This is a genomic window from Spirosoma pulveris, assembly GCF_054781875.1.
Window position 1 is genome coordinate 115344 of record NZ_BAAGTO010000003.1, and the last position, 115343, is coordinate 230686.

Consider the following 115343-nt stretch of genomic DNA (forward strand, 5'->3'; position numbering starts at 1 on the left):
CTCCGGCTGGGGTTCATCCGATTGGGCGATATTGCCCTAACGGCTGTCAACGGCGAAGTGTTCAACCCCATTTCGACCCGGCTGAAAAAAGAATCGCCCTTTGCCAACACCCTGATGACTACGCTGACCAACGGCTATGCCCGCTCAGGATACATTCCTCACGATGCTGCGTTTGGCACCTATACCTTCGAAGTCGTTTCGTCGCGGCTCAAACCGGGTTTTGCCGAAAATGCGATCGTCAACGGCCTGCTCGACATGATGTATGCCAGCCTTCAGCTAAAGCCGTGATGGATTGGGAATGGATAGGCAAAGCGGACTTAATTTTGCCTCTCTCTATGTTTAAGTTACAGTTTTACAGTGAGATGTGGTTTGTCTTATAATGCTCACCTAAAATTTCATTAAGTTCCTGCATGATTACTTTTAAATGGTAATGCTGGAGAAAGTATATATCATAGTGAAACTCCATTGTCTCGCCTTTTATGTCCACTCTTGGTCTTTACGAACAACTCATTAACAAAGTCATTCATGCTAAGCTCTTGGCGCTCGATAAAGACAAATTTTACATTAAAGAAGATGTATTGGATCGGGCCGAGGCAGCTCAATACCTGAGTGCTTATCTTAGTGATATTATCCGGTCGGCGCTCTCGTCATTCAGTGCTGACGATGCCATTGACAAACAAATTGAGTTATCGAACAAGTTAATTCGTCTGCTGCGTGACGAGCTAGCTGATGAGACATTCGATGATGATTTGATATGGGTAGAGGGGCGTATTTTATCCGCAATCTTATCAAAAACTAATGCTTCTTTTACTGATTTCGACAGACATCTACGTGAAATAACTCCCCTTACCCGATTAACACATAGTGAACTGTTTACGGGAAATAACAGCGGCATTTCCTTTGACAGTGAGTTGCGTAAAGAGATTCTTTCTGCTGATGAAATCTGTTTCCTGGTCTCGTTTATTAAATGGACTGGCATTCGAATATTTGAGAAGGAATTACGAGCTTTTACAGATAGCGGTCGACGTTTACGTGTGATTACGACTTCGTATATGGGAGCGACTGACCTCAAAGCTGTCGAGTTTTTGGCTAGTCTAAAGCATACAGAAGTTCGAGTATCTTATAATACAGAAAGCGAGCGACTGCATGCTAAAGCCTACCTGTTTCTTCGTAACACGGGTTTTCATACTGGGTACATTGGTTCATCAAACATCTCGAGGTCAGCCCTAACAAGCGGGCTGGAGTGGAATCTGAAAATAACAACTCAGGAGGTTAAGCACATCATTGATAAATCTCAAAAGACATTTGAAACATACTGGCAAGACAAAAGTTTTGAGCCGTTTAATCTGGCCACAGACACGCTTAAGTTGCAGACGGCTCTGCGCCGTCAACGAGCATCAACGCAGGCAGACATTTCAGTATATTTTGATATTAAACCTCATGCTTTTCAGCAAGAAATTCTGGATCGATTGCAAGCTGAACGGAGCCTGCACGAACGTTTTCGAAATCTGATTGTAGCTGCTACCGGTACTGGCAAAACGGTTGTTTCTGCCTTCGATTATAAATATTATCGGCAGAATAATCAACGTGCTCGGTTATTATTCGTTGCCCACCGAAAGGAGATTTTGGAACAGGCTATGGCTACATTCCGTGGTGTTCTACGCGATGCTAATTTTGGTGAACTTTGGGTAGAGGGAATAATCCCAGATAGTTACGAACACGTGTTTGCGTCTGTTCAGACGCTGAACAATGCGATCGACAAGTTGCCGCTGACCGCCGATTATTATGACTATGTAGTTATTGATGAAGTGCATCATATAGCAGCCACCAGCTATCGGCCAGTATTGCAAAAATTTAGTCCGATCATCTTGTTAGGGCTTACTGCTACGCCTGAGCGGATGGATAATGAAAATATTCTAACTGATTTTTGTAATACAATCGCGGCCGAAATTCGTTTGCCGGAAGCGTTAAATAAAGGTTTGCTGTGTCCGTTTCAATACTTTGGCCTAACCGATGCAGTGGATTTGTCGGATGTTCAATGGCGAAATGGGCGATATGTGCCCGGCGAATTGTCAAAACTCTACACGCGCAACGACCTTCGGGTCGGTCAAATTATTAACCAGTTACAGAAATACGTTAATGATCTTCAGAATGTAAGAGCATTAGGGTTTTGTATCACACAGGAGCACGCACAGTACATGGCTGAAAAGTTTTTGCTGGCTGGGTTAAAGGCTGATTATCTGGTTAGTAGTCGAAGCGAAGGCCGTGCAGAACTTCGTAGTCGCCTTCGTAACAAGGACATCAACTACCTCTTTGTTGTAGATATCTTTAACGAAGGGGTTGATATACCGGAGGTTGATACGCTTTTATTTCTTAGACCCACCGAAAGTTTAACGGTGTTTCTTCAGCAAATCGGTCGTGGCCTCCGTTTATCAGAGGGTAAAGAATGTTTGACTGTACTGGATTTTGTAGGTAATGCGCGGCCTGAGTATAGTTTTGAAGATAAATTCCGGGCATTGGTTGGTCGTACAACTACATCGATTCAGAAAGAAGTTGAAAATGACTTCCCGCATTTACCGCTAGGCTGTTCGATTGTGCTGGAAAAGAAGGCGAAAGACTATGTTCTGCAAAATATACGGGCGGCTACTCAGCTAAACCGAAATCAATTAATCATTAAAATCAGAAATTACCGGCATCAAACAACGCTTCCGCTTACGCTCCGAAATTTTAGTGAACTTAACCACATTCAATTGCCGCTCATTTACCGTCGTGATAAAGATAGTTGGCACCGCCTTTGTGCTGATGCTGGTATACAAGAGAGTTTTAGCGAAGTAAACGAACTGGAAATTGTGCGGGCTATCCGTAAAAAGTGGCTTGCTGGTGGCTCGGTTTCTTATTTTAACTTTATTGAAAGATTGGCCAAACAAGGTTTCAAGGTTGATGTTAAGAGGCTGTCGACTATTGAGCAGCAGTTTTGCCTAATGCTTCACTATGACATCTGGCAACAAGCAGGCGGTTTTGCTGATTTGTCAGAGAGTATACAAGCTGTTGGAAGAAATCCGGTACTGGTTAATGAAATACGTGAGGTTATTTCCCTCTTAACTGATCACACAAATGTCGTGGAGAAGTTAATTGACTTGCCTTACGATCAACCCCTACGAGTATATGGTCGTTACACTCGTGACCAGATTCTGGCTGCTTTTAATATTCATACGTTTACCAGGCGATCATCCTCACGGGAAGGGGTTGTATATTCTCCTGAACTACAGACCGAATTATTATTTGTGACGCTTCATAAAAGCGCGAAAGATTACTCGCCCACAACTCTTTATAACGACTATGCTGTTAGTGAAGACCAATTTCACTGGCAGACGCAGAATCGTGTGTCTCCCAATACCCCAACTGGGCAGAGTTATATTAAGCACCGGGAGCAGGAAAAGCATATTTTGCTATTTGTCCGCGAAGCTAACGAGAATCAATATGGCGCTAATTTTGGCTATGTGTTTCTTGGTAAAGTCAATTACCTCAGTCATGAAGGTGCTAGGCCTATGAACATCAATTGGGGATTAGAGGAAGCATTGCCAGCTTACCTTTGGCACGACACTGTAAAAATGGCAGTCGGCTAAGCTATTTACCTTACGTTAAGAGTTTCTAATTCAGTAGGTTTAAAATGAAATAGTAAAGCAATCACCCCATAGCTTAGAACCTAACCCGTTTATGTTTGATGCTATTGGCTTCACAAAGGCTAAATGTTGCTTACCTATCACACATCACCAGGGCCAGTTGGGGAAATTATGATTAACCTCCGCAATGGCGATAAGTCAGCTGAGTTACTAGCTTATCCAAACGGTCGGAACAAGTTAGTGCGTATCAGCCTTAGCGAGACTCCCCAACAAGGACCGCTGACGCCGGAGTCGTTGCGGGAAACCTTATTATGGCTTAACCAATAGCGTTTAAGCCCGCTTTACTAGCACAGAAAGCTACCGTGATCTTGAAGTAAAGAAAATTTACAGTTTTATAGCCGTTACTGCCTAACCTTAAAAAGTGCATATTTTAAGGTTAGGTACTGTCATCGCCATCAAATTTGAGGCTTACTTATACTAGCTAACCTTAAAAATCACCTTTCTTAAGGTTAGCCCCACCCACAAAAAAAGCGGACGCCTTAACGTCCGCTAACTCCTTTTTTACATACTTCTCTTCACTCTACGCCACCGCTTTGGCAAACATGCCCAGCCGTTCCCGCAGCAAATACCCGCTGATGTCGGTGCGGAGGGTGCCTTGCGAGTTATAGGCTTTTAGCTCCGATGGCAGACTGGCGTATTTGGCCAGCGCGTTGTACCAGGCGGTGCGGTCCATATAGGGGGCCAGCAGGATACGCGCCTGGCTTAATGCCCGGTGCTGCCGGGGCGACCAGATGGGCCGGTTCCGATAAACCGCGCCGTGGCCCGTCAGCAGGTCGGGAAGGACCTGGGGTGGGGCCAGCGGCACCAGCTCGGCCAGTAAATAAAGTCCCAACTCCACATTGAGCAGTCGGTTGGCTACCATGCCGGGTAGCGCGTGCCGAAAGCGCAGCCGGGTTGCCAGCGGCTCCTGCCAGTGAAGAAGACTGGCAATGGCCGGGCGGGTAACACGGGGGGCGGAGAGAAGAGTGTTCATCGTTGTGGTTGTTTACTGTTCCTGTTGTTGAATCAAATTTATTACTACAAGAACGTAACCTTTTTACGTTGTTCTCTTTTTCTCAAAAATAATTGAAATTATTTCCGGGCTTTACTTTCGCCCCTACTTTCACAAAAAACAAAAACAGATGCAGGCAGGTCCGAATAGTTCGCCTGCCTGCATTTGCCAGAAAAAGAACGATAAAGAGTCTCATTACTGCATCGAAAATGCGGCTCTTGGAAAACGAAAAACGCGATACGTACCGTTGTCGTCAATGGTCCAGTTCTCCCACAGGCTGATGACGAACAGCCATTGCGATACGTCGGCCTGGCGGGCTTCGTAGCCACGTCGGCGGAGGGCATTCTTTACGGCCAGGGTAGTCGTACTGCCTTCGGCCAGAATAAGCGAGGTGGCGGTAAACCGCACGACCAGCGGGTCTAGTTTTTTGCGTTGTAATTCCATCTTACGCCTTGATTTTGACAATGTACCGAACCGTACACTGCGCCGGGTTGTACACAATGAATTCGTTCTTCTGCAGGCTGTCCCCCTGTTTGGCAAATACGGAATCGTACTGCGGGCCGAGTTGCTTGAGGGCGTTGCCGTCCAGCTGCATATGGCTGGGCTCGTGTTTCGTCAACTCCAGCTGCTCGCCGACATGGACTTCATAAATAGCCAGATACCCTTCCGAATGCCGACCGTTGGCCCAAACCGAGCCGTTCAGCGAGGTGTAGTTGATCGACTTGCTGAACTGGTCGGCGAAATAGATGCCGTAGCCAAACATCTTGCCCGTAATGACAGCATTGGCCGGACGCAGCAACAGTCCCGTTTTCAGGATAGACAGCCAGTTCTCGCTGCGGCTTCCGTGCCAGAGGGCCATGGTTTTTCGATTCGTCTGTTGACGTAAATAGGCATCGAAAGCGGCATCGGTAGCTGCGTGGCGGACGCTGAAGGCGGCTTCAAACTTGAAAACGTCGGTGCCCATCATGCGCTTGATCAGCGTAATGACATGCGCATCGGTCACTGGTTCGATGGCCAGGTTCAGGCTGTCCAGCAGCGTTGGTTGGGGCTGGGCATCGGAAGTTTCTTCGGGAGCCAGTTCAACCTGACTGCGCATCACATCGAGGGTCGACTGCTCTTCGGCAAGGTGGTCGCGGAGGGGTTGGAGCTCCTCGGCCGACTGGGGGGATGCACCCGCCAGATGCGCCCCCACGTTGCTCATCCGGCGGGGTATAACCTTGAACAGCTCAAGCAGTTTGGCGTTGTAGGCCGCTGTATCCATGTTGACCGCCAGCAGGTCGGCCAGTTCGTCGAGTAGTTGCTGGGCGTTTTCAACCTGTTTGCGGGTTACCTCCTGAGCCGTAACGACATAGTTCTGAAAAATAGACTGCCTGGCTAATTCCAGCAGTCGGGCCATCAGACTCCGAACGGCTGGATTGGCAATGGTGCTGGCATCCGTTTCGAGCCGGGTTTTAGCAAAGAGGTGCGTCTGGTCGGTGTAGCCCTTTGCTTTTTTCTCGCGGACTTTCCGTTCCCACTGCGCCATTGGATGAACCGATTTGCTGCGGAAACCACCTACGCGGCCATAGTGCGCTTCGAAGGTGCCATTTTCCTTCTCCCGCATTTCATAGTATTTGTTGTTGTTCTCGGCCGTTACCATCATGAGCTTCATGGTACGCAGGTGCCGGATTGGCTGGGCAGCCAAAACGGGTTCGGCCGTAGAGGATGTAGGGCGGGCGGTTTGCAGGAGGGCGGCTGGTGCAGACTGCCCCCATACCCGTTGTAACAACTGATTTAGCATGGTCATCGCGAAAAGTGGTCAGGGATGGGTAACAGACCCAGTTGGTACCGGATCAGACCCTGAATGAAGGGTTAGGGTTGAGTTTAAGCCAGCATTTTACGTAATACGCCGAGCCGGTTGCGCGAGAAACCCACGGTCTTCTCGGAGAAATGGCTGTAATCGCGGCTGAGGTCGAAGGCCAGGCGATGGGTTGGCGCAGCGGCATAGGCATCTAAAAGGGCTTCCCAGTGCAGACTATTGGCGAAATGAGCCAGTAAAAGCCGCCCCCGGTTGAGGTATTTCTTTTGTTTGGGCGACAGGCTGGGCCAGCGGGCATCATCGGGCCGGAGTAGGGCCGGTAGCTCCGTGGGCGAAGCAGAAGGCTGTACCTGCTGAAGCAGAAACAGACCCAGTTCGAGGTCAACTAATTGCCGGGTCGAGAGCGACGGGCGGGGCGTGTAAGCCGGGGTGTTTGAGTCGGGACGCTGTGTATGAGTCATGATATAGTCTATGTATTGTCCGGTTCAAAACTATATCCATCAAAACGTAATCTATTTACGGTCTTCTTTTTATTTGAAAAATATTTTTGCCATGTTTGTCCTGCGTCTTATTTATGGCAGCATAAAAATCCATCCGGCAAATGAGACGCAATTCTTTGTGTCGCTACCTATAAAAACATGCCCATAACCCGCTCCGCTTTTCAACGCTACCGGCTCATTGATGAGATCATCAGCCGATACCCCCGCCGGTATTCCAAACAACGGCTGTTTGAAGTCTGCCAGGATAAGTGCGGCATCCGGTCCATTTCGTCGCTCGAAAAAGACATTCAGCGGATGCGCGAAGACCACGACGCGCCCATCGAATATGACAAACGGGCTAACGGCTATTATTACAGCAATCCGCAGTTTCGATTGCTGAACCTAATGCTGGCCCCCGAAGACATGGAAGCACTCGACTACGCCCGAGAGGTGCTGGCCGCTACGCAGGGGGCTACCGTTGCCGATGAACTGACCAATGCGTTGCAAAAGGTGCGTCAGAGTCTGGATATCATTCATGAGGTACGAAGCGACGACCGGGGTGGCCCGGCGGCATCGCGCCGGATTGTGTATGTCGAAGAGAAGATTCTGGGCGGTAATCGTCAGTTTGTGCCGATCCTGATTCGGGCCGTGAACCAGAGCCGACAGGTGGCATTCCGGTATCTCAAATACGAGGATGTGGTGCAGGCCACGAATAAAAAAACACCCCGTAGAGGCAAAGCCCCCAGCGCATCGGTCATTCCGGCCGAACGCCCCAAACTGCGTATCCTTCACCCAATCCTGTTGCGCGAAGTGGCCGACAGTTGGTATGTGATTGGCTACGATGCCGTAAGTGGTGGCGAGAAGACCTTTGCCCTCGACCGCATGAGCGAACTCGAACTCCTGGACGATCCCTGCGATGTACCCCCAGCTATTCTGGCTAACGTGAGCGACCTCTTCGAACACATCTACGGCATCACCGACAGCCACGGGCCGGTCGAGAACATTGTGCTTTCGTTTTCCCCCTTGTTTGGCCAATACGTGAAAGCCAAGCCCATTCACCAGACGCAGGAAGTCCTGAGCGATACCGAAACCGAGTGTGTCGTGCGCCTTCGTCTGGCTCCCAACCGTGATCTGCTCATGCACCTGCGCAGTTATGGCGAACATTTAACGGTGCTGGAACCCGCTAGTCTGGTGCAGGAAATAAAGGCATCGCTGGAGGCAACGCTGGCTCGCTATTCTTTATAAAATAAATGGCACGCGGATCATACAGATTAAGGGGATTACTGAGGATTTAGATCGATGAAGTCCGTTTAATCCGTACAATCGGCGTGCTATATTTACCCATGCACACATTCACCACCATCCTTCAAAAGTTTGACGAGAAAGGCGAGAAAACCGGCTGGACCTACATCGATATTCCGCTCGATGTAACGGAATCACTCAAGCCCGGACAGAAAACGTCCTTCCGCGTGAAGGGTAGCCTGGACGAGTACGCCATTGCGCTGGTTGCTCTGCTGCCCATGGGGAAATCCGGCGACCGCGAGGGTGGCTTCATTATGCCCGTCAACGCCACCATGCGCCGGGGTATTCGCAAAGAAGCGGGTGCAATGGTTCGGGTAACGCTGGCCGTCGACGATTCGCCCATGCCCCTCTCCGCCGATCTGCTGGCCTGCCTGGACGACGATCCGACCGCAAAGGCTTTCTTCCAGACATTAGCCAGAGGCCATCAGGTGTATTTTAGTAACTGGATCGAAGACGCGAAAACAGTAAACACCAAAACCAAACGGCTAATCCAGGCCGTCATGGGGCTAAGCATGGGCCTGGGCTTCGGAGAAATGATCCGGTATTTTAAGAAGTGAAGTTCGGAAGGGAACTGCCTTAAAAGCTCTTTAGACATTTCATTTAATCTATATATACTTTTCTGCTGAAAGCAGAATCTTATCTGTTTTATTAACAAAATTTAAATAAATATAACTTGTAGTTTATAAAATCTAGTATATTTACATGTATTTGATTATACAATAGCCAATAGCCAACCACGAGAGACCTACTGAATCCCGAATTAATTTATACCTAACTCATTCTCACTTCCAGTAGCTGGAGGGCTGGTAACCCATGTCGGTGCAATTGACCGAATAAGTTGGCTGGCAGCTATGTACTCGACTATAGGGCACTTTATAACCAAATGCTTAGCCAATCCATCTAAATTTTTCTATGAAACACCTCTTGTACCTGTTAATACTGGCATTACCCCTTGTTGCCACAGCCCAGAACGATACCCCCGCAGGCGCTGCTCGGGCAACTCGCCCTTTACCACTTTATAAACCTGGTTTTGCGTTGATGCTCTCGGCAGGGTCTACGGGAGGAGGGGTTGCTGTAGGTTATTCGATTAATCGATCAGTTGCCGTGCGGGTCGGGGCAAATCTGTTCAATTACGATGGTACGTTGAAAAGCGGGAAAGACACGGACGACATACAAATTGGTTTCGACTATACGGTTAAGTTGAAGAATGCCGATTTGATGGTTGATCTGTATCCCTTTAAACGGTCGGGGTTCCGGCTAACAGGCGGGGCCTATTACAACATTAATACAGTCACTTTTTTCGGAAAACCAACGAAAGACGTAAAGTTCAACGATACCGTCTTCACGATCGATGAGGTTGGCACGCTGGATGGCAAAGCAGATTTCAATAAGGTGGCCCCTTATGTTGGCTTGGGTTTTGGCAATCCCTACACACGCAAACGACTGAAATTTATGGTCGATATCGGGTTCTTTTATCAGCAATCGCCCCTGGTAACGTTCAGAACAACCGGTATGCTCGAACCCTCGTCCGACCAGGGAGCGGTGATTCAAAAAAATCTTGAGCCGCTCAAATACTACCCTGTTGTGAATCTGGGCCTTTCCTATAAGCTGTAAACACATTTTACATCACCAGTCGTCAAAAGAATACCATGAAAAAAGTTATGCATCAGTCTGTACTTCCTTTCTCCAGGAGTTTACTGCTTGTGGCCGTTCTGGGTATGGTTATGGGCTGCCAGGCCATAAAGGATATCGCCAATGTCAAGCCGTTGGATGGGGTTGTCTATAAACTGAACTACCAGCCTGCCAAAACGCAGGTGCAGGGGTTAGTGCTGGATGCCAAAACAAACGAGCCGCTGCAAATTCCGATTAAAGTGTCTATTCTGGGTAAAGATGCCAGCCGTACGATCACCTTCGCCGGTAAAGCGCAGACCACTTATACAGCTCCGAAAGGGGATCTGTTTATTGGCTTGAAAGGAACAGAGCCGACTGTGTCCGTTCCGGCTGAACTACGGGTGGTTGTTGCCGCCGATGGCTATGTAGCCTCCAGTACCAACCTGACACTCACTAAATCATTGAACAATCCGTTCACCATTCGCTTGGTGAAGCTCGATGCAACGCCAGCGGGCGTAGCTGCTCAGGCTGCCACCGCCACTGCTTCGACATCAGGAGCTTTAACGGCCAGCAAGGTTATTGAGGTTACTGTGCCGGCAACTGCAACAGCATCGTCCCTACCCATAAGTGTCTCGCTGTCGGCAAACACGGTGATGAAAGATGATAAAGGCCAGCCCGTAAAAGGGAATGTTACGGCTTCCGTAGTGGCCTATTCCGGGCAAAGTCAGGATGCTTTGCAAACCTTTCCGGGCGGGTTGTCGGCACGCGTCGTTAAAAATGCCCAGGGAGCCAATAATGTTACCGGTCGTTTTGCTCCGGTGAGCTTCGTGTCGATCGAGATCAGGAATAGCAGTGGACAGATCGTATCGACCTTTAGTCAGCCCGTACTTGTGCAGATGGGAGTGCCTTCGGGTGTTTATAACCCGCAAACCAGACAGACGCTAAAAATCGGTGATAAACTGGAAGTGTACAGTTATAACGAGAATACAGGCGACTGGACGTACGAGCGCAATGTAAATGTGCGTCAGCAAGGAAGCTCGCTGGTTTCCGATGTGCCCATCACGCATTTATCCAGCTATGCCCTGACAACTGAACGACCTGCCGATGCCTGCAGCCCGGCGTTTAAGATTGCTAATCTGCCGGTCAATTATTCGTACGTAGCGGAATTGATTGGCTACAATGGCGACAATCAGGACCAGGCACTTGTTCTCGAGCGGACAGGCGCTCTGTCGGGCGATCAGTTTACGTTGGTACTCGATAATAGTCAGCGCTATGAGGTGGCTATTCTGGACCCGCTGAGTGGTGATGTAATTGGTCGTTCAGGAAAGTTTACGAATGCCTGTAGCGGAGGAGCCAGTGCAGCCGGCACGATTACGATTACACCGCCCAACAACAAAATCAACGCCCACTTTACGGTAAGGGCCGTTTGCGAAAATGGGAAAAATATTGAAGTTTATCCAACCACAACCGTGTACTATCAGGAAGCCGGGAGCAGTTCGTCCGTTAAGGCAGGGGTAACGTTTGTCGATGGCAAAGGAACGCTGACAGGTCTGAAACCCAATACGAATTATACGGCAAGCGTTTACTATGAAGGGGCTTTCTCCGAAAACTTTAACTCCGGACCCGCCGATTCTGACCGAACCCTGACGTACGTTTTGAAGGATAACGTTAGTGTCTGTAATCAGTAACTAACCCACCCGGAAAGCACAAAAAAACTCAACTTACTACCTTAACGGGCGGGAAGTTGAGTTTTTTTGTGCCGGTATGTTTACATACCTGAAAGCGTTCTAATTGAACGGCACTACCAGCTTTAGACAAACATTACGGCCCATGCCGTACATGCCCAGATACCCGTTAGGCGATTGGGTGAAATACTCGAAATACTTCAACCGGCTGAGGTTCGACTGGTAGGCCACATCGAATAGGTTATTGACCTGGAATATGACATGCAACGCGGGCTTGTCCCTGCCAACATGTACCTGGGCATCAGCACCGGCGTTGACGAGGGTAAAGCCTGCCGTGGCTGTTTCCGTGTCGTTCAGGCCCAGAAAGCGATCCTGTCGGGCGTTGTGTTCTATGTCGGCTTTCAGGGTAAGGTCTGATAACCAGGTTCGTTTCAGGGGGAGCGTTTGACTGATGCCGGTGGTCACGCGCAGGGGCGGGATAAACGGCAGGTACTCGCCATTGATGCCCGCGTCCGTAAAGCGGCTGCCCCGGTTGTAGCCGTACACCAACGCCAGACTGTTGTCGAAACTGAAACCCCGCCAGGTGGTGGGGTGCAAACTGAGCTGCGTTTCCAGTCCATACAACTGAGCCGAGGCCTGCTGATACTGGTAGGTTTTATTGCCCGGAACGATTACCACCGGCTCGCCATTGGCATCGACCAACTGCGTCAGGGAGATGTAATTCTGGATGAAGTTGTTAAATACGCTGACGCCGAAATTAATGTTGGGGAAGGTGGCGGTGAGGCCAATGTCCTGTTGCAGGCTGAATTCCGATTTGAAATCACGGTTACCGATGTACACGATACGCGCACCGGGGTCGAGGCCGTTGGAGGCAATTTCCGTAATGCTCGGCGCGCGGTAGCCACGGGCAATGTTTGCCTTCAGGGCCAGTCTGTCCGAGAACTCATAGGTGACGCCCAGACTCATCGAAATACCCGTAAAGGTTTGTTTGAGCTTCGGGAACTGGAGCGTAGCTCTGGTGGTATCCGGCAAAAAAGCGCGTTCATCGAAGCCGGTCTTCGGATCGGTACGTACGTAGAAATCATCGCCGGTGAGGTGTCGGTTGTCGTAACGAAGACCACCGCTCAGGGTGAGTTTGTCGGCCTGGTATTTCAGGAAAACGAACGTGCCCACATCGAAGAGTTTATAATCGGGGATAGGAAAAGCTGTCCCGTTTTTGTTTTTGTTGGATTGCGCCATGCCGTTTACACCCACGGTTGTGGCCAGCCGCCCCATGTTCGGTAAATTATACCGTACGCCATAATTCAGGGTGTTTAGGCGGACGTACAGACCCGGCTGGTCGGGTTGGGTAGGGTGATTGAACTCCCGCCGAACATTCTGCTGGAAAGCCAGTAACATATCGATCTCGCCATTGCCGATCTGGTAATGATTGTTGGTGTGCAGCCGGTAATGCTGAATGTGCTGAATTAACGGGCTAAGTCGATAGGACGACAACTCGCCGGCGGGTACGATGGGGCGGTTCTTGATGTCGTCCAGGTTCGATTCGAACACCTGACGGGTAAACTGACGGGTCAGTGAGTCGCGGCTTCCATCGGGAATACCCTGCAAATTGTCGTAGAGCGATGCCCCGAAACGCGAGTAGCCCCGGTGGCCCGAATAGCCCAGCATGGTAGTAAGCGTACGCTCCGAAAAGCCGGTGTTGTACACCCGCCCGTCCACTTTATTCTGGTAGTTGGTTGCCGCCCGGATGGACCCGCGCATATTCCACGCCCAGCGCGACCCGCCGGAGGCCAGACTGATCGATTCGCCCAGGAGCCGGTTGTTCGACTGGTACTCGGTCACTAAACCTACTTTCAGCTTGCCTTCGGTATCTTTTGGATAAATTGGCATCATGCTCACAACACCCGCCAGGGCATCAGAACCATACATCAGACTGGCGGGGCCTTTGATCACTTCGGCCCGGTCGATGTTATAATTATCGACTTCAACGCCGTGCTCATCGCCCCACTGCTGGCCTTCCTGCCGAACGCCGTCGTAAAGCGTTAACACCCGGTTATAGCCCAGTCCCCGGATAAACGGTTTGGAGATATTGGGGCCGGTTTTTACGGCTGTTAGCCCCGGTGCGTTTTTCACCAGCACGTCGATGATGTTGCTGCTGGTAGTGCTTTCAATAGCCCGGCGGGAGATGGCCAGAATAGCGACCGGGTTCTGTTTCATAAGCGTTCCCCGCGTTACGCCCGTTACCACCACCTCGTTTAAGGCGTTGACGATGGGCAGTAGCGTTACGTCATATACGTTAGTGCCGGGGCTGATCTGCACTGTATCGGATTTGAAGCCAACGCAGGAAACAATCAGGTCGCGCAGCACCGAATCGGCTTTGATCGACAGCGAATATTGCCCACGAGCGTCGGTAATCGCCCCTTTATTCTGACCGACGAGGTTGACGGTGCCGAAGGGAATGGGTTTGCGGCTGTCGGCATCGGTTACCGAACCACGAATAACTCGGCTGGGCGCAGGTTGTGTATAGGCCAATTCGCCGGTTAGCGTCAGGCTAATCAGTAATAAAAATGATTTCATTCAGGGTGTTATCGTTTGGTTGAGTACTCCACAGGAATACAACAGCAGTCACCAATAGAAAAGGTGATGTCTGAAAATCAGAAAATTACCAAACGACGGGAGGGCCCCGACGGGAGAAACAGAAGAAAGAATGGCTGGCGAAAAACGTCCGGAAGCGGGTCCAGAAAACAGACTGCTGCTGACTACGCAGTAGAAACAGAAACGCAAATAATGCACTGACAACAACGGGAAGGCTGGCCGCCAGATCGAGCAGTAAAATCTCCTGGGCCGTGTGCGTATTCGGCAGAATCGGCCCTTTGCCAAACGGCCAGTAGGGGTGAGCGTGGACAATCAGCCGACCATCAGACAACCGGTGCGCATGGCGAAACACCACGCCGTTGAGCCACATGGTCAGAAACAGACCAAATAGCAAACGGGCTACGCGAAACCGATACGAATGGAGCCACTCAATCATCGCTGCGCTGATGAGGTGTTAATTGGGGTGTCAAACTTTCGATCAAATATACATGCAACAGTCTCATCTGGATTTAGATTTTCCTAAAAAAAAGCGGGCAATTGAGTTTGTGGCCGCTGGGGAAAATGTAAGAAATGCGTTGTCTGCTTAGGTTGAGCCGGGTATCGAAAGCGTTTGCCCCCAGGATGTCCGTTCGGCATCGGTCCATAAGTCCGGGAAAAAGATGATCTGCTGCTGCTGGGGCGGCAGATACGACTGCCAGTTGGTGCCGCCCGTTGCCCGAATATCCTGCGGCTCCTTGTGCAGATACTGCACCGCCGACCGTAAATGTGCCAGCTTCCAGCGAACGTTGACCCGCCAGTCGTACTCGCGTAAGGCCGCTGCCAGTTCATCGGTGCTTTCGCCTGCACCGGCCAGGAACAGGTAGCGCTGATACAGGTTTTTGAACTCGTACGCTTCGGCTAATCGGACAAGCTGCGTCCGGTAGTGCTGATCGAACTGGCGAAGCGTGAGTGTCTTCTTTTGCGTGGCGAGTTCGGTAGCACCCCGTTTCCAGTAGATAAATTCGTATAGATCGGAGATATAGGCCGGTTCCTGAGGGACGCCCGTGAGTAGGTTTCGAAAATCGGTCGATACGATTTCAATTTGCCGGAACTGCACCGACTGGAAGCCACTCGACGGCAGCAGTGCCATCCGGAATTTAAGAAACTGCTCACGTTCCATACCCAGGATCATCACGCTGAACGACTCTTCCAGCAAGGTAAAATACCGGTTGATACGCTGCATACGAGCCAGAAAAAACGCGGCAGTCAACGGGTCTGCCTGGGAAATCTGGTCGATTTCGTGCAGGATCAGTTTAAAGTACAGTTCCGTAATCTGGTGGTAGGTCACGAAGATCAGCTCATCGGGATAGGCCGTTTTCGGGTTTTGGAGAGACAGCAGGGTTTCGAGGTGAATGTAATCCCAATAGGTGAGGTAGTCGGCCTGGAGTAAGCCTTCGAGGTAAGACGTCATATCCTGCCCCATGGCGGCAAATTTCTGCTCCAGTTGGTTGAGCTTGTCGGTGAGTGATTCGTGCATGAAGGTGTTGTCTGGAATTGAGCGTAAATGTCGTATCCGGAAAACTTCTTTGCGAACTTTGTACCAACCTTTGCGACCTTTGCAGAGATTCGCCAAAATGGCTCAACAGAATTACGATGACTATAGAAAGCAAAACCATTATTATTTCGGGGGCGTCGCGCGGTATTGGTCGGGCAACGGCCTTGCTGCTGGCTCAACATGGTGCTAATGTGGTGGTTACCGCTCGCAGTGCCGATGATCTGAAGCAACTCGAAACCGACGCCACCGAGGGCCATGTCCGGGGTAAAATTGTTGCCGTTGCCGGTGACGTAGCCAGCGAATCCGACATGGCGGCTGTGGTACAAACCGCGCTGGATCAGTTCGGCCGTATCGATGTCGTGATCAACAACGCGGGTTACGGCGTTTTCAAAAACGTCGATGAAATCACCGTTGAGGAGTGGGATGCGCTGATGGCCACCAACGTGAAAGGTACATTTGTATTAACCAAAGCGGCTCTGCCCACACTGAAAGCGCAGGGGGCGGGTCATATTATCGTCGTCGCTTCGGACGTGGCCAAGCGCACCTTTGCCGGTGGCTCGCTGTACACCGCCAGTAAGTACGCACAGGAAGCCTTTATGGGCGCACTTCGTAAAGAAGTTCGGTCATTCGGAATTAAAGTAACGGGCGTGTACTCGGGCCTTGTCGACTCGCATTTCCACGAAAAAGGCCACGGCCACGAAACATCGAAAGGCTGGCTGCAAAGCGAGGACATGGCCGAGTCGATGCTGTTCATTGTGAGCCGCCCCGCCCACGTGGTCATCGACGAGTTCATGGTGCACCCGCTGGTGCAGGAGTATTAGTTTTTTGGGAGAAAAGGGAAAAGGTGGAGAAGTGGGACGAAGGGGAACTTCATCGCACTCCTCCCTTTTTTGCATTATTGGGCTTGCCTTTTCAGAATTTCCCGCTCAAAAAATTCGCGCTGCTCTTTTGGTAATTCATAAAGGGCTTTGTTCTCCTTACCAAATACTACCCGCCGATACGTAGTGACGTAGGTCGAAATAATCTCAAATCCAGCGCGTCCTTGTAGACAGCTCTCTAACTCGATGAGTTCGGGTTCGGTAGCGGTTTGGGTTTGTAGGTATTTTGTGATCGTGTCTGATAGACGGATGAGTACAAAGTCGTTGACTAAATCTAGTTCAACAGCTCTTAGTAGGGATTTAATCGCTTGAATATATTCTCTTTGTTGAGCATAGGATGTACCTAAAAAATACCAAGCCCAATCAAAATCGGGTTTTAAGCGAATAGCTTCTTGTAGTGCCTTAATGGCTTTAAAATGATCGTCTTGATCGGCGTAAGCAATGCCCAGACTACTCCATGCCATTTCATAATCTGGTTTTAGTTCAATCGCTCGTTGGTAGGCATTGATTGCTCGAATAGGATCATGTTGTTGTGCATAAGCGTTACCTAAAAAATGCCAAGCCATCTCGGAGCTAGGTGTAAGTTGCACAGCTTTTTGATGAGCAGTAATGGATTTGATGAAATCGCCTTTTTGAGCGTAAGCAATTCCTAGGTGATACCAAGCCCAATCAAAATTGGGTTTTACATCGACGGTTTTTTGCCAAGCATTAATAGCTCGTTCATAATCACTTGTTCTGTAGAAACTGACACCTAAACCATACCAAGCCCATTCAGAGTCAGGTTTTACTTCAATTGCTTGTTCATAAGTGATAATAGCTTTTTCATAATTACCCTGCTCTATATAAGAATCACCTGTTTCTATTAATTCCTGAGCTTCTATTTCTATATCCTTATGAACAATTCCCAACTCCTCCTGCACCTTCAAGGCCCGATCACGAGCCTCTATCTCATAATATAGTTTCTGCTTTTTCAGTGGTTCTATTTCGCTTTGATACATACCTTCAAAGCGTTCTTTTTGAGTCTTAATCTCATCATAAGAATAATACAGTGCCAAAAAATCAATAAACAAAGCTGTAACACCTTCGCGCTGTTCGCCAATTTCGATGGCAATGCGTAAGAGTGGTTCCGATACGTCGTAGAGTTTGTTACGCTTGTCCGTCGGATCGGGGAGGGCGTCAATCAGGTGTTGGCGTTGGAGTTCACTGAGTTGTTTGGTGAGCGATGTGGTGGCGATGAAGCAGTTCTTACCAATGTCGGTGCCTTTTTGCGGGATTTTTGCGAGTGCCAGATAGTATAAAATCTTCTGCTGTTGGGCGGGCAAAAACCGAATGAACGTCTCGTAATAAGGCTTAAGGTCGTTCATGGTTTTCATGAAAATCACGGAGAGGTCGGCTAAGCTGTCGGCTTTCAAAAATTCATAAAACGTGACTAAAAGCCGGTGGTTTCCTTTCACCAACTCATGGATAGCCCGCACTTGCGCCTGCCCTTTTCCGGCCAAATGCTCGATCATGGTCGGATTATTCTCAATCTGAGCAAGGCTTCTTAATAACTCCAGCGACTCCTCATAGGTAAGTTTTTTAAGCGTGATTGTGGAGAAGAAACCGTAAAATGGGCGGTCTTCCCGGCCTAGGTCAGGGCTGGTAGCTTGAGAAGTCGCAATAATGCTGATTCGGTTATGCCTGTAAAGCCAGGCCCGAAGTTTCGACTGGCCATCCTTATTTAAGGCCTCCAGAATAGAATCAAAATTTTCGCTTAAAATTAGTAGAGGCTTGTCGCCAACATAGTCGCTGATAATAGTTTCGGCTACATACTCCTGGCGGCTTTCGGGGGTCTCGCGCAGGATGTTCAGTTGGGTTTCCAAGGTTGCCCGGTCGGCATCGTACCAGCGCATAAACGCGTTAATGACGCGAATCAGGAAGTCGAGATAGCCGGAAATACCATACTCTTCCTCGGCAAAGTAAGAGACAACAATGGCCCGTGATTGCACCAGCTCGTTTACCCGGTAATAAAGCACCCGAAGCATGTGCGTTTTGCCTGCACCGCGAGGTCCTACGATGAACACCTGATGGTTTACGCCGTTTTGTGCAATTTCCCGCACATACTGCTCCAGTAAACTTACCGTCTTCTGGCGGCCTATCAGCATTTTTTCCAGAATGTCGGGCTTAACGTTTTTAGCGCCGAAACTCAGAAATGTACTGATGCCTTTGTTTCCTATGCTTTGTTGAGTTTCCACCACTGTTTAATGAGGTTATATTTGAATTGGTAGTGTCTTGCCCCGTTCTCAATTTTTCGAATCAGATATTGTTCTTTCCATAATGTTTCCAAAGCATCCAGGAGCTGTGCTTTATTGTCTGTTACTATATGCTTTTGCAGGTCGTTTTCGGATGTAAAGTCAGCCTGATTCGCTAACTGGTTTAATATCGCAATCATCCGTTCAGCTTTTTGAGACTCGTAATAAATGCCAATTTGCTGGTATAATTGGTTAAACACCTTTGCTTCATCCGGGTCGTTCAGTAGGCTCTCCTGAGATTTACTAATCGTACTGTCGCTTATCTCACCGTTATGGTGCGACTGAATAAGCTGGAAAATTGTGTTGATATAAAAGGGTAAGTTTTCGGCGAATCGGTGAATGCGCTGATAGAGTTCAGTAGCATCACTTGGATATGTAAAACCAGATAGGGCCAGACATTGACATAAAAATAACGCGTCTGCGTCATTCATGGGGTCTAACCGAAACGATTTTGTATCGTTAAAAGGCTCGCCCGTGTAGTTATGCTTCCGACGTAGCCGATCCAAGACAACTTGCATACCAACTGAGCCACAAACCACAAATCGGATGTGTCCTTGCTCTTTCAAATCAATGCGCAAATTCCGGAATAAGTCCAGGAGTTCGATGGCATCCTGTGATTTGCCATTTTCCAGCCAATCCCAGAGCATTACGGGAAACTCATCAAGTACTAATGTCAGCATTTCACCATCTTTTCGGGTACGAGCTGCTAAATCTTTGATACAAGCAGTTAATGCATCCTTCCATTTGGTTTTAAATTCAGGAAGCTTAAACGTGACTTCCTGAATTTTTACCTCCGTGGGCTTAAACGTATTGTACAGATTTTTTATACCATGCCATCCAACCTTAAGTATGCCTAATCTTTCTTTTTTGCGTAGTGTATCCAGTAAAACATCCGTTAGTTCAGTAACGTCTTTCACCCCTTGAAGCATAAAATAAATCACCTTGTTAGGATCATCATTTGCTACACTGAGGTATTCCAATTTCTGAACCAGCAACGTTTTGCCCATACGCCGAAACTCTTCTATGGTTACGCTTTGGGCTATAAGTAGTGTGCCTAGTTGTTTTAGTTCTCTATCACGCCCAACTATTTTGTCAGGTGGAATTGTGCCAACGGTAGGGGAAAGTAAATATGGGTTCATAAAGCTTTATCTATTGCTGTTCAAATGTAAGACAAATGTATCGTAAGATAGTTTTATCTTGAGATAATTTCATCTTATAATAATTCTTCTTTTTAAATAGGAGAAAGAGTAATCTTCTCCGCCTGCCTTCTTCACTGTAAGAAAAAAGATCAATAGAAAATGAAGGTTGCCATAACCGTATTATTTTTTGCGCTTGTTAGTAGTCACATGTTTGCTCAATCGGGTAAACCCAACCTGGCTACCAAGCGGTATTTTGGGCTTCACTTCGATTTTCATGCTGGCCAGAATGACTCGTTGATTGGTCGAAATCTGTCGGCAAAAGGCCTTGATTCGTTGCTGGCGGCCGTCAAGCCCGATTTCATCCAGATCGACTGCAAAGGGCATCCAGGCGTGTCGAGTTATCCCTCAAAGGTGGCCAATGCGACCGTGGCCCCGCATATTGTTAAGGACCCCCTGGCCTTCTATCGGGCCGTTACCCGAAAGCATGGCATTGGGTTATACCTGCATTATTCGGGTGTGTACGACGATGCTGCACTGGCTAAACACCCCAGCTGGGCAGCCGTAAAAGACGACGGCACTCGTAACACCTCGAAAACATCTGTCCACGGTCCCTACGCCGATTCACTGTTAATTCCGCAACTTAATGAACTGGCCGACTATGGTGCCGATGGCGTGTGGGTCGATGGGGAGTGCTGGGCAACGGTGCTCGACTACTCGCCATCGGCTCTGGCGAAGTTCCGGGCTGAAACGGGTAGCCAAACGGTGCCCCGGTCGGCTAAAGACGCGAACTATGGAGCTTTCAACGAGTTTGCCCGGCGGTCGTTTGTTCAGTACATCGGGCATTATGTCGATGCAGTTCATCGCCACCAACCCACATTTCGGATAGCGTCGAACTGGGCCTATTCGTCCATGATGCCGGAACCCATCACAACAAACGTTGATTTTCTGTCGGGCGATCTAACGCCGAGTAACAGCGTAAATTCGGCCGCGCTGGAAGGACGGGTCATGGCCGCACAGGGTCAGCTTTATCGAAAACCCTGGGATTTGATGTCGTGGAGTTTCTGGTACGAGTTTAATCCCGTCCAACGCCAGGGCGATCAGAAGTCGGCGGTGCATCTGATGCAGGAAGCCGCCGAAATCATTGCCCTCGGCGGTGGTTTTCAGGCTTATTACCAGCAAAGTCGGGATGCCGCTCTGCCCCGACGCGAACTGCCTGCTATGACTGCGTTAAGTCGATTTGTCCGGGCAAGGCAACTCTACTGCGAGGGTAGTACGCCCATACCGCAGATTGCCGTTTTGTATGCCAACACGACTGTTCGGGCGTTCAATCAGTCGTTGTTCGGGAATGGGCAAACGCAGCGGATCAACGGCGTGCTGACCGCGCTTCTGGATGCACAACTGCCGGTCGAAGTGCTGTCGGAGCATCACCTGCGGGGGCGCCTGAATCAATATCCCGTCATTGTGGTGTCGCAGCAGGATTCGCTCGACCCGGCCTTCCGGCGTGAATTGCTCGACTACACCCGCCAGGGTGGTCATCTGTTGCTGATTGGTGCCAAAACAACCCGGTCATTTGCCGATGAACTGGGCGTTGTGCCAATGCAGGAAAATTCAGGTAGTCCGAAATGGGTTCAGCATAACGGCGCGTCCATTGTGCTGACCGGCCCGTTTCAGCCCGTGCGCATAACGGGTAAAGAGACAAAACCCATCGGTACGTTTCTACAATCGGAAGCGGGTGGCCCGGTGCCGGGAGTAATCGCTACAGAAACGCAGTTTGGCCGGGGGAAATTAATGGCTGTATATGCTGACTTAAGCCGGGATTATGAGAAACACCAATCCAGCCGACTGCGTGATTTTATTGCATCACTCACTCGCCCATTACTAACCAGTCCGGTGGCTGACGTAAGTGGTTCGCATCTGGTACACGTTGTCCTGAACCGGCAACGCGACCGGCTCGCCCTGAACCTGATCAACACGGGGGGGCATCACGCCAACCCGCAGGTATTTACCTACGATGAAGTGCCGCCCCTAACCAACCTCACCGTTCGGCTTCGCCTGGACAAGAAACCCCGGCGTATCGTTCAGCAACCCGAAAACAGAGTGCTGCCTGTTCGCTATGACAAAGGCGTTGCCACCCTGACCGTACCAGAGCTGGCGTTGCATTCGGTTTTGGTAGTGGAGTGAGGTTAATGTTGCTGGCGAGAGTATTTACCGCACGGGCTGCCCCGGCGTGCCTTTTTATTGGGCCAGCCGGTCCGGCGTTCCGGTTCGCTTGCGTCAGTGAATACTGACTACATAAAAACGCACAGGCAAATGCCCGCGCCAGCGTAAAAATTACAACGTATACTTCAAGGCCAGATTCACGATTCGCCCTTCGAGTGGTGCCCATACCGGGCGGAACGTGGGCTGGGTAACGGGGCCGCTGACGACGGTTTCGTAATTGGCCTGTTTGATATTGAAGAGGTTTTCGGCGTTCAGCACGAGTCGCCAGTGTTCGTTGTAATGGTATTCGGCGGCTCCCGCAAAGAACCAGTAATTCGATACTTTCTGGTTGTTATAGAGATACTGCGAACCTACGTAAGCCGCTTCTATGCCGAACCGAAAATGCTCCGGCTCCCAGGCAACCGTGGTCGAAAATTTGTCCTGAGGAGCCAGCGGCAGGTAGGTGTTGTCAGCTAGTCCATCCCGCCGGGAGAGGGTGTGGTTGTAGCCCAGATAGAGTTCATAATCTTTGTACTCCAGCCGTACATAGGTGTCGGTGCCCAGGCTAAGCAGGTTATAAGGTGCGTTGATCAGCTGCGTATAAGCTCCCAGATTACTCGATGTGCTGGCGAAGGCCGATACCACCGGCGAGTTGACATAGGTATAGTAAAACGCCTGGTCGACCTGCACCGATAGCCCGCTCTCGAAGGTTCTTAAATACGCAATATCCATATTTGCCCCCACCGACCGCTCGGCTTTCACATTGGCCACATCGATGGGCAGCAGGCGCGGAAAAATCAGGCTGACATTCAATGCGCCGGGCGTCTGGTTGACAAACAGATTGGGCGTTTTATACCCAGTGCCAACGCTCAGTCGGACTGTCCATGGCTCCGATGGTTTCAGCTTAACCGAAAGGCGGGGCAGCAGGAAGTTACCGAACGTGTTGTGATGATCCAGCCGAAGGCCCGCCTGTACCGCTACTGTTGAGCCCACCTGCCAGTCGTCCTGCACGAACCCGCCGATGGTCTGGTACGTATAATCGACCAGCCGGGTACTGTCCGGATTTTTGCGGAAAGCCTCAACGGTTAGGTTCGCGCCAACGATGAGCTGGTGTTTACCGAATCGCTTCAGGTTGTTGCCTTCCAGATAGAGTGACGACTGTTTTCCGTCGGAAAGCTTCTGGTAATCCGTGTTTTGCCGATGGAACGTACTCAGGGCACCTTTGAGTGTGATGGCGTTGGTTTCGGACGTGTTGTGGCTGGCGTCAAAATCGACCGTATGCCGTCGCAGGTCGGTGATGTTGCGGTAGGCATTTAGTTGAGTACCTTCCAGCGCGGCCAAATACCCCCCCTCACGGTGTTCGTCGGTGAACGAATACCCGATGTTCATCCGGGTATGATCGGTAGGGTTGTAGAAGAACTTTGGGTGAAAATTGACCTGCTTTATTTCCGGGCTGTCTGTGTAGCCATCGCCCGTTACGTCAACGGCTTGCTGGTTGGTGTAACCTGCAAACAGCGTCAGTCCGGTTTTGCCGTAGCGTTGCGAATAGTAGGCGTTGCTGTTACTTTCTTTCAAGCCCGACCGGTTGATCAGGGCCGTAAACGTGGGTTTGTCGGACGTAGGTGATTTGGAGACGATGTTGATCATGCCCCCAATGGCCCCGCCACCATACAGCGTCGACACGGAGCCTTTTACTACCTCCACCTGTTTCAAGTCCAGGGGTGGAATCTGCAAGACGCCGAGGTTGCCCGAAAAGCCTTCGTAGAGCGGTAGGCCGTCGCGCAGAATCTGCGTGTATTTCGGGTCGAGCCCCTGCATCCGAATGGCCTGGTTGCCGTTGACGGCCGATGTTCGCTGGATGTGGATAATGGAAATATCGCCCAGAATGCTGCTCACGTTGCCCGGCACGACCGCGCTTTCTTCGTCCATGTCCTCCTGCCCCAGCACTTCTACCTTGATGGGTAAATCGTCGATTCGGGAGTTGGTTCGAGTAGCGGTTACGGTCACTTCATCGAGGGATTCATCCTGGCTATGAAGTCGGAAAACCAGTGTATCGGAAGCTGTATTGATGGAGAACGATTCGGTTTCATAGCCGATGGCGCTCACGGTCAGTGTTTTTATCCCGGCTGGTAAATTGCTGAGCCGGGTTATGCCATTCGCATCGGTGACGTTGCCGATTACGGGCTTTCCGGGTGTACGAACCGTAGCCGCAATAACGGGGGCATGAGTCAGGCTATCTTCAACTCGAATCAAAAGACTGGTTTGTCCGAAGGAAGCAAGGGTACTAAAAAGTAGTAATCCAATGGAGAAGAGATAGTTCATTGCAGTGAATTTGACCGCAAGTTTCGGAGGGAATTATGAAGAGAATTTGAAGAAAGCTTACCGGATTGGCAATTCTATCCGAAAGGAATGTTCCCGTCTGTCTTTATCGTAAGTATAAGCTAATGGCAGGCCATAGCGGTCGCAAATTTGTTTGACCAGCGCCAGACCCAATCCCGTGGAATCGGGCCGGGTCGGATTTTTGACGAACCGGTCGAATAACTGATGCTCGGGAAAGGGTAACGTCTCGCCGGTGTTTGTGATGTTTAGCGAATGGGTCGTCAACTCTATCCGGACCACACTTTTCCGTTTCGCATCAGTGCCTCCGCTGTGCCGCACGGCGTTCTTCAGGAGATTTGTGAGTAGGACGCGTGCCAGTTGTCGGTTCATATGCAGCGTGATCGCGGGAGCGATGGCTCGTTCAACCACCAATTGCCGGTGTTCAAAAAATGGCTCGTACTCATCCGCACATTGGGTCAGCAACTTGCTCATGTCAACCGATTCGTCGTTGTTAAACTGGTTGTTTTCTACCTGCGCGAGTAAGAGTAATGAACGAGTGAGCTGGCTCAGCCGTCCCAGTGCGTCGGTGGCGCGTTGCAGGTGATGGTAGTCGGCTTCCGTCAGGTGATCGGACTGAAGGAGGAAGTCCAGCTCGGCCGATGCAACCGCCAATGGGGTTTGTAATTCGTGTGAGGCATTCTCGGTAAACTGTTTTTGAAGGGAAAACTGACGGCGCAGTTTCTGCGTCAGTTCCCTCAGCGAACGGTTGAGGAGCCCGAATTCCCGAATATTACTGTCGGGAAATACCGGTTCGCTGCCGGTATCGAGCCGAACGGCACCAAGTTGGTTGATGGTGGCGTAAAATGGATGCCACAAGCGGCTTGATAAGCCGACCCCGATCGTGACGGACAAGCCCATCAGCAGTAAAAAACCGACGATAACGCCTACCGAGATTTCGCGCGATAGCTCGTTGAATTCATAGTAGGGCTGCTGAATAGTGATCAGATACAATTGCTTCTGTATCAGAACTGTTTGCTGGAGCTGCCGAATCGGAATAGGTTCATTATGATTCAGCGAGTCAGGTACGGTTATGTCTGTAAAGGTGGGCTTTAAGGGGGTATTTACCCGGTAAATGCGCGGGTTATTATCATAGTCGGTTAGTGTTGACGTTGGCTGATGACGCAGCTTATGAATCGTCTGGTTGACCTGCGTCATTAGAATTTCATCGACTTCGTGACGGATCTTCCGATGGATAAGCGTATAAAAGCCTACAGACCCCACCAGGGCAATGGCAAAGGCCGTACTAATTAAATAGCGGGCTGTCTGGCTAAGCAGGCTCATGGCAGTCGGGTCGAAAAAATATAACCAGCTCCGTATCGGGTTTGAATGTAATCGGGGCATCCGGCCGTTATGAGCTTACGGCGCAGGTTTTTGACGTGCGTATACAGGAACTCGTGCGAGTCGGCGGCATCCATGGCATCGCCCCACACGTGCTCGGCAATGGCCGATTTAGATAGCAGCCGATTGGCATTGGTAACCAAAAACAAGAGCAACTCGTATTCTTTGCCCGTTAGTTTAATGTCGATTCCCTCAATCGTTACCCGTTGCTGATCGGGCCAAAGGGTGAGCACTCCGGCAATTACCTGTGACTGCCCGTTAAACAGGCGTCTGCGCAGCACCGAACGCAACCGGGCGTTGAGTTCGGGCAGGTGAAAGGGTTTGGTCAGGTAGTCGTCGGCGCCGGCATCCAGACCGGTGAGTTTGTCGGCGAGGGCGTCTTTTGCCGTTACGACGATGATACCCGCCGTCGATTCCCGCTTTTTAATCGCTCTGACCAGATCGAGCCCGTTGCCGTCGGGCAGCATCAGGTCGACCACTACGCAATCGTAATCGTAATCATTTATTTTTTCGGCGGCCTGCGCATGCGTACCGACCGTCGTGACGGCGTATCCTTCACTTTCCAGATAATGTTGCACCGCCGTTTGTAAAGCAGGCTCGTCTTCGATCAGGAGAATTTTCATTCCAAAATGGATAATGAATCCTGTAGAATGTAAAACAGGATGCTGTTCATTCTGCATTTTACATTCTACAGGATTCATTTACCTCTTTATTGACTCCACTCGGTTGGTGTTCGGTCCCAACGGTGGCCTTTTAATTCCTGCAACAACTCGGGCGATAGCGGGCCTTTGTCGCTCACGGCGGTGTTGGCTTCTACATTGCGGATCTGGCGCATTCCCGGAATGGTCGTATGCACATCCAGATTGCTCAGAATGAAGCGGAGGGCCATTTCGGGCATGGTCATACCGTCCGAAAGGAGCGGCTTCAGGGCATCGGCATGGTCGACACTGCTATTGAGGTTTTCGGGAACGAAGTACGTCGACCGCCAGTCGTTGGCCGGGAAGGTCGTTTCTTTGGTGAAGGTTCCCGTCAATGTACCTTCGTCGAAGGGTACACGGGCAATGATGCCCACGTTCATCTCGCGGCAGAGCGGAAACAGATTGTCTTCCGGATTCTGGTCGAAGATGTTGTAAATGACCTGCACGGCGTCGATCAGTCCTGTACGAATGGTGTTGAGGCTGTTGTCTGGCTCCCACCGGTTCACCGACAGGCCCCACGCCCGCACTTTACCCTGTTCACTGAGCTTCATAATGGCTTCTTTCCATTCGTCCTGATCGGCCCAGCTATCTTCCCAGACGTGAAACTGCTGGAGGTCGATGGTGTCTACGCCGAGGTTCTTCAGGCTTTTTTCGGTGTATTCAACGATGTAATCGGCCGGGAAAACGTCTTCCAGTTTGGAACCTGCTTTGGAGGGCCACTGCCGGTTTTTAGGTGGAATTTTGGTTGCTCCGTACAATCGCTTGTCGGGGTTGTTTTTTAGCAGTTGGTTGAGGATCTCTTCACTAACGCCATCGGCATAAGCCCAGGCGGTATCGAAGAAGTTGCAGCCCAGTTCTACGGAGCGCTGGAGTGCGCGTAGTACTTCTTCTTTATCGGACCCGGTCCAGCCAGCCAGGCCCCACATGCCATAGCCGATTTCAGAGATGTTCCAGCCTGTCCGGCCAAATGTGCGATACTTCATAATAAGGGTTTTGTTTAAACAAAGGGCGTTAGGCCGTAGCGATGGTCCGGGGTTTTGGCGCCAGGACCTCCGCATTATAAAAGGAGTTTCAGCGTCTGTATACCCCACTGGCGCGCCAATTTATGGCTAATCTGTTTTTACGGGTTTAAGTTGCCATTAATTTTTCGGCGTATCCCTTCTCGTAGTACCGGTACATTGAAATTAATAAGTAACCCTAATCTCTTGTCTGCCAAACGCAGATAGGTAACGGTTTGTACTTCATGAAGAGGTAATAGCTTTTCAACCGCTTTTAACTCAAGAACGATTACATCTTCAACAACTAAATCCATAAAGAATGTTTTATTCGTTTCCCTGCCCTCATAAACAACTGGAATTTCTACCTGTCGTTCAACAAATAGCCCCGTGCTACGTAATTCGTATATGGGACATTCTTCATGAACGCTTTCCGCAGGTTCTGGCCCACGTTCACTATGTACTTCGATACAAGCACCAATGATTCTGGTAATCAATGTAGTATAAGCAGGCTCATTCATCGGTACGGTAGTTTCCTGACTTCATAGACATTAAAATTGAACACAGAGCCGCGGAGAGCCCGGCGTTTTTCTTTTCTCTGTGTTCAATAAATTTATGGCGAGTAGTTAGACGTTACAGAGGTACAGAAATTACTAAAGACTGGTAAATAAGAACCTTTGTATTCAAACCATAGATTTATGCTCGTTCGCATTGTTCGCATGACGTTTCAGGAAGATAAGCTGCTTGACTTTCACACCATTTTTGACCGATCCAAGCACCACATTCGAGCTTTCCCCGGAAACCACCACCTCGAACTCCTGCGCGATGCCGATCAGCCAAACGTGCGGATAACCTACAGCCTGTGGGAGTCGGCCGAGGCTCTGGAAGCCTATCGGCAAAGTGAGTTGTTTCGCACAACATGGGCCGCAACCAAAGTGCTGTTTACCGAACGAGCGATGGCGTTTTCGGGCGAAAAGCTGGAAGAGATAACCGGTTGATTCAGTGAGTAAAATCGCTTAGATTGTGCCTTCTGCACACGAACCGATCAATCCTTTACCATACATGAATCGTCAGCTTTCTTTCGTTTGGTTGACTACCTGTCTGCTGACCTGGCTGGCGACGATCACGTATGCGCAAACCACTGTACTTACGGGCTATGTAACCGATGCCAGTACCGGTAAGCCCATGCCGTTCGCCAACGTTTACCTCAATGGCAGCACCCGTGGTACAACCACGAATGAACAAGGGTATTATTCACTAACGGGCGTGCCGCTGGGGACGGTCGAAGTCGTCGCGTCCTTTATCGGTTACCAGCCCAGCCGACGTACGTTTCGGATTGACAATAGCCCCGATAATAGAGTCAGTTTCCGGCTTAAACCCAGCGATCAAACCTTGGCCACCGTTACGGTTCGGGGGAATCCTAAAAAATGGCAGCAGCACCTGCGGCAGTTTAAACGGCAACTGTTGGGTGAGCCCTTTGGCGGTCAGTGCCAGATACTAAACGTCGATGCCCTGAGCTTTCACGAAGAAGACAGCCACCTGAAAGCCACCGCCAGCGAACCCCTCATTATTGAAAATCAGGCGCTGGGGTATAAAATCTGGTACGACCTGCTGTATTTTGACGGTACCTCGCAGAAAGTGTATTATGCCGGAGCTACCCGGTTTGAAGAACTCAAACCAGCCGACGAGCGACAGGCGAACCGGTTTCAGCGCAACCGGATGCGGGCTTACCAGGGCTCTACCCGGCATTTGATGGCTAGCCTGATCGACAGCACCTACGAGAAAGAAGGCTTTCTGGTGTATCAGGAAGATCAACTGGTACCCATCGCCAAAACCCGGGAGAACCGAACGACCTTGTACGGCTCCGTAAACGGTCGGTTGAAACCACTACGCATTAAAGAACTGATTCAGCCGGGGCGATTACCCAGTGAACGACGTCTGGTGTCAGTCAGGCCGCTGGTGGTATTTTACACCAATGCCCAGTCGAACTACTCCCCCTATTTCGATGCGCGTTATGCCTACACGCAAATCACGCTACCCGCCGGACAGCTCGAAATGACGGTGGACGGAACGGTTACGCTGCCCTTTGGTGTCGAAATTCAGGGATCGCTGGCCGACGATCGTGTATCGACCATGCTTCCTGCCGACTGGTCTCCTAATTCGGCCGATGCCGAGTCTGTGAAGACCAACGTTCCCGTTGCTATGCAGGGGAAGCTGATGCCGCCCGATGCCCGGATGAATCGGATTGCAACCGCCTTCAACGACCGGTTTCAGGCACTGGCCCCGGTTGTATTTGTACATACCGACAAGCCCCTCTACGCTACCGGCGACCGCGTCTGGCTGAGCGCGTACCTGCTCGATGCGGGCACTAACCGCCGTCCGCTGGGCGAGACGGCGGTTCATGCCGACTTGCTGACGGCCTCTGGTAAACTTATTCAGCACCAATGGCTGAAGGTGGAGGATGGTCGGGCTGTTGGTAATTTCCGGTTGTCGGACTCGCTGGCGTCGGGAACGTACCGGTTGAGGGCCTACACGGATGAAGATGACGGCCAGCACCGACCTGCTTTTGACCGGTCGATTGCCGTGTATAATATTCTTCAGGGAACGGGTACAATGCGTAAATCCAGCCCAGTCGATACATCGCTACAGTCAATTGATATTCAGGTGTTACCGGAAGGTGGGCGCTGGCTGGTGGGGTTGCCCACCCGACTGGGAATCAAAATTGTTCAGCCTAATGGACACGGGCTATCGCTGCCGGGCCGGATCGTAAACGAGGAAGGGACGGAAATTAGCCGGTTTGCGACCAGCGCGTTGGGTATGAGCAGCGTGGTTGTAACACCCCAAAAGGGCCGTAAATATTATGCCGAAGTGCAGCACAAGGGGCAGCAGCAACTGGTTCCACTTCCTGCCGCAGAGCTGGAGGGATTGATGCTGGCAGCTGATGTGGTTAGCGATACAAGTCGGCTGGCAATCACGGTCCTCGGGACCAGCCGCCCGGCAAAAGACTCGGTTTATGTGTTGATTCAGCAACAGGGCCGATTGGTGGAGCAGCGGAAAGTGCTGCTCGAAAACGGCGTAGCGCGGGTAAGTCTGCCGAGCGCGTCGCTGCCGTCGGGCCTCAATCAGATTACCCTTTACGATGCCACCGCGCGCCCACAGGCCGAACGGCTGGTGTTCTTGCCCGAGCGTGTGCCGCCTATCAAAGTAATTGTGGGGATCAACAAAACACGCTACCAACCGCGTGAGAAGGTGATCATGAGTGTTAACCTGAATGATGATGGCTTGCCCACTGTGGCCGGATTGTCGGCTTCTATCACCGACATTGGACAGGTGCCGGACGATTCCGCAGAGGCAACCATCCGTACCCACTTGCTCCTCACCGGCGAACTGCGCGGACGCGTTGAACAACCTAATCGGTACGTTACCGACAACGCTCCCGCAACCCGTCGGGCGCTCGATGATCTGCTGTTGACCCAGGGCTGGCGACGCGTAAGCGGTACACCATCTACCGAATTGCTTGGGGGCGTCTCTGTGATGGGGCGGGTGCTCAACGCCAGAAACCAGCCTATGCCGGGCGCACAGGTTATTCTGGCCTCTACTGCTGCGGGGCAGTCGTTTGTCCGGTCGGCGGGGGCCGACGGGCGGGGTCGGTTTCGGCTGGCCGGTTTCTCCATTGCCGATACGCTTAAGCTAATAGCTCAGATCGCCGATCGTCAGTTGAAAACTATTCCCGGTAGAGACGCCCACCTGGTTCTGGAAGGCCCTGGAATGGGTTGGCTGCCGGATACAGCACGAGCGTTACCGGATTGGGTGAGCCTGCGGGCGCAACTGGATGCGGCTCGTACCCGTCAGGAAGGAGATGCAGAACTTTACCGGGATAAACGAGTAAAACTACTGAAAGAGGTGACTGTTCGGGGCCGACGAACCGATGATCGTCCGGAGGATATTCAACGGTCCAGCCTGCACAAAGAAGCCGATGCGGTACTTCTTTTCGATGATAAGTCACCCCGGTTTTTCAACCTTTACGAAATGATACGAGGCCGGGTGGCGGGGGTTACGGTAGCCCAGTCAACGACGTCGCTTACAGGTTCCTATCAGGTCATCATACGAGGAATCGGCAGCCTCAAGAGCAGTACGCAGCCGTTATTTCTGATGGATGGCATGCCCATTGATGATGCTGACGGCACCGCACTCCTCTCCTTCAATCCCGCCGATATTGAGCGGATCGAAGTACTGAAAAATGGGGGTACAGCGGGTATTTATGGCGTTCGGGGCGGCAATGGAGTCATTGCTTTCTATTCCAGACGTTTCCGGCCGGGGCAGTCGGCCGCCGATGATGAAAAAGCGGGTACGAAGCCGTTAGAAGTCATTGGCTTCCCATCCGTTCAGCGGGAGTTTTACGTACCTCGTTACGAAACGGCTGCTACCGACCGACCCGGCGAAGGACAACCGGAAGTGTCGGAGCGTATCGACCGGCGAGATGTGTTGTACTGGAAGCCGGTCATGCAAACCGACGGCCAGGGTCACAGCCAACTGGTCTTTCCGCTATCCGATGTAGTGCGGACACTGCGCGTAGTGATACAGGGCGTCACGGCCGACGGACGACCGGTAGTGGGCGTACAGCATATTCGTGTCCAGTAGCGCCCGTTTGTAATTCCTCTTCATTTAGTTAGCCCAAGTGGGGGCTGGTGTGTTCGCATCGAAAAGCTCGTCGATGTAGTACACTCTGCGTGGGCGCTTGTCGCATTCATCACCGCCAATCGGATACTGGCAAGTCGCATAGATGGCCACATTATTAGGGTTCATGATGCTGGCAAATGCGCCGATGGGAAACTTATCGGTTTTATGACCCCGCTTCAGCAGGCAGTGAGCGAGTTCATGGAACACCAGGCACTCCCGTTCTGGCTGACTGGCCCGCTGCCAGCAAAAATCATCGTTATTCAGCGTAATGCGCGGTGTTTTGCCACTTTCCAGTAAACACTCACCGCATATGTCTTCGCCGAGTGCTGTTCCAAACGTAATAATCAGGTTATCTGTCGAAACCGATATGTTTCGCTTGCGGGCTTCATCTCGAAACGACTGAACAAATGGCTCCACATCGGCCGGGACGCTGTATTGTATAGGCTCCGGTTGCGCAGTAGGTTGCTGGCAACCTGTCAGGCATACGATAATGAGGAATATGACCGGTGAAGTGGGGCGCATATACTAAGGAGTACGCTGGCGCGAGTATTTACTCGTGCCTGTTTATTTAGCAATCATTCGCTTGCGTCAGTGAATACTGACCTCATGAAAAGGCACGAGCCAATGCTCGCGCCAGCTTCCCCGTCAGCTCTTTCGTTTCCAGGCCAGCCATGCCACTACGGCCAGGCAAGCGCCGAACCAGGCGAAGGGTAATCGTAAGTCGATCAGCGATAAACCGCCAAAGACAACGGTGGTCACAAAACTGGCTACGCCCTGTAAAGCCTGGTTGATACCGAAAATTTCGCCCCGGTCTTCGTCCGATGTCAATTGGGCCATCAAGCCTTCGATAAGTCCCTGAATGAGCGATAACGTCAGACAGTCGATCGTGACAAGAATATACAGCCACAGGACTGATGTTCCGACAAGTCCATAGCCGCCAAGTATGGGTGCCCCCAGCAGCGCGAGCCAGAAAATACCCCGTCGCTGGTTGATGCGGTCGGCGATGTAGCCGTAAAAGACGTAGCTGATCACCACACTCAGCCCGCCGAAATACATGAAAAAATACGAAATGGCTTTGGCGTCCATTTGCAAGGCTCCGAAGCTGGCGAAGGTGACAAAGTAAAAATAGTAGCCCGTGCTGAATGTTAGCGCCAGCTGCATCAATACCAGTATTTTCAGGCCTTTATATTGCCGGTCTTTGGCTAAAAGGCGCGTCCAGAGGGTATGTACGTCGAGTGAGTTGGCCAGTTCTGTTTTCAGGGCGGCTGTGGTAATGCCCGGCGGGTTCGGGTGGGTTTCGCGCAGTGTCCAGCTCAGGATCATGTTCACACTCGACAGGGTTACCGCCATAATGGCCACCACCCGCGCCTGATCGCCCTGCACAACGTCGAAGGTCGTCAGTAACAAGCCCGATACCGCCGGACCGATCACGAACCCCAACGATATAATCGCCCCTTCGATGCCCAGATTCTTAAACAGATTTTCTTTGGGAGAAATATCCGTAATCGCTGACCGCACCGTGGCATACATCCCGTTCGTGGTGCCATCGCTCACCCGATTGGCAAAGTAATACCCGACGCGAACCGGCAGCAGCAGGCAGTCGGCCAGAAAGGTACCAATGGCGGAAACAATGAAAATCGGTCGGCGGCCGTACCCGTCGGAGAGTTTGCCCAGCAGCGGAGCCGAAAATAGTTGCATACCCAGGAACAGCGCCGTACCAACAGCAAGCCACAGTTGGGGCCGTTCGAGCCCTTTAACAAATTCCGGCAGAATAGGCCCAACTGCCGAACCGACAATGACATCAATAAAAATGATGGCGTAAATATGAAGCAGTTGACGGTTGGCCACAAGATAGGGTTTCGATAGGGTACAAAGTTACCCTACCATGCGTTCATACACCTTGTTCGTGTTATGGAATAATTATAGCTCCTAAGGACAAAAACGATAAGCTATCCAGTAGGACGGAGAGGAGGAACATTTGGGTAGAAAACGCAAGGGGCGTTTAAAACGTCATGACATAAAACTGGCTGGTAAACGACTGCCCAAACTCCTCCATCTCCCGCTGGTACGTGGGCGTAAAACCATAGCGTTCATAAAACTGCATCAGTTTGGGCCTTGAGGCATCGGTTTCGAGTTGCAGCGTTTTGATGCCGCGTTTCAGGCACTCCTCCCGGCAGAAGTCGATGATAGCGGCAAACAGGTTTTGCCCGTTGAATGGTCGGCGGATGGCCAGTTTGTGGATGAATCCCGAGGTGTTGGGCGGTACATCGGGCCAGTAGAGCGGGTCGGTCCATTGTAGGATAAAGACCGCAGCCGGTTCGGGGCCGGCCCCCTCTTCACGGTCGGCGTACAGTACAAAGAGGTTGTCCTTTGTGTGTTCGTCAAGCAGATTGTCGGCCGTGAGGGTATCGACTTTCCAGAGTTCGCGGTCGTTGTCAGCGAGCCACTGACCCACTTCCCGGAGGATAGTCAGGGCAAGCTCGGGCTGGTTGTTTCGGAAGGTAATGGTCATGGTATGATCGGTAAGGGAGTATGTGTTGTGATTCTGGGGGTTTGTATTGTGCTGTATATGGTTAGGGCGGGCTTATATCTGTAGTCTGAGCATGTCTATCGGCCACGCATCTCCGTACGCTGCGCATCTCCGTACGCTGCGCATCTCCGTACGCTGCGCATACGGTTATTCACAGTCAACACCTTCGGCGTTGTTAGGTGAATAGGTATTTTTCGTCGTAGGGTACACCGTGTTCATCGAGTAAGGCTTTATATTCATCGTTGAAGGTGACTTTTCTGTGGTGCTCTTTCTGCTTTTTGATGTAATTGATGACACGGTCGCGCTCTTTGATCGAGTAGGTAAAGGCACCATAGCCTTCAGCCCACCCTTCGAAATCAGGGAATAGACCGCTCGCTTTCATCCAGAGTGAACTGGATACTTTAATGTCTTTAACGAAATCGGCTAAGGCCACCGACGGATGCAAATCACTTAGAATATGGATGTGATCTTCTACACCGTTTATTCGAAACAGGTTACCTTTCTTGTTTTTTATGACGCCCCAAATGTATTGATAGAGGTCTTCACAATGGGCATTGTCTATTGTAGGGTTTCGATATTTTGTTCCGAAAACGATATGGTAAAGAATCTGTCGATAGCTCATAGCCTGTAAGGTAGGCATAAATAGGGTTTTAGTAAATTGATTTTTTATTTAGGTATATCTATTGTGGGTGCATGTAGTTGGACGGTCCTGTTCGGATCCTAGCCCCGCAGTGTATGTCCCTAGGTGTGTGTCCCGCACTGCGTACCCCGCACTGCGTACCCCCGCACTGCGTACCCCCGCACTGCGTACCCCCGCACTGCGTACGGGGTTATCCACAGTCAACACCTTCGGCGTTGTGGACGCTCAACGCCGAAGGTGTTGACTGTGGATAACCCCAGGTGTAGCCTGGGGAGATGGTGTAGTCTGGGGAGATGGTGTAGTCTGGGGCCGGTGTCGCCAGTCTGTACAGCGGGCATATGCGCTACGGCTTACTCAGCCCAGATCCGTCACTGACTACCTTGCTCAGTACCGATACGCCATTTTCGTCGAACGCTTCGATGGCGAAGTAATACGGAACGTCGACGTTCAGAGCGCGGAGTTCGAAGGTGTTGGGTTCGTCATTCCAGAACTGGTAGTTCTGATACAGTTTGTCGGGCGCAATACCCCAGCGGATGTTGTACCCCACGGCTCCGGGCACTTTGCTCCACGAAAGGTTGGCGTTGCGCTGGTCTTTCTGCCGTTTGGCCGTGAGGGTGGCGGGGGTAGCGGGCACTTTCCCCAGCCCGTTGCCAAATACCCGGAAGGCGTTGATAGCCAGATGCGACCCCGCAACATACACGTGCTCATACCGCACATAGCGTGCCCGGGCGGGTTTGTCCAACGGCACATAGGCACAGGCGCGGTCACGTTTGGGCTCTTTTGTTAAGTCAGCCACCACAGTCCATTTCTTGTTATCCGTAGATGTCAGGATTTTGAATTGGGTGTACACCGTCGAGTCGGAGTCGTAAATGGTTTGTTTATAGTCGATGTAATCCACCTGCACCGCCCGCACGTCCCGCTCGGTGCCCAAATCGAGGGTGAGGGTTTCGCCGGGTTTGTTCTGACCGGCTACCCAGAAGGTGCGCGGATTTTCATCGGTGGTTCTGTCTGCCGATAAGGTGTCGGTTGGTGCAGCTCTGAGTGTCGATGAAGCCACGACTGGTTTGCGGTAGGAGAGGAGCATCCAGCCCGTGAACAGTTCGTCAGTGTTCAGGCCGTTCTGGGTAGAAACACTCTTGTCGGGCAGGTAATGCGGAAAATCGCCGAAACGGGTATTGGCAAACATCTGGTCGTCTTTGTCGAAACCAGCAGGATTCATCACAATCCGACGCTCCATTCCCCAGTTATAGCCAATCCAGGTGGTGCCCGTATTCCAGTAGTTGCCAAAGTTATCCTGAAAGGTGTTGCCGTGGCCGCAGCCCGTGGCAAAGCCCCCTGGCTTGTACGCTACTGGATTGTAAGGCGCGTACTCGAAAGGCCCCAGCGGATCTTTACCTACGTAGGTGCCATTACCATAGACATTGTATTCCGTACCGGGCGCACCGTATTGCAGGTAGTATTTGCCGTTGTGTTTGGTCATCCAGGCCCCTTCCGTGAACGGTTTGAAGGGGTCGGAGTGGTTCGGGCCGAAACGCTCCCAGCCGTGCTTGTAGGGATCGAGCCAGAACATGGCTTTGTAGGAAGCGGCCGGATTAGTACCCGCATAGGTCAGGTTTCGGCTTTTGTCCAGTTCAGCACCAAACAGCGGATACACGTTCGAGGAGCCCCAGTACATATACCATTTGTCGGTATCGTCGTCGTGGAAGAGTGCCGGGTCCCATGGGCCAATGTCTTTGGGTAGACGAGGCAACCAGCGGTTAAAAAATTTGAGTTTCCCTTTTTCCGGTTCGGTGGAGTAAAAAATAGGGCGCTGCTCAAAGGTCGACTGAAACAGGTACAGCGTATCGCGAACAGAAAGGGCTGCCGGAGCGCACATATCTTCCATGGGCCACTTGTCGGGCACGATATACTGCCAGTTGACCATATCTTTCGAGTGCCACCAGCCGCCCTGAATCGTGACGAACAGGTAGTATTCTTTCTTATGGTTGATGATAACGGGGTCGGCCCCGGACCGGTAGGAAATCTTCTCGTTCAACTGCTCGAAGTTATACCGATAGCTGATGTCCATCGGATTACAATAAGTCAACTTCGGCTTTTGCTGAGCTATGGCTGGAGCGTAACCGCCAACTAAAGAGCCGGTTATGAGTAAGGATAAGGTCAGGAGACGCACGGCGTTGTTAGGTTTAATACCGGTATTTAACATTTGGACAGGCTCACAAGTTAAGCACCTATGACTGATATAAACAAAACTCTCCTGCAATCGCTGGGCAGCGGACTCGCCGGTGCCTGTGCCCTAACGGCCCTCCACGAAACGGTTCGCCAGTTCGTTCCCCAAGCACCCCGCGCCGATATTCTGGGGATGCGGGCTATTAAAAAAGTAATGGAAAGTGCCGACGAAGACCCCCCCGCCGACGATGAACTTCACGACTGGGCGCTGGGTGGCGATATTGTTTCCAACGCTATATATTATAGCCTGATCGGGCTGGCCAAGCCCAAGGATGCCCTGCTCACCGGAGCGGCTTTGGGTGTCGCTGCGGGCGTTGGCGCAGTAGCCCTCCCCGGTCCTATGGGGTTGGGAACCGCACCCAGCAGCCGTACCACAGCAACTGCCGCCATGACTGTGGGCTGGTATCTGGTAGGTGGGCTGGTAACGGCGGGTGTCTTCTCGCTGCTTAAACGTTATTGATAGCGTAAAAGCCCTACCGGCTTTACGATCATCGTTCATTCAGTAAGGTTTGCCTGCTGCCAGCTTCTCGGGCCACCAGGTAAGCACAGGCAAATGCCAACGGGCTTTAACGAAGTGGGTACGGGCTTTCCGTTTCCCACTTCGTTAAAGCCCGTTGGTATATAAGTCGGGTGCCGTGACGTTAAATTGTCATGAGTACGGATAGCGATTGAGCCAATTTCTGTATCTTTCCTCATGATTGCTGCAACTCCGCTACCACCTTACTACGCCGTAATTTTCACCTCTGTCCGTACCGATTTCAATGACGGTTATAGCGACATGGCTACGCGTATGGTCGAGCTGGCGCATGAACAGCCGGGTTTTCTCGGTGTCGAATCGGCTCGTGTGGAAATTGGCATTACCGTATCGTATTGGGAAACGCCGGAGTCTATCCGGGCTTGGAAAGAAAAAGCCGAACACCAGATAGCCCAGCAGATAGGTCGCCAACGCTGGTATGAAAGCTATAAAGTCCGGGTCTGCAAAGTAGAGCGCGACTATGGCTTCGAGTTGTGAGACCTTACTCTCGCTTAACCTCAGCGTTTACCTGTAATCCGGTAAATCGTCTTTGTTAACAGACTTCAGCCTGACATTCGTCTTTGGTTGTCGTTTCGGTTTCCAGCGTGGCGTGGCTGATTTTTCGATGTTCGAGCCGGTGTCGGGCATCGTTTTTAAGCGCCGTGATTTGCGGATCGGAGAGGCCGGGTTCCAGCACCAGGTGGGCGGTGAGAGCATTTTCGGTCGTGCTCATGGCCCAGATATGTACATGGTGCACATCCCGTACGCCCGTTACGGCCCGAAGGTCGGTGAGCACGTCGTTGAGATTAATGTCCGTTGGGACGCCGTCCATCGACAGCCGTAGACTATCGTTCAGCAAGCGCCAGGTCGAACCAAGGATCACGGCGGCTACAACCAGTCCGATGACGGGGTCGAGCCAGACCCAGCCGGTATAACTAATAACGATACCGGCCACAACAACACCGAGTGACACCAGTGCATCGGCGGCCAGATGCAGGTACGCCCCTTTAATATTCAAGTCGTGGTCTTTATCGCGAAAAAACAGCAGCGCCGATGCTGCGTTCACCAGAATGCCGAACCCGGCAACCCACGCGACCGGGCCACCCGCTACCGGTTCGGGGTGTTGAAAGCGCTGAATACTCTCCCATAAGATGGCCCCAATCGTAATCAACAGAATGACAGCGTTGGTGAGTGATGCCAGCACGGTACTCTTCCGGTAGCCGTACGTAAAACTTGGCGTCTGGCGAACGCGCGCCAGCCGGAACGCCAGCAAGGACAGCAGCAGACCGGCAATGTCGCTAAGATTATGACCTGCGTCGGCAATGAGACCCAGCGAGTTATAGTAAAACCCCATGCTGAACTCGACCACTACATAGAGCGTGTTCAGAACTGCTCCAATGATTAGTGCCCGGTTTACCGAAGTGAGAACAGTAGGCCCGTGGTGATGCCCTGCGTGGTCTTCATGTGTGTGCTCGTGTGCCATTCGTTCGTAGCCGTCGAAGTTGGTTTGGTGCGTCTGTAAAGAACAACTGATTTAAGCGTGAGGTGGTTGCGCTATAAACGGGTAGCAGGTCGTCAAAAGCACAAAAAAGATATATGTTAAAAAATGCATTTATGCAAAAAATTAATGTAGCGTATTGCCTTATAATAAGTAACGGATAAAAAAAAAGACTTAAGGTTATCCGGAATGGGCACGATTTAGTTATAAAGTCTGTATGATTACCAATTACCTTCCGGCAAGTAGCCTGGAAGACTTAATTTACCTACCATCATGGACTTTAGCGGACCTTACGACGAACAACTTGCTGCCCACTACCGGCAGTCTCTACTAACACCTTTGTTAGCAGGTTGGGAGTTCAGACAACGGCCTACGCTGGAAACCGGTCATATTGGATGGCAACTGTTGGCGAAAAAGCAGGACTGGGTATTGACGGCACCCATCCGACACGATTTGCTGAGCGATGAATGGGCGATTGTCGTTACAGACGCCGAACAGATTATACAGTATGTAAATCCCCTGTTTGAAAAAATGACGGGCTATACAAATCCGGAAACGATAGGCCGTCGACCGCATTTTTTGCAGGGGGAAGGTACTTCGCTGCTGGCCCGGCAACGCATGCGGAAAGCCATTCAGAAAAAACGGACAGTGAGCGAATTACTCCTCAACTACCGGAAAGATCAAACGGCCTACTGGTGTAACGTTGTGATTCGCCCGATTGCCAATCACCAGAAAGAAATTGTCAACTTCATCGCGTTCGAGAAGGAAGTGCAACTGGACGAGCTGGTCACCAACCAATAGCCTACTTTTTTGGTAGAAACTTTCGTGTCGGATATGCAGGAGTCATGCTAATCGTGTTCTACTTTTGTGCAGGACATGAAAAATGCGCTGATTTATATTCTCCTGCTTGCTACGCTGCTACCAACCGTCAGCCAGTGGGGGACTATTGCGTACTACAATGTCAACAAAGCTTACATTGCCCGTGTCCTCTGCGAGAATCGCGATAAGCCCCAGCTTCATTGCGATGGCCAGTGCTATCTGGCCAAACAATTAAAAGCCCAGCAGGATCGGCAGGATAAGGAAACCACCGAGCGGGTTCAGAACACACCCGTTCTTCAACTGTTCTGCCAAGACAGACTGTCGTTCGAGTTCGGTCAGCCGTTGAGCTGGCGAATTGCTGATGCTTTTTTTGCTTACTGTTTCCCTTCGTATACAGCCCCGGTTATCGGTCTGCTGCAACCTCCTCAGGTATAGAGACGCCACCCGGCGATTTGTGGATTACTGTTTTGAGTCACTCAAAACAGCAAGGCTTCAAGGCTTCATGATGAAGCTTTGCCAATGTGTTGATCCCATTTTCTGACCTGACTATTCATAATGAACATATACAAACTGTTCATAGCCTCTTTCGTATGGGCTATGACGTCAGTCTGCGCGTTGGCGCAGCGCGTTGAGTATGGGCTTGTTTTCGATGCCCAGACAAATGAACCATTACCCGGCGTAACGCTCGGATTTCCTGCCGGGAAGGGCGCAACCACCGATGCCTCCGGGCAATTTCCTCTGGTCGGCAACCTCACCCGTATCACGGTATCGGCGGTTGGATACCGTCGGCGGGAGGTCGTTTTAATTCCCGGTCGGCCCGTTCGTATTGCGCTCGAACCTGCCGTCGAAGATCTGCAAACGGTGGTGGTAACCGGTAACCGGGAGGCCGCCCTGCGCACCGAAACGCCCATCGCGATCTCGAAACTATCGGCCAGACTCATTAACGAAACCAAGCCCACGAGCATCTACGAAGTCATTAACAAAACGCCGGGGGTGCTCATGGTCAATCTGAATAATGAGCAGCACATGATGGCCATCCGCCAGCCCATGACCACTAATGCGTACTTTCTGTACCTGGAAGATGGCGTGCCTGTTCGGCCTATGGGGGTGTTCAATCATAACGCGCTGCTGGAGATGAACCAGTTTACGGTAAGCTCCATCGAAGTGGTGAAAGGGCCGGTATCCTCCATGTATGGCCCCGAAGCCGTGGGCGGGGCCGTGAACTTTATCACCCAGCGCCCAACGGCTGTGCCAACCGCCCGTGCAGGTATTCAGGTCGACCAGTGGGGGTATCAGCGTATACAGGTTGGCGCGGGTGGGCGGCAGGGTAAGTTCGGGATATACGTGGGTGCACTACTGTCGCGGCAGCGCAATTCCTGGCTGGCGAGTTCCAATTACGATAAATCGTCTTACTTCACCCGACTCGAATACGCTTTTTCGCCGAATACGCGGCTGACGGGCACCGTTTCGTATAACGATTACAACTCACAAACGAGCGGAAGCGTGGACAGTACGGCCTTTTTTGCCCGGCAGTACGTGAGTACAACGGATTTTACCTACCGAAAAACGGTTTCGTTCCGCAGCCGCCTGACACTCGAACACAGTTGGAAAAACGGGTCGGAGTCGTTCATAACCGGGTTTGCCCGTAACAACAGCGTTGGGCAAAACCCGGCCTATTCGATTCGCTGGACAACCGGTTCGCCAACCGCCACGGGACAAATTAACAGCAACGACTTCAGTAGTTACGGCATCATTGCCCAGCATACGCAAAAGCTGTCTTTCCTGAACAGCAAACTCATCGTAGGCACCACGATCGACCTCTCGCCGAACACGTATTACGCTTACCAGACCGACCTGACGGCCGAATTGCGAGCCGATAAAAAGTCGGTGGTCAAGTATACACAGGTCAGGGAGCAGCCTGAAAATCAGCTGGCAAACTATTCGGCCCATATTCATAACGTAGCGGCTTACGGGCAATATGATTTTGAGCCATTACCGAAATTGCGGGTGTCGGCGGGAGTTCGTTACGACCGCATGGCCTTCGATTACACCAACGCCCTGGACCGGAGTTCGGGCGGGAAAGCCTACAGCCAGGTGACGCCTAAGCTCGGTGCGACCTACGACCTGGGCGGGGGTAAGGGCTTGTACGCCAACGTGTCGAAAGGGTTTTCGCCCCCGGCCCTTACGTCTATTTTCCTGAAACGAACGACGCCCACCGCTACCGGCGAGCTATTCTATTACAACCTGAAGCCAGCCCGGTTTAACAATGTAGAGGTAGGTGGCTGGGCTTCGCTGCTGGGCAATAAGCTTTATATCGACGGGGCGCTGTACCAGATGAACGGCACCAACGAACTGCTGAACATCCGCCAGCCCGACAATTCGACGGATTACCAATCGGCGGGAAAAACGCTGCACCGGGGCGTTGAACTGGGCATCACCTACCGACCGTCGAAGCAGGTCTTTTTCCGATTTGGGGGCACTCATGCCGTGCATCAGTTTGTCGAGTTTACCCTTAGCCAGCGGGTGTCCGATGCTGTGCAGAATGTGAACGGGAACGATATGCCCTCGGCCCCACGCACCCTGTGGAATACAGAGGTCAGCTATTACCCGGTCTGGCTGAAAAACTTTCGGACGTCCGTAGAATGGCAGCACGTGGCGGGCTGGTATCAGAACCAGATCAATACCATTCGGTACGGGGGCTACGATGTTGCCAATATCCGGGCGGGTTACGAGTGGAAAGGGATTGAGGTATTCACAAACGTCATGAACGTGACCAATGCGCTCTTCGCCACCAATGCCACACGGGGTAACAACGCCACCGACCGCACCACCTATACACCAGCCGCCCCGCGTACGGTAGTGGTAGGTGTTCAGTACACGTTTTCCGGTAACTAAATTTTTAACCTGTGTAGAGACGCGACCGCACCGGCGGCCCGGACTTCGCGTCTCTACACATTAAACCTATCAAAATGACACAGTTAACATCAATCCTGACCCTGTTTCTGGTAAGTCTGCTAACCACCGATACGCCAATTTCCAATCCGCAGTTTACCGGGGCCGTTCCCCGTCTGACGACCGATGCACAGGGAAACCCACTGATTAGCTGGGTAGAAAAGATCAGCGAAAAAGAAACGGCGTTTTACTTCGCTCAAGCCGCGGATGGACAAACCTTCGGGCCGGGAATCAGGGTAAAAGCCCCCGCCGGGATTTCCAGTCATGCCGAAGGAATGCCTAAACTGGCCGTAAAGACCGATGGAACATTGGTGGCCGTTTACGAAGTGCCGAACCCAACCCCCGAATCGCGCTTTGCCGGTGATCTGTTGTACACCATGTCAGCAGACAACGGCCAGCACTGGACCGACCCAGCTCCCGTTTATCAGACGCTGAAGCCCGGTACGAGCCATTCCTATGGCGATATCACGCGGCTGCCCAATGGCGAAATCGGGCTCGTATACCTGGATGAAAAGCTACCCGGTCGGGAAGGGCGACCGGTCATGTTTGCCCAGACAACAAACGGGAAAGGCTTTGGCCCGGCGGTGCTGGTCGACGATAACGCCTGCCAGTGCTGCCGGACCAATGTGTTTGTCGACGCCCAAAAAGCGATTCACCTGACCTACCGCGACCTGATCCTGTCCAACAAAAAAGACGAACCAGCCTCGCGCGACATCAGTACGGCTCTTTCGACCAATGGCGGTAAAACCTTTGGTAAACCGCAGCGTGTGTATGCCGACAACTGGCAGGTAAACGCCTGTCCGCACGCGGGTCCCGCCGTCGCTCAGGTTGGTAATGAGCTACTCATGACCTGGTTTTCGGGTAAGGAAGAAGCCGTTGGGCTTCGCCTGGCCCGGCTCGGTTCGGATGGGCTCGTATCGAGCGTGCTTTCGAACCGGGCGAAGCATCCGCAACTGGCAACGCTCGGCAACCAACTGCTATGGGTCTGGGATGAGGCTGTTTCACGGGACGGTTCCGGTGAGATGGGCTCTTTTGTCCAGCGAATCGCTATGCGCACCGTCCAAAATGGCGTGACCGGTCCAACAACGTACCTAACCCCCGACACGATCAACGCGGCCTACCCGGCGGTGCTGGCTACGAAAAACGGGATATTGCTTGCCTATGAACAAACCATCGGCAACCAGAAGCCGACCATTGTGGTGCGGTCGTTGCCAGCGTTGTGAATCCGGCACGGGCTATAGTTTCATCTGCAGGGTCACGTAGAGACCGCGTCCATCGGAAGGAAGAATGCCGGGGCCGGGGTAACCCGTGGCCCGGCGGGTGAAATAAGCCCGATTGGCGAGGTTGTTCAAACTACCCTCCAGCCGAAACCGGCTGAACTGATACGACAGGCTGGCGTCCATGATCGAGTACGCCGGAATCAGCCCGATCACGGCCGAAACACCCCCTTCGCGGGAGTTGGTCGCGTCAGAAAACTGGTCCGACAGATAGGTGTACTGAAACGAAGCTTTCAGGTTTTTGTAACCGACCCGCACGCCACTTTTCAGGTTTACATTGGGTACAAACTCAACCTGATTGCCAACGACTCCGGCAATTTCGCTGGCTTTATAAGTCGAATGGATCAGGGCGACGTTGGCAAACAAGACGCCACTCAGGTTTGTGTTCGCCGGGTTGGCTATCCGTAAGAGATCGGCTTCGGCGTAGGATTCCAGGCCCATGATAACGGCCTGCCCGATGTTGCCCCGTCGGCGGAGAACCCGGTCGTTGGCATCGTAGAATTGTACCTCACCGATGCGGTTGTTGTAGTTCAGATAGAACGCGCTGACATCGAAGTTGTACAGCGTGGTTTGCGTGCTGCGAATACCCAGATCGGCAGAATACCCTTTTTCGTCCTGCAAATTGGGGTCGATTACCGACGATGGGTTGGCAATCCGCATATCGCTGAAGGTAATGGAGCGGTAATTCTGTGAAATATTACCGTATAAGTCGAGCTGCGAAGTGGGTTTATAGCTAATGCCCAGGCCGCCAATCACAAACTGGCGTCCGTTGGTCCGGACTTCGTTGGTGCGGGTAGCATCGATGATATTCCCCGCCAGGTCGCGGGTAACGGTGCCGTAAAACCCATCGGCTGTAGTGTGAATGTATTCGAAGCGTACGCCGGGGGTAATGGATAATTTCTCGCCCACGTACAGGATATTTTCGGCAAAGAGCGACACATTCCGGTTAGGAAACTGGTAATCCGATGCAATCCCCTGATCCGTATCTGTAAAGGTAAAGTTCGCATCTTTACCCGTGCTGCCCAGCCATTGAATGCTGTGGTTGTAGCCATGGTAATAGCGCGTTCCCACCAGTAGAACAGCCTGCTGCTTGCCCACATTGTACCGTTTCAGATACCGCGCTTCGGCCCCGTAATTCTGGAAATCACCCTTTATCAGATCCCGCTCGCTGTTGTCATCGACGCTGGCCACACGGTTTGGCCGGAACCCGAGTGAATACCGATAGGCGTACAACCCAAAGACCCGTACATTGACTTCGTTGTTGGCGTTGATCTTATGGTCGAAATGCAGGGCGGGCATCGTCCAGTTTACCTTGAACCAGTTGCGCTCGCGGTTGCTTTGCCGGGGATCTTCCCGAAACATGGCGTCGGTCAGACCACCCGGCTGCTGGGCCAGATAGCTCATCTGGGTGATGTCGAACCCCACCGATGTCTTTTCCGAAAACCGATAGTCGATGTCGGCGAAGGCCGTGTAGTTGGTAAAGTGAGAATTAGGTCGCCAGCCATCGCCTTTCTTGTACTGAAAAAACGTGTAGTAGCTCAGCTTTCCCACCGTGCCGCTGGCGCTGGTAAAGGCGTTGTAGAACCCGAAAGAGCCAATCGTTTGCCGGGCCACTAACTCAAACTTGCGGTCGGCAACGGGCTTTCGCATGACAAAGTTGAGCAACCCGCCAAACTGGGTACCGTACTGGAGCGAAGCGGCTCCCCGTACAATCTGAATCCGGCCAACGGCTTCAATGGGGGGGGTGTAATAACTTTCGGGATAACCCAGCGCGTCGGCACTAATGTCGTAGCCATTCTGGCGGACGTTAAAATTGGAGCTTCGGTTGGGGTCGAGGCCGCGCCCGCCGATGCTGAGTTGCAGCCCGGCGCCTTCGTTCTCCCAGATATTTAATCCTGCCACCCGCGCGTAGATCTGCCGGGCGTTGTTGGTCGATAAATTAGCCACAAGCTGCTCCGGAATGATCACTTCGGATTTCTTGCCTTCGTAAATCCCCATGCCTTCAACCCCCCGCATACGCGTAAATCCGAAGTCCGATTGCCTATCGGTTACGGTCACCTCGTTCAGCGTTTCGAGCCGACTAGCCAGGTAAATTCGCACAAATTGATTCCGGTCGGCAAGTTTTACGGTCTGCGTAGCGGCTTTAAAATCGGGGCTGCTGGTGTTCAGGATGTACGTACCGTTTGGCAGATTGGAAAAGGTAAACTGACCCAGGCTATCCGTTTGGGCCGTGCGGTTACCATTGTTCAGGTAAATCGTGCAGCTTTTCACCGCCGAACTATCCTGCCGGGATTGCACCGTACCCGAGAGTTGATACTGGGCGAGGGCGGTCGTTGAGCAGAGAAGAAAGAGGGCAAAGCCCGCCGATTTAAAAACCGTAAATGTTGTCATTGAACGAAGTGATCCACGCTTTGTGGGTAAATGAGTCCTGCTGGTTGGCCAGGTTAGTGTTTTGGTCGACCAGGGGTTTGCCAAGGCGACCGTTGAGGGCTACGTAGGAGTCTACATAGACCGCCGGTTGCTGAAAACCATGGGTTGAATAATAATCCCGTAACAGATGCGCGTATTGCAGCAGCATATCGGGCTGGGTAGCCATCATTTTTTCCTGAAGGGGCGTCAGAAATTCGGTGTTGTTCACAATTGTCCGGTGCCCCAGATGGTCTTTCACCGTAAACTGCGCGTAACCCGCTTTCTCCATCAGCATAACCCGCCACGAAAACCGGTAGCCCTGTTCTGTCCAGAACAATTCTCCCGGATACAGGAGGTAGCGAAACGGAAAGAGAAGCTGAAACAGAAAGAAAAAGGCAAACAGTACCCGAATGGCCGAGGTGATCAGTGGCGGGTACGTATACGTTCGCTGGCTGATCAGGAAAGCTATGGGTATGGACAATATCCGGCTGATGGCCCGCAGGAGGGCCAGATGAAACGGAGCCGAAAAGAAAAGGAGCGCCGTCACAATCATGATATACGGAAACATACCGATGGGAAACAGCCATGCCGTTAACCCATGAAATACCACAACGGCCATGTATGCCCAGGGCCGGGTTTTGCTGTTCCAGAGTAAAAAGGGAATGCTTAGATCGTACAAACAGCCGAACCAGCTAAAAACCAGAGGCACCCAGGCATAATTGAACAGGAATCCAACGACAGGCACATCATTGTGAGCGGGTAGCCAGATGCGCAGGGGTAACCCATGCAGAAGCCAGTCGCTGTTGACTTTAGCCAGACCGGCAAACACGTAAAGAATGGCCACCAGCAGTTTCAGCGAATCGAGCTGCCAGGCGGGAAGCTGACCGGCCCGCAAGTGGGGACGGCGGTAGGCATCTACGGAAAAGTACGCGTGAGCGGGCAGAAAGATCAGCAGCAGGCAAACCATACTCGTGAAATAGTAATGGTTGAGGTAGGTGCTTTTGTCAATCAACTCGATGTACGTGAAACTCAGGAACAGGAGTACACTAGCAACCCGGTAAAACAGCCCTGCCGCTACAAGCAGCGCCGAAAGGCCACAAATCGCAAAGAGAAGGTAGGTGTACTGACCCAGCGGCTTCACGAACTCGAACCCATAGAACGGGAAGAAGAAGCGAGGCTGGATGTACAGTTCCGCAATCCACCCCTTACTCCAGAAACGGACAATGCTCCCAAAGAGCATTAGTCCGAACAGGAGTCTGAAGACAGCCAGCGGTGCTGCCGACGTGGTTTTACGAAAATAGTGCTGCATGAGTGGGGTAGACCGTATCCTTTACTTAGTCCCCGTCGTTGTCCGTATACGTAATGGTGATGCTCATGGCGGTAGTCATGTCGACCTTGAGCATACGAACGGCTTTTTGCATCTGCGTGTAAGCGAGAACAACGGCGTTACCATTGGTCCTGATTTCGTCGGTCAGATTGGGTTTCAGCGTATTGAGCTGCTGATTTACGGCGTCGAACTGCTTATTGATAATGTCGACCAGCGACGTACCCGTGCTGCTGTCTTTCGCACCGAGCGAGTTAAGGTACGTTTTCAGACCCGGCCCTTCCTGACCCGTTTTCACACTTTTCCCGTTGAAGAAGTCCACCGAGGCCTGATGAGCCGTTTTGGCCAGTGTCAGCGACAGGTCTTTTTTGTAGTACGCTTCAACCTTGTCGGGGGCGGCTGTGCCGTTGGTCATGGCACCCGACGGGATTCCCAGCTTGCCGGAACGAATGTAGCGCTCGTAATTAAGAACAAACCCGTTTACGAGTTTGGACGTCGAGCAGCCCGCATTCAGGGCGGTGCAGTTGATGAACGTGTCCCGATAGCCGCCCGTTGTCCAGGCCGTGTACACAGTTGTGAACTGGGTATTCATCTGGCCCGTCAGCCGCTTCAGGTAAGCAATTCGTTTGGCGGCATCGGCGGCCGTTGTGTACCGGGCAACAATGGCGTCGTCTGTGGTGCCGAGGCCGTTGATGAGGTAATCCAGCGCCGGGAAGCCCTGTTTTGGGTAAGAGAGCGGTACGTCGAACGTGCCGGAACCCGCCGAAATATACTCTTCGATACCGGTCACGTTGGCCGGATAGATGTTGAAGAAGTTACGAAGCGTGTTCTGTTCCGCCGGACCTACATCGAACAGCTCAACTTTTTGCCATTCGGTATAGGCGTCTACCCAGGCTTGCCGCAGCGCTGTAAGCGATGCATTGTCTGGTTTGGCCGCAAACGCGTCCGACTTCGTCAGCATGATATCAAACTTCGTCTTGAAATTCGTATAGCTGGGCACAATGATGTTGTCGGCCAGGTTGGTCAGCATGGCTTTCCGGTCGCTGCCTGCCTGATCGGTTGGTGGGGCTGGTGTTGGCGTATCAGAACTACTACCCGAGCAAGCCCATAGTGCGCTGACAAAGGCGCAGATGAATCCGATTTGTTTCCACTTACTGTTCATCATGAGTTAAAATGGAGACAGAGCAATGTTAGTCACACTGCTCTGTATTAAGTAAAAAGATGTAGTTTGTTAACTAAACCGGGATATTGAACTTGGTTCTGATGGCCGAAGAAGCTGCATCAATTTTAGCATTCGTTAATCCCCAGAATCCATTGGGAGCGGAGATCAGACCCGCCAGAACAGCATCTGAGAAGGCCGCATCGGCCTTATTCAGCTTGGCATACCGAAGGGAATAGATGAAGCCGAGACCTTCGCCAATGGCGTGGGCCGCAGCGGCAGTATTGGTTCCGGCGGTTTTCCATTTTCCCAGATAGCCCAGAGCTGCATTGGCAATGGCCTTTTCCATCGCCAGGTGAATGAAGGCGGCCTGTTCTTTCAACGTTTTGGTGTCATTATTGACAATGGCCGCCCGACCTTTCAGCAAGGCCGTATGAATTTTCGGGAAGTCTTCTTTATTGTACTCCCACAGGTAAGAACCGATAAAGCTCTCGCCCGATGAGGTAGCTGTCGCTTTGCCGCCATACACTGGATTAGCCGTCAGGATGCCGTAAATCTCATCCCAGTTTTGCTCAAGCTGCGTGTACTTTTTTCCGGCTACCAGCGTGGTGTTGTCCAGCGATAGATTTTTGTCGCTCAGGAGAACATTGCCAATGTAGTCGACCTGAAAAGCACCAATAAGGCCTTTCTGAATGATCTGACCCCATTCGATCCCCTGCTCGTCGACCAGATACGTGCCTAATTTGCCGGCTTTCCCTTCCGACGCTACGGCCGCTACGGACTGGCTGGCGGTGGCAATTTTCGGGAAACCTGCTTCGATCGTTGCCCGCTCTTTCTCCGCATCCGTTGCCGATAAAGACGAAGCCGTTACATTGCGAAGCTGGATCCCCGAGCTATTCAGGCCTGTATTGGCCGTACCCGAAAAGGGGCTGCCGGTATTCGAGAACATGTTCTTCAGTACGTTGGCATCCAGCGTTGCTCCCGTACCTACCGCTGTACCGTTGTACGTATTGATCGCCCGGAACATCAGCAGGCGGGTAGCGCCCGTAGTTAAATCGACAGTTTTAGCGCCGTCGTTGTCCACAAAAAACGAAGCGTAGGTCGTCGTATCAGTCAATTTTCCGTAATCAACAGTTTTACGGAGTTGGGGCGTAACGGTCGTTGGATCGTCATTGTCCGTGCAAGCCGATAAGCTGACGGCTAAGAATAAAACCGGTACAACGTGAGTAAGTAGTAAACGAGGCTTTAACATGTATTGAATAGCTAATGTAGAATTCGTGGCAAAGTTATATATTATTTAGACTAATTATAGAATGCTATTTGGAATAGTTTAAAATAAACAGGTAAGCTATTGGTTATCAATAGTGTACGTACTAAAATTATAGCTTCTTTTTAAGGCAATTTTTCAGGGGATATAGGTTATTTTTAGTTAATAAATAGTTGATTATGTGGTATTTTATTTATCATATTGCTATATTTGGCTTGTTATTCGACTTTGTTAGCTAAAATCAGCGAAAAAAAGTCACTTTAGTTAGGGGCTATGCTTTTAACCTAAAGTAAGTCCTGTACACCGTAAACAGTCGGTGAAGTCTACTCAACGAACGCAACCATCCAACGCTTTACTTCAATCTTTTTTGCGATGGCTTTCCATTCGCCTTCGGCTTTGCGCTATACCGATGCGCCTGCCGTTTGGGTCGTTGATGACGATGAGGACGACCGACTTTTTATTAGTTCTGCTTTCGAAGATACAGAACGGCCCATCAGTGTGATAACACTTACTGATGGCGATCAGCTATTGCCCGAGCTGGCTAGCTGCAAGCGCCTGCCTCAGTTGATTTTGCTGGATATAAATATGAATCGGCAAAATGGCTTCGATACCCTGACGCAGCTCCGCAACACGCCTACATTTGCCCATTTGCCCGTTGTGATGTTTTCCACCTCGTCGGACAACACCGACCGTCAGCGAAGTCTGGCGTTAGGGGCTAATCAGTTTATGACCAAACCCGCCAATTACAACCAGCTTGTTTCGGTGGTAAGGGGATTGGCCGATACATGGGCATTTGCCTAACCGCCTTCCTGTACCCTAACTTTCCCGGTTCCTACTGAACCAACACAAGCCCATATCCGATTCTAAGCGTATGACTTCATCATTACGTCTGGAATTGCGTACGCACATCACAGATGACCGCCCGGTGTTTGTGTCGGGTAATTTTTGTGACTGGTATCCCGATCTGGACCGCTTTCAGATGCAGCCTGTAGCGCCGGGTCAGTTTGTGTATTCGTTTCCGGAGGGCATTGAGCTGCCGGAAACACTGGAATATAAATACACGCGGGGTAGCTGGGACCATGTAGAACTGGGCGCTTCGGGTGAGGGCGTTACGAATCGGAGGGTAGCCGCTTCCGATTCGGTAAAGCAGGATTATGTACCTCACTGGCGGTGGTTCGGTATGCCGTTCAATCCGGAGCTGTTGCCAAAAATACAACTCCTGGGCGACACCTTCGAGTCTCCCCAACTGGGGGCTGTCCGCCGGGTTCATGTGCTGCTCCCGCACGATTACGAGACTTCAGAGAAACAGTATCCCGTTCTGTATTTACACGACGGCCAGAATCTGTTTGGTGGTGGCGCTGGTTTCGGAAGCTGGGAAGTCGATCAGAAAATGGCCCTGCTGGCCGCCCGGAATCACCACGAGGTAATCCTGGTATCTATCGACCACGCCAATGATGACCGTATTCGGGAGTTCACCTTTACCCGCACCCGCGCCGGTCAGGGGCGTGGTAAATACTACCTGGATTTTATCCTCCAAACTATAAAACCCCTCGTCGACAAGCGGTTTCGAACCTTGCCCGATGCGGCCCATACCGGCGTTGGCGGTAGTTCGCTGGGTGGGTTGATCAGTATTTATGCGGGCCTGCTGCACCCCGATGTGTTTGGCCGACTGATGGTTTTCTCGCCTTCGCTCTGGATTTCCCCTAAGATCTATTTCGACGCCATTCGCTTTCAAGCCCCCGTACCCATGAAAATATATGCATATGGTGGTGAGCAGAAGTCGGTGTACATGGTGCCGAATATCCAGCGCTTCAACGAATCACTGGTCCGCCAGCATTACGGGGGGCATTCGATCGACATCCACGTATCGGTCGATCCCACTGGCACTCACCAGGAAGCGCACTGGAGCCGGGAGTTCCCTAAGGCCGTAGAATGGCTTTTTTATTGAGTTTCTGCCTGGAATATGTATCATTAACTGAAGTTATAGGAGGAGGTATGGCCGATGCAGCGAAGTCATTAAGCGTTATGTGTCCATGACTGGTAAGAAGAGATTAATCTTAGTAAGTATAGTTGCTGCTGGACTAACATCATATTACTTAAACCCTCTTTCGTCAACCGGGTGGGCTGAACGAATCAGTGGTTTGCACATTGACAATAGCGCTAAAACCCTCAAATTCATGAATGGTAACTCTGTTTTTTGGGGAGGAGAGATAATTTGTGGGGAGTTCGAAATACAAAAGGATCAACAGCAAACTTTGTCAGCAGATGCCACTCAAAATGATTATGTGTATGCTGATAGCTTGGGAGCAGTTAGAGAATTAGCATTAGTTATGCAGAGTGGCTGTTCTTGCCATGCCAACTCAGGGCTTAGAAATCACAAAGGCTACTTCAAAGTATTCAGTTCAACGGCAAAAGAGTTACAGTTTTCGGCCTTTGACATAGATACAGGAAAACTCTATGTTTTTAAAAGCAAGGCGTCTGATGTATTCTAATCAATTCTAGAAGGTAAATCCTGTTCCCTGCCAATACAGATTAAGAGGAAGTAATTATGAATATCACTTTAACGACACAGTCGCCGGAGGCCGGTGATCTGATCATTCCTGTTCTGCAATCCGATTCGCTGGCCGATCAGTTGACTGGCCTTGCCCCAACGCTGGGCTTGTCGGCTGAGGTGCTGCAACGCGACTTTAAGGCGGAAGCCAAAGAAGTGCTGACCGTGTATGGCCAGAATGGGCAAAAGATACACTTGTTAGGGCTCGGAAACGACCCGCAGGAAATGGATTGGCTTCGACTATTCCGCAAATTTTTCTTTGACCAGAAAAGTAAATTCCCGGCAGCGCTAACTATCGACCTCATTTCCTTTAATGGGAGCGTAGTCGCCGGTGTTGTTCTGGGCGTTCGGGGGGGCGGGTACGACCTGAAACTGTACCAGACCGATAAACCCGAAACGCCGGTTTTTTATACCGCTGCCGGGGCCTTGGCGCTTCAGGTGAACCCCGACCAGCACACAGCCGCGCAGGAAGCTCTGACCCGTGCGGAGGCTATTGCCCATACCCAACTGCAAATGTTGGATCTGATGAATGCGCCTGCCAACTACAAAAAACCGCAAACGCTGGCCGATTGGGCCGTTGCATCCGGCAATCAGTTCGCGTACAGCGTAACGGTGCTCGATAAAGCCGAACTCGAACGGCAGAAGCTGGGGGCGCTGCTCAGCGTGAGTCAGGGGAGTGATGTGCCGCCGGTGCTGATTATTGCCGAATATAAGCCGGAAGGGGTCGAAAATCCCCGAAAAGTTGGACTGGTGGGCAAGGGCGTTACCTTCGATACGGGCGGGGTGTCCATCAAGACGTCGTCCAATATGCACCTCATGAAAAGCGATATGGGCGGGGCTGCGGCTGTGCTCGGTACGGTGGAGGTGGCCGCTAAACTGAAACTGCCCATTCACGTGATCGGCATTGTCCCGTCTACCGAAAACTCGACCGACGGCCGCTCGACCAAACCCGGCGATGTGGTGACGGCCTATTCCGGCAAGACTATCGAAATCATTGACACCGATGCCGAAGGCCGCGTTATTCTGGCCGACGGACTGGGCTATATGGTACGCAATTACCAGCCCGACGTGCTCATCGACCTCGCTACGCTGACCGGTAGTGTAATTGCCACGCTGGGCTACCATGCGGCTGGCTTATTTACACCCAATGATGAGTTAGCCGCTGCACTCACGAAGGCCGCCAACCAGACGGGCGAAAAACTCTGGCGATTGCCAGTGTGGGATGCGTATACCGAAGACATAAAATCGGATGTGGCCGATGTCAAAAACTACAGCGGTAAGCCCGTCGCCGGAGCCATCAGTGCAGCCAAATTTCTGGAAGTATTTTCGGAGAAACATCCGGCCTGGGCGCATCTTGACATTGCCGGTATGGCTTTCGCCGATACGGAGTTTGGGTCGCAAAAGAACGCTACCGGTTTTGGTATTCGACTGTTAATCGCCTACTTACAGTTGATTCTTGCAGAAAAGGAGTAAGAAAATTCGTTGTTTGGCTATTTGGCCGTATCTTTTTTCGCTGAACACAGTTTACTACTTCGTCCCGCCGACCGGGGATGATGGCCCTGTAACGTTTTCAAAAACGTTACAGGGTTAAAACTAAACCTGAACCATCGACAGTATGAATCAACTTTCTTTTCTGTGCATCGCTACGTTCTTCAAAGGACAGGATTTTATGAAAGCCTGTAAAGAGTTGGGAAATACGGTTTACCTGTTGACCGACCAGAAACTTGCCAATGAAGCGTGGCCCCGCGAGTCCATTGATGAATTTTTTTTCCTGCCATCGCCCAGTAACGCCCCCGACGTGCTGGACCAGATGGTTATGGGACTGGCTCATGCAATGCGCTCCCGACGAATCGACCGGGTAGTCGCCCTGGATGATTTCGATGTAGAGAAAGGAGCCCTCATCCGCGAAACCTTCCGTATCGACGGGATGGGCCAAACGACCTCGCGCTATTTCCGGGATAAACTGGCGATGCGAACGCGTGCCTTTGCCGCCGGCATTCGGGTGCCTGCCTTCTGCTCACTTTTCCACGATGAAACGGTTACGGCATTTTTGCAGACCACCGAAGCCCCTTGGCTCATAAAACCCCGTTCGGAAGCGTCGGCTACGGGTATTCGGAAAGTGCATTCGCTGGATGAAGCCTGGTCCGCCATTCATTTGCTGGGCGATAACCGGCATAATTACCTCATTGAAGAGTTTAAACCGGGAACCGTCTACCACGTCGATTCGCTATCCGTCGATGGCAAAGCGGTGTTTACACGGGTGAGTCAATACCTGGCGACGCCTATGGAAGTATCGCACGGGGGTGGGGTTTTTCGAACGGTGACCTTACCGCTCGATACTCCCGAAACCGACGCGTTGCGGCAGATTAATGATCAGGTATTGTCGGCCTTTGGTATGCGCTATAGTGCCTCGCACTCCGAGTACATCCGGGGCGATCACGACGGAGAACTGTATTTTCTGGAAACGGCCTCGCGCGTGGGTGGCGCTCACATTGCCGAGATGGTAGAGGCTGCCTCAGGTGTGAACCTCTGGCGCGAATGGGCCAAGCTCGAAACGGCCATCGCCCGTAAAGAGCATTACCTGCCCCCGGTTGATAGCGGTCGCCATGCAGGATTGATTGTCTCGCTCGCCCGCCAGCAATGGCCCGATCTTTCGGTGTTCAACGATCCGGAAATCTTCTGGCGCATCAACCGCGAATACCACGTTGGATTAATTACTCAGTCCGACGATCGAAGCCGTATTCAAACCTTGCTGGACGGCTACATGCACCGCATCTACGCTGAATTCCACGCATCCGCGCCCTTACCCGACAAGCCAACGAGTTAACGACGCCGTGCCAGATTGCCTGACGCCAAACCCCGCCCAACTCTTTGCCTGGACCGGGTAACGGTTTGGTGACCCAAGGGGATGGCCCGACATGACTAAAAACATCTCGTGCCTACGGCACTTAACCTATTGGTGGCCAAACCCAGAAAATCCATTATTTACATTGGTCAGTGCTTACACGAAGGGCGGCAGACTTGCATGAGTCGTTTCAACCTCATCAATTAGTTGTTGGATAAGGCGCTGCTGGTCCGGCGGGAGGCTGTTGACCGATGCCGTAAGAGAGTTTTTTACTTGCTGCCACTGGTCGGGTTTGAGAATGAACAGTTCGGTTGTAAAGTCAACCATCAATGGGGTTACCAAACCGGCAGAGGCTGTTTCGGGGGGTAGGCGATCAATGGCAAGGGTAGGCTTCAGCGCCTTTATCAGTTGCTGGGCTAACTCATTACGAACATACTGATCCAGCGTATGATGGGGAATTCGCCCCTCCGTATCGGCTCTTTTTAAGGTAGTTATGGCTTTATAGTTCATTCGCTTTGGTTAACGGAAGTTTATAAAATCCGGATAGGTTTCTTGTTTTCATCCAGCGCCACGAACGTAAACGTACCGTGAATAGCCTGGTGCCGCTCCATTGAATACATCTCCTCCACGTAAATTTCGACAGCAATCCGAATGCTGGTATTGCCAACGTGCTCAACCCGGCCAACCAGTTCGATAATGGTTCCGGCCGGAATGGATTTGGTAAAATTGATCTTGTCGGATGATACCGTTACCATACGTTTTCGGGAGAAACGGGTTGCCGTGATGAAAGCCACTTCGTCCATCAGTTGCAGTGCCGTACCCCCAAACAGGGTATCGTAATGATTGGTCGTGCCGGGGAAAACAGCTTTGAAGATTCGGGTTTCAGCCGCCAGAATTCGTTCAGCCTGTGAACGTGTGTGGTCAATTGACATTGTATTCGGACTTTGGTTGTTGATTCACGTTGGGCGCTGCGCGGATTTATTTGCGGGCAGACAAAACAGGTCATCTGCCAGAAACTGACAGATGACCGTTCTTAATTACACCGATTCCAACACGATTTCGCGGGCGGTTTGAGCCGCCTTAACCATGTTTTTCAGTGCTTCAGTTGTTTCCGGCCACCGGCGCGTTTTCAGGCCACAATCGGGGTTGACCCACAAGTTCCGGGCGGGAAGTACCTGGGTTGCCTGCTGAAGAAGCTCGACCATCTCGGCCACGGTTGGTACACGAGGGCTATGAATATCATACACGCCCGGCCCGATTTCGTTCGGATACGCAAAACGGGCGAAGGCATCCAGAAGCTCCATCTGCGAGCGGGAGGTCTCAATGGTAATGACATCGGCGTCCAGGTCGGCAATGGCACCAATGATGTCGTTGAACTCCGCGTAACACATGTGGGTATGAATCTGGGTGTAGTCCTGCACGCCCGATGCCGCCACCCGAAATGCCATAACCGCCCAGTTTAAGTAAGTGTCCCAGTTTTCCCGGCGCAGCGGTAGCCCTTCCCGCAGGGCGGGCTCGTCGATCTGGATAATGCCGATGCCTGCCGCTTCCAGATCCACAACTTCGTCATGAATGGCCAGCGCCAGTTGCAGACAGGTGTCGCGCCGGGGTTGATCGTCCCGGACGAATGACCATTGCAGAATAGTCACAGGTCCGGTGAGCATGCCTTTAACGGGCTTGTCAGTTAGTGACTGGGCCAGTTGAGCCCAACGTACGGTCATGGGTTCGGGCCGGTGAACATCACCAAAAATGATGGGCGGTTTAACGCAGCGCGACCCGTAACTCTGCACCCAGCCGTTTTTGCTGAAGGCGATTCCGTCGAGTAACTCACCAAAATATTCTACCATGTCGTTGCGCTCGAACTCCCCATGTACCAGTACATCCAGGCCAACGTCTTCCTGCCAGCGGATGGCCTGCTCTGTCTCCGACCGGATGAATGCTTCGTACTCGGCTAGCGTCTTTTCTCCTTTCCTGAATTTTGCCCGATTGGCCCGTACGGCATCTATTTGAGGAAATGAGCCAATTGTAGTCGTAGGAAAAAGGGGCAGGTTGAGCCGGTTATGCTGTACGGCCTGACGCTCCGCAAAGTCACTCGTTCGCCGGGCGTCCTGCTCGCTCAGCTGACGCAGCCGTTGCTGTACCGCCGGTCGATTAATCTGGGCAGATGCCCGCCGGGTTTGCAACGCGGCCCGATTAGCCGCCAGCAAAGCAGCCGCCTGTGGATTTCCGGGTTCTTGGCTGAGCGTGGTGAGAACGACAACTTCGTCGAGTTTCTGGCGGGCAAAAGCCAGCCATTGGTTGAGTTCGAAAGGTAATCCGGCCTCAGTCGTCTCGGTCGACAAGTCGCATGGAACGTGCAGCAGGGAACAGGAGGGGGCAATCAGGATTCGGTCGACACCCAGCGCTGCTACGGCTTGCCGAATCATAGCCAGCGATTTCTCCAGATCGTTGATCCAGATGTTTCGGCCGTCCACCACACCCAGCGACAATTGGGTGGGGCGCTGGACAAAATCAGTAGTCAGGATGTCGCCTAGCTGGTTCGGACAACGGACCAGATCGAGGTGAAGTGCATCGACGGGTAACTGAAGGGCCAGATTCAGGTTGGCCCCATAGCACTCGAAGTAAGTCGCCAGGAGTAGTTTGAGATCAGGAAATTGTTGGCGCAATTGCCCGTAAACGGAAGCTATGGCTGCCTGCTGATGGATCGTCAAATCCAGTGAAAGGCAAGGCTCATCGAGTTGAATCCACTCGGCACCCTGCTGCTGCAATCGGGCAAGTATCTGTTCATAGACCGGCAGCAAGCGATCGAGCAATGTCAGGCGGTCGAAGCCCGATTCTTTTTCCTTGCCCAAAAGAAGGTAGGATACGGGGCCCAGCAAAACCGGCTTAGGTAGCATACCCAGCGTTTCCCGGGCTTCGTCGAACTCGGTGAAGATTTTGTCGGAGAGCAAAGAAAACGACTGATCTGCCGAAAACTCAGGGACGATGTAGTGGTAATTGGTATCGAACCACTTGGTCATCTCCATCGCTTTCAGGTCCAGCCCATCCTGCTGATAGCCGCGGGCCATGGCAAAGTAGAGCGCCAATGGGTTTGGCGCTGATTCATCGAGCAGGGGTTTGAACCGCTTCGGGATTGCCCCGACCGTCAGCGACATGTCGAGCACCTGATCGTAGAACGAAAAGTCATTGCAGGGGACGAGTGCAATGCCAGCCTGTTGCTGGGTCAGCCAGTTGGCCTGCCGTAGTTGACGGCCTGCTGCCTGAAGCTGCTGTGGGGTGATTTTTTTGGCCCAGAATTGTTCACAGGCCCGTTTGAGTTCGCGGTGGCTACCGATTCGTGGATAGCCGAGGTTGTGTGCGATCATGTTGTAAACGGATTAAATGATTGATCGCGTTCGATGCCGAACTCCATACGCCCACCACATAATCCAGAATTTACACAACACGACATACCACACCCAGCCTCGGGGAGAAGCCGGAATGAAGCAGTCAATCGTGATAAAACCCAATCGCGTGTGGGCGTAATCAGCAAAGCTAAAGGCAAGTCTCCTGGCTTGTGACGGTATTTGCCGTCCTTCTCATCCTATCGCAACCGGTTCGCCGGAGTGGGCGAACCGCTGAAGGACAATGGACATCGAGGGCAAACCCTTTTTAATAGTCACTGACAGTAGCAACGTCTGCTCGTGATTCTCACACGATTCCTTTTTCATTTCCTGAACCTCTCAGGAAAACCATTAGCTTGTTTGACGGAAAACAAAGAACGTTGACACAAAGTAACCGCATTGTCTGGCCAAAAACAAAGTAATACCCATCAGTCTTATGGTTAAAATAGAGTGACAAGCTTAAATGCGTCGGGCTATCAATAAGGCTTATAAGGTATCTTTTTTCGCTTTTCCAACAGGTACCGATACGCCAAACGCCCGTGGGTCGCTGGGGGGCAGGGTTTTACGTTTCTTGTTATCCTGAACGGGCGGAATGGGGTTGTTGGGCGTCTGGGCGGTCATGCCGCCACCCGACAGGGGCGTATCGACGCCCGGAATAGCTACCTGTTTTGGCGACGGACTTTGCTGAACAGGCGTTTGCTCTACTTTTTTCGATGAATCGCTCTGGGCGAAACAGGCGGAGCCGGACAGGCTAACAGCTAGAAGAAACAGGAATGTACGCATGGTAAAAGTTCATTAGTTGAGTAAGCCGACATGGCCCGAACTAACGGTCGTCAGCAACTATATCAACACGCTTTCATGCGTAAGGTTTTGGGTTCTTTTTACAATGCATCGACCCGCACAAAGGCATACCCTTTCCGCCGAAGCCCGGTCAGTAGTTCGTCCAGCCGGTCATAGAGTTTATCCGTTCGATTCGGCGCTACGCCAATGTGCATCAGCAGGATAAAACCGTTCAGACCAGCCGGTTTTTTCTGCTCGTAGGTTCGTATGGATTGCAGTATGGTGGCACTGCTGCGGTAGTTTTTATCCTGAGGGGTGGTGTAATCCGCGTGGCTGAGTGTGCCGGGCGTATAGTTGATAAGTTGAACGCCTTCCGCTCTGGCCCACACGGTAATGCTGTCGTTGTACCACTCGTAAGGTGGCAGAAATAGTTTAGCGGCCTTTTGAGGGGCTTTAAAACGGGCTAACTCTACATAATTGGCCCGTAAATCATCCACAAACTGCTGCCGGGTCACGAGCAGGCTATCCCGCTTTGTCCAGTCGCAGTAGAGCAGGTGCTGGTCGGAGTGGGGGCCGAGGTAGTGGCCATCCCGTTGGAGTTGTTTTGTAAGTGAGGTATAAGCGGGGTTCCGTAAGAACCGACCCGTCAGAAAAAACGAAGCCCGAACCTGATGCTTTTGCAGGGTTCGGGCTATGGTTGAGCCGCCATCGGCAAACTCATCGCCGGTAAACACCAGCGCCAATCGGCGGGTACTGGTGTCACCTCTGATTTTTGCCCCTTTGAAATAGGTTGATTTAAGATCAGTTTTGTTCGATGACTTTAGCGTCTTCGCCGGTTTTTGACGTGTTCGGGACGTATTTGCTTTGGCGGGTTTAACTTTCTCGGCATGTTTGGCGGCCAGCAGGTACACGAGCGAGGCCGTGCCATCCATGGTTGGTTCGTTCGTGCTGTAGTCGCCATAATCATCATGGTACACGGCTACGCTGCTTTGGAACGGGGCATATTCATCCGGCTCGTGCAGGGTAATGCCGATCAGCCGGCTATAAATGCTGCCCCGGACGGGGCCATCCACCAGTCCGCCGTCGATGGGATAGTTTTTCAAATGCGTGAAGGACGAATGCGGGTCCGATGGGGTGTCAGCGTTGGCCGGAAGGCCGTACACAAAACTCGTTCCCCACGGATTACAGCCAAACAGCCAGTCGAAATTGGCCTGTTCCAGCGCGGCAAACTGCGTATCGCCGGTGAGCTGACGATACCAGAAGCATTGCGTGGCGAAGGAGGTTGTGAGATTATTGCTGCACCAGGTAAACGGGACGCCCCGGTAAAAGGCGTTCTGACTGGCGCGTTTCCAGATTACCTCAATACCAGCCTTGTAGTAATCAGTAACGGTTTTTCGATCGGGGGCCGATAGTCGTTTCGCCAGTTCCGCATGACCGACGTTCACAAACGGGTACCACTGGTAATGCCGGGCAGTGTCGTTCAGTATCCACGGGGTCACGGGCTCCCTGCGGGCAAAGTCCAGTGCTGTAGTTTGTAATTTGGCCGCCCGTGAGCCCGTAGCCCCCATTGCGTTGAGTTGCTCCACGGTGGCCAGTTCCATGTCGTCGGCGTAATTGTCTTCCTCATAGAAATAAGGCGCCCGGCCCGGTGCTGTCTGGCAATTTCCCGGTTTTTCGAGCCCAAGTTTATACGCTGACTGCGCCCGCTGCCAGAGTTTACCGGCGTAGGCGGGGTCATTTTTTCGCGTCAGCTGATAGCCAAGTGCCAGCGCGCTGCTCACTTTGCCCGCCGTAGATGCAACGCCCGTTGCCCGATTCTTGTATTTAAACAGCCCCTGCGGCTGACCCGTCGCAAAATACACCGGCCGTTCAGCCCCTTTGCCGTACATACTGTCGAGTTTGGGGATTCGCATACTCGAATGGTCGCGGTCGTCGCCAAGCTGGTTGAAGAGCCAGGTATCGGTGGGATGCATTTTCAGGAGCCAGTCGAGTCCCCAGCGGGCTTCGTCCAGTACATCGGGCAGGCCATTGGCACCCGCCAGCCCATTTAACTGATGCTGGTCGCCAAAGGCAGTTGGGAAGTCGCGCAGGGCAGCTAGTAGATGGTACGTCGCGTTGGCCGAGGTAGTTACGTATTGCAGATAATCGGAGGCATCGTGCCAGCCACCCGACGCGTCGATATGCGTGCTGTCCGGCATGGGGCCGTACATGGTGTAGCCGTCATACGTATGGCAGGAGTCTTTCAGAAAGGGGTTGAAGCCGCTCCGTTGCTGCCGCATGTAGCGCAGGCAAAAATCGGCGGCACCCGCATACACATCGTCGCCAATCCGAAACCCCGGCGATCGGGCACCGTCGGCTGTGCGGAGGTAATACTGACCGGGTTTCTGAACCGCCGAAAAGTCGAGCCGGTATGCCTGTTTAAACGGCCCGTACCCGCCAAACGCCCGCCCGGCGGGTAGCCGATGCTGCACCGCGTTTGACTGTTCATCGACCAGCTCGAACGAATTGATATCTTGCCCGGTCAGGCTTCCCCAAACCGCTGTTTTCGGACTGTCGGGTCGGTAGCCGAGCAGGTTAATGCGAATAACGGCGGAGGGGTCGGTGTTCGTGTGGCCAGGTAAAAGGCTGACGAGTAGGGCTACCATTAAAAGTAAGCGCATAGGTCGGGATTACAAATCGTAAAATTTATCGTTTTCCCAGTTTTCGGGATTTGATTTTATGTAATCGTTGATGCGTTGGGCCGGGTTAGATTTTTTTCAACAACCCCATCATCATTTCCTCGAAGTACGCCCCGTTGTACGGCCCAAACCAGTTCATGTCGCGGGTTTCGTAGGTGGTCCGGTTGTAGTATTTGTCGGGGGTTACGTAACCAATGTAGCCGCCATCGAAGCTGGTAATCATGAGGTTAACGCCTTTTTGCGTAGCCAGCGGTTTGAAATCGGCCACGAACTCGCCGGAGTAGTCGCAGGGGGTGCCCAGTAGTACCGTCTGGCCAATCCGCAGGGCTTTCAGGTCGGACGGATAATCGCCGTAAACGGCGTAGAAAAGCCACGGCCGCACCCGCCAGTTGCCAATCACCCGCGGGTGCGGTTCGCGCAGGCCGAGCGGCAGCGTCAGAATCCCCAGCGTACTGTCAGCTTTGGTCTGGATTTGCGGAACGGTTCGTTCGATGCGAAGAGCCAGGTCACCGGCGTAGTTACGGATTTCCTGAAAGTCGGTTTTGCCACGCGCCTGCGGGCCGGTACTGCCCACCGCCCCCGCCATGAACACGGCGAAGTCGGCCGATTTCTTTTCCAGCCGGTCGACCAGCGAGCCGGGGTAATCGCGGCTGAGGTAATTCCACATAGCATCTTCGTAGAGGGTCGCGTGGCCGGAAAAAGTACAAAGCAGAGCCGATTCGCCGGTTTCTTTCCTCAGTTTCAACAGGCGTACCATGCCGTCGAGCGGTCCGGTGGGGCCGGAGAAACCAATTCGGTTATAAATATGGTCGCTGGCATCGACCTGCCCGAAGCCGACCTGCACGGGCGCCATGTTCTGCTGGGCCGCCCGGATGGCGTTTATAATTCCATCGGTAATACGAACGACCAGTTTCTCATCATACCCGCCTGCAATGAGCTGACCAACAATACCGGGTGCCCAACCGCCGATGCTATTGTGCGAGTGAATAGCTCCCGTGTAAATATTCTCCCACCGTAAGCCAACCTCGGGGAGTCGTTTTTTAAGCGCTTCGACTACGGTAGGGGGCGTAATGAGCAAATCCAGACCGATGAGTGCGGCTTTTGTACCGCCATTATCGAGCATGATAGCGCGGGCAAAAATGGAGTCGGCAATGATGTGCCAATGCTTACCGCGCCGGGCACCGTAACCACCGGTGGGGGTGGAGTAAGGGGGCGTAATGCTGGACTTGGCCCAACCGGCCCGCAGTGGTGTTGTGGCTGCCGGATTGGCCGGAAGCTGAGCCAGACGTTCTTTGGTCTGGGTATAATAGGGCATCTGCTGGTACGGCGTCTCATCAACCGGGGCCAGACTTACGGCCAGAAAGAGCAGGATCAATACAACAAGTCCGAGCAGGACTTTCAGAAGAATACGAACGAATTTCATACAGGTGCCGCCAGTAGGGGCGAATTTACCTGCAAGCAACGAAAAAACGGACGGATGGAAAAGCACAAAAAAAAGGTATCAGAGAAAACCTCCGATACCTTTCATCACCCTTGCCGGTTTCCCGGCCTCCCTATACTTAATGCTTCTTTATAAGAACGATGCGGCAATGGCCATAACCTGCTGCTTGGTCAGGGGCTCATCGAAAGCACCACGGAAATTGTCGTCCGTTATACCGGTCACGTTCGGCAGTGTTTTCAGGCTTACACCTCCCTGCGTAAACGTCGTTTGTGTTGGATCAGAAACCCAGCCTTTCATGCCCATCATCCGGCGAACCTCCGAGGCATGGCGCGCTTCTACCGAATGGATTTGCAGAGCAGTCTTTAAAATGAGTTTGTCGTTGATCAGTGTTCCTACCTGTCCTTTGTATGCCTGAACGCCCGTGTCTTCCAGTGCCCGTGCCGTGGCCAGGAATGTGGCGTAGGTCGAGAACGTACCGGCCGGAAATTTGAACGTCGGCTTGGCAATGGCAGCCGCACCCAGCGTGGTTTTCAGCAGATTAACGTGTGCTGTTTCGTGTTTGCTGATCTGATTGATAACGGCCAGATCGCTGGCTGGAACAAGGCCCGCCGTAGCCAGGCCGGTGCGGTAAAACTCATCTTCCAGGTACTCAAGCGTAAGAGCGAAATTCGCCGTGTCAATAGCAGCCTGGGATGGAGCACTCGTCGTCTGGGCAAAAGCCTGGTTCAGGCTGGCAGCCACCACCGTCGGAATACCGGCAGCCAGCAGATTTGAACCAAATTTGAGCAGATTCCGGCGCGAGTAGAAGTTGAAACGCTCGCTAACTTCGGGGTCTGCTTTTTCGATATCGGCTATTAGATTGAATAAGTTCATAGCGTTGCGTGTGGTTTACTTGGGTAGATTGGTGGCTGTAATCGGTGTTCGTACGTACTTCTGGGCTGTTGGCAATACCGCAGAAGGCGGGGTGGCCGCATCCAGACCGGTAGTAGGCGCTACCACATCGTCACCGGCAAAATCAGCCGATTTCGGGTTCAGCAGGTCGCGGATGGCCGCTGCATGACGAGCTTCTACCGATACAATCTTACCCGCAAGCGCCAGGTAATTCACATCTGTAATTAATGTACCAGCCCCATTGTAGGCGGCTACGCCCAGATCTTCAAACGCTTTGGCCGTGCCAAGAACGCTGGCCCGGTCGTTGAAGTTGATGGTACTGAAATTGGGGACCAGGTCGCCAATGCGGCTGGCGGCCGGAATAGCTGCTTTGAAGAATTCGCGGTGAATGATTTCGTGGTCGCGAATATCCGTCAGAATAGCCTTTTCGACATCAGTCATGCCCGTATAAGGTTTGGCCACGACCTGGGTGTAAAAAGCGGCCTCGAGCTGCTCAAGGGCAAAAGCATAGTTCAGGATGCCCACATCACCCGTACCGAGGTCAACGGGGGCCATTACGGTGGTGGGGTTTTCTTCGCCTTCTTTGCAGGATGCCAGGATAGCGCCCCCTGCGGCAAAAGCGCCTGCGTAGCGAAGAAACAACCGGCGGCCTACGCGTACTGGCTCCAACTGGCCGGGTAACATCGTAAGACCAGATTCGTTTTGCTTGTTCATAACGTGCTTGAGTAAATTAAGTGTAGTAACAACATAACCGCAGGTCTAACAGACGGTTTGAAAAGATTTACGGCATTCTGATGCGCCCGGATTTAACAGAGGCTGAAAAAAGTTGATCATTCCGCAACGGAAAATCTCTTTTACGCGCCATCTGCCAGCGCCAGGAGGCAATAACACCGTATTTACGTACTCTCTTTATGACTCTAGAATGGACTCCGGGGCATTCATATATTTACTATACGGGTAATTTATTGAGCGCTATGATCACACAGGAACACTGAATTTTGCCCTGCTCGCCAGTAACGAAACAAAGTCGTTTTAGTACGGCATTGTCTTTGCAGAATAATTCCACTACCCGGATAGCCGTGAAAACGGGGTTCCTTTTCTGGCAATGGAAGCCCGGAAATGAGCTTGTCGTCGCTATCTTTGCCTTTATAAGAGTACCATCATCAACAGCTTCCTGATTAAATTTCGTGAACAGAGGGATCATCTTTGCCGCTGAGCCGCTCGTTCGCACATTCACTCTTTCGCTTTTCCAGTAATGCAGGTTCTTAAATTTGGCGGTACCTCCGTTGGGTCCGTAGACAGTATAAAGCAGGTTATCCAGATCATTGAAAACCACCGTCAGAACGGCGACCAGATAGCGGTCGTGTTTTCGGCGATGGGGGGCATCACCAATCAGCTTATCGAGATTGGCCGAATGGCTACTACCGGTGAAACCGATTATATGGAGCTGGTTCGCCGGATCGAAGACCGCCATTTTAACGTCATAAAAGCCCTGATCCCGGTCAAGGAGCAGAGCAAAGTGTTTGCCCATATCCGGGGAATCATCAACGAACTGGAAGACCTGCTGCGCGGTGTGTCGCTGATTCGCGAACTGTCGCTCCGCACCCACGATCTCATTACCAGCTTCGGCGAGCGGCTGTCTACCACAATCATTACCGAATGTGTGAAAAGCCGGGGGATTCCGGCCCAGTTCTGCGACGCCCGCAAGATCATTAAAACCGACGCTCAGTTTGGGCAGGCCGAAGTAAATTATACCCTGACAAATCAGCTTGTTCAGGAACACTTCGCCAAAACGTCGGACCTGCAACTGATAACGGGCTTTATTGGCTCGACCGAAAAAAACGAAACGACGACCCTGGGTCGGGGTGGTTCGGATTATACAGCCTCCATTCTGGGTGCGGCCCTGAATGCCGAGGTGATCGACATCTGGACGGACGTCGACGGCATGATGACCGCCGACCCGCGCAAAGTGCCGAATGCCTTTAATATTCCAACCATCACCTATGCCGAAGCGATGGAACTGTCGCACTTTGGCGCCAAGGTGATCTACCCGCCAAGTCTGCAACCGGCTTTTGCCCGCAACATTCCGGTTCGGGTGCTCAACACCTTCAACCCAACCCATGCCGGTACCGTGGTGAGCCGCACCGCCGAACGTCGGCAATACACCATCACGGGTATTTCGAGTATCGACGACATTGCGCTGGTAAACGTGCAGGGCTCCGGGATGATTGGCGTGGCCGGGGTGTCGGCCAAATTGTTCGGTGTACTGGCCGCGCATAAAATCAGTGTTATTCTCATTTCGCAGGCCTCGTCGGAGCATTCCATCTGCTTCGCCATCGACCCGCGCGGTGCCGAAAATGTCAAGAATATTCTGGATGAAGAGTTCGCCACCGAAATCGCTCACGGGCACATCGACAGCATCGCCATCGAGCGTGATCTGTCGGTTATTGCCACGGTGGGGGAGGGCATGAAGAAAAGCTCCGGTATTGCCGGAAAGCTGTTTTCGGTGCTCGGCAAAAACGGGGTCAACATTGTGGCGGTGGCGCAGGGGTCTTCGGAGATTAATATCTCGGTGGTTATCAACAAGAATAACCTCTCGAAAGCCCTTAACTCGCTGCACAACATCTTCTTCCAGTCCGAAGCCCGCGTACTGAACCTGTATCTGGTAGGTACGGGTCTTATCGGGAGAACGCTGCTGCAGCAGATTTACAACCAGTCGGAATACCTGCGTTCGGAGAAATTGCTGAAGGTGTGCGTGGTGGGCATGACAAACACCAAGAAGATGGTGCTCGACACACGAGGTATCTCACTGGACGGCTGGCGCGAACGGCTCCTGACCGATGGCGTCACGACCTCCTTACCGGCTTTCGTCGAGAAGATCAAAGATTATAACCTGCCCAACTCGGTCTTCATCGACTGCACCTCCGACAAAGATATTGTGCAGTTTTACGAGTCGCTGCTGGATGCCAACATCTCGGTCGTAACGCCAAACAAAGTAGCGAATTCCGGCCCGTACAGCGAGTACCGCCGGTTGCAGCGCACGGCCCTGAACCGGGGCGTCAAGTTTCTGTACGAAACCAACGTAGGGGCCGGTCTGCCCATCATCAACACCGTTCAGGGGCTGATGACGGCCGGTGACCGTTTCCTGAAAATCGAAGCGATCCTGTCGGGTACATTGTCGTTCATTTTCAACACCTTCCGCCCCGGTATTTCCTTTGCCGATGTGGTGCGCGAAGCCAAGGAGAAAGGTTACACCGAACCTGACCCACGCGACGACCTGAGCGGCCTGGATGTCGCCCGGAAAATTCTGATTCTGGCACGTGAGGCTGGTTTCCCACTGGAGCCGGAAGATGTGACCATCGACACCCTGCTACCGGAATCCTGCCTGGCCGCGCCCACCATTCCGGCCTTTTTCGAAGAGCTGGAACGCAACAACGACTACTTCGAAAACCTCCTGGCCGAAGCCGAAACGAAGGGAGAAAAGCTGCGGTTTGTCGCCAGTTTTGAGAACAACAAAGCAACTATTGGCTTACGCCCTGTTGGGGTGGAGCATCCGTTCTATCAGCTAACCGGTGCCGATAACATTGTTTCCTTCACGACGGAGCGTTACAAAGACCGGCCCCTGGTAATCAAAGGCCCCGGTGCAGGGGCAGAGGTAACAGCCTCGGGTGTGTTCGCCGATGTGGTTAGTATCGGGAGCTATTTGGCGTAGGAATTGTTACATTCGTAAGAAAGAAAGGTATGGAACAATCATTGCTTGAGCGAATTACCTTAAACCCTGACATTTGTCACGGTAAGCCAACAATCCGTAATCGGAGGTACCCGGTCGAACTGATTTTGGATTTATTATCAGCGGGGATGACGCACGAGGAGATACTGACCGATTATCCTGCTTTGGAAGAAGACGATATTCGAGCTTGTCTTGCCTTTGCCAGTAGACTGGCACGGGTGAAAAGCATTCACCAAGTGCTGGCATGAGATACCTGGTTGACGCCCAATTGCCTTATTTGCTGGTTGAGGTACTCAGATCAAAGGGGTATGATGTACTGCATACGGATGATTTGCCGGATAAGGACGAAACAAGCGATACCGTCATTCGTCAAATCGCAACTCGTGAAAATCGTATTGTTATTACAAAAGACTCGGATTTTAGAGATAGTTACCTTCTGCTTGGACAGCCTCCCCGTTTGCTACTCGTAACTACAGGCAACATAAAAAACCGCCAGTTGTTAGACCTGTTTCGCAATAATATAGCGACCCTTGACGGGTTATTTCTTGTGCATACCTTCATTGAGTTGGCTAATAACGATTACATTATTCATGAATAACGGCCAGTCAGTATAGGGAGCTATCTGGCGTAGGGGTTAGCTAAGAACCAACTTTAAATCATGTCTGTTCATGAGGAAATCGAATCATCAGATGGAGGAGAACGTTACATACCTCAACGAGTACCATCGGCAGCAGAGCAAAAAAATGATCAGGAAAGTCTCCGAGCAGCCCTTGATGTCATTGCAGGAGTGCATTGAGCAAGCAAAGCGGCTCAAGGACCAGCCCCTCAAAACCGTGCCCAAAAAGTCGCGTTAGATAAAGCCCTTCGAGTCGGCGAGGAGAAACTACTTCGCAGATGGGCTATTTCTGAATCGAAAATGTTGCCCGCCGAGCCTTTTACGGATGCCTGGCAGGCTCAAGGTGGCGAAGGTGGCGCCGAGCACCAGGTATATGTTCAATTAGGGGTTTATTATAAACGCAATAACCTCAACTATTACGGTACCTGGTTGAGTTATCTGCACAATCTGTTACTTCATAACTGGCTCTTCCCCGAGACGGGCTACACGTTTCTGGGCTTGATGGATGTCGATGGCTTTTTACATTCTGTTGTTAGTCAGAAAGCCTTACGCGGCATAAGAGGAGCAACGCCTGAGGAGGTAGCCGCTTACATGCTGCCCTTTGACTTCATACCTCTGCAAAACAGCGATTATATCAACGCCAACTTCGGTATTGTCGTCAGTGATTTACATCATCGAAATGTACTTGTGCGGGATGATGGTGAATTGCTGGTGTTTGATCCGGTTATTTACTTGCAGTGATTAGCGTGTTTGCCGATGTCGATGTAGTCAGTATCGGGAGCTATCTGGCGTAGTGCCGGCCGGGACGGTCGGTATTACGTAAGGTGAGGTAGGAACGTTCAATCGTCTCACTGTAGATCAAATTTATTCTTAACCGCCCCCATGCGAGTAGTCTACTTGAGTAATGCGTATAAACTTGGCTTAGGACTATTGGTGTGGCTCCTGTTGGCTAGCCCTACTTACGCTACAAAACCGCGCGTTGATACACTTTCAGCAGGTTATGTGAAGGCCACTCAGCATTGGCTGTATGGGCGAAATAGCCTAGCCAGTACTGCCCTTCGGCAAGTTGCTGCCAACGGTCCTGCGGCCGAAAGAGATGCCGCCCGGTATCTATTGCTGGAAGAGCTGTATTTCTGGCCGGGTCACTACCGGCAGTATCTTCACCTTGCCGATTCGATGAATTTTCGGCCCGCTAATTATGGAATGGCTAGATTATTGGCGGATCAGCCTGCGTTAAAAATCCAGTTAGCAAATGATAGTTTACAAATTCCGTTTATCCTGAAACACAAGGGTCACATAGTCGTAACTGTGCATATCAATGGAAAGGCCGTCCGGCTTGCTCTGGATAGTGGCGCCCAGCGAACAATGATTTCTGGTCGGATGGCGAGAATGATGGAGATAAAAACAGTAGCCGGAGTTGATGTAATAAATTATGAGGAAGAATTGGTCCCCGCTACGATTGGTATGGCAGACTCTCTGGCGCTGAATGGACTAAAGATTAATAATCTGCCTGTTACCACTGTCCAATTGCCTATTCCGGGTATCGATGGGTTGTTGGGCTGGGATGTATTACGCCAGTTTTCTCTATTAATCGACTACCCGAAGCGTCAGCTTATCCTACGTAGGTCAGTGCCGGATTCTACACTGGAAGCCAACTTATTAGGTGGTAGCCGCCCCATGATGTTACTGCGTGGCTCAACCGGTAATCAATTGAAATTTAACATAGATACTGGTTCCAACGAAAAACTTCGGGTGACACCAACGGGGCTAACCAAAATCGGCACGTATACGCTTGGTCGAAAATTTTCGCTGAGAAGCAGCGTGGGGCATGGGTATCATTTTATTAGAGAACGTCACGTCAGAAAATTAACAATCGACATTCTGGGTAAGCAACGGCAGTTTCGCCGTACTGCTCTGGATAAAGCAGACGACATAATTGGCCAATTCCGTAAGGACGGCCTGATTGGTAGTGCACCGTTCCGTCATGGTCGGCTCGTACTCGATATGCCTAACCATCATTTCAACTATACAGAATAACGTTTTTCTGTTGGTTTAATACTTGGTGATTTTAGTATAACCAGGTCTGGTTTTTATAGGTTATTTACGCAGGTAGTGGCTACAAGTAAGGGCAGTTTTACTACAAAAACGCAAGTTCGAGATCAGGCTTAGCGTATAAGCCCGTTAGGGCCTTCACAGCGTAGCGTCGGTAGAAAAAGCCCTCATGGGTAGTAGGTGTGCCGTCAGGTACATAACAGTTGTGTACCTGACGGCACACCTACTACCCATGAGGGCTTTTTCTACCGACGCTACGCTGTTTAGGCCCTAACGAGCCTAAATACAGATCGTCCAATTCCGAAGCCACGTTACAAAAACGCTGAAAATTTCGTAGCTTCGTTAACGACAATTTTCTTACTCTGTGACAACCGATACCCAGCCCCAGGCCCTCATTGAACGCATTCGTGACATTGGTCACCCCGAAGCTGTCCGGCGATTTTTTGGGTTGTTGAAAGAGCTGATCGATATTGTTAACCTGCCCAACGGCGACGCCCGGCTGGCTTTCGTGGTGCGACAGGAAAAGGCCGCCATCACCGCTCATATCAACTTTTTTCAGGCCCTGCGTATTCAGCGCCAGCGTCGCAGTGAAGTCGAATACCACCTGACGGTCAAGAAATCCTGTCAGGAGCGGCTGTCCATTCTTGAGGAACTAGTCTTTGAGCCAATTACCGAAAAGTCCGATTATGTAGCGGCTATCATCGGGCAGTCGAACGTGCATCTGCTCTATCAGCCGGTGTTGCGAACCTGCTGGGAAGACTGCCTGCTCGAACTGGTGGAGACCAGTAAACGGGGGCCGCACTCCGCCCGGCATAACGCCGATGTGTACCGGGCCGCCGAAGACGAAGCCTTTCTGAGCGAAGTTATCCGGCTCGCCGACGACCCAACGCTGGCCGACCGACGACCGACCGACTACACCGCCGAGGAGCCGGAAGCTGACTACGATACCGAGCCGGAGCAGACTAGCCAACCGCATAACCTTATCCTGTTTGGCCCGCCGGGTACGGGTAAAACCTTTGCGTTACAGCCCTATCTGCGCGAAACAAATTCCCGGCCTGGATTGGCCAGCCTCATCACCTTCCATCCGGCCTATAGTTACGAAGAGTTTGTGGAGGGCATTCGCCCGGAGGTGATCAACGGGCAGATCAGCTACCGGATTCGGAAGGGTATTTTTTACAAAGCCTGTCTGTCAGCCATTCAACAGGCCGGTTACGCCACTTTGGCCGATTGTCTCAACGATTCGGTAGAGACGCGCAATCAGAAACTGAAAAAAGCTCAACCGCATTATTTGCTCATTGATGAGATCAACCGGGCCAACGTCGCGAGCGTGTTCGGCGATTTGATCACCCTGCTCGAAAGCGACAAACGGCTGGGTGCAGAAAATGAACTCTGGCTGACGTTGCCCTACTCGCAGGAACGATTCGGCGTGCCGCTGAACCTGTTTGTGATAGCAACCATGAACACCACCGATAAGTCGATTGCACTGCTCGATATTGCCCTTCGCCGTCGATTTTCGTTTCGGGAGGTGGTGCCCGATCCCGGCGTTTTGGGTGTTGTTGACGGTGTCGACCTGGGTCAATTATTACGAACGATCAACGAACGTATCGAATACCTGCTCGACCGTGACCACCAGATTGGACATGCCTATTTCACCAATGTCGAATCCCTGGCCGATTTATGTGCCGCCTTCCGCGATCGGATCATTCCGCTGTTACAGGAATACTTTTTCAATGACTGGGCGAAGATCCAGCTGATCCTGGGCGACAATCCGGCCTGGGGTAAAGACCCCGACCTGCGTTTGGTTCGGGTCAAAAAGAAATATACATCGGCGGCCGCCGGCAAACTGTTCGGCGAACTGCCCGACTCCATCGATGAGGTCGTTACTTATGAGCTTAACCCCAATCTACAACAGGGTGATGTTGACCCGATACCCGCCGATGCCTTTGTGAAGATTTATCAGAAATAGTAAGTAAAGCGGACGGAAGCCCGCTTTTTTGTATCTAAATCAATGTGACGTTCTTAAAAGCGGGTTATCACGGCTCTGTCCGACCACCCACTCTACTATTATGAAAGCGCTCGTTCTTACAGAATACAATCAGTTTGACTTACAGGATGTGCCCAAGCCGGCCATCCGCCCCAATGAAGTCCTAGTGCGTGTACAAGCCGTTGGCATTTGCGGCTCCGATGTGCACGGTATGGATGGCAGCAGTGGCCGACGGATTCCGCCCATTGTCATGGGCCACGAAGCCAGCGGCATTATTGCCGAAGTGGGCAGCGAAGTGAAAAACTGGGTCACCGGCGACCGCGTCACCTTCGATTCGACCGTCTATGTGCTCGATGACTGGTATAGCCGCCGGGGGCAATACAATTTGAGCGATGGACGTGAAGTCGTCGGCGTTTCGACGCCCGATTTCAAGCGTCATGGTGCCTTTGCCGAGTACGTGGCCATTCCCCAGCATATTTTATATGCCGTTCCCGACAATGTTAGTTTCACCCAGGCCGCGCTGGTTGAGCCGGTAGCCGTGGCACTGCATGCCGTTAATCTGACACCCATTCAGGTTAATGATTCGGCAGTCGTCGTTGGGTCGGGCATGATTGGCCTCTTCGTGATTCAGGTGCTGAAACTGGCGGGCTGCGGTACCATCATCGCCATTGACCTGGACGACGACCGGCTGGCGCTGGCCCAAAACCTAGGGGCAACCCACACTATTAACGCTAAAAGCGGTGACCTCGCCAAACAGGTGCAGGACCTGACGCATGGCCGCGGAGCCGACGTTTCCTTTGAAGTGGTAGGAGCCGGGCCAACTGTCAAGACCGCTATCGACTGTGTTCGGAAAGGGGCCACGGTCACGCTGGTGGGGAATCTGGCTCCAACGGTTGAGATGCCTTTGCAGGCCATTGTGACCCGGCAACTGCGGCTTCAGGGTTCCTGTGCCATCAACGGCGAATACGAAGCGGCACTGGCCCTGATCTCGTCCGGGCGCGTCAATGTCGAGGCCATCCTGAGTGCCGAAGTGCCGCTGGACGAAGGGGCTGACTGGTTCAAGCGGCTTTACGGGAAAGAGAAAGGGCTGATTAAGGTCGTGCTGAAACCCTGATCATTGTTTAGCGGCCCACGCGATAATAGCCGGGTACAGATCGGCAACGGTTTGGCCCGGTTTTCTATTTCTATACAGGCGTAACAACTCCTGATCAAACTCCTGAAATCGCCGGAATCCCCGGTACTTTACCATGCCCGACTCAATACCTTCGTTGAGAATGGCGAATGTTTTGGCATCGAAAAGGTCGTTGAACAGGAGGGTCACAAGACTATAATTCATATACTCCTCAAAGCATGACAGCGTATTATCGTAGTTCGTTGAGGGCGTATTGGGCGTGATCCAATCGGTCATACTTCTGAAGGCAACGGCCACTTTGTTACTGTATTTGTCTGCTTCGGGATTGAGGTAGTTATGATTCAGCTCGGTAAAGGCAATGATCATTCGTCTGCCCTGGATAACGTCCTTAGGTAAACCAGCATCGCTTTTGCTGGTAAATGGATAATTAATGTGGCATTGAGCTTCGGTAAACCCGTTATCATCAAATCGGTTTGCTGACTGGTTACTGCCAATCAGGGGCGTGAAAATCATCTTGACGGCGGAGTAGCGCGTTGTCGGAAACTGCTTGTCCAGCCAGGTTTTCATCGTTGCAACGTCTACATTCTTTTTGAAATCAGTGATCAGGCTGGAGTAGTAAGGCTGGTGCTTTTGAAAGAAGGCGTGAAAGCCGGACTGTCTGGCAAATTGCTCTACACCTGGAACGTAAGGCGTTAACTGATTTACCTCTCCCCAGCTCGTTCGGTCATAGACGGGACTTTTCACCAGCTTGTTTGCCTGAAGGATATAGGCATAGCTGTCCATCTTAAGATTATGGTAGTTACTCACGGATTTACGAAGCAGGGAGTCCATCGTACGAACCACCGGATGGTTTTTGTAGGGCGAAAAATGGCTCATTACCTGGGTGTAATACGGGGTGTCTTTTTCGATCGCATCGGTCTTTCCGTAGTCGGTGAGGGCAAAAATCACGTTGATCAACTCATAGACTTCGGGGATTTCAACCAGCGTTTTGCCTTCATTTTCTTTTTTGTAAGCATCTGAAAAGACCGCTTTTTTGACCAGTTTATGACTTGTAAAGTGGCATTGTACTGTATCGCCTTTGCCTTCACGAATGATCCGGAAATCAGTTGTAATTCCATATCGGAGTGCCATTACGACAGAGTCTTTTTCTGATACCAGAACAAAAGGGAGAGCTGGTTTCTCAAGAGCAAAATCATAGGAAAAATCCTTTGGAACGTCGTTGACACCATTAAACATATCCCGCTCGCCATCAATGTACAAAATGACGCTGTTTTGCTTGGTTCGAAGGGTGGGGAGAGTGTGGGTTTGCCCAAATGCGTTAACCAGTGTCGAAATAATCAGTAGAAAAGAGGCTATTTTTTTCACGTTATCAAATGGCTGAGTTGTGTACGCATGTTAGCCAAAATGGCGTAGTAATACAATACTTCGCTCATACAGGGAAACTTCTATTGTAAATCAGCCTTGCACATAATTCAGCCTTTAGTTGAGTAGAAGACCTACTACAATCGCATTTCGTTGGAAGACGTTTTAAAACTATGCCTGAACCCATACGCATTGCCATTATTGGCCCCGGCAAAGTGGCGCATCTGCACGCCAAAGCCGCTTTGGAAATACCCAACGCCGAACTAGTCGCCGTCTATGGCCGAACCTATCAGAAAGCGGAAGATTTCGCTAATCAGTACGGCATTCGTGCTTACAGCGATGTGTACGATATGGTCGACCGGGAGAACGTCGACCTCTGTCTGGTTTGCACCACGCACCCCGGCCACCGGGAGCCAACAGTAGCGGCCCTGAATGCCGGTTCGCACGTGCTGGTCGAAAAACCGCTGGCGTCATCGCTGGAAGATTGCGATGCCATGCTCGAAGCGGCCAAACGCAACAACCGCCACTTGGGCGTCATCAGCCAACGTCGGTTTTATGCACCCAGCCAGCGCATTCGGGAAGCTATTGATACCGGGAGAATAGGAGCGCCTGTACTGGGTACGGTTCAGATGCTCGGCTGGCGCGATGAAAACTATTATAAAAGTGACGCCTGGCGCGGTACTTGGGCCGACGAAGGGGGAGGTGTATTAGTCAATCAGTCGCCCCACCAATTGGATCTACTGCTCTGGTACATGGGCGAAATCGACGAGGTATTCGGGGTCTGGCGCAACCTGAACCACCCCTATATTGAGGTCGATGATACGGCACTGGCCATTGTTAAATTCAAGAACGGCGGGCTGGGCAACATCATCGTCAGTAACTCGCAGAAGCCGGGAATTTTCGGGAAAGTACACGTACACGGCCAGAATGGTGCATCGGTAGGTGTTCAGACCGATGGTGGAGCCCTGTTTATTGCCGGTATGTCGAGCATTACCGACCCGCCGGTCAACGATCTCTGGACGGTGCCCGGTGAAGAAGCCTTACTCGCCAAATTTATCGAAGAAGACACGGCCTTCTTCAACACCATCGACGCTACTGTCTACTACTTCGGTCTGCAAATCGCCGAATTCTGCGACGCCATCCGGGAGGGTCGTGCCCCCGCCGTAACGGGCGAAGAAGGCCGCAAAGTCGTCGCGCTTTTCCAGGCTATCTACGAATCGACACGAACGGGTTTGCCGGTTAAGTTTTAGAAAAGGAGTAAAAGGAGGAGGGGGAATAAAGGGACTTCTTCAATATCCCTTTATTCCCCCTCCTCCTTTTAGGTTAAATTGCCGGATCTCCTGGCGTATTGGTGTTATTATTACGCTCCGTCAGCGGGTAGGGGAAGAAGTTTCGGTTGCGTTCGGCGCCCGTTGCCCCTGGCCCTGGCCGATTGAACCGGCGGCTGTCTTCCAGCCGGAAGCCCTGATAGGCTAACTCAATCTGGCGATTCCGGTAAATTTCTGCCAGAACAGCATCTGCCGTTTGCGCACCCGAATAAGCGGGCAAGGCCGCGCCCAAACCAAATGCATCCTGAGCCGCTGTTTTCGTCAGCACTTTGTTCAGAGACGATACGGCATTAACCAGATCACCTTTCCGGGCATACGCTTCCGCCTGAATTAACAGGATTTCTCCCGGCAGATAAACAGGAATTGCCGCATTGTTGGCCGTATAAAAAGCGGTCGCAATGACCGGCGCTACAGCCGTGTTGGTGCTGGGCTTGGTCAGAAACGCAATTCGCTTATCGGCCGCATCGGGAGCCAGTGTGGCTGGCAGGCCTAGATTAGCGTTGGTGGGCTGAAATACGTTCAGGTTTCCGAAGGTGTATTCGAACAGCGGGTTGCGGGTGTTATCGTCAAAATTGAACACCGACCTTTTCGTTAGGTCAACTTTAGCGGCTGCTGCCAGCGCCTTGTCGTAATCGCCCGAAAGCAGCGCGTACCGGGCAATGAGAGCCTGGATGGTGTTCGGAATGTCGATTCCCGTCACGATTTTACCCGTAAAGTCGGCTGAGACAGGGGCAGATGCTACCTGGGTCGCGGCTGTTTCCAGCGTTGAAATGGCCTCTTTGAACACCTGCGCCCGGGGCACAAACGGAACATTAAATCCCGTCGTTACCGGCGACTGCTCGAAAAACATGCCAAGTGTACCCAAGGACAACGCCCGGAAAATTGACGCATAACCGATAATGCCACTCTTTGTACCGGCATCGGACACAACGCCCGTATTGGCCAGAATCAGTTCGGCATTGGATCGTACCAGATGACTCTGCGTCCACAGGTTCCGCACCACACTGTTGATGTTACTGACGTTACCAGCACCGGTTGCCAGGTTGGCTTCGTCGAGGTTACCTACGTTCAGTACCGACTGCTCGCGGGTGGTCAGGCCCGCTCCGGCGGTGCTGGCATACAGTACGCTCAACGCGCCCCCGGTGGTATAGCGGTATTGCAGCCCGTTGGCGAGCGTCATCAGGCCATCGGGCGAACTAACCGCCTGCGACTGGCTGATGGTACTGGGGTTCAGGTATTCTTTATTACAGGCAACCTGCGTCAGCAGAAGGCCCGTGAGGAGAATGGGTGTTATGATTTTTTTCATAGATATAAAAGCTCATAAACGACAAGTCAGCGACGTGTAAGACGAGAGCTACTTACTCACTACACTCACTAACTAATCAACTAAATTAGAATGTCGCTGACAGTTTAAGCTGGTAGGTACGTGGAATGGGGACGTTTCCGAAGTCGATGCCTCGTAGCAGGTCGTTGTTGCCACCCGCGTTGGTTTCCGGATCGAAGCCCGTGTATTTATCCCACGAATACAGGTTGCGGCCTACCGCCGACACCGTTAGCCGGCTGATCGACTTGATAAGGGTTGGCAGCGTATAGCTGAGCGATACTTCGCGCAGTTTGGTGTACGAACCCGGATCGACCCGGAACTCCTGCGTGTTGTAAATACCGAAGATATAGCCTCGCTTCAGCGTTCCCCGCAGCTCCTGTTCGGCATAGTCGCCAAGGCCTACGCCCTGCCGCGTCCGTTTGTCGGCGTTGAATACATCCGATCCCTGAACCATGTCCAGCAACACATGCAGGTTCAGCTTTTTGTACGACAGATTGGTGCTGAACGAGCCCGTCCACTTTGGGTTCGGGTTACCAATAATCACGTTGGCCAAAGGCTTGGTCACATCCAGCGAGCCGTCTGAGTTACGGGCTGGCACATAGTCGACTGCACCATTAGCCTGTCCTACGGCCCGCTCCGACTGCGGGAAACCCGAGGGCGACAGCAGTAGTGAGCCATCCGGGTTACGGGCATAAGCCGTACCGTAGAACACGCCTACCGGCTGCCCAACGATCAGGTTGACCGGCGTTCCGGAGGCCGACGAGGCATCGGGACTGATGATCGGCAGGCCACCCAGATCAAGGACTTTGTTCCGGTTGTGGTTATAAATGAAGGTCACATCCCAGTTCAGGTCTTTGGTCTTAATAGGCGTTGCGTCCAAAACGATCTCAAACCCTTTATTCTCCATCGACCCTACGTTGTTCACGATGCTGGTACCGCCCGTGGTGGGGGCCAGTGTCCGGTTGACAACCAGGTTGCTGATTTTCTGATTATACGCCGTAACACCTAAACCAATCCGGCCATTCAGGAATGCCAGATCGATACCGCCTTCCAGTTCCGCCATGCGCTCGGGCTGCACGTCGGGGTTGGCCAGTTGCGTGCCGGGCACCACCGTGTTCTTACCCAGGAAACCCACCGGGCTAAACTGGTAAAAACGGGCATACGAACCAATGCCCGACAGATTACCGGCTTCACCGTAACTGGCCCGGAGTTTCAGGCTGTTGAAGGCATTACTAAACGACAGGTTTTTCCAGAAATCAAGATCCGAGACAATAAACGAGCCGCTCACTTTCGGGTAATACTGGTTAGTTTGCGTTGGCGAGAATTTCGACGACTGGTCGCGACGGACGGCCCCGGTGATAAAGGCCAGATTTTTATAGCCGAGCGTGGCCTGCGCAAACAAACCGCTTAGGCTGAAGCGGTCCAGATCGTAGCGCACGACATACGTTGTGTTGCTGGCTCCGCTAACCGTTTCGATGAACGGCGACAGGTTCTGGCCGCTGTTGACCGAGTAATCGGCCTGATAATACTGGTAGCTGTAGCCGATGGCTGCATTCAGTTTAAACTTCTCGCTGAACTGGTTTTCGTACTGAGCGTTCAGGTCGTTGTTGAATTGCAGCACCTGGTTGGTCGCCGTGGCCGCAAATCCACCCGGATAGCGGGCCGCTGGCAGCCCGGCAACCGCCTGATAGGGGTAAGGCCGGATGTAGTTTTTTCCGAACTGCGAATAGGCATCGACACCCACGATATAATCCACCGTCAGCCCTTTCAACGGCGTCAGATTCAGTTGAAGGCTGTTGATGGTCCGGCTCACCGACTGCGAAAACTTCATGTCTTCGATGGTCGAGAGTGGATTTACGCGGGTTGGTTCAACCGCCTGTAAATTCCCGGCAGCGTCCCGCTTTGTAATGTCGTAGATGTTGTTGGTAATGTTGACCGAGTTGATGGGGCTGTAGAATACGTTGCCATTCGCTTTCTCATTGGAAAGGCTATTCGAGTAGCTGATACCCACCGAAATCTTGGCCCAGTTAGCCAGTCGCTGGTCCACGCGGGCGCGGAGGTTATACCGGGTGAAATCCGTATCCTTGATAATACCCTGATTTTTGAGGTAGCCGAACGACACGTAATACTGTGTGTTGTCGCGTCCGCCCGAAATAGACAGGTTATTGTCGGTACCGTAGCCCGTCCGGAAAATCTGGTCGAAATAGTTATACCGCTGTACATCCACGAGGTTAGTTGCCAGCAGGGAGTTCGTTCCGTCGCGGTAAATACTGGTTGTTGTCGTCCCCGGATTAGCCGCTATTTGAGCCGCCGAAATAACCCCGATGGGATACAGCCGAAGCGATGCAAAGCCGAATTGCTTGCCATAGGTATTCACTGGAACCCCTTTTCGCAGTTCGTTGATGTTGAACGACGTGGTGAAGTTGACCTGCGCCTTGCCACTCTGGCCCCGCTTGGTGGTAATGATCACCACACCATTGGCCGCCCGTGAACCGTATTGAGCAGCCGCAGCCGCACCGTTCACGACGTTGATGGTCGAAATATCGTCCGGGTTAATGTCTGACAGACGGTTCTGGCCGACGTTGGCATTGCCCACATCATTAGCCAGTGCCAACTGCGAAACGTTGGTGCTGGCGTTGCTCACGATCACCCCATCCACAACGTACAGCGGGTCCGATGAACCCACCAGCGACTTGATCCCCCGCAGGCGAATGCTGATCCCACCGGCCGGGTCGCCGGAGTTCTGCGTGATTTGGGCGCCCGGTACTTTGCCTTGTAAGGAGTTGATCAGGTTGCCCGAGCCGCTTTGGGTTAAATCAGCCGCTTTGATAGTGCTGATGGCGTTGCCCAACTCCCGCTTGGGCGCCGACAGGGTAGAGCCCGTGACCACCACTTCGTCGAGGTTTGTAGCCGCTGCCACGAGTTGTGCGTTCACAGTTACTTCATCGGCATTTCCCAATGTAATATTCTGGCGCAGGGTTTCATAACCGATCGATGTAAACGCAAGGGTAACCGGACCTGGTTTGATTGTAACCGGAAGCGTGTAGTTGCCTTCAGCGTCGGTGGTTGTACCTACCGTTGTGCCAACCAGCACAACGGTGGTACCGGGAAGCCCCATTTTTTCGGGATCGGTAACTCGTCCTTTCAGCGTGTATCGAGTGCTCTGCGCAAACACATTTGTGCAAAGCAGCAAGGTTAGCACCAGCATCCATAAGCAATGCATGTGTCGGCCAACAAGAAAGTACCTGTTTGTCATAGGAGAATAAATTGGTAAATGAATAAATTGGTGATTTGCAAATCGAAATATACTCACAAAAGGAGTTCGCAAGATGTCTTTTGAGGAGCAGCGGTCGCATCAGCATCAAATCCTAATTTTTAGTAGCTTTGACTCTTTGATAAGTTCTAATTACTTCATGACAAATCGAAACTTAACCAGATGGCTGCTTGGTGCTGCCGTTCTGCTTACCCATTTGGCAACTGGCCAATCGGCAAAACAGCCGTATTCCAATCTTCAGCAAGCTATTTTTTCGGGAGGGCAGCTTAATGGCTCGTCGGGGCCAAGGTCGGTCAACTGGATCGAAGGTGGTAACAAGTTCTCGTTCATTGACGGGCAGAGCACTATCAAAACGCTTTCGCCGAAAGACCAGAAAGAAGAGGTGGTATTTGACGGGAGTCAGCTGAAGTTTCCCGGTACCGACAAGCTTTTCACGTACGGTTCGTTTCAATGGTCGAAAGACTCCAAGAACATACTCTTTCAGTCGAACTTTCGCCCCGTTTACCGGCGGTCGGGCATCTCCGACTACTACGTGTATGCCGTGGCCGACAAGAGCCTGAAGCTTGTGGCCAAAGACGCCCAAACTGCTGAGTTGGCGCCCGATGGCAGCAAAGTTGGCTACGAGCGGGGCGGTAACCTGTTTGTGTTCGATTTTGCCACCCAAAAGGAAGCCCAGCTTACCGACGACGCCAAACCCGCTTTCTACAACGGACGCTTCGGTTGGGCCTACGAAGAAGAGTTTGGCCTGGCGCAGGCCTGGGACTGGTCGCCGGATAGCAAGTTCATCGCCTTCTGGCAGTCTGACGAGCGGGAGGTTCCTATCTATAAACTAACCGATTATAAAGGTTTCGACGAGAAGTTCGATTCACTGCCCTACCCGCGCGTGGGCGACAAAAATCCAACAGTTCGCATTGGTGTCATAGAAATCGCCAATAAAGCAAAACAGTGGATGAAGGTCGACTTAGGGGATGGCTATATCCCCCGCATTTACTGGACGTCGCAGGAGGGCCAGCTGGCGCTGATGCACCTGAACCGGAAGCAGAACCATCTGCGGCTGTTCATGGCAAACGCCCGGACGGGTGAGGCCCGGCAGATTATGGAAGAAAAGTCAACCACCTGGGTTGATGTGTTCGATTTCTTTGCCGGTATCAACCACCTGATATATTTCCCGGCGGGTGTGCAGGAGTTCTACTGGGTATCGGACCGCGACGGGTTTGCGCATTTGTATCGCTACGATTATACCGGCAAGCTGCTCAATGCCGTAACCAGCGGCAAATGGGAGGTAAGCTATGTCCACCACATCGATCCCAAAACAAAGAAAGTTTATTTTACCTCAACCGAGGCATCACCCCTGGAGCGGCAGTTATTTGTCGCCGACGTCGATGGTAAGAACAAGCGTCGGTTAACGACCGTACCGGGTAAGCACGCGGTTAACTTCTCGCCCAACGGGCAATACTTCATTGATCGCTATTCCAATATTTCGACACCCACGCAGGTCGAACTGCGGGATGTAAAAGGGCAATTGATAAAAGCGCTCGAAACCAACAAAAAGGTGTCGGACTACGTGGCCAGTCATGGCTATTCGCCCAAGGAGTTGACCCATTTTACCACCACCGACGGGCAGCAGATCGACATTTCGATTATCAAACCCGCTGACTTTGATCCCAACAAAAAGTATCCGGTGGTGATGGACATTTACGGTGGACCGGGAGCACAGTCGGTATACAATGAGTTTGCTACAACAAGCTGGCACCAGTGGCTGGCTCAAACGGGTTACATTGTGGTGGGTGTCAACAACCGGGGCAGCGGTGGCTACGGCCGCGAGTTCGAGAAGGTAGTGTACGAAAAACTCGGTAAATACGAGAGCCTTGACTTCGCCGAAGCAGCCGCGTATCTGGCCAAACAGCCCTGGGTGGATGGCAACCGGATGGCCATTCGCGGGCATAGTTACGGTGGATACATGAGCAGCTATACCATGCTGACGCACCCCGGCGTCTTTAAAGTGTCGCTGGTGGGCGCCCCCGTAACCGACTGGCGTCTGTACGATTCCATTTATACAGAGCGGTATATGGGTCTTATTCCCGAAAATGAAGAAAAGTACAAAGCCAGTGCTGTGACGTCTTACGCCAAAAATCTGGCCGGGAAAATGTTCATCGCCCACTCGACAATGGACGAAAACGTTCACGTTCGAAATACGTTCCAACTAATGAACGCACTTGAAGACGCTGGTAAGGATGCCGACCTGCGCATCTACCCGCCCGGTGCGCACGGGGTTGCTTATAGTTCGGGTACCCAATTGTTGCTCTATCAGCAGTACACGACCTACCTCGAAACGAATTTGAAAGGGAGCCCTCTGAATTAAGATAGGATTAAAATGAAAAGCCCGGTTAATAAATAGCCGGGCTTTTCTATTAGTCGTCTTTCATCGTTTAAGTTCTGTATGTCAAGTACTTATTTACTTATACTTATTTTCTATAGTTTTTGTAGGATAAATACTTAAATATTCTGCCGATGAACATATTTGTGTAGAGCTGGTTTGACATTACAGAACTGCTTTTTGGTTCGTTATCTTACTACACAAACAGTAAACGTTATGAAAAAATTAATCATCGCTGCCGCTGCCTGCGCCCTGCTGGCAATAGCTCAACCCACCAATGCCCAGGCCGTTCAGGAAGGGAAAGCCGCTAAGAAAGAGATGAAGGCTGAGAAGAAAGTGGCTAAAGCGCAAGAATACAAGATGGAAGCCCGTACTCATAAAGGACTGGAAGTCAAAGGTATTTCGGACCCTAAAACCCGGATGGCCAAAGCCGACAGAAAAATGGAGAAGGCTGAGAAGAAAGTGATGAAAGGCGAAGCAAAGGAATTGAAAGCCGTTGCGAAAGAAAAGCAAAAGCAGGCTGCCGGTGTAAACTAAGGCCCTTTTTATTAAAAAGTACAATACTCATTTACCCATTCACTTACACAATGAAGCGGAGGAAAGCAGCAATGCCGTCCTCCGCTTTTTATGTTACTTATACCTAGACGTTTAGGGCTGCCGCAATGCCCGCCGAATGACGTCCTCAACGCTGAGCGTTGGGTCGGCCCGCAGGGCATCGTCTACACTCTTTTCGGCAGTTAGTTTGGGGAAACCGAGGGCTACTAAAGCTGCCAGCGATTCTTCCCGGATAGGATTAGCCGCCGGTTGTTGGCGATAGGATGGTCCATCGGGTACCACGCCCGCCCGTTTCATCTTATCGCGTAGTTCCAGAATAATACGCTGGGCTGTTTTAGCACCGATGCCTTTAATGGCCTGTACCGCCCGGACATTTTCGCCCAGAATTGCCAGCCGCAGATCACCCGGCTGCATGGCCGACAGCATACCGAGAGCGGTATTCGGGCCAACGCCTGACACACCGATCAGGTCAAGAAATAAGCTTTTCTCATCCGCATTGGCGAAGCCGTATAAGGACTGCGAATCTTCCCGGAAGAGGTGATGAATGAAAAGTTTGATCCGGTCGCCACCACCGGGCAGCACCGTGTATGTCTGGAGTGATATATGTACTAAATAGCCGATGCCATGGACGTCGATAATGGCATGGGTAGCTTCTTTATAGGACAGAGTTCCGTCTAGGTAAGCGATCATTCGTTAGCTGGAAAAGCTTGTTTTTAAGGTAGTTATCGTAGAGTAAAGATACGAAAAACCCACGACTTTTGGGTAAAAGGTCGTGGGTTAGTTGGATTGGAGTGAGTGTACTTATCCCACAATGAGTTTCTGGCCGGGACGTAATGAATTGCTTCGAATGTGGTTCATTCGTTTAAGCTGGTCGATGGTTAGATCGTACCGCTGAACGATGTTCCAGAGCGTATCGCCACTCTGCACCCGATGGTAGCGGGGCTTGTAATGCTTCGACTTCGCCAATACTTCGGCTTTTTTGCGGCTCTTGGCTGTTCCCTGATCGGTTAGTCGTTCCGCGCGGGTTTCGGCAACTTCTTTCAGGATAACCAGCTTCTGCCCACGCCGGATGCTGGTAGACCGTAGATGGTTCCAGCGCTTTAGATCGTAAAGCTCGACGTTGTACCGGTCGGCAATTTGCAGTAGATTGTCCCCTTTTCTTACCGTGTACGTTTGCTTCTTCGGTTTGCGAAGTACGACTGTTTCGATATCTTCTTCCGGTTCATCGGCCGATTCGGCATTGGCGAGTCTTGCCTCTACCCGGTCAGTCTGCGTTTCGTCTAGACTGATACGAGCCAGTGGGTTTCGGCCTAATTCATTCCAGGCACCCATTGAATCGCTGCCATATCGAACGTCTTCCGCACTTGCCAGCAGAATATGATCCATGACATTCGGACGTCGGCTTGCCGAGTCCAGAATAGCGCGTCTGCGACTGGCGAAATAGCCGTACTGTTCCCGGGGCACCCGGAGCGGGTAATGGTTTGTGTACTCCGGTAAAATGGTTGTTGTGATGGCCGGATTCATCTTTTGCAGATCGGCCAGCGCCATGCTGCTGTGTTTGGCAAAGGTTTCGAGATTGAAGTAGCCACTCACCTGAATGGTATCATGTGGAATGGGGTATTCGTACTTTTCGGCCACAATACCGTGATCATTGGCGTAATTCATCAGGTAGGTGAACGCCACAAACTGCGGCACATATCCACGGGTTTCTTTGGGCAGGGCATCGTAGATTGTATAGAATGAATCGCCCCCCGACCGGCGCATGGCGCGTTTGACTGCATTAGGGCCGCAATTGTAGGCGGCCATAGCCAGCTCCCAGTCGCCGAAGATGCTGTACAGATCACGCAGGTATTTGCAGGCGGCTTCCGTTGCTTTAACAGGATCCATGCGCTCATCGACATAATCGTCCTGATACAACCGTAAATCGCGGCCGGTACCGGGCATGATCTGCCAGAGTCCACCGGCACCCGCTCTCGAGATAGCTCGTGGATTCAGCGCCGACTCGACAATGGAGAGGTATTTGAATTCGTCCGGGAGGCCGTACTGGGCGAGCACGCGCTCATAGAGCGGGAAGAAAAGAGGCATACGCTCCAGCATCGTTTTGGTCGTACTGGCTTTGCGGAACGTAAAATAATCCACATAAGCCTGTACGGCTTTGTGGTAATTCAGCGGAATGGATTTTTGCAGTTTCGCCAGTCGCTCACGTAACAGACTGTCGGGCACTGTTGGCACAAGCGCAATAGTGTCTTTCTTGACGATTGTACTGTCCAGTTGAATCGGAGTTTTAGCGCGGGCTCCTGTCGTCAGGCCAACCAGCACCGTACTCATCAGCCCGAATATCAGCAGGCTACGGTTCAGGTAGTTCATATAGGTTTCGTTCAGTTACGTTTGTTATAGTTGACGTAGGATATAGGATGTATGATGTATTGATATATCCTACATCACATATCCTGCATCTTTCTGGCCAGGGCTACCAGAGCACCTTCTGCAAAAGGTGGAGCCATCAGTTGCACCCCAATGGGCAGTCCGTTGGCATCCGTTCCGGCTGGAATAGATATGGCCGGATAACCAACTACATTGGCCTGCACCGTAAAAATATCGGCGAGGTACATTTGCAATGGGTCATCGCTGGTGCTTCCTCCGGTCTTTTCACCCAGGCGAAAGGCCGGTGTTGGTGTGGTTGGTGATAATAAAAAGTCGTACTGCTCAAAAAGCTGTTCGGCTTCCTGACGAATCAATCGGCGAACTTGTTGCGCTTTGGTATAATAGGCATCATAATAGCTGGCACTTAACGCAAACGTGCCTAGCAGAATACGTTTACGGACCTCAGCGCCGAACCCTTCCGTGCGGCTTTTTTTGTACAACGACAAAAGGTCCAAAGCTGGTGTGTCGTTGGATAGACTTCTGTAGCCGTATCGTACGCCGTCGAAGCGGGATAGGTTGGAGGAAGCTTCGGCCGTGGTTAAGATATAATAGGTTGGCAGCAAGTATTTAATAAGCGATATATCAACGGCGTCTACCGTATGACCGGCCTTTCTGAGTGCGTCGATCTTTGCCTGGGTTGCTGCCCGAACGGATGCATCGACGCCCGAACTTTCGACCCCATCCCGCAAATAAGCGATACGGAGCGGCCGATCGGGCAACGTTGCCTGTGAATAAGCCGAAACGGGCTGGCTCGAAACAGTACTGTCGAACGCATCGGGACCGGCCATGATTTCGAGCAAAAGAGCCGCATCGTCAACGGTGTTGGCAATCGGGCCGATGCAATCGAAAGAAGAGGCATAGGCAATCAGACCCCACCGGCTGATGCGGCCGTAGGTTGGTTTGAGGCCTACAACCCCACAAAATGCGGCTGGCTGACGAACCGAGCCGCCCGTGTCGGAACCAATGCTGGCCAGACAAAGTCCCGCCTGCACCGCTACGGCCGACCCGCCACTCGACCCACCCGGTACCCGACTGGTGTCGGCGGCATTAAGAACCGGACCAAACGAGGAGTTTTCATTCGATGAGCCCATAGCGAACTCATCGCAGTTTTGGCGACCAATGATAATAACGTCTTCATCGAGCAGGCGCTGAACGGCCGTGGCTGTAAATTGAGCCGTGAAATTTTCCAGAATTTTACTGCCCGCCCGAACGCCATGGCCGGTATAACTCAAAACATCTTTTATGCCAATGACCATACCGGCTAACCGACCGGCTGTTCCGGCGGCTAGTTTCTGGTCGACAGCTTCGGCCTGTTGACGGGCTTCGCTGGCATATACTTCGGTGAATACGTTGAGATGACTAGTCTCGTCGATGCGGACGAGGTACTGCTCTACCAATTGCTGGCAGGTAAGGGAGCCGTTACGAAGGTCGGCCTGAACGGTGGAGAAGTTACGGTATAGTGTCAAAATAGAGGATATGACTTGAAAACCCTATAAAGCAGAAACAGACAATTGAGCGGCTCCTGTTTGGGGCAGCTCAATTGTCTGTCTATAAATGAAGCGGATTATTTCTCCGACTCTTTCAGACCTTCTTCGATATTTTCGCGAACGTCTTTGGTAGCGTCTTTGAATTCTTTGATGCCTTTACCAAGTCCCCGTGCGAGTTCGGGAATCTTTTTAGCGCCAAACAACAGGAGCAACGCCAGGAAGATAAAAATCATTTCCTGACCGCCCAAACCCATAAATGCCAAAATGTTTGCCGAAATCATGTTACCTGGGATTTGAATGTATGCAAAATTAACAAAACTCTCTCGTACAATCTATTAAAACTCAGTGAAACTTACGCAGCAATCATCCGTTTGGTTTTGTGACTGCTGTTTAAAGTTGCATCCGATTACCGAATTTTTGCCTGAATAATGTTTCCGGTAGCAGACGAGAACAACGCTGTTGTAAACCTTAAACGGAAAAGTTGCCCTGTTTTACTCACCCAATCTTAATAGTTTTGACCGGTTGGGTTGTCATTTCACCCGTAGCGGCCGTCGTTTGTTCCCACTGTCGGAACTTCTCAATATCATCTTTTATGCCACTGAACAGCCACAGCATCAAGGCTATATCGTCCGTTAACCCTACAATGGGCAGAAAGTCGGGCAGGATGTCAATGGGCGACACAAAATAAATAAGTACCGCAATGACACGGATGAGGGTCTTCCAGGGTAACTGGCGATACTCACCCGAGGCATAGGCTTTCAGGAGCCGTGTTACAATGCCCAGTTGCTCACGGAAGACGGCTATGTTACTGCCCGACAAGCCACCACTCTTGTTCAGTGCATCCCGGATTAACTGGTAAAGACTCCGGGAGTTACGCGCATAGCGAACAGCGCCAACATTGGCTCGTTTAAAGAAAATAGAGGTTAAAATCCGCGAAATAAGACTTTTGTTTGCCATTGTTATTCGTGTGGTTCGTGCCGATAGCGAACCGGCAACGCAAATTATAGTGAATGTTTAACAAAAATAATTCACTGAATAATTAATAAACGTTGGAACCGACTATAAGTTTTAATTGGTGCATTGTGGTTTGTCTTGATGGTGAGACGTACTTTTGCGGACGTTTGTTAACCCTTTAATTCCGAATACTGTATGAAAGTTACCGTAGTAGGCGCCGGGGCCGTTGGAGCCACCTGCGCCGATAACATCGCCCGCCGGGAACTCGCCCATGAAGTCGTTTTATTAGATATTAAAGAAGGTATCAGCGAAGGTAAGTCGCTGGATATGCTTCAGGCGTCAACCTTGCTCGACTGCGATGTAAAGCTGACGGGTTCTACCAATGATTATGAGAAAACGGCCGGTTCTGATGTTGTTGTGATCACCTCGGGTTTACCCCGTAAGCCGGGCATGACCCGCGAAGATCTGATCGGTATCAACGCAGGTATTGTAAAAGGCGTTACCGAGAACATTCTGAAATACTCGCCCGATGCCATTTTCATTATCATTTCTAACCCAATGGATACGATGACGTATCTGGCGCTGAAAGCATCAGGTTTGCCAAAGAATCGGGTTATTGGTTTGGGTGGTGCGCTGGATTCGGCTCGTTTCAAAACCTACCTGTCGCTGGCAATGGAGTGCTCGCCCAACGATTTACAGGCATCGGTTATCGGTGGTCACGGCGACACGACCATGATTCCGCTGACGCGTCTGGCCACGAAAGCCGGTGTGCCGGTAAGCCAGTTCCTGGACGAAGATACCCTGAAGAAAGTAGCTGCCGACACGATGGTAGGTGGTGCCACGCTGACCGGCCTGATCGGTACATCGGCTTGGTACGCACCGGGTGCGGCTGGTGCCTATATGGTAGAAGCTATCGTGCGCGACCAGAAGCGGATCATCCCCTCCTGCGTATTGCTGGAAGGCGAATACGGGCAGTCGGATATTTGTCTGGGTGTTCCCGTCGTATTGGGCCGCAATGGCTGGGAAGAAATCATTGATTACAAATTGACCGACGAAGAGCAGGCTGCCTTCAACAAATCGGCCGATGCCGTTCGGAATATGAATGGCGTACTGAGCACGCTGAATATTGGTATCTAGTCGATAGATACCTATCATAAAAAAGCGCTTTGCATAAACTTATGCAAAGCGCTTTTTTATGACAAGTGAGGTCATCTGTATTGCTTATTACGCGTTATTAGCCTTCTTTACTGCTAGGATTAATTATAGCCACACACTTAAACGTTTTAACATGCGGTACTTATTACTGATTTACATTAGTCTTTATGCTAGTCTTGCAAAAGGCCAAATCGACACTATCTACACAAATAAAGAGAAGATTGCCTGTTCTATTAAAGAGGTCACCCCAGATGCAATTCAATTCACTTATCCTAACGAGACAATAGTAAATTCTCTTTATAAAAATACAATACAAAAAGTGGTCTTCCGCTCCGGACGAACGCAGGTTTTTTCTGAATCGTCACCCTTAATAGAAATTACCGGTATCGAAGATTACAGTAAAGTGACTATTACACAGGTTGAGAGTGAACTGAAAGGACTTTACAAGATAGGTGAAGTTAGCTCCTCCTCTCGTGGTGGTACTGCTTATTCAAATGTTGATCGAGTAAAAGAACGTGCATTGAATAAACTGAAAATGGAAGCTGTCATGCGTGGAGCTAACTTAGTTTACATGGCTTATCAGAAAACAGAAGGTAACCATTATGGCGGCTACTTCCAGTCTGCAAAAGCTGCTGAAACCATATATAGTGGCGTCGCCTATTCCAATAATCTTCTAAAAAAGCAGGAGTTAATGGATAGATTATCAGGTGTTGACTTTCTTGTGTCTGATAAGCAGATCGTTTTGCTTAAGGGAATGGCTATTTATAAAGCGGAGTATTCTTTCGAGTATATCAAGACCGAAATCCGGATATCACGTGTTTACGAGGAAGGGAGTCAACTCTTTGTTGAAGCTAAAATTCGAAATTTTGAAAGTATTGCGTTTCGAGTTGTTCGGTTTAATGATAGCACGTTCACGTTGCTTGCCGAAGACAAAAATAGAATAATGAACTTTATTGTACCATTCAAAAGCTGATACCGAGTTTTGGAATATGAATGGCGTGCTGAGCACGCTGAACATCGGCATCTAGTCGATAGCCTGCCTTTCCTGCCAAAAAACAAAAACCGGTCAGAACGATCGGTTTTTGTTTTTTGGCAATTCAATACAGGAAAATGGCTCTTCATGAGAGTATCAATGGGTGGCTGATTGAATAGGGTCTAACTATGCACCTGTTCAATCATTTATTCTTATGAAATACGTTATCACAACTTTCTTAATTCTGGGGACCATTGTGGTCAGCATGGCCCAAACCCGCGAAATTTATACCAGTTCAAATTTCAGTACGCTGGCAAAAGATCACAAAGTGCTGGCTATTCTGCCTTTCAAAACGACGCTTCAGCTGCGACCTAAAGAGGTCGAAAAAAACGGAGGACCAGCGGGTGTTGCTGCACTTGAAAAGCGGGAAGGGTTAGGCGTACAAAGCGCGGTTCATTCCTACTTCTTAAAGCGAAAAGAAAGTAACGACCTCAACATTGATGTGCAGGACCCGGCACGAACCAACGCTTTACTGGAGCGAAATGCCGTTACTTACGAAACCTTGTCGGGATTTACGGCTGAAGAGTTAGCCAGGATGCTGAGCGTTGATGCCATCGTTTCGGGCACGTTCGAGAGCACCCAGCCCATGTCAAACGGAGCCGCTGTGGCCATGGCGCTTACCATTGGTTATGGCGGACCAACAAATACGGGTAAAACAACCATCAGTATTAACGATGGAAAAACAGGTGAACTGCTCTGGAAATACGACAAAACGCTTTCGCGTGGGTTTGGTAGCAATACCGGCACCATTATTACAACCATCATGCGAAAGGCATCCCGGCAGTTGCCTTATGATAAGGATTTTAAGAACTAGCTTGATCGCCGATGACACAACGATCCCCCGCCGGAACACCAGCGGGGGATCGTTGTGCTAGGTCTTGCCGTCATAAAGACGGCAGACTAATAACTCAATAACCAATCAAATAAAAACCTGGTATTGCAATGTCAATTGCCCCCGTCGACCACCTGCCGAGATTGGCGACGTTGACGAAGAGGGTTCGTAGTAAGGCCGGTTCTGGTAATCGAGGGTGAACTTGCCGTTATGACCTTTGATCAGGTAGTTCAGGCCGATGTTATACACGCCGAGCGTATTGGTAACGCGCTGGTAACTGGCTAGCTGAGCTTGTACATAGGGCATCAGCGTGCCGTTGCCCGCGCCAAATAGATCACGTTTCATCAGATAGCCGAATTGGCCATATACCACACTACCCGTACCGAACATTGGAAAGGTGTTGCCCTGGGTGTTGCCTAAGCCACCGGGGCGCTGGGCGGCTGCAACGTCGCTGGCGGGGTTAAGTGCCCCGTTGAAACGCAGGTAATTGTTACCGTAATCGGTATGGAAATAGCCAAGGTACGCATTGACGGCCGTTCCTTTCGCTTTGTTCAGCGGCATATCCATGTACGCGGCTACCGACCATAAATTCATGTTCTCGTAAACCGTATCGCCCGGTGCTGCCAGATGAACCATTACTTTTTTCTGCGTGATGAAACCGGCCTCAAGGTTAAGTATGCGCCGGGCACCCAGGTAAGTGCCCGTAACATAGCCCGGAACCTGATTCGCTTCCTTGTCAAGAAACTGCCACATGAACAGGCCCTGGAATTGCTTATTATGCCCTTTCAGCGCAAAGATAGAATTGGCGCCGTAGGTTGGCAGGGCTGCACCGTTTGTCTGAATCGGAAACGGATCGCTCATGACAACCCGGTAGTCGAGATGACCAACCTGACCACGGGCGTAAAGGCTTAGCTTCCGCGAAAACTCATCCGTCTGGTCGACGGTAGCCTGCGCGAATACGGGTACGTCCATAGTCATGATGCTGCTGACGCTGGGGGAGGAAAACCGCGATAAGCCATTGACAATCGTTAGTCCGCCCCCAATTTTCAGGTAATCTTTATTTTTCCAGACTACGTATTCACTCACGGCATCGTGGAAGAAAGCCTGAATTTTTCGGTTCGATGAGCCTGTCTGGTTAAAGCCACCATTCAGGTAGTTGAAATTATTCATTCCAAACTGAAGGTACAGAAAGACGTGGTCGCTGATCTGCCCGAATAATTGCATCCGGGTTCGACGAAGGCCAATAGAGAGGGTGTTGTCTTTAGGTTCGCCAACCACCGTTGAGCCGGGGTTGCTTTGGTTGAACTGAAGCCAGGTCTGGTTTAAAAACGTCGCTTTAAAGAAATGGGTACCCGATTCGTTCAGGTTGTATTTCAATTCGTTTTTTTCCGCTACCGGTTTTAAACCGGGTGCCTGATTGGCTTTGTCGGAGATGACGATCGATGTTGCTGGCTTCTTCGTCGTGTCGGCGGGCAGGGTGGTGGGCTGCTGGGCAAAAGCCAACGGACTCGACAACAGCAACGCACTTACCAAAACAGGTTTCATAGATGTATTCATATAGCGGTAACTAGGGTGATAAACAAAGCTATTGCCGTTACCCGGAACAGAAGGCGCGTAGCAGTTAAATTGTAATTAAACTTAGGACGGAGGTAGCTAATCTGCATAAAAACCATTAGAAAAGAGCCAAAAAAAGCCGCCTGCTTCTAGCACAGGCGGCTCTTCCAGTTCAATATTTACATTACACTTCAGCATGTTTGGCGGGTACGGGCTTGTCTTTTTTACCCGTTATTCGGCCATACAATCGGCGCATCCCGTTGAATGCATTCTCGAATGTCAGATACACCGTTGGCACCAGCACGAGCGTCAGCAACAGCGAACTGATCAGACCACCGATGATTACCCAAGCCAGGCCGTTCTTCGATTCTGAACCGTCGCCCGTAGCCAGCGCCATGGGTAACAGGCCAATCGCCATGGCGATGGTTGTCATCAAAATAGGGCGTATCCGTTCGCGGCCTGCTTCGACGAGGGCATCGACGGTGCTTTTGCCTTCTTCTTTCTGGGCGTTGGCAAAGTCGACCAGCAGGATGGCGTTCTTGGCCACCAAGCCAATCAGCATGATCATCCCCAGCATAACGAAGAACGAGATCGCCTGCTCGGCCAGCGCCAGGGCGAGGAAGGCCCCGATGATGGCCATTGGAATGGAGAACAGGACAACGAACGGCCGGAAGTACGAGTTGTACAACGCAACCATCAGCAGATACACGAACGTGATCGCCAGACCCAGCGCAATACCCAGACTGCTGAACGCATCCGACTGCCGCTCCAGATCGCCCTTCAGCTGGTAGGTTACGCCACCCGGCAGTTGCTTGGTCTTAAGGATATTGTCGATTTCGGTACCCACGGTACCCGTCGGGCGGCCAACCACGTTGGCATTGACAAACAACGAACCTACCCGGTTGTAGCGTGTCAACTGCGTAGCACCCGTACCCAATTGCAGGTCAGCGATCTGTCGGATTTCGATCAATTTGCCCTGGGCATCCGGCACGGTCAGATTTCCGACATCATCTTTGCTCTGGCGGTTGAACTTGTTGAGCTCGACCCGTATGTCGTAATCGCGGCTGCCAACCCGGTATTTACTGTCTGTATTTCCCGAGAAAGCCGTTTGGAGCGTAGCGCCCACATTGGCTACCGAAACACCGTACTGCGCCATTTGGCGACGGTCCAGATTCACTTTAAGTTCGGGCTTTGGGTCATCGACGGCAAGCTCAACGTCGGTTGTACCACTCACCGATTTCACCACCTGCTTCACAACGGCGGCTGCCTGTTGTAGATCTTGCTGGGAGTTTCCTAACAACAGAATCTGAATGGGGGCTGCGTTGGCCCCACCCGTAATGCCCACTGGCGCCGATTTTACGTTCAGGCCGGGCGTTTTCATGATCTCGGCTTTCGTCTGAGCCGCAAATTGCTCAATAGAAATTTTTCGCTCGCCTTTCGGCACGATAGTAACCGTAATCTCAGCCTTGTGGTAGGGTGTTGAGCCAAGACCACCGCCCGAAGCCGAACTGGAATACCCAACGTTGCTATTGACTTTGGTGACCAGTTTGTTCTGCATCAACTGCTTCTCGATAACCTGACAGATGCGGTTGGTTTCGGCCAGACTGTTAAACGGTTCGCCCTCGATTTGGACAATAAATTCGCCCTGGTCACTTTGCGGGAAGAAGGTGGTTCCAATAAAACCACCGCCTACAAGACCGAACGAGCCAATCAGCAGGGTAATAGCCGTAAGATACACCCAGCGCTTATGACCCAGGCCCCAGACTAACAGCCGGGCGTAGCCGTGCTTGAGTGAGTCAAACTGCCGCTCGAACCAGGCCAGGAACCGCTTGCCGGGACTACGACCGCTGAGGTCGGTTTCTTTAGCGAATCGTGAAGCCAGCAGGGGCGTAATGGTGAACGACACGACCAGCGACATCAGCGTGGAGAAAACGACGACAAGCGAAAATTCTCGGATGATGTTCGCGATCAGTCCCTGTACGAAAACGAGCGGCAGAAACACCACCACGTCAACCATCGTAATGGCGAGGGCCGTAAAGCCAATTTCATTCCGTCCGTCGAGGGAGGCCGTACGCCGGTCTTTGCCCATTTCGAGGTGGCGGTAGATGTTTTCTAACACCACAATGGAGTCATCGACCAGAATACCAACCACCAGCGACAGCGCCATCAGCGTCATCAGATTGAGCGTAAAGCCCAGCAGATACATCGGCACGAATACCGAAATAATCGACGCCGGTACCGATACCATCACAATGAACGCGTTCCGGATACTGTGGAGGAACAGCAGCATCACCAGCGCTACCAGCACAACGGCAAACTCAAGGTCGAAAATAACCCCGTCGGCCGATGCGAGGGTGTAGGTAGAGGAGTCGCTGGTAACTTCGAACTTCAGACCGATGTTAGCGTACTTTTTCTCGATGCTACCCAGAATACCCCGTACCTGCTGGCTAATGGCCACCGCGTTGGCGTCGGTTTGTTTCTGAATGGAAATACCGATGGATTCGCGCCCGTTGATGCGGTTAATCGTTGTGGCATCCGAAACCCCGTCAATCACCGTGGCTACGTCCTGCAAGGTTACCTGCGTACCGTTCGTCGAGGTCAGAAGAGCCGCATTTCGGATCTGGTTGATGTCTGTAAACTTACCGGCCAGGCGAATGGCGTACTGTGCCTGATCGGTTTCGATGCGGCCGGTTGGGTAATCGAGGTTGGCCGAGTTGACCGCCTGCGTTACCTGAGCCAGCGAAAGGTTATACAGTTTCAGCTTGTTGGGGTCGACACTGATCCGGATTTCGCGCTCGCGGCCACCCGTTAAGGTCACCTGACCAACGCCGTCGACCTTCGTTAGCTGGGTTCGAATCTGGTCATCGACCAGGTCATAGAGCTTGGTCGCTTCCAGATTGGCCCGCACCCCCATCCGAATAACGGGAACGTCGTCCGTCGAGAATTTTTGTAGCGTTGGCGACTCTACTTCATCGGGTAGCTGCGACAACACGGCGTTGACTTTTCGCTGGGCATCCTGTAAGGCCTGGTTGGGGTCGGCACTGGCGCTCAACTCAATCTGAATAACAGAAAGTCCTTCCTGACTGGTTGAGCTTATGTTTTTCAGGTTTTCCAGCGACGATACCGCATCTTCGAGTTTACGAGTTACCGAGTTCTCTACTTCACCGGCAGCTGCACCGGGATAGGTCGTAATGACGGTTACAACGGCCGCGTCGAATTTAGGCAGAAGGGTGTAGTTGAGGCTTTTATAGGATATAATGCCCAACAGACCCAGGACCGTAAAAGCCACGACAACCAGCGTTGGGCGTTTGATGGCTATTTCAGTTACTGACATGTACTAGTTCGTTTTAGGGTTTACGGATTGACCGCTACGGATGTGTCTGATTTACTCGCCCCGGCAGCCCCAGAGCTGACCGTTACTTTAGCACCGTTACTCAAATTCAGCTGGCCATTGATCACCACGGGTTCACCCTGCTTCAGCCCTTCCAGCACCTGATACTGATCGCCGTTATCGTAGCCAAGCCGGATTTTACGCAAGCGGGCTACGTTATTCTGCACCACATACACACTGGCACTATCGGCACCGCCAACCAGCGCCCGGCGTGGAATGAATAAACCGGCAATGCCCTGTTTGAAAGTGAAACTGGCGTTGGCGAGTGTACCCGCTTTAAGCTGGTTTTTGCTATTATTCGTCAGGTACAGTTCAACCGGGTAGTTGTGCAGCGCATCGCCTTTCGGGCTGATGTAATGCACCGTTCCGGAGAAGGTCACGCCCGGAAATGCCTGAGCCGTAATGCGGGCTTTGTCGCCCAGTTTAAGTTGGTAAACGGCCTGCTCCGGCACATTGACAACCAGCTTCAGGTCCTGAAGGTTGATGACCGATGCCAGTACCGCACCCACGGCAACATATTCGCCATTCTCTACTTTCTTGTCATACACGTAGCCGCTGATGGGGGCCACCACCGCACCGTTGCCCAATACCCGTTGCTGCTGTTTTTCGTTCAGCAAGGCTGTGGCGTACTGGTCTTTGTACTTCTGGTAGGTTTCCTGGGTGACGGCTCCGCCCTTAAGCAAACGCTCATAGCGTTCCATTTCGCGTTTGGCATTTTCTACGGCCGTTTGATTGTTCTGGACCACAATGCCCTGAACGTCGTCCTGCACATAACCTACCTGCTGGCCTTTTTTGACATAGGTACCCAGCACCAGCTTAAAGTTCTGGAGTTTCCCCCGTGTCTCGGCAATGATATCGCCTTCGTTCTGTGCGGCTACGGTTCCTAATAGCGACAGGCTCTGGTCCAGGCGCTCAAAGGAAACGGGCGTCACATCGACAACGGGCGTTGTCTGAAACTGGACGGACGACGTTTTGGCCGCTTCAATATCTTTTTTGTTGTTGATCAATCGGAAAGCAATCAGCGCAATCAGGGCAGCTACCGCTCCAATAATTAATAGTCGTTTCATGGTAACTGGTTTTATTTTTGAGTGACGTATTGAAGAATAGTTCCCTGTGAATTTTCGTAATCCAAGCGTGCCTGATACAGACTAATGAGTCTGTTAGCCAAATTGTTCTGAGCCGTAGTCAGGGCATCTTTGGCATCAATCAGCGTGACGGATGTGGCAATCCCTTCCTTGTACTCGAGTTCAGTAACGGACAGGATTTTACGGGCCAGTTCGATGTTATCGCGTTCGCGCTGGATATCGATGACCAGATTCTGGTAACTGACCTGTGCGTTGCTCAAGCTCAACTGCGCCGACTCGCGCGCCAGAAGCTGCTGGAGCCGCAGCGTTTCCAGGTTCAACCGATTTTCCCGGTCGCGGTATTTACGTTGGTTTCCATCGAAGGGCGTCCAGTTAAGCGTCAGACCAATGGTCGAGCTTTTGAACCAAGGCAGACTCCCGTCGAAAAAGCTGAACGTTTGTCGCTGCGCGTTGGTGGCGTAAGTGCCATACAGTCCCAATGACGGGAAATAACCCCGGTTGTTCGACTGCCGGTTGAGGTCCTGCAATTGAGTGTTCAAAACTAACTGCCGGAAATCGGGCCGGTTCTCGAAAAAACGGCTGTCGGCCGCAGGCAACTCATTCACCTGTAGCTCTTTTTCAATTTCCAGTGGCTGAAGGGCCAGCGTTTCGCTGAGGGGCATTCCCATCTGGTATTTCAGTTGGTTGATAGCCTGCTCGTAACTGCGGTTCGACTGCTCCAGCTGAGATTGTAAATTGTTGCGATTCAGTTGAATACGGCCAAAGTCAATTTCGCGGGTTGTACCGTTCTTTAGCCGTACCTGTTCCTGCTGCAACAGCGTATCCGACGAGTTCAGGTTGCGAATGGTCAGGCGTCGCTGTAAATCAATGACCAATGTCTGGTAATAGGCATTGGCAATGTTATAAGCCTGAGTTTGCTCCGCCTGTAGCGTAGCCTGTGCCTGTACCTGGGTCGAGATTTTGGCCGCTTTCAGAGCCAGTCCAAAAGAAGGGTCGAAGAGCTTCTGGTCTACCCGCCCGGTTAGCGTAGAGCTATACTGGGTACCGAATTGAACGGGTAAAAAGGTGCCGGGTTGACCAAAAAACTCGCCAGGTAGCAGCTGAACCGGAATTTTAACGTTGTCGAGTACGGATCCTGATATCCCAACCTGTGGGAGATTTCGCCCGATAACCTGCTGTGTCTGGGCCAGCGATATTTGCTCATTGACCCGTGCTATTTTAATGTTCGGGTTATTGGCCCGTGCATACTCAACACACTGAGCGAGCGTAAACCCTCCCGGGGGTGCCGTCTGTGCGCTGGCCCACGTGGCCAGTGCGCTCAGCATCAGCAGCATCAGGGTAGTTTGCTTCATGCCTTTCATTCTGTTTGGGTATCTATGTCTAGTGAAAAATGGAATTACAAGCTTCGGATAAATCGGCGGATGGCGCGTTCAAATAATTGGTCTGGTTGTTTAAAGAGGGCTACCATTTTCGGGTCGTGTACATCTTCAAGAAGTTTAGCTCCCTGCTGCGGCTGGATGCTGGTGATCAGGTTAATGTAGCCCTGCATCAGGCAAAACCAGCTGAAGATGACTTCGCCGATGATCTCTGTATCGTGGCTGACAGCTTTAAAAAGGCTTTCAATTTTCTCTTTGGCTTCTTCCATGCCTTCCCGAACCATCTCCCGCTGCTGCTCCATGCGTTCGGGGTTGTGCATCAGCCGATATACTTCGGGCTGCTCATGCGCAAACGCCCATTGGCGCATCGACAGCCGGACAATTTTCTCTTCCGGGTTTAAGTCCATATCCAGAATTGCATCAAACACCCGACGGTTTTCGAGATGTCCTTCTTTGACAATGTTGAGGAGCACATCTTCTTTATTTTCGAAATGCTCGTACACGATCGGGGGCGTGTAGTCGATGGCGTCTGCTATGCTCCGGATCGTGACGGCATTCCAGTCCCTCTCACGGGCAATTTGGCGGGCGGCATCTAATATTCGCTGGCGGATCTCGGCTTTTTGCCGGATACGGCGGTCAGTAACGCTCATTTTCTAACATCTTTCAAATTTTCTAACAAAGATAGATTTTATTTGTTTCGTGAAATTCAACTTTTTTTAGAAATCAGCTAAATGGCTGTTTATAAACGCCGAAAGGCTATAACGTTCAGCCGAACATTATAGCCTTTCTTTAAATTATACTAAATTACATTTTTGCTTTATCGACTACTTCCAGTCACAAGCGGGCGCGAGCCATTCCTGACCCGGGTCAATAGGAGCGCCATCTGGTGCAGCAGGCGTAGCGGCTACCGGAATCGACGATGGATTGGTCTCGTACTGGGAGATCAGCCAGTATAAATAGTCGCCGGTAGCACCCGGTGAGGCTTCTGATGACAGGGAGTTTCTTGTGGGCAAATTGATGGATGGTTTACCCGCGTATTGGCTTTTTATACGCATGACGCCTTGATGGGCTGATTCCCGTACAGCACCGTCCAAGTCCTTATCCACGGCTAACTGCATCAGACTTTCCAGTACTTTCCGCTGGAGCATCCGCCGAATGGCACCGGTATAGGTAAAGTCTTTAAGCGTCTGACGGTAGGAAGCAGCACTGCGGTAAGTTGTTGTAATTAACTGATCGATGACCTGGTCGAGGCTCGGTAATGTACCATTGACAATCGACTGCTGACTGGCTAACCGGGCGCATCGTTCGGGATTTAACAGCATCCGAAGGGTCATGCCAGCCGCGGCTTCGGGTGGTCCCATCGGGTCGAACGTAATACCGGTCCGACGTTTAAAAACTTCCCGCGGATTGGGGTCGTACCGGAAGGGGCGGGGAGGAATCATCGCCAATACCGGAGCCGGAACGGCCAGGAAAGCCGGGTCGATGGTAGCCATCAGCGCGTCGATCGCCCGTTTCTGCTCGGCTGCCGGAACGGCCGAGAGTACTGGCTGGCCGTCGCCCCGTAGCGCATTGGTATACGTTTGCCCGCCCACTACCTTAGCCGCTGACTCGACCTGATATCGGTGAAACATGTACATGGGAACGAATACTTCCTCCAAAGTCGCCATGGGTGTACCAACCGGAATTTTCTTCTCGGAGAAGTTAGTTAGTGCTATCCGCCGAACATCTGACACCCGTTTCAATTCATCGACGGCATTGGCTCCATTATCCCAGAGGTGCGTGCCGGGGTGCGATGATCCTTCAGGCCGGGCGTCCTGATCGGTTAGGAAGGTTAATCCCGCTTTATGCATGTCGGTCACTACTTTTTCCAATGCCTGTTTTTCGTCCGTTCCGGCCGGAAACTGCTCATAGCCGTAGCGGATGCTCCATTTGTCGTAGTCGCCGATCCCTTTGGCATAGGCATCCGACAGGTCGATGCTGGCTCCTTTGATTTTGGCCACCATCGTTGGGTAATCCATCACCGACGCCCGGTTCTGAGTACTGGCGATGTAATTGTGTGGCAAGCCGAGCGTGTGGCCAACTTCATGCGCGGCCAACTGCCGAAGCCGTTCGAGCGACATCTGGAGCATGGGGTCCGACGTTGGACTGGCTGCACTGGCAAAATCACCCACCAGACCCTGCGCGATCAGGTAATCCTGCCGAACCCGTAACGAACCCAGCGTAACTTTTCCTTTGATGATTTCGCCGGTACGGGGGTCGATGATGCTGCCACCGTACGACCATCCACGCGTGGAACGATGAACCCACTGCACCAGATTATAGCGAACATCCATCGGATCGGCATCGGCGGGAAGCAGCTTCACCTGAAACGCATTTTTGTAACCGGCTGCCTCGAATGCCTGATTCCACCAGGCCGTACCTTCCATCAGCGCCGAGCGAATGGGTTCCGGCGTGCCGGGATCAAGGTAATACACAATGGGTTTTACAGCTTCGCTGACGGCCGCCGATGGGTCTTTTTTCTCCAGCCGGTGCCGGGAAATATACCGCTTCATGATTGGCTGGCTCACGGGTGTGGCGTAGTCGAAATACTCAATGCCGCCGTAGCCGATCCGCGGGTCGAACAGGCGAGGCTTGTAATTGGCATCGGGAAGCTGCACAAACGAATGGTGCTGGTGCATGGTCACCGCCGAGGGCGTTGGCACTACTTCGCGCAGATAAGCCCCCGGATTATCGCCGGTGAGGGTAATGATGGTTTCGAACTCGGTATTTTGTGGGAAGGCTTTCGTGCGGGGCAGATACATCGAACTGCGGGCCGGGTCGAACCGGAACGCACCTTGCTTGGTACGGGCAATGGCCTGCACGGCTCCTACGGCATCCTGCATCAGGAAGGGCGTCAGGTCGACCAGGACTTTGCCGTTTTCTTCAGCCACAATGTCGAAACCCGCATGAACGGATTTGGCGAAGGACTCTTCAACAGCCCGGCGTTCGAGTTGGTCGGTGGTAATGGCCCGGTACGCGTAGTTCGGTTCGATCAGCAAAACTTTAGGACCCGTCCGCTGAAATTTCACAATGTGTTCTTGTCCCAGACGGCCCCGGTCCAGCCCGATGTCGTTGGAACCAACCCCCTGCGCCAGCGTCGGGTAATACAGAAACTCGGTGTCGAAGGAGGAAATTTCGAGCCAGATTTTGCCTTTTTTCGCATCCCAGTAATAGGTCATAAAACCGGGGTTGCGCTCCATGCCATTGGTAAACGTGGCGATGCCTGCCGAAGTGCCAGTGGTGCTGGTTGGCTGGGCCGAGAGTAGGAAAGGGATAGTAAGGAATAAATAAAGAACTGAGAGTACCTTTTTGTGCATGTTGACGTGAGGTTGTAATTCAGGACCAAGTTACGGTAAAAGCGTATATCGACAGTAGATCCGTTTATAAAAGGGTAGCCCGTCAATACTTTCTGTGGTATTGACGGGCTATTGTAATTATTTCTAAAATTTTTACTGCTACCGTAAGCGGTCGGATCCCCGAACCAGTTTTTCATCACGCCGGATAAACCGGTTGGCTAATGCATTGAAAACCAAAGCGCCCACAATGGCATAAAAGCCGGTCAGAAAGGTGCCCTGGTCAGAAGGGTTGCCAAATTCTTTACCGGCATACAACGTCCGGTAAAGGATAATACCCATTATAGAGGTCAGCATGAGTGCGTTTACGGCACACAGAGCCGTCTGAGTGAGCCGATTTTTAAACTGAAAAATAGCGTAGAGAGAAGACAGCCCCACCAACCCGATTAACAAACCTAAATACCAGACGGACACCTCGAACGTAACCGGAGTCGACTGCGTTGGCACGCCTGCCTGTGGCAAAGCGGCTCGTTGCTGGGTGTATTGTAAAGCCGTGAGTTTCGCTGTTTCGAGCGATTGAGTACCCACTTTTTCCCAGATAGGATTAGACAGGGCTATGCCCATGGCAACGACAATAAGAAACAAAAATATCGTTTGAACGCGTTGAATCATTGTTAATTTGAATGAGTAATGAATAAGCGTCAGTGAAGACTGGTTAACGCTGCAGAAACGCGAGGTTTATGAACAAATCACCTTGCCAACAGCAACGCCCCAATGGCCACCACTGAACTGGACGCAAAAATAGGCCAAAAACGACAGATAATGAAAGCAGATATTCGCCTGATGGTAACCGCCGATGGTTCGCACACGGCCATTAATCAGGCGCTCGATAAGCCCTATCACTCCATCCATGGCGCTTATCAGGAGTCGCAGCGCGTTTATATTGAGCTGGGTTTGCTGGCTGCCTTCGACAAATTTCCTGGTACTGACCTGCATATTTTCGAAATGGGCTTTGGTACGGGACTGAATGCCTTGCTAACGGCTCGCGAAGCACAGATCCATCAACGACGGGTAATCTACTCGGCCATTGACGCGTATCCAATGGACATAGCCGATGCCCGTCAGCTTAACTACGATGCGTTTTTTGGCACGGATTATTTACCCAAACTTCATGAATCGCCCTGGAACAAGCCCGTTGAGATAAACTCCGGCTTTACACTAACCAAAAAGGAGGGTAACGTGCAGGACATGGATATACCGGATCGGTTTCATGTCATTTACTTTGATGCGTTTGCACCAACGGCCCAACCTGAACTCTGGGAACCGGAAATCTTCGACAAAATGGCCCGCTTATTGCTGCCGGGTGGTATATTAACGACCTATTGTTCGAGGAGTTATGTGCAGCGCAACATGCGGGCGGCCGGGCTTATTGTTGAAAAGCACTCCGGACCTTTGCATAAACGGGATGTTATCCGGGCCGTAAAAATGGAGTGAGTGGACAGCATCTCACGGCCGCCGGACTCGTGCTGAAATCCTTTGCCGGACTTGTCGTTAAAATGACGCCTTGTCGCTAATTTTATGAACTCCCGTACGTTATTTACTAAACTAACAACAGCCCCAATGAATCGTCTGCTTCTCTTTTTTGCAGCTTTCGTTTTGCTCACGATCAGCGCATTCCGAACCAACTTGCCCATTGAGCCAGCCAGAGTAACCCCCCTTGCCGAGGCTAAGCACATTAACTGGCTGACCATTCAGGAAGCCTACGTACTGACACAAAAGAAGCCAAAGAAATTTGTGGTAGACGTATACACCGATTGGTGCGGCTGGTGCAAGGTGATGGATCGGGAAACCTTCTCGAAACCCGCTATTGTCGACTATGTGAACGAGAATTACTACGCTGTTCGGTTCAACGCCGAGCAAACCGCCGATGTGACCTTGGGCAAACAAACCTTCAAGTACATCAGTGGTGGAAGCCGGGGCGTTCATGAACTGGCCGCTGCCTTGCTGAAAAATCAGATGAGTTACCCAACGACGGTCTTCCTGGATGAAAAATTTAATCTGATTCAACCAATACCCGGATACCTGGAGCCGAGAACGTTCCACCAGATCATCACGTACTTTGGGAAGAATTATCATCAGAAAGAACCATTCGAGCAGTACAAAACAGGCTCATACAAAGAATATCAATCGTCGCTGACAGCCGGCAAATAAGCCAATACCCAATAAGCACGCGGATCGAACGGCGGTAATGGATTAGAACGGATTTATCTGTTTTTATCCATTGCCGCCGTTCGATCCGCGTGCCTATTTTTAGTTAAATTTGTATCCTTTCATCAACCTCAATCAACTGTCAACACAATGACAAAACGAATAAGTTTTATAGTGACAGGTGCCCTGGCCATTGCGTTTATAGCTGCAGGTCCCCGAAAATTTATTGACCCGCAAAACATGGATTTATCAGTGAAGCCCGGTGATAATTTCTATCAGTATGCCAATGGAAACTGGCTTCGTCAAAATGCTGTTCCAGCGTCTAAAACTTCATGGGGTAGTTTCAATGAGCTTCGCGATAAGAGTCTGGATGCGATGAAGACCCTGCTCGAGGATGCGTCCAAAACCACGACAAAAGGTCGGCTATATCAGATGGTCGGCGATTACTACATGAGCGGTATGGATAGCCTGACGATTGAGAAGCGTGGGTTCGATCCAATTAAACCGGAACTGGCCCGTATCGAAAAAGTCAATAACAAAGCGGCTTTCATGGATGAACTGGCTTACCAGCGCACACAGAGCAATGGTATGCTGTTTGGCTTCTTCGTTAGCCAGGATCGGAAAAACGTTTCCAAGTATCTGCCGCAGTTTAGCCAGGGTGGCACCACGCTGCCCGACCGTGATTATTACCTGAAAGAGGATGCCCGTAGTGTAAAAATTCGGGATGCGTACCGGGACAATCTGACCAAAATGTTCGGCCTGATCGGTGAAGAACCAACTCAGGCATCGCAGGATGCCGATGTAGTGATGCGCGTAGAAACGGCACTGGCAAAAGCCCAGATGCCCCGTGTGGAAATGCGTGATCCTTACAAAACGTACAACAAACTAACCGTTGCCAATTTCAGTAAACTAACGCCTGGCATCAACTGGGCCGATCAGCTGACTAAGTTCGGCGCGAAAGGGCAGGACACGGTTCTGGTACAAAGTCCGGCGTTTTTCCGCTCGCTGGATAGCCTGGTAGCCGCTACACCCATCGAAGATCTGCGCACCTACATGCGCTGGAACATTTTGAAAGGGGCCGCTCCGTTTCTGAGCGATGCATTTGTAAAACAAAATTTTGCCTTCTCAAAAGTACTGACCGGCCAAAAAGAACAGACACCCCGCTGGCAGCGTGTGAGCGGCCTGATTGACAATTCGCTTGGTGATTTGTTGGGTCAGCTGTACGTTCAACGTTACTTCAAACCCGAAGCCAAACAGCGCATGCTGACATTGGTTGGGAATCTCGAAGACTCTTACAAAGAGCACATCAAAAACCTCGACTGGATGAGCGAGGATACCAAGAAGAAAGCGCTCACGAAGTTAGTTTCCTTCAAGCGTAAAATTGGTTATCCCGACAAATGGAAGAACTACGATGGCGTTACCATTGCCCGCAATGATTACTACGGTAACGTAAAGTCGGCCAGCAAATGGTCGTACAACTACATGATTAACCGCCTGGGTAAACCAGTAGACAAAACGGAATGGGGGATGACACCGCCAACGGTAAATGCTTATTACAATCCTGTCAACAACGAAATTGCGTTCCCAGCGGCTATCCTGCAATTCCCTTTCTTTGATTTCGATGCAGACGATGCCATTAATTACGGCGGTATCGGAGCTGTGATTGGCCACGAAATGACGCATGGATTCGATGACTCGGGCCGTCAGTATGATGCCGATGGAACACTCCGCGATTGGTGGACCAAGACAGATGCCGATAACTTTAAGAAACGGGCCGATCAGGTAAAAGAACAGTTCTTTGGGTTCAAAGTACTGGATTCCATCAAAGTGAATGGTCAGCTAACCCTGGGTGAAAATCTCGCCGATCTGGGCGGCTTGGCCATCGCCTACGATGCCTTCAAGAAGACAGCACAAGGTAAGTCGAGCGGTAAAAAGAGCATGATTGATGGCTTCACGCCCGATCAGCGTTTTTTCCTGTCGTGGGCGCAGGTATGGCGTATTAATGTTTTACCCGAAACTCAGGCACAGTTGATCATGACCGACCCACACGCGCCGGGCTTATATCGCTGCAATGGTCCCTTGTCGAATATCAACGCCTGGTATCAGGCCTTCAATGTTCAGGCGAGCGACAAGATGTACAAGAAACCGGAAGACCGAATTAAGGTCTGGTAAGGTTGAACTAAACGGTAAAGAAAACCGAGCCGAATCAATTTGGCGCGGTTTTCTTTATTAGTAGATGGGAGAAGTCACTCCACGATCTCTCGAAACCCGTATAGCAATGGTGTCTTTCTTTGCGTAGATTTCTTCGGTTAAAAGCTTAAGCACCTAAACCAGACCATTCCTGTCTATGAAATCGCCACAAATTATACTTGCTGCCCTGATACTTGTGCTGTCCTGTCAAACCAAACCGAAACAGGAAGCAAAAACACCGGGTACAACGGCCGTTGACGATAGTGCCACTGCCTTATCGAAGCGTCCCGGACCGGACACACCCCGCTCAGCCGCTGATCGACTGGTGAGAGCCCTCTATTTTGAGCACAACAAAACAGAAAACCCCATGCGCGAGACAAAAGATCGAACGCTGATCGAACAGTTTTTTGCAAAACCAACGGCCGAGCTTATCTGGAACGACGCTAAAAAATCGGTGGGCAAACTAAATAGAAAAAAAATAAATGGTCTGTACAACGCCCCCGATGAGGCTGTAAAAAAGACCTGGGTGCTGCCTGCTGTTGTTGGCGGAACAAGAGCCATTGTCTATGTAACATTTGAGAATAAGGCTAAACCTGAGGAAATTAGAGTAGATATGCAACAAACGGCAGGTCGGTGGCGAATCACGGATATACGTTATCCTGACGGAACCCTGTTGAGTCAACTGGTCCAATAATATTTATCGTTCTGTAAATTATTTTTAGACCATCTGTTGACAACACCGTAAAATCGTGTAATTTTGCAACTCCAAACCGGGAACGGGGCAGGAATTGTTCTTTAACAGTGCTTTTTGGGGAGTTTCCAGAGTGGCCAAATGGATCAGACTGTAAATCTGCTGGCGTACGCCTTCGGAGGTTCGAATCCTCCACTCCCCACCGTTTAGTGAATAGTTAATTAGTGATGGGTTGTACCAGTTACGGCGCTATGATTAACTGACCACTAAGTTTGCGGAAGTAGCTCAATTGGTAGAGCGATAGCCTTCCAAGCTATAGGTTGCGGGTTCGAGACCCGTCTTCCGCTCAATTAGTAAAGTAATAGCTTTAAATACGCTATGAAGTGACCGGGATCGCTCGCGATCAAGTTCAGTTTCACTTTACTGATTACACTGTTAGAAACAAGCCGTTATAGCTCAGCGGTAGAGCACTTCCTTGGTAAGGAAGAGGTCCGGGGTTCAAGTCCCCGTAACGGCTCAAGGCTTCTTCGTGAAGTCTTTTTGAGTTTTAAGCCAAAACGGCGTCAGACCTCAATTGGGGTGATCTCGTCCGGCTTAATTGACGTTCAGCGAGTTCATCCAATAACAAAAACAGTTCACAATAGCGTTTTAAAAACATGGCAAAAGAGAATTTTGACCGCTCGAAACCGCACGTAAACATCGGTACGATTGGTCACGTTGACCACGGTAAAACGACGCTGACGGCTGCCATTACGAAAGTGCTGGCCGAAAAGGGTCTGGCCGCAATTCGGGACTTCTCCTCGATTGACAACGCTCCGGAAGAAAAAGAGCGTGGTATCACCATCAATACATCGCACGTTGAGTATTCAACGGCAAACCGCCACTATGCACACGTTGACTGCCCAGGTCACGCCGACTATGTGAAAAACATGGTAACTGGTGCTGCGCAGATGGACGGTGCTATCCTTGTGGTAGCTGCAACGGATGGACCAATGCCACAAACGCGTGAGCACATTCTGCTCGCTCGTCAGGTAGGTGTTCCTCAGCTCGTTGTGTTCATGAACAAAGTGGACATGGTGGACGATCCGGAGTTGCTCGAACTCGTTGAAATGGAAATCCGCGAATTGTTGAGCTTCTATAACTTCGACGGTGACAACATCCCAGTTATTCAAGGTTCGGCGCTTGGTGGCCTGAACGGCGATGCTCAGTGGGTTAAAACCATTGAAGAGTTGATGCAGAGTGTGGATGATTTCATTCCCCTGCCTCCTCGTATGACTGATCTTCCATTCCTTATGCCCGTAGAGGACGTATTCTCGATCACAGGTCGTGGTACAGTTGCTACCGGTCGTATCGAACGGGGTATCATCAACTCAGGCGAACAAGTTGAGATCCTGGGTATGGGTGCTGAAAACCTGAAATCAGTTGTAACGGGTGTTGAAATGTTCCGGAAAATTCTGGACCGTGGTGAAGCCGGTGACAACGTAGGTCTTCTGCTCCGTGGTATTGAAAAAACCGATATCCGTCGTGGTATGGTTATTTGTAAGCCAGGTTCGGTAACCCCACACTTGAAGTTCAAGGCTGAGGTTTACGTTCTGTCGAAAGAAGAAGGTGGTCGTCACACACCATTCTTTAACAAATACCGTCCGCAGTTCTACTTCCGTACCACAGACGTAACAGGTGAGATCACACTGCCTGCAAACGTTGAGATGGTAATGCCCGGTGATAACATCACCATCGAAGTAAGTCTGATCAACAAGATCGCTATGGAAAAAGGTCTTCGTTTCGCTATTCGCGAAGGTGGCCGTACCGTAGGTGCCGGTCAGGTAACGGAAATCCTCGACTAAGGTAAATAATTGAAAACAAGTGCATTTCTTAACGGAGATGCACTTGTTTTTTTAATATTAGTTCGTACTTTTGCAGTCCAATTCGGGGCACGCCGAATAGACCAGTAACAAACGGGTGTAGTTCAAGGGTAGAATAGCGGTCTCCAAAACCGTTGATGGGAGTTCGAATCTCTCCACCCGTGCCAATCCCTTACATTAACATGGACAAGTTTATTTCGTTTCTGAAAGCCTCCTGGGAGGAAGTTCAGCACAACGTGACTTGGCCCAAATTCAGCGATCTGCAATCCAGTTCAACGCTGGTACTGGTAGCATCGCTGATTTTTGCGCTATTAGTCGGTCTAATAGATTTAGTATTCGAGAACGGACTGAATGCATTCTATCAGTCATTCTAAAAACAAGTCATAGATAGTCAGAGCATGGTTTGAGATTGTCAGGAATTGCGTCACTGCTTCTTGACTATACCTACCAACGGTTGACGATACTTGACAACAAATGACAAAGCAATGAGCGGCATACAGTGGTACGTCATACGGGCTGTGTCAGGGCAGGAAAAGAAGATCAAATCCTACCTTGATAACGAAATTATCCGGCAAAAATTGGACGAAGTGATTCCGCAGGTTCTTATTCCGGCGGAAAAGGTGTACGAAATGCGCAACGGTAAGAAACGCGTTCGGGAGAAATCATTTTTCCCTGGCTACATCCTTATTTCGGCTGATCTGGGTAATAACCGGGCACTCGATATGATTCTGAACATGCCGGGCGTATTAGGCTTTCTAGGCAATTCGCAGGCTGGAACAACCTCGAAAGTGCCCGTTCCATTACGGCAGGCTGAAGTAAACCGCATCCTTGGTAAAGTTGACGAAGAAGCGCAGGAAGTTGCTACGCCAACCGTTGCTTACCTCAAAGGTGAGTCCGTTAAAGTTGTTGATGGTCCATTTGGTGGATTCATTGGCACAGTAGAAGAAGTATTCGACGACCGGAAGAAAGTGAACGTCGTTGTTAAGATATTTGGCCGGAATACACCGGTAGAACTCAGTTACGCGCAAGTAGAAAAGGAACTCTGATTAGTCGTCAGATTCCATGGTCGGGCGTCCTATGCTTCCCTCAGAGGACAAACGATCAAAACAGGTTGGTTTACTATGAAGGAACCTGGACCGGTTATGTGACTAACTCCCAGGCAACGTAAATTGTAGATCGTAACTCAATTACCACAATGGCAAAAGAAGTAGGTGGCTACGTAAAGCTGCAAGTCAAAGGTGGGCAAGCCAATCCCTCACCGCCGATCGGTCCGGCACTGGGTTCCAAGGGTTTAAATATCATGGAATTCTGTAAGCAATTCAACGGCCGGACGCAAGATAAAATGGGTACGGTGCTGCCAGTCTTGATCACGTATTATAAGGATAAATCCTTTGATTTCGTTATCAAAACTCCACCGGCACCGATTCTGCTGTTGGAAGCAGCTAAGCTGAAAGGCGGCTCTGCTCAACCAAACCGCAACAAAGTGGGCTCTGTAACATGGGACCAAATCCGGACAATCGCGGAAACGAAGATGCCCGATTTGAACGCCTTTACAGTAGAGTCTGCAATGAAGCAGGTGGCCGGTACGGCCCGCAGCATGGGAATCACGGTGACGGGCACAGCGCCCTTCGAGAACTAATAGACTTGCCGAAGCAAACACAGACATGGCTAAGTTAACGAAAAAACAAAAAGAAGCTCAATCGAAATACGATGCTGCTAAAGAATACTCGCTCCAACAGGCTGCCGAGATTCTGAAGGAGATTTCGTACACGAAGTTTGATGCTTCTGTGGATATTGACGTTCGGTTGGGCGTTGACCCGCGTAAAGCCGACCAAATGGTTCGTGGTGTTGCCACGCTGCCACATGGTACCGGTAAGACGGTTCGCGTTCTGGTGCTTTGCACCCCGGACAAGGAAAACGAAGCGAAAGAAGCTGGTGCCGATTTCGTGGGCCTGGATGACTACATTCAGAAGATTGAACAAGGCTGGACGGACATCGACGTGATTATCACGATGCCGAACGTTATGGCCAAGGTTGGTCGTTTGGGTAAAGTTCTGGGTCCGCGCGGGCTGATGCCAAACCCGAAATCGGGTACGGTAACTCCCGACGTCGCTAAGGCCGTTCGTGAGGTGAAAGCTGGTAAAATTGACTTTAAAGTCGACAAAACCGGTATCATTCACACCAGTATTGGTAAAGTATCGTTTACGCCAGAAAAACTGGCTGAAAACGCGCAGGAAATCATCGCTACACTAATGCGCCTAAAGCCTTCGTCGGCTAAAGGAACGTATGTGAAAACGATTAACCTGTCGAGCACGATGAGTCCGGGAGTAACGATTGATAAAGGCACAGTAGCCGGAATTTAAGCCATGAAGCGCGAGGACAAAGGAGCAATTATTGAGGAATTAACTGGAAAGTTCCAGTCGACTCCCTTCTTCTACATCACGGAAGCCAATGGCATGACGGTTGCTGAAACAAACAACCTCCGTCGGATGTGTTTTGAGCGGGGTATTGAGTACAGAGTGGTGAAGAACAGCTTCATCAAAAAAGCACTCGAAACCCTCGATACGGATTATACACCGTTCAACGATACGGTGCTGCATGGCCAGTCGGCAGTGATGTTTCACGCTGACAACGGCAAAGCACCGGCTAAGCTTATCAAAGAGTTCCGTAGAACGAACGACAAGCTGCAATTGAAGGCTGCTTCTATTGATTATAGCCTATTTATTGGTGCTGACCAACTCGACACGCTCATCGCACTGAAGAGCAAAGAAGAGCTGATCGGCGAAATCATCGGTCTGTTGCAGTCGCCTGCCAAAAACGTCATCTCGGCGTTGCAAAGTGGTGGCAGCAAATTGGCCGGTATCCTCAAAACGCTGTCGGAGCGCGAGGAAGCAGCTTAATTTTTCCGACATTATTTTTTCACAATTGTATCACAATCAAATAAAAGAAATACGACAATGGCAGATTTGAAAGCGTTCGCGGAGCAGCTTGTAAGCCTGACAGTTAAAGAAGTTAACGAACTGGCTACTATCCTGAAAGATGAGTATGGTATAGAGCCAGCTGCAGCCGCTCCAGTAATGGTTGCTGGTGGTGGTGCAGGTGCAGGTGATGCTGCTCCAGCCGTTGCTGAGAAAACCTCGTTCGACGTTGTTCTGAAGTCGGCTGGTGCTGCTAAACTGGCTGTAGTTAAACTGGTGAAAGACCTGACCGGTCTGGGTCTGAAAGAAGCCAAAGAATTGGTTGATACAGCGCCGAAGCCAGTTAAAGAAGGTGTAAGCAAAGACGAAGCTGACGCACTGCGTAAGCAACTCGAAGAAGCTGGTGCTGAAGTAGAAGTTAAGTAAGCAGATAGCTCTTTCGCATATCGCTCCAGGCAGGGGAGGCCAGACCAACGTCTGGTCTTTTCCTGTTTGGAGACTTTTTGTCTAAGCTCTTGCAAAAGACAAACTAATTTTTATTGCCTTATGTTGTCTATTTACGCTCCTTGGGTCGGGTGACACCCGGAGCCTGAATAGCCGCTTAGTCCGAGTGCCGTGGCAAATCTTCGCAACGCACTCATTGAGAATCGGTTACGCAACTAAACGAAGCACAATCTTGGCGACAAACGCGAAAATCAGTACACGCAAAAATTTTGCGACGATTCAGCCAGTGATTGGGTATCCAGACTTTCTGGATATTCAAGTAAAATCCTTCAAAGATTTTTTCCAGCTTGACACCCCCTCCAACCAACGGTCGGAGGAAGGCTTGTTCAAGGTATTCCAGGAAAACTTCCCCATTTCAGACTCCCGTGAAAACTTCAAGCTGGAGTTCATCGACTATCTGGTTGATCCCCCGAAATACTCGGTTGACGAGTCTATCGATCGGGGTTTGACGTATTCGGTGCCTTTGAAAGCCAAACTGCGTCTGACAAACAATGACCCCGACAACGAGGACTTTGAGACAATTGAGCAGGAGGTGTTCTTAGGGAACATTCCGTATATGACCGAGAAAGGCTCGTTTGTCATTAACGGAGCCGAACGTGTGATTGTTTCTCAATTGCACCGTTCGCCAGGTGTGTTCTTTTCGATGAGCAAACATACGAATGGTACCAAGCTGTACTCAGCACGGATTATTCCATTCAAAGGCTCATGGATTGAATTCTCGACCGACGTTAACAATGTCATGTACGCGTACATCGACCGGAAAAAGAAATTTCCGGTTACGACGCTGTTACGGGCTATTGGCTTCGGTTCGGACAAAGACATCCTGGATCTGTTCGGCTTATCGGAAGAAGTACCGGCAACGCCTGCCAACCTGAAAAAGGCCATTGGCCGTCGGTTAGCGGCTCGGGTACTGCGCACGTGGACGGAAGACTTTGTGGATGAGGATACGGGCGAAGTAGTATCAATCAGCCGGAACGAGGTGCTCCTGGAGCGCGACTCGGCCATCTCGGCAGATGATATTGATGTAATTACGGAATCAGGTCAGAAATCAGTCATCCTGCATAAGGAAGACATGAACATGGCCGATTACAACATTATTTACAACACGCTGCAGAAAGATAGCTCCAACTCCGAAAAAGAGGCTGTTGAGCAAA

Annotated in this window: 93 protein-coding genes, 4 tRNA genes, 1 pseudogene and 1 riboswitch (2 of these 99 cut by a window edge); of the genes and pseudogenes, 51 read left to right on the top strand and 47 right to left on the bottom strand. The window is 51.3% G+C overall.

Annotated elements, in window-relative coordinates; all coding sequences use genetic code 11:
• Both ACYVJM_RS13285 and ACYVJM_RS13290 read left to right on the top strand, forming a co-directional pair.
• Positions 1–288: the 3' portion of a neutral/alkaline non-lysosomal ceramidase N-terminal domain-containing protein gene (locus ACYVJM_RS13285; protein ID WP_461148730.1), read on the top strand. The gene continues 1197 nt to the left of window position 1, outside the view; only the last 288 of its 1485 coding nucleotides appear in the window; the start codon falls outside the window, past its left edge; the stop codon is at positions 286–288.
• Positions 289–479: 191 nt separating this feature from the next.
• Positions 480–3626, top strand: coding sequence for a DEAD/DEAH box helicase (locus ACYVJM_RS13290; RefSeq protein ID WP_461148731.1), 3147 nt, complete (start codon positions 480–482; stop codon positions 3624–3626).
• 577 nt (positions 3627–4203) lie between these two features.
• Here ACYVJM_RS13290 and ACYVJM_RS13295 read toward each other — a convergent pair.
• From ACYVJM_RS13295 to ACYVJM_RS13310, 4 genes are all read right to left on the bottom strand, one after another.
• The gene (locus tag ACYVJM_RS13295; protein WP_461148732.1) at positions 4204–4656 is read right to left on the bottom strand and encodes a pPIWI_RE_Z domain-containing protein; all 453 of its coding nucleotides are present in this window, start codon (positions 4654–4656) and stop codon (positions 4204–4206) included.
• A gap of 213 nt (positions 4657–4869) precedes the next feature.
• Complete coding sequence (locus ACYVJM_RS13300) at positions 4870–5118, bottom strand: hypothetical protein (protein ID WP_012929052.1); 249 nt, start codon at positions 5116–5118, stop codon at positions 4870–4872.
• 1 nt (position 5119) lies between these two features.
• Complete coding sequence (locus ACYVJM_RS13305; protein WP_461148733.1) at positions 5120–6460, bottom strand: ADP-ribose polymerase; 1341 nt, start codon at positions 6458–6460, stop codon at positions 5120–5122.
• A 77-nt stretch (positions 6461–6537) separates the two neighbouring features.
• A complete protein-coding gene (locus tag ACYVJM_RS13310; protein WP_461148734.1) occupies positions 6538–6933 on the bottom strand; it encodes a pPIWI_RE_Z domain-containing protein in 396 nt (131 codons plus the stop codon).
• Positions 6934–7110: 177 nt separating this feature from the next.
• Between ACYVJM_RS13310 and ACYVJM_RS13315 the strand changes: the two genes are divergently transcribed.
• The 4 genes from ACYVJM_RS13315 to ACYVJM_RS13330 all read left to right on the top strand — a co-directional run bounded on the left by ACYVJM_RS13315 (position 7111) and on the right by ACYVJM_RS13330 (position 11552).
• Positions 7111–8196, top strand: coding sequence for a helix-turn-helix transcriptional regulator (locus ACYVJM_RS13315; RefSeq protein ID WP_461148735.1), 1086 nt, complete (start codon positions 7111–7113; stop codon positions 8194–8196).
• Positions 8197–8294: 98 nt separating this feature from the next.
• Positions 8295–8810 (top strand): DUF1905 domain-containing protein, encoded by a 516-nt coding sequence (locus ACYVJM_RS13320; protein ID WP_461148736.1) that lies wholly within the window; start codon positions 8295–8297, stop codon positions 8808–8810.
• 355 nt (positions 8811–9165) lie between these two features.
• Positions 9166–9867, top strand: coding sequence for a hypothetical protein (locus tag ACYVJM_RS13325; protein WP_461148737.1), 702 nt, complete (start codon positions 9166–9168; stop codon positions 9865–9867).
• A 35-nt stretch (positions 9868–9902) separates the two neighbouring features.
• Positions 9903–11552 carry a fibronectin type III domain-containing protein gene (locus tag ACYVJM_RS13330; protein ID WP_461148738.1) on the top strand — a complete coding sequence of 550 codons (1650 nt, stop codon included), beginning with the start codon at positions 9903–9905 and terminating at the stop codon, positions 11550–11552.
• Between the two features lie 99 nt (positions 11553–11651).
• On the opposite strand, the gene ACYVJM_RS13335 is transcribed toward ACYVJM_RS13330, so the two are convergent.
• From ACYVJM_RS13335 to ACYVJM_RS13345, 3 genes are all read right to left on the bottom strand, one after another.
• Complete coding sequence (locus tag ACYVJM_RS13335) at positions 11652–14126, bottom strand: TonB-dependent receptor (protein ID WP_461148739.1); 2475 nt, start codon at positions 14124–14126, stop codon at positions 11652–11654.
• 85 nt (positions 14127–14211) lie between these two features.
• Complete coding sequence (locus ACYVJM_RS13340) at positions 14212–14580, bottom strand: hypothetical protein (RefSeq protein ID WP_461148740.1); 369 nt, start codon at positions 14578–14580, stop codon at positions 14212–14214.
• A 147-nt stretch (positions 14581–14727) separates the two neighbouring features.
• Complete coding sequence (locus tag ACYVJM_RS13345; RefSeq protein WP_461148741.1) at positions 14728–15660, bottom strand: tryptophan 2,3-dioxygenase family protein; 933 nt, start codon at positions 15658–15660, stop codon at positions 14728–14730.
• A 116-nt stretch (positions 15661–15776) separates the two neighbouring features.
• On the opposite strand from ACYVJM_RS13345, the gene ACYVJM_RS13350 reads away from it, so the two are divergent.
• Complete coding sequence (locus ACYVJM_RS13350; RefSeq protein WP_461148742.1) at positions 15777–16499, top strand: SDR family oxidoreductase; 723 nt, start codon at positions 15777–15779, stop codon at positions 16497–16499.
• Between the two features lie 74 nt (positions 16500–16573).
• On the opposite strand, the gene ACYVJM_RS13355 is transcribed toward ACYVJM_RS13350, so the two are convergent.
• Both ACYVJM_RS13355 and ACYVJM_RS13360 read right to left on the bottom strand, forming a co-directional pair.
• The gene (locus tag ACYVJM_RS13355) at positions 16574–18790 is read right to left on the bottom strand and encodes a tetratricopeptide repeat protein (protein WP_461148743.1); all 2217 of its coding nucleotides are present in this window, start codon (positions 18788–18790) and stop codon (positions 16574–16576) included.
• Positions 18769–19986: an ATP-binding protein gene (locus ACYVJM_RS13360; RefSeq protein ID WP_461148744.1), complete on the bottom strand. Its 1218-nt coding sequence runs from the start codon at positions 19984–19986 to the stop codon at positions 18769–18771. The genes ACYVJM_RS13355 and ACYVJM_RS13360 overlap by 22 nt, the downstream gene beginning before the upstream one ends.
• 207 nt (positions 19987–20193) lie before the next feature.
• Between ACYVJM_RS13360 and ACYVJM_RS13365 the strand changes: the two genes are divergently transcribed.
• Positions 20194–22167: an alpha-amylase family protein gene (locus ACYVJM_RS13365; RefSeq protein WP_461148745.1), complete on the top strand. Its 1974-nt coding sequence runs from the start codon at positions 20194–20196 to the stop codon at positions 22165–22167.
• Positions 22168–22317: 150 nt separating this feature from the next.
• On the opposite strand, the gene ACYVJM_RS13370 is transcribed toward ACYVJM_RS13365, so the two are convergent.
• The 5 genes from ACYVJM_RS13370 to ACYVJM_RS13390 form a co-directional block, all read right to left on the bottom strand.
• Positions 22318–24507, bottom strand: coding sequence for a TonB-dependent receptor (locus ACYVJM_RS13370; RefSeq protein WP_461148746.1), 2190 nt, complete (start codon positions 24505–24507; stop codon positions 22318–22320).
• 57 nt (positions 24508–24564) lie between these two features.
• Complete coding sequence (locus ACYVJM_RS13375) at positions 24565–25845, bottom strand: sensor histidine kinase (protein ID WP_461148747.1); 1281 nt, start codon at positions 25843–25845, stop codon at positions 24565–24567.
• Positions 25842–26525, bottom strand: coding sequence for a response regulator transcription factor (locus tag ACYVJM_RS13380; protein WP_461148748.1), 684 nt, complete (start codon positions 26523–26525; stop codon positions 25842–25844). The genes ACYVJM_RS13375 and ACYVJM_RS13380 overlap by 4 nt, the downstream gene beginning before the upstream one ends.
• An 86-nt stretch (positions 26526–26611) precedes the next feature.
• Complete coding sequence (locus ACYVJM_RS13385) at positions 26612–27583, bottom strand: aldo/keto reductase (protein WP_461148749.1); 972 nt, start codon at positions 27581–27583, stop codon at positions 26612–26614.
• Positions 27584–27720: 137 nt separating this feature from the next.
• Positions 27721–28116: a GxxExxY protein gene (locus ACYVJM_RS13390; protein WP_461148750.1), complete on the bottom strand. Its 396-nt coding sequence runs from the start codon at positions 28114–28116 to the stop codon at positions 27721–27723.
• Between the two features lie 177 nt (positions 28117–28293).
• Here ACYVJM_RS13390 and ACYVJM_RS13395 point away from each other — a divergent pair, with 177 nt between their 5' ends.
• Positions 28294–28593, top strand: a complete 300-nt coding sequence (locus ACYVJM_RS13395) for a putative quinol monooxygenase (protein ID WP_461148751.1) — start codon at positions 28294–28296, stop codon at positions 28591–28593.
• Positions 28594–28657: 64 nt separating this feature from the next.
• Positions 28658–32236: a carboxypeptidase regulatory-like domain-containing protein gene (locus tag ACYVJM_RS13400; RefSeq protein ID WP_461148752.1), complete on the top strand. Its 3579-nt coding sequence runs from the start codon at positions 28658–28660 to the stop codon at positions 32234–32236.
• 24 nt (positions 32237–32260) lie between these two features.
• Here the strand turns inward: ACYVJM_RS13400 and ACYVJM_RS13405 are convergent, their stop codons facing one another.
• The 5 genes from ACYVJM_RS13405 to ACYVJM_RS13425 form a co-directional block, all read right to left on the bottom strand.
• Positions 32261–32797 carry a hypothetical protein gene (locus ACYVJM_RS13405; protein ID WP_461148753.1) on the bottom strand — a complete coding sequence of 179 codons (537 nt, stop codon included), beginning with the start codon at positions 32795–32797 and terminating at the stop codon, positions 32261–32263.
• 123 nt (positions 32798–32920) lie between these two features.
• Positions 32921–34123, bottom strand: a complete 1203-nt coding sequence (locus ACYVJM_RS13410) for an MFS transporter (RefSeq protein ID WP_461148754.1) — start codon at positions 34121–34123, stop codon at positions 32921–32923.
• A 154-nt stretch (positions 34124–34277) separates the two neighbouring features.
• The gene (locus ACYVJM_RS13415; RefSeq protein WP_461148755.1) at positions 34278–34787 is read right to left on the bottom strand and encodes a GNAT family N-acetyltransferase; all 510 of its coding nucleotides are present in this window, start codon (positions 34785–34787) and stop codon (positions 34278–34280) included.
• 193 nt (positions 34788–34980) lie between these two features.
• Positions 34981–35427, bottom strand: a complete 447-nt coding sequence (gene tnpA / locus ACYVJM_RS13420; RefSeq protein ID WP_461149222.1) for an IS200/IS605 family transposase — start codon at positions 35425–35427, stop codon at positions 34981–34983.
• Between the two features lie 361 nt (positions 35428–35788).
• Complete coding sequence (locus tag ACYVJM_RS13425) at positions 35789–37648, bottom strand: family 43 glycosylhydrolase (protein WP_461148756.1); 1860 nt, start codon at positions 37646–37648, stop codon at positions 35789–35791.
• Between the two features lie 27 nt (positions 37649–37675).
• On the opposite strand from ACYVJM_RS13425, the gene ACYVJM_RS13430 reads away from it, so the two are divergent.
• Positions 37676–38131: a hypothetical protein gene (locus ACYVJM_RS13430; protein ID WP_461148757.1), complete on the top strand. Its 456-nt coding sequence runs from the start codon at positions 37676–37678 to the stop codon at positions 38129–38131.
• Between the two features lie 234 nt (positions 38132–38365).
• Complete coding sequence (locus ACYVJM_RS13435; RefSeq protein ID WP_461148758.1) at positions 38366–38683, top strand: antibiotic biosynthesis monooxygenase family protein; 318 nt, start codon at positions 38366–38368, stop codon at positions 38681–38683.
• 55 nt (positions 38684–38738) lie between these two features.
• Here ACYVJM_RS13435 and ACYVJM_RS13440 read toward each other — a convergent pair whose 3' ends face one another.
• On the bottom strand, positions 38739–39668 hold the full coding sequence (locus ACYVJM_RS13440; RefSeq protein ID WP_461148759.1) for a cation diffusion facilitator family transporter: 930 nt from the start codon (positions 39666–39668) through the stop codon (positions 38739–38741).
• A gap of 288 nt (positions 39669–39956) precedes the next feature.
• Between ACYVJM_RS13440 and ACYVJM_RS13445 the strand changes: the two genes are divergently transcribed.
• The 4 genes from ACYVJM_RS13445 (at position 39957) to ACYVJM_RS13460 (ending at position 44677) form a co-directional block, all read left to right on the top strand.
• Positions 39957–40484, top strand: coding sequence for a PAS domain-containing protein (locus ACYVJM_RS13445; protein WP_461148760.1), 528 nt, complete (start codon positions 39957–39959; stop codon positions 40482–40484).
• A 75-nt stretch (positions 40485–40559) separates the two neighbouring features.
• The gene (locus tag ACYVJM_RS13450) at positions 40560–40937 is read left to right on the top strand and encodes a hypothetical protein (protein ID WP_461148761.1); all 378 of its coding nucleotides are present in this window, start codon (positions 40560–40562) and stop codon (positions 40935–40937) included.
• A 120-nt stretch (positions 40938–41057) separates the two neighbouring features.
• Complete coding sequence (locus tag ACYVJM_RS13455; RefSeq protein ID WP_461148762.1) at positions 41058–43397, top strand: TonB-dependent receptor; 2340 nt, start codon at positions 41058–41060, stop codon at positions 43395–43397.
• A 74-nt stretch (positions 43398–43471) separates the two neighbouring features.
• Positions 43472–44677, top strand: a complete 1206-nt coding sequence (locus ACYVJM_RS13460; protein WP_461148763.1) for a sialidase family protein — start codon at positions 43472–43474, stop codon at positions 44675–44677.
• Between the two features lie 12 nt (positions 44678–44689).
• Here ACYVJM_RS13460 and ACYVJM_RS13465 read toward each other — a convergent pair whose 3' ends face one another.
• The 4 genes from ACYVJM_RS13465 to ACYVJM_RS13480 form a co-directional block, all read right to left on the bottom strand.
• Positions 44690–47122, bottom strand: coding sequence for a TonB-dependent receptor domain-containing protein (locus ACYVJM_RS13465; protein WP_461148764.1), 2433 nt, complete (start codon positions 47120–47122; stop codon positions 44690–44692).
• Positions 47100–48449, bottom strand: coding sequence for an HTTM domain-containing protein (locus ACYVJM_RS13470; RefSeq protein ID WP_461148765.1), 1350 nt, complete (start codon positions 48447–48449; stop codon positions 47100–47102). Before ACYVJM_RS13470 ends, ACYVJM_RS13465 begins: the two co-directional genes overlap by 23 nt.
• Before the next feature lie 25 nt (positions 48450–48474).
• Complete coding sequence (locus ACYVJM_RS13475; protein WP_461148766.1) at positions 48475–49629, bottom strand: imelysin family protein; 1155 nt, start codon at positions 49627–49629, stop codon at positions 48475–48477.
• Positions 49630–49699: 70 nt separating this feature from the next.
• Entirely contained in the window at positions 49700–50875 is a 1176-nt protein-coding gene (locus tag ACYVJM_RS13480) for a DUF4856 domain-containing protein (protein ID WP_461148767.1), read from the bottom strand.
• A gap of 387 nt (positions 50876–51262) precedes the next feature.
• Between ACYVJM_RS13480 and ACYVJM_RS13485 the strand changes: the two genes are divergently transcribed.
• The 5 genes from ACYVJM_RS13485 to ACYVJM_RS13505 all read left to right on the top strand — a co-directional run bounded on the left by ACYVJM_RS13485 (position 51263) and on the right by ACYVJM_RS13505 (position 56268).
• Positions 51263–51691: a response regulator gene (locus ACYVJM_RS13485; RefSeq protein ID WP_461148768.1), complete on the top strand. Its 429-nt coding sequence runs from the start codon at positions 51263–51265 to the stop codon at positions 51689–51691.
• 70 nt (positions 51692–51761) lie between these two features.
• Complete coding sequence (locus ACYVJM_RS13490; protein WP_461148769.1) at positions 51762–52838, top strand: alpha/beta hydrolase; 1077 nt, start codon at positions 51762–51764, stop codon at positions 52836–52838.
• A 229-nt stretch (positions 52839–53067) separates the two neighbouring features.
• Positions 53068–53382, top strand: a complete 315-nt coding sequence (locus ACYVJM_RS13495) for a hypothetical protein (RefSeq protein ID WP_461148770.1) — start codon at positions 53068–53070, stop codon at positions 53380–53382.
• A 56-nt stretch (positions 53383–53438) separates the two neighbouring features.
• Positions 53439–54914, top strand: coding sequence for a leucyl aminopeptidase family protein (locus tag ACYVJM_RS13500; protein WP_461148771.1), 1476 nt, complete (start codon positions 53439–53441; stop codon positions 54912–54914).
• Between the two features lie 142 nt (positions 54915–55056).
• Positions 55057–56268, top strand: a complete 1212-nt coding sequence (locus tag ACYVJM_RS13505; protein ID WP_461148772.1) for an ATP-grasp domain-containing protein — start codon at positions 55057–55059, stop codon at positions 56266–56268.
• Positions 56269–56442: 174 nt separating this feature from the next.
• On the opposite strand, the gene ACYVJM_RS13510 is transcribed toward ACYVJM_RS13505, so the two are convergent.
• The 8 genes from ACYVJM_RS13510 to ACYVJM_RS13545 form a co-directional block, all read right to left on the bottom strand.
• The gene (locus ACYVJM_RS13510) at positions 56443–56796 is read right to left on the bottom strand and encodes a hypothetical protein (protein WP_461148773.1); all 354 of its coding nucleotides are present in this window, start codon (positions 56794–56796) and stop codon (positions 56443–56445) included.
• 20 nt (positions 56797–56816) lie between these two features.
• Complete coding sequence (locus ACYVJM_RS13515) at positions 56817–57218, bottom strand: acyl-CoA thioesterase (RefSeq protein ID WP_461148774.1); 402 nt, start codon at positions 57216–57218, stop codon at positions 56817–56819.
• A 105-nt stretch (positions 57219–57323) separates the two neighbouring features.
• Entirely contained in the window at positions 57324–59651 is a 2328-nt protein-coding gene (gene metE / locus ACYVJM_RS13520) for a 5-methyltetrahydropteroyltriglutamate--homocysteine S-methyltransferase (RefSeq protein WP_461148775.1), read from the bottom strand.
• Positions 59652–59808: 157 nt separating this feature from the next.
• Positions 59809–60037, bottom strand: a riboswitch (cobalamin riboswitch).
• 118 nt (positions 60038–60155) lie between these two features.
• The gene (locus ACYVJM_RS13525; RefSeq protein WP_461148776.1) at positions 60156–60452 is read right to left on the bottom strand and encodes a hypothetical protein; all 297 of its coding nucleotides are present in this window, start codon (positions 60450–60452) and stop codon (positions 60156–60158) included.
• Positions 60453–60550: 98 nt separating this feature from the next.
• Positions 60551–63109, bottom strand: a complete 2559-nt coding sequence (locus ACYVJM_RS13530; protein WP_461148777.1) for a glycoside hydrolase family 9 protein — start codon at positions 63107–63109, stop codon at positions 60551–60553.
• An 85-nt stretch (positions 63110–63194) separates the two neighbouring features.
• Positions 63195–64550 (bottom strand): neutral/alkaline non-lysosomal ceramidase N-terminal domain-containing protein, encoded by a 1356-nt coding sequence (locus ACYVJM_RS13535; protein ID WP_461148778.1) that lies wholly within the window; start codon positions 64548–64550, stop codon positions 63195–63197.
• A 147-nt stretch (positions 64551–64697) separates the two neighbouring features.
• Positions 64698–65441, bottom strand: a complete 744-nt coding sequence (locus ACYVJM_RS13540) for a ferritin-like domain-containing protein (RefSeq protein ID WP_461148779.1) — start codon at positions 65439–65441, stop codon at positions 64698–64700.
• Between the two features lie 15 nt (positions 65442–65456).
• Positions 65457–66173: a ferritin-like domain-containing protein gene (locus ACYVJM_RS13545; protein WP_461148780.1), complete on the bottom strand. Its 717-nt coding sequence runs from the start codon at positions 66171–66173 to the stop codon at positions 65457–65459.
• Positions 66174–66714: 541 nt separating this feature from the next.
• On the opposite strand from ACYVJM_RS13545, the gene thrA reads away from it, so the two are divergent.
• The 8 genes and pseudogenes from thrA to ACYVJM_RS13585 all read left to right on the top strand — a co-directional run bounded on the left by thrA (position 66715) and on the right by ACYVJM_RS13585 (position 74955).
• Positions 66715–69171, top strand: coding sequence for a bifunctional aspartate kinase/homoserine dehydrogenase I (thrA, locus tag ACYVJM_RS13550; protein WP_461148781.1), 2457 nt, complete (start codon positions 66715–66717; stop codon positions 69169–69171).
• A gap of 29 nt (positions 69172–69200) precedes the next feature.
• A complete protein-coding gene (locus tag ACYVJM_RS13555) occupies positions 69201–69437 on the top strand; it encodes a DUF433 domain-containing protein (protein ID WP_461148782.1) in 237 nt (78 codons plus the stop codon).
• Positions 69434–69787 (top strand): DUF5615 family PIN-like protein, encoded by a 354-nt coding sequence (locus tag ACYVJM_RS13560; RefSeq protein ID WP_461148783.1) that lies wholly within the window; start codon positions 69434–69436, stop codon positions 69785–69787. Before ACYVJM_RS13555 ends, ACYVJM_RS13560 begins: the two co-directional genes overlap by 4 nt.
• Before the next feature lie 70 nt (positions 69788–69857).
• Positions 69858–70043 (top strand): hypothetical protein, encoded by a 186-nt coding sequence (locus ACYVJM_RS13565; RefSeq protein ID WP_097126664.1) that lies wholly within the window; start codon positions 69858–69860, stop codon positions 70041–70043.
• A 32-nt stretch (positions 70044–70075) separates the two neighbouring features.
• Positions 70076–70546 (top strand): annotated as a pseudogene (locus tag ACYVJM_RS13570) (putative polyvalent protein kinase domain-containing protein); the annotation flags it as partial.
• A gap of 141 nt (positions 70547–70687) precedes the next feature.
• Positions 70688–71842, top strand: a complete 1155-nt coding sequence (locus ACYVJM_RS13575; protein ID WP_461148784.1) for a retropepsin-like aspartic protease — start codon at positions 70688–70690, stop codon at positions 71840–71842.
• Between the two features lie 379 nt (positions 71843–72221).
• Complete coding sequence (locus tag ACYVJM_RS13580; protein WP_461148785.1) at positions 72222–73823, top strand: McrB family protein; 1602 nt, start codon at positions 72222–72224, stop codon at positions 73821–73823.
• A gap of 100 nt (positions 73824–73923) precedes the next feature.
• Positions 73924–74955, top strand: coding sequence for a galactitol-1-phosphate 5-dehydrogenase (locus ACYVJM_RS13585; RefSeq protein ID WP_461148786.1), 1032 nt, complete (start codon positions 73924–73926; stop codon positions 74953–74955).
• Here the strand turns inward: ACYVJM_RS13585 and ACYVJM_RS13590 are convergent, their stop codons facing one another.
• Positions 74956–76338 carry a DUF4932 domain-containing protein gene (locus tag ACYVJM_RS13590; RefSeq protein WP_461148787.1) on the bottom strand — a complete coding sequence of 461 codons (1383 nt, stop codon included), beginning with the start codon at positions 76336–76338 and terminating at the stop codon, positions 74956–74958.
• A gap of 170 nt (positions 76339–76508) precedes the next feature.
• Here ACYVJM_RS13590 and ACYVJM_RS13595 point away from each other — a divergent pair, with 170 nt between their 5' ends.
• Positions 76509–77585: a Gfo/Idh/MocA family protein gene (locus ACYVJM_RS13595; protein ID WP_461148788.1), complete on the top strand. Its 1077-nt coding sequence runs from the start codon at positions 76509–76511 to the stop codon at positions 77583–77585.
• Positions 77586–77658: 73 nt separating this feature from the next.
• Here ACYVJM_RS13595 and ACYVJM_RS13600 read toward each other — a convergent pair whose 3' ends face one another.
• A complete protein-coding gene (locus ACYVJM_RS13600) occupies positions 77659–78969 on the bottom strand; it encodes a RagB/SusD family nutrient uptake outer membrane protein (RefSeq protein WP_461148789.1) in 1311 nt (436 codons plus the stop codon).
• A gap of 85 nt (positions 78970–79054) precedes the next feature.
• Positions 79055–82195, bottom strand: coding sequence for a SusC/RagA family TonB-linked outer membrane protein (locus ACYVJM_RS13605; protein ID WP_461149223.1), 3141 nt, complete (start codon positions 82193–82195; stop codon positions 79055–79057).
• A gap of 205 nt (positions 82196–82400) precedes the next feature.
• Here ACYVJM_RS13605 and ACYVJM_RS13610 point away from each other — a divergent pair, with 205 nt between their 5' ends.
• The gene (locus ACYVJM_RS13610; RefSeq protein ID WP_461148790.1) at positions 82401–84623 is read left to right on the top strand and encodes a S9 family peptidase; all 2223 of its coding nucleotides are present in this window, start codon (positions 82401–82403) and stop codon (positions 84621–84623) included.
• A gap of 231 nt (positions 84624–84854) precedes the next feature.
• Positions 84855–85175, top strand: a complete 321-nt coding sequence (locus tag ACYVJM_RS13615; RefSeq protein ID WP_461148791.1) for a hypothetical protein — start codon at positions 84855–84857, stop codon at positions 85173–85175.
• A gap of 111 nt (positions 85176–85286) precedes the next feature.
• Here the strand turns inward: ACYVJM_RS13615 and ruvA are convergent, their stop codons facing one another.
• From ruvA to ACYVJM_RS13640, 5 genes are all read right to left on the bottom strand, one after another.
• Positions 85287–85883, bottom strand: coding sequence for a Holliday junction branch migration protein RuvA (ruvA, locus tag ACYVJM_RS13620; RefSeq protein WP_461148792.1), 597 nt, complete (start codon positions 85881–85883; stop codon positions 85287–85289).
• A gap of 111 nt (positions 85884–85994) precedes the next feature.
• Entirely contained in the window at positions 85995–87560 is a 1566-nt protein-coding gene (locus tag ACYVJM_RS13625) for a lytic transglycosylase domain-containing protein (protein ID WP_461148793.1), read from the bottom strand.
• A gap of 74 nt (positions 87561–87634) precedes the next feature.
• Positions 87635–89083: an Asp-tRNA(Asn)/Glu-tRNA(Gln) amidotransferase subunit GatA gene (gatA, locus tag ACYVJM_RS13630; RefSeq protein WP_461148794.1), complete on the bottom strand. Its 1449-nt coding sequence runs from the start codon at positions 89081–89083 to the stop codon at positions 87635–87637.
• A gap of 98 nt (positions 89084–89181) precedes the next feature.
• Positions 89182–89385 (bottom strand): Sec-independent protein translocase subunit TatA/TatB, encoded by a 204-nt coding sequence (locus tag ACYVJM_RS13635; RefSeq protein WP_012928982.1) that lies wholly within the window; start codon positions 89383–89385, stop codon positions 89182–89184.
• 214 nt (positions 89386–89599) lie between these two features.
• Positions 89600–90061 carry a YkvA family protein gene (locus ACYVJM_RS13640; RefSeq protein ID WP_297371545.1) on the bottom strand — a complete coding sequence of 154 codons (462 nt, stop codon included), beginning with the start codon at positions 90059–90061 and terminating at the stop codon, positions 89600–89602.
• A 192-nt stretch (positions 90062–90253) separates the two neighbouring features.
• Between ACYVJM_RS13640 and mdh the strand changes: the two genes are divergently transcribed.
• From mdh to ACYVJM_RS13655, 3 genes are all read left to right on the top strand, one after another.
• The gene (mdh, locus tag ACYVJM_RS13645) at positions 90254–91195 is read left to right on the top strand and encodes a malate dehydrogenase (protein ID WP_461148795.1); all 942 of its coding nucleotides are present in this window, start codon (positions 90254–90256) and stop codon (positions 91193–91195) included.
• Between the two features lie 151 nt (positions 91196–91346).
• Entirely contained in the window at positions 91347–92186 is an 840-nt protein-coding gene (locus tag ACYVJM_RS13650; RefSeq protein WP_461148796.1) for a hypothetical protein, read from the top strand.
• A 214-nt stretch (positions 92187–92400) separates the two neighbouring features.
• Complete coding sequence (locus ACYVJM_RS13655) at positions 92401–93060, top strand: hypothetical protein (protein WP_461148797.1); 660 nt, start codon at positions 92401–92403, stop codon at positions 93058–93060.
• Between the two features lie 105 nt (positions 93061–93165).
• Here the strand turns inward: ACYVJM_RS13655 and ACYVJM_RS13660 are convergent, their stop codons facing one another.
• The 7 genes from ACYVJM_RS13660 to ACYVJM_RS13690 all read right to left on the bottom strand — a co-directional run bounded on the left by ACYVJM_RS13660 (position 93166) and on the right by ACYVJM_RS13690 (position 104488).
• Positions 93166–94623 carry a hypothetical protein gene (locus tag ACYVJM_RS13660; RefSeq protein WP_461148798.1) on the bottom strand — a complete coding sequence of 486 codons (1458 nt, stop codon included), beginning with the start codon at positions 94621–94623 and terminating at the stop codon, positions 93166–93168.
• A 193-nt stretch (positions 94624–94816) separates the two neighbouring features.
• On the bottom strand, positions 94817–97966 hold the full coding sequence (locus ACYVJM_RS13665; RefSeq protein ID WP_461148799.1) for an efflux RND transporter permease subunit: 3150 nt from the start codon (positions 97964–97966) through the stop codon (positions 94817–94819).
• Between the two features lie 20 nt (positions 97967–97986).
• Positions 97987–99090, bottom strand: coding sequence for an efflux RND transporter periplasmic adaptor subunit (locus tag ACYVJM_RS13670; RefSeq protein WP_461148800.1), 1104 nt, complete (start codon positions 99088–99090; stop codon positions 97987–97989).
• An 11-nt stretch (positions 99091–99101) separates the two neighbouring features.
• The gene (locus tag ACYVJM_RS13675) at positions 99102–100460 is read right to left on the bottom strand and encodes a TolC family protein (protein ID WP_461148801.1); all 1359 of its coding nucleotides are present in this window, start codon (positions 100458–100460) and stop codon (positions 99102–99104) included.
• A gap of 44 nt (positions 100461–100504) precedes the next feature.
• Positions 100505–101134, bottom strand: a complete 630-nt coding sequence (locus tag ACYVJM_RS13680) for a TetR/AcrR family transcriptional regulator (protein WP_461148802.1) — start codon at positions 101132–101134, stop codon at positions 100505–100507.
• Positions 101135–101308: 174 nt separating this feature from the next.
• Positions 101309–103840, bottom strand: a complete 2532-nt coding sequence (locus ACYVJM_RS13685) for a zinc-dependent metalloprotease (protein WP_461148803.1) — start codon at positions 103838–103840, stop codon at positions 101309–101311.
• A gap of 138 nt (positions 103841–103978) precedes the next feature.
• Positions 103979–104488 carry a DUF4293 domain-containing protein gene (locus ACYVJM_RS13690; RefSeq protein ID WP_461148804.1) on the bottom strand — a complete coding sequence of 170 codons (510 nt, stop codon included), beginning with the start codon at positions 104486–104488 and terminating at the stop codon, positions 103979–103981.
• Between the two features lie 102 nt (positions 104489–104590).
• On the opposite strand from ACYVJM_RS13690, the gene mnmC2 reads away from it, so the two are divergent.
• From mnmC2 to rpoB, 16 genes are all read left to right on the top strand, one after another.
• Entirely contained in the window at positions 104591–105310 is a 720-nt protein-coding gene (gene mnmC2, locus ACYVJM_RS13695) for a tRNA (5-methylaminomethyl-2-thiouridine)(34)-methyltransferase MnmC2 (protein ID WP_461148805.1), read from the top strand.
• 126 nt (positions 105311–105436) lie between these two features.
• Complete coding sequence (locus ACYVJM_RS13700; protein WP_461148806.1) at positions 105437–106027, top strand: thioredoxin family protein; 591 nt, start codon at positions 105437–105439, stop codon at positions 106025–106027.
• Positions 106028–106174: 147 nt separating this feature from the next.
• A complete protein-coding gene (locus ACYVJM_RS13705; RefSeq protein ID WP_461148807.1) occupies positions 106175–108196 on the top strand; it encodes a M13 family metallopeptidase in 2022 nt (673 codons plus the stop codon).
• 175 nt (positions 108197–108371) lie between these two features.
• Positions 108372–108908 carry a hypothetical protein gene (locus tag ACYVJM_RS13710; protein WP_461148808.1) on the top strand — a complete coding sequence of 179 codons (537 nt, stop codon included), beginning with the start codon at positions 108372–108374 and terminating at the stop codon, positions 108906–108908.
• Between the two features lie 116 nt (positions 108909–109024).
• Positions 109025–109107, top strand: a tRNA-Tyr gene (locus ACYVJM_RS13715).
• Positions 109108–109179: 72 nt separating this feature from the next.
• Positions 109180–109252, top strand: a tRNA-Gly gene (locus tag ACYVJM_RS13720).
• Between the two features lie 98 nt (positions 109253–109350).
• A tRNA-Thr gene (locus tag ACYVJM_RS13725) sits at positions 109351–109422 on the top strand.
• A gap of 139 nt (positions 109423–109561) precedes the next feature.
• Positions 109562–110749, top strand: a complete 1188-nt coding sequence (gene tuf / locus ACYVJM_RS13730; RefSeq protein ID WP_012928968.1) for an elongation factor Tu — start codon at positions 109562–109564, stop codon at positions 110747–110749.
• A gap of 111 nt (positions 110750–110860) precedes the next feature.
• Positions 110861–110934, top strand: a tRNA-Trp gene (locus tag ACYVJM_RS13735).
• Between the two features lie 15 nt (positions 110935–110949).
• A complete protein-coding gene (gene secE / locus ACYVJM_RS13740; RefSeq protein WP_012928967.1) occupies positions 110950–111141 on the top strand; it encodes a preprotein translocase subunit SecE in 192 nt (63 codons plus the stop codon).
• 111 nt (positions 111142–111252) lie between these two features.
• Complete coding sequence (gene nusG / locus ACYVJM_RS13745) at positions 111253–111813, top strand: transcription termination/antitermination protein NusG (protein WP_461148809.1); 561 nt, start codon at positions 111253–111255, stop codon at positions 111811–111813.
• Positions 111814–111962: 149 nt separating this feature from the next.
• On the top strand, positions 111963–112406 hold the full coding sequence (gene rplK, locus ACYVJM_RS13750) for a 50S ribosomal protein L11 (RefSeq protein WP_012928965.1): 444 nt from the start codon (positions 111963–111965) through the stop codon (positions 112404–112406).
• Between the two features lie 25 nt (positions 112407–112431).
• On the top strand, positions 112432–113130 hold the full coding sequence (gene rplA, locus ACYVJM_RS13755; protein WP_012928964.1) for a 50S ribosomal protein L1: 699 nt from the start codon (positions 112432–112434) through the stop codon (positions 113128–113130).
• Positions 113131–113133: 3 nt separating this feature from the next.
• Positions 113134–113667: a 50S ribosomal protein L10 gene (gene rplJ / locus ACYVJM_RS13760; RefSeq protein WP_461148810.1), complete on the top strand. Its 534-nt coding sequence runs from the start codon at positions 113134–113136 to the stop codon at positions 113665–113667.
• Between the two features lie 57 nt (positions 113668–113724).
• Positions 113725–114111, top strand: coding sequence for a 50S ribosomal protein L7/L12 (gene rplL / locus ACYVJM_RS13765; protein WP_012928962.1), 387 nt, complete (start codon positions 113725–113727; stop codon positions 114109–114111).
• A 250-nt stretch (positions 114112–114361) separates the two neighbouring features.
• Positions 114362–115343, top strand: partial view of a DNA-directed RNA polymerase subunit beta gene (gene rpoB / locus ACYVJM_RS13770; RefSeq protein ID WP_461148811.1) — the 5' end (the start) only. It continues 2888 nt past the right edge of the window; the window shows 982 of its 3870 coding nt (coding positions 1–982); its start codon is at positions 114362–114364; its stop codon lies beyond the right edge, outside the window.

Bases quoted from the DNA above. Each gene is read 5' to 3' on its own strand.
- mdh (WP_461148795.1), top strand. From the start codon at position 90,254: ATGAAAGTTACCGTAGTAGGCGCCGGGGCCGTTGGAGCCACCTGCGCC.
- ACYVJM_RS13445 (WP_461148760.1), top strand. From the start codon at position 39,957: ATGGACTTTAGCGGACCTTACGACGAACAACTTGCTGCCCACTACCGG.
- ACYVJM_RS13305 (WP_461148733.1), bottom strand. From the start codon at position 6,460: ATGACCATGCTAAATCAGTTGTTACAACGGGTATGGGGGCAGTCTGCA.
- ACYVJM_RS13310 (WP_461148734.1), bottom strand. From the start codon at position 6,933: ATGACTCATACACAGCGTCCCGACTCAAACACCCCGGCTTACACGCCC.
- ACYVJM_RS13560 (WP_461148783.1), top strand. From the start codon at position 69,434: ATGAGATACCTGGTTGACGCCCAATTGCCTTATTTGCTGGTTGAGGTA.
- ACYVJM_RS13290 (WP_461148731.1), top strand. From the start codon at position 480: ATGTCCACTCTTGGTCTTTACGAACAACTCATTAACAAAGTCATTCAT.
- mnmC2 (WP_461148805.1), top strand. From the start codon at position 104,591: ATGGCCACCACTGAACTGGACGCAAAAATAGGCCAAAAACGACAGATA.
- ACYVJM_RS13585 (WP_461148786.1), top strand. From the start codon at position 73,924: ATGAAAGCGCTCGTTCTTACAGAATACAATCAGTTTGACTTACAGGAT.
- ACYVJM_RS13525 (WP_461148776.1), bottom strand. From the start codon at position 60,452: ATGCGTACATTCCTGTTTCTTCTAGCTGTTAGCCTGTCCGGCTCCGCC.
- ACYVJM_RS13485 (WP_461148768.1), top strand. From the start codon at position 51,263: ATGGCTTTCCATTCGCCTTCGGCTTTGCGCTATACCGATGCGCCTGCC.
- ACYVJM_RS13385 (WP_461148749.1), bottom strand. From the start codon at position 27,583: ATGAAGTATCGCACATTTGGCCGGACAGGCTGGAACATCTCTGAAATC.
- ACYVJM_RS13320 (WP_461148736.1), top strand. From the start codon at position 8,295: ATGCACACATTCACCACCATCCTTCAAAAGTTTGACGAGAAAGGCGAG.
- ACYVJM_RS13505 (WP_461148772.1), top strand. From the start codon at position 55,057: ATGAATCAACTTTCTTTTCTGTGCATCGCTACGTTCTTCAAAGGACAG.
- ACYVJM_RS13635 (WP_012928982.1), bottom strand. From the start codon at position 89,385: ATGATTTCGGCAAACATTTTGGCATTTATGGGTTTGGGCGGTCAGGAA.
- tnpA (WP_461149222.1), bottom strand. From the start codon at position 35,427: ATGAGCTATCGACAGATTCTTTACCATATCGTTTTCGGAACAAAATAT.
- ACYVJM_RS13405 (WP_461148753.1), bottom strand. From the start codon at position 32,797: ATGCGCCCCACTTCACCGGTCATATTCCTCATTATCGTATGCCTGACA.
- ACYVJM_RS13415 (WP_461148755.1), bottom strand. From the start codon at position 34,787: ATGACCATTACCTTCCGAAACAACCAGCCCGAGCTTGCCCTGACTATC.
- ACYVJM_RS13665 (WP_461148799.1), bottom strand. From the start codon at position 97,966: ATGTCAGTAACTGAAATAGCCATCAAACGCCCAACGCTGGTTGTCGTG.
- ACYVJM_RS13295 (WP_461148732.1), bottom strand. From the start codon at position 4,656: ATGAACACTCTTCTCTCCGCCCCCCGTGTTACCCGCCCGGCCATTGCC.
- ACYVJM_RS13345 (WP_461148741.1), bottom strand. From the start codon at position 15,660: ATGCACGAATCACTCACCGACAAGCTCAACCAACTGGAGCAGAAATTT.
- ACYVJM_RS13600 (WP_461148789.1), bottom strand. From the start codon at position 78,969: ATGAAAAAAATCATAACACCCATTCTCCTCACGGGCCTTCTGCTGACG.
- ruvA (WP_461148792.1), bottom strand. From the start codon at position 85,883: ATGATCGCTTACCTAGACGGAACTCTGTCCTATAAAGAAGCTACCCAT.
- ACYVJM_RS13495 (WP_461148770.1), top strand. From the start codon at position 53,068: ATGAATGGTAACTCTGTTTTTTGGGGAGGAGAGATAATTTGTGGGGAG.
- ACYVJM_RS13545 (WP_461148780.1), bottom strand. From the start codon at position 66,173: ATGAACAAGCAAAACGAATCTGGTCTTACGATGTTACCCGGCCAGTTG.
- secE (WP_012928967.1), top strand. From the start codon at position 110,950: ATGGACAAGTTTATTTCGTTTCTGAAAGCCTCCTGGGAGGAAGTTCAG.
- ACYVJM_RS13455 (WP_461148762.1), top strand. From the start codon at position 41,058: ATGAACATATACAAACTGTTCATAGCCTCTTTCGTATGGGCTATGACG.
- ACYVJM_RS13610 (WP_461148790.1), top strand. From the start codon at position 82,401: ATGACAAATCGAAACTTAACCAGATGGCTGCTTGGTGCTGCCGTTCTG.
- ACYVJM_RS13450 (WP_461148761.1), top strand. From the start codon at position 40,560: ATGAAAAATGCGCTGATTTATATTCTCCTGCTTGCTACGCTGCTACCA.
- ACYVJM_RS13555 (WP_461148782.1), top strand. From the start codon at position 69,201: ATGGAACAATCATTGCTTGAGCGAATTACCTTAAACCCTGACATTTGT.
- rplL (WP_012928962.1), top strand. From the start codon at position 113,725: ATGGCAGATTTGAAAGCGTTCGCGGAGCAGCTTGTAAGCCTGACAGTT.
- ACYVJM_RS13460 (WP_461148763.1), top strand. From the start codon at position 43,472: ATGACACAGTTAACATCAATCCTGACCCTGTTTCTGGTAAGTCTGCTA.
- ACYVJM_RS13640 (WP_297371545.1), bottom strand. From the start codon at position 90,061: ATGGCAAACAAAAGTCTTATTTCGCGGATTTTAACCTCTATTTTCTTT.
- ACYVJM_RS13675 (WP_461148801.1), bottom strand. From the start codon at position 100,460: ATGAAGCAAACTACCCTGATGCTGCTGATGCTGAGCGCACTGGCCACG.
- ACYVJM_RS13680 (WP_461148802.1), bottom strand. From the start codon at position 101,134: ATGAGCGTTACTGACCGCCGTATCCGGCAAAAAGCCGAGATCCGCCAG.
- ACYVJM_RS13515 (WP_461148774.1), bottom strand. From the start codon at position 57,218: ATGTCAATTGACCACACACGTTCACAGGCTGAACGAATTCTGGCGGCT.
- ACYVJM_RS13315 (WP_461148735.1), top strand. From the start codon at position 7,111: ATGCCCATAACCCGCTCCGCTTTTCAACGCTACCGGCTCATTGATGAG.
- ACYVJM_RS13540 (WP_461148779.1), bottom strand. From the start codon at position 65,441: ATGAACTTATTCAATCTAATAGCCGATATCGAAAAAGCAGACCCCGAA.
- ACYVJM_RS13335 (WP_461148739.1), bottom strand. From the start codon at position 14,126: ATGAAATCATTTTTATTACTGATTAGCCTGACGCTAACCGGCGAATTG.
- ACYVJM_RS13500 (WP_461148771.1), top strand. From the start codon at position 53,439: ATGAATATCACTTTAACGACACAGTCGCCGGAGGCCGGTGATCTGATC.
- ACYVJM_RS13430 (WP_461148757.1), top strand. From the start codon at position 37,676: ATGACTGATATAAACAAAACTCTCCTGCAATCGCTGGGCAGCGGACTC.
- ACYVJM_RS13330 (WP_461148738.1), top strand. From the start codon at position 9,903: ATGAAAAAAGTTATGCATCAGTCTGTACTTCCTTTCTCCAGGAGTTTA.
- ACYVJM_RS13470 (WP_461148765.1), bottom strand. From the start codon at position 48,449: ATGCAGCACTATTTTCGTAAAACCACGTCGGCAGCACCGCTGGCTGTC.
- ACYVJM_RS13595 (WP_461148788.1), top strand. From the start codon at position 76,509: ATGCCTGAACCCATACGCATTGCCATTATTGGCCCCGGCAAAGTGGCG.
- rplK (WP_012928965.1), top strand. From the start codon at position 111,963: ATGGCAAAAGAAGTAGGTGGCTACGTAAAGCTGCAAGTCAAAGGTGGG.
- ACYVJM_RS13325 (WP_461148737.1), top strand. From the start codon at position 9,166: ATGAAACACCTCTTGTACCTGTTAATACTGGCATTACCCCTTGTTGCC.
- ACYVJM_RS13710 (WP_461148808.1), top strand. From the start codon at position 108,372: ATGAAATCGCCACAAATTATACTTGCTGCCCTGATACTTGTGCTGTCC.
- ACYVJM_RS13475 (WP_461148766.1), bottom strand. From the start codon at position 49,629: ATGATGAACAGTAAGTGGAAACAAATCGGATTCATCTGCGCCTTTGTC.
- ACYVJM_RS13395 (WP_461148751.1), top strand. From the start codon at position 28,294: ATGCTCGTTCGCATTGTTCGCATGACGTTTCAGGAAGATAAGCTGCTT.
- ACYVJM_RS13400 (WP_461148752.1), top strand. From the start codon at position 28,658: ATGAATCGTCAGCTTTCTTTCGTTTGGTTGACTACCTGTCTGCTGACC.
- ACYVJM_RS13535 (WP_461148778.1), bottom strand. From the start codon at position 64,550: ATGAAATTCGTTCGTATTCTTCTGAAAGTCCTGCTCGGACTTGTTGTA.
- ACYVJM_RS13670 (WP_461148800.1), bottom strand. From the start codon at position 99,090: ATGAAACGACTATTAATTATTGGAGCGGTAGCTGCCCTGATTGCGCTG.
- ACYVJM_RS13625 (WP_461148793.1), bottom strand. From the start codon at position 87,560: ATGAACTACCTGAACCGTAGCCTGCTGATATTCGGGCTGATGAGTACG.
- ACYVJM_RS13510 (WP_461148773.1), bottom strand. From the start codon at position 56,796: ATGAACTATAAAGCCATAACTACCTTAAAAAGAGCCGATACGGAGGGG.
- ACYVJM_RS13425 (WP_461148756.1), bottom strand. From the start codon at position 37,648: ATGTTAAATACCGGTATTAAACCTAACAACGCCGTGCGTCTCCTGACC.
- ACYVJM_RS13390 (WP_461148750.1), bottom strand. From the start codon at position 28,116: ATGAATGAGCCTGCTTATACTACATTGATTACCAGAATCATTGGTGCT.
- ACYVJM_RS13300 (WP_012929052.1), bottom strand. From the start codon at position 5,118: ATGGAATTACAACGCAAAAAACTAGACCCGCTGGTCGTGCGGTTTACC.
- ACYVJM_RS13690 (WP_461148804.1), bottom strand. From the start codon at position 104,488: ATGATTCAACGCGTTCAAACGATATTTTTGTTTCTTATTGTCGTTGCC.
- rplA (WP_012928964.1), top strand. From the start codon at position 112,432: ATGGCTAAGTTAACGAAAAAACAAAAAGAAGCTCAATCGAAATACGAT.
- ACYVJM_RS13650 (WP_461148796.1), top strand. From the start codon at position 91,347: ATGCGGTACTTATTACTGATTTACATTAGTCTTTATGCTAGTCTTGCA.
- rplJ (WP_461148810.1), top strand. From the start codon at position 113,134: ATGAAGCGCGAGGACAAAGGAGCAATTATTGAGGAATTAACTGGAAAG.
- ACYVJM_RS13615 (WP_461148791.1), top strand. From the start codon at position 84,855: ATGAAAAAATTAATCATCGCTGCCGCTGCCTGCGCCCTGCTGGCAATA.
- ACYVJM_RS13660 (WP_461148798.1), bottom strand. From the start codon at position 94,623: ATGAAACCTGTTTTGGTAAGTGCGTTGCTGTTGTCGAGTCCGTTGGCT.
- ACYVJM_RS13705 (WP_461148807.1), top strand. From the start codon at position 106,175: ATGACAAAACGAATAAGTTTTATAGTGACAGGTGCCCTGGCCATTGCG.
- ACYVJM_RS13565 (WP_097126664.1), top strand. From the start codon at position 69,858: ATGAGGAAATCGAATCATCAGATGGAGGAGAACGTTACATACCTCAAC.
- ACYVJM_RS13685 (WP_461148803.1), bottom strand. From the start codon at position 103,840: ATGCACAAAAAGGTACTCTCAGTTCTTTATTTATTCCTTACTATCCCT.
- ACYVJM_RS13530 (WP_461148777.1), bottom strand. From the start codon at position 63,109: ATGCGCTTACTTTTAATGGTAGCCCTACTCGTCAGCCTTTTACCTGGC.
- ACYVJM_RS13700 (WP_461148806.1), top strand. From the start codon at position 105,437: ATGAATCGTCTGCTTCTCTTTTTTGCAGCTTTCGTTTTGCTCACGATC.
- ACYVJM_RS13365 (WP_461148745.1), top strand. From the start codon at position 20,194: ATGTTTGCTCAATCGGGTAAACCCAACCTGGCTACCAAGCGGTATTTT.
- ACYVJM_RS13605 (WP_461149223.1), bottom strand. From the start codon at position 82,195: ATGCTGGTGCTAACCTTGCTGCTTTGCACAAATGTGTTTGCGCAGAGC.
- metE (WP_461148775.1), bottom strand. From the start codon at position 59,651: ATGATCGCACACAACCTCGGCTATCCACGAATCGGTAGCCACCGCGAA.
- ACYVJM_RS13465 (WP_461148764.1), bottom strand. From the start codon at position 47,122: ATGACAACATTTACGGTTTTTAAATCGGCGGGCTTTGCCCTCTTTCTT.
- tuf (WP_012928968.1), top strand. From the start codon at position 109,562: ATGGCAAAAGAGAATTTTGACCGCTCGAAACCGCACGTAAACATCGGT.
- ACYVJM_RS13350 (WP_461148742.1), top strand. From the start codon at position 15,777: ATGACTATAGAAAGCAAAACCATTATTATTTCGGGGGCGTCGCGCGGT.
- ACYVJM_RS13655 (WP_461148797.1), top strand. From the start codon at position 92,401: ATGAAATACGTTATCACAACTTTCTTAATTCTGGGGACCATTGTGGTC.
- ACYVJM_RS13340 (WP_461148740.1), bottom strand. From the start codon at position 14,580: ATGATTGAGTGGCTCCATTCGTATCGGTTTCGCGTAGCCCGTTTGCTA.
- ACYVJM_RS13380 (WP_461148748.1), bottom strand. From the start codon at position 26,525: ATGAAAATTCTCCTGATCGAAGACGAGCCTGCTTTACAAACGGCGGTG.
- ACYVJM_RS13480 (WP_461148767.1), bottom strand. From the start codon at position 50,875: ATGTTAAAGCCTCGTTTACTACTTACTCACGTTGTACCGGTTTTATTC.
- ACYVJM_RS13440 (WP_461148759.1), bottom strand. From the start codon at position 39,668: ATGGCACACGAGCACACACATGAAGACCACGCAGGGCATCACCACGGG.
- ACYVJM_RS13375 (WP_461148747.1), bottom strand. From the start codon at position 25,845: ATGAGCCTGCTTAGCCAGACAGCCCGCTATTTAATTAGTACGGCCTTT.
- ACYVJM_RS13370 (WP_461148746.1), bottom strand. From the start codon at position 24,507: ATGAACTATCTCTTCTCCATTGGATTACTACTTTTTAGTACCCTTGCT.
- thrA (WP_461148781.1), top strand. From the start codon at position 66,715: ATGCAGGTTCTTAAATTTGGCGGTACCTCCGTTGGGTCCGTAGACAGT.
- ACYVJM_RS13575 (WP_461148784.1), top strand. From the start codon at position 70,688: ATGCGAGTAGTCTACTTGAGTAATGCGTATAAACTTGGCTTAGGACTA.
- ACYVJM_RS13490 (WP_461148769.1), top strand. From the start codon at position 51,762: ATGACTTCATCATTACGTCTGGAATTGCGTACGCACATCACAGATGAC.
- nusG (WP_461148809.1), top strand. From the start codon at position 111,253: ATGAGCGGCATACAGTGGTACGTCATACGGGCTGTGTCAGGGCAGGAA.
- ACYVJM_RS13435 (WP_461148758.1), top strand. From the start codon at position 38,366: ATGATTGCTGCAACTCCGCTACCACCTTACTACGCCGTAATTTTCACC.
- ACYVJM_RS13360 (WP_461148744.1), bottom strand. From the start codon at position 19,986: ATGAACCCATATTTACTTTCCCCTACCGTTGGCACAATTCCACCTGAC.